We start from the raw sequence: 114,614 nt of genomic DNA, 5'->3' as shown, positions 1-114,614 counted from the left end.
TCCGCCCTGGACCGGGGTGCCTGAACCGTCCGATCCGCTGGAGTCGCCGCCGCCGGCACAGGCAGCGAGTGCGAGGCTCGCAACCAGGGCGCCGGCAGTGGCGATCGCGAATCGTGATCGGGAGAGTACTTTCATGACCGTGCTTTCTTCGAGCTGTCTTGTGGTGCGGAAGGAACTTTCAAGAGGTGAGTTGCGGTTCGGATGTCTGCGGTTCGGGGTCGGAAATCCCTACTCGGTTTGGCAGGTGATTGCCACCGCGGTAGCGGGTTGCGAAGTGGTTCTCAGGTAGGCGATCTCCGCGACCAAAGATCCTGTCGCGCAACGACTCACGCTCGTCGTAGGTGGTGCGCAGACGGCCGCGTGCCCGCAGGACCGGAACGACGAGGTCGATGAAATCCTTTGCCGTGTCATAGGTGTGGTACTGGAGTAGGTTGATGCCGTCCAGGTCGAGGTCGTCGAGCCAACTCTCGATGGCGTCTGCGGCCTGGTCCGGCGTCCCCACAACGAACAGGGGGTGGCGGGAGATGTCGCCGAAGCCGGCGAGGAACTCACCAACGGTGGTCTCCGCGTCCACCGCGCCATGGCGCTTGGACCGTCCCTGATCGAGGCCTGCCAGCTTTTCCTCCGCGGGAAAAGTGGTTGGATCCCAGGGCAATCCGGCGTGCGCGAGGTATCCGTCACGATCAGATAGCTCTTGGTACAACTCGGCTTTGGCGCGCGCCTCTTGTTCGGTCGTGGCAACGATGACACCGGCAGTGGCGATGACTTTCAGGTCGCCACGTTCGCGACCGGCGGCGACGGCTGCGTCCTTGAGTTTGCTCACCAGGGTCTTGATCTGATCGGCGGTACCACCGCCGGTGAACACGACCTCAGAGTGCTTGCCGGCAAAGGCCATCCCGGCATCGGATTGGGTCGCGCTGAACAGCACCGGCGTGCGCTGGCGGCTCGGGCTGGGCAGATGCGGCCCCTCAACCGAGTAGTACTTTCCGACATGGTCGATCGGGCGGATCTTCCCGGCGTCTGCGAAGACGTTGTTGTCCCGATCGGCGATGATCGCATCGTCATCCCAGCTGCCTTCCCACAGCTTGTAGAGCACATCAAGGTACTCGTGCGCCTGTTCGTAGCGGGTGTCGTGTTCGACCTCACCTGCGAGTCCGTGATTGCGTGCGGCATTGGGAAGGTAGGAGGTCACGATGTTCCAGCCGACCCTGCCCTTTGTCAGGTGATCAAGAGTGGAAACACGACGAGCCCAGGCGAACGGCGGCTCGTATGTCGTAGAGAAAGTGATGCCGAAACCCAGGTGCTTGGTCACCGCAGCCATCGCCGGGACGACAACGGACGGGTCATTGTTGGGAATCTGAAGTCCCTGCTTGATGGCGGTTTCGGCGGATCCACGAAACGTGTCGTAGGTTCCGACGACATCGGCGAGGAAGACTGCGTCGAATCCGCCACTCTCGAGGAGTTCGGCCAGCTCGATCCAGTATTCGATGTCGTTGAACCGGAGCCGATTGTTGTCGGGAAGCCGCCAGAGGCCATGAGTTATATGGCTGACGCAGTTCATCTCGAACAGGTTGAGGATGAGCCGCTTCTTGTTGGGTACGCCCATTACGCGCTCAACCTGCGGTGCTGCCACGCGGATGAACGACGCCACACACCTCGGTTGGTGTGGGGTGTCGCGTTCATCGTGAACGTGGCGACCCAGGGCGGTCGCGTCAGCAAAGTCGTGGGCATGGGGGGAAGGTCCTTCTCTGGTCACGAGCAGGTGTGCAAGGGACACCGTAGGCCGAGATCCATGTTGTCTCATACTCTTTCGACCTAGATGATTTAAAGGCGGAAACGGGGATGCCTGCATCGGGTGACGCGAGTGGGGTGGCTCCGGTCACCATGCATGCAAGCTTGCATGCAAGGTGGCATACTTGTGTCATGTCTGTTGTCACCGGTCCGTTGGCGGCCGAACGCGCGTACACCTACACGAAGTCCCAGATCATCACCGGGGGATTGGCCGGCGGCCAGCTCGTGAGTGAGGCCGCGATCGGTGCCGAGCTCGGGATCAGCCGGACGCCGGTGCATGAAGCCTTTCTGCGGCTGGGCTCGGAGCGGTTGTTGGAACTTGCGTCCCGACGGGGTGCGATCGTGCGGCCGATGACTCCGTCGGAGGTGACCGACGTACTCGCCATGCGGGTGGGCATCGAATCTGCCTCGGCAGCACAGGTATTCGCCGCAGGTGGTCCGCCGTCGCGGATTGCGGACCTGTTGTCGCGAAATCTCGACGATCAAGCGCGCTGTGTTGATGGCGGCGACGTGTCGGGCTTCGTCGAACTCGACGACGAGTTCCACGCATTGATGGTCGAGGCTTCAGGAAATGCTGTGGCACAGCACTTTTACGAAATACTGCGGGATCGGCAGCAACGATTGCGCAACCTGCTGTTGCGGGTGGAGATCGGGAACCTCGCTTCGGCCTACGGCGACCACCGCCGATTGTTCGAATGTTTCACCGATGGCGATCGGGCAGGGTTCGCCGCCGCACTCGATGCCCACATGAAGCGTTATCAGGGTGCCCTGTGAGTCTTTACCTCGATCGGAAAGTGGCCGCGGCATCTGAGGGACGTCAACGCCGGGAATGGACACTCGTGTTCGGGGCGCTGTTCGTCTGCGCGTGGTCGGGTAACCAATTCAGCCCGATGCTGTTGTTGTACAAGAACGTCGAGCACTACTCGTCGGCAACGGTGACGTTCTTCCTGGGAATCTACGTCCTGGGATTGGTGCCGGCTCTGTTGATCGCGGGAGCGTTGTCTGACAAATTCGGTCGACGGCCGTTGATGTTCGCCGGCGTGTGGTTCGGGCTGATTGCCAGTCTTCTCCTCGGCGCCGGTGAATTCGGTGCATCCGCAATATATGTCGGTCGTTTGCTGGCCGGAATGTCGGTGGGGACGGCGATGGCTGTCGGAACCAGCTGGCTCAAGGAGCTGTCGCAAGCCCCGTATGACCCAGCGGCGGACCGGGGTTCGGGGGCGCGGCGTGCGTCACTTGCCTTCACCCTGGGTTCTGGTCTGGGTGCGTTGATCGCAGGAAGTCTCGCGCAATGGGGGCCGTTGCCCGAGGTCCTTCCGTACCTGATCCATATCGCGGTGATCGCTCCGTTCGTGTGGTTGATCAGGAAGGCGCCGGAGACGATCGAACGCACCGACGGGCATGGCGACCTTCGGACCAGGTTCGGGGTGCCCTCGGCCCGGCACCGGCGCTTCATCCGGGTGGTGGCGATCTGCGGGCCGTGGCTGTTCATCGCCTGTGGTCTGTCGTACGGCTATCTTCCTGTTCTTCTCGAAGGTGCTACCGGGGGAATGGGTTTGGCATACGCAACCGCGATGAGCGTGGTCGCGCTGGGATCGGGTGCACTCATCCAGCCGATCGCGAAGCGGATCGATTCGGCATCCAGCGCGCGTGGCATCGTTGTTTCTCTGACCACGATGATTGTCGGTCTGGTGGTGATGATCGTTGCGGTCGAGATGAATTCCCCTGTTGTGGGGATTCTCGTGAGCGTGATATTCGGCGTCGGCTTCGGGATCGGACTGGTCTCGGGTCTGCTGGAAGTGCAGCGGATCGCGCCACCGGAAGATCTGGCGAAGTTGACGGGTGTCTTTTATGCATTGTCGTACACAGGTTTTCTGATGCCAACGATCCTTGCCGCACTGACACCTCCCTTCACGACCGTTGTGTTGCTGATGGTTCTGACGGTTCTCGCCGTGGCGTCGACGCTGATCGTGATGGTCGGATATCGAAAGCATCTGCCTCCGGCAACCACGGTGACCTGGGGGCCGTCCGGTACCGACCAGCGCGGCGATAATCGGTTGTCAGTCGAGTGACGTGATCGCCTGGGCCATCGAAGCCGCGGCGAAACGAGTGAACTCGGTCGGATCGAGATCGGGAGCCCAACTGTTGACGATGGTGTCTGCCACGCCCCGCAGGCCGGAGAGTACAAACGGCAGCAGTGCCGGATCGTCTTTCAGGTGTAGGCCCTCGATTGATGCCGCCTCCCGGAGTGCGCTGTAGAGCGCGTCGTTGTACTGCTGCGCCGTCTTGCGCACCTCACGGATCGACTCGCGTTCGGTGTGATCGTCACCTTCGATGTCTCGCCACGTCCCGGCGAAGCGGCCCACCCTGGCCCACTGTCGCGCGGCTTCGGGAATGATGCTCGCGAGCAGCGCCGCGACTCCCTGGTCGCGGGGGAGGGCGGCCACGAATATCCGCGATTCGACCTGGCTCTCGCTCAGCAGCGCGACGAAGATGTCTGGCTTGTCCACGAAATACTGGTAGATCAGGCCGGTGCTGGTCCCTGACCGTTTTGCCACAGACCGAATGGTCAGTGCCGTGTATCCGCCCTCGTCCAACAGGGCTGCGGCCGCATCCAGAGTCCGGCGTCGCCTGGCTTCGGCGTCGCCGTAGATCGACTTTTTTTCCGTTTCGCCCACCGGCCAACCGTAGTCGCTTCCAAGCACTTTTCAATTGAGTGCCGTTGAGGCAGACCCTGATGCGCGCGTCCGCAGGCGTTTCGAAGTAGAGAATGAACAATGTTCGAACTAGGATTGAACAGTGTTCATTCTCATGTTACGGTTCGATCTATGACCCACGCCACAACGAGTGAGCCAAACCCACCGTCGGCGATAGCCGATGGCGAAGACCAGCTTGCAGCGGTCGAGTTCGCCACTGCGGCAGGCCAACTACTCGTCGAGATTCGACAGGATCTCGATATCGCGACTCGCGATCCAAGTCAGATCCGGGACGAAGGGGACCGGCGTAGCCACGAGTTCCTTGTCGATGCGATCACCCGGAGATTCCCTGGCGACTCGGTCCTGTCCGAGGAAGGGGTCGACGACAAGCGTCGCCTGACCGCCGAGCGGGTGTGGATCGTCGACCCCCTCGACGGCACCCGCGAGTTCGGAGAATCAGGGCGCACAGACTGGGCCGTTCACGTCGCGCTCGTCGAGCACGGTCGGTTGACTGTCGGCGCTGTGGCGATGCCGGCCCTGGGAACGACGTATTCGACACGCGATGTGGCGGTCGCGACACAGGCAATTCCCCGCCGCCCACGGGTTGTCGTCAGTCGCACACGCAGGCCTGAGCCGGTCATGACGATGGCCGCGGGCCTTGACGCCGAGCTCATCGAGATGGGGTCGGCCGGAGCGAAGGCGATGGCGGTGGTGCGCGGTGACGCAGATGTCTATGCCCATGCCGGCGGGCAGTACGAGTGGGATTCTGCGGCCCCCGTTGCCGTCGCGCACGCTGCCGGACTTCACGTTTCACGTATCGACGGGTCCGAACTCGTCTACAACCAGGAAAATCCTTGGCTGCCCGATCTGCTGATCTGCCGGGCCGAACTCGCCGGCATTGCATTGGAGCTACTGAAATGACCCAAACATTAACCCGTACACTGACTCACCTCGAACGGCTCGAGGCCGAGAGTATCCACATCATGCGCGAAGCCGTTGCCGAGAGCGAAAACCCGGTGATGCTGTATTCGGTCGGCAAGGACAGCGCGGTTATGCTACATCTCGCACGCAAGGCATTTTACCCGTCGCGGCTACCGTTCCCGTTGCTTCACGTGGACACCACCTGGAAGTTCCGGGAAATGTACAAGCTGCGCGACGAGTCCGCTGCCACAGGTGATTTCGATCTGATCGTCCACAAGAATCCGGAGTGCGTCGAGAAGGGGATCAACCCGTTCACGCACGGCTCTGCGACCCACACCGACATGTGGAAGACCGAAGGGCTCAAGCAGGCGCTCGATCTTCACAAGTTCGACGCCGCTTTCGGTGGAGCCCGGCGCGACGAGGAGAAGTCCCGCGCCAAGGAAAGGATCTTTTCGATCCGATCGGCCGAGCACCGGTGGGATCCCAAGCAGCAGCGGCCCGAGCTGTGGCACATGTACAACGTCCGCAAATCCCCTGGCGAGAGCCTGCGCGTGTTCCCGCTGTCGAACTGGACCGAACTCGATGTCTGGGAGTACATCCGGCAGGAGAACATTCCCATCGTGCCGCTCTACTTCGCCGACAAGCGTCCCGTCGTCGAACGCGACGGCACGCTGATCATGGTCGATGACGACCGGATGCCGTTGCGACCCGGTGAAGTTCCCGAACTCAAGAGCGTGCGTTTCCGGACCCTCGGTTGCTACCCGCTCACCGGTGCGGTCGAGTCGACTGCCACGTCGCTGACAGACATCATCCAGGAGATGCTCCTGACCACCACCTCCGAGCGCCAGGGCCGCGTGATCGATCACGACAGCAGCGCCTCAATGGAGAAGAAGAAGCAGGAAGGTTACTTCTGATGACCCACCCATCTGCACTGATCGCCGACGACATCGAGCAGTATCTCGAGCGTCACGCCAACAAGTCGATGCTTCGGTTCATCACCTGCGGCAGTGTCGACGACGGCAAGAGCACGCTGATTGGCCGGTTGCTCTACGAGTCCAAACTGGTTTTCGAAGACCAGCTTTCGGCATTGGAGGCCGATTCCAAAAAGGTCGGCACCCAGGGTGAGGGACTCGACTTCGCGCTCCTGGTCGACGGCTTGGCCGCCGAACGCGAGCAAGGCATCACGATTGACGTCGCCTACCGGTATTTCAACACCGAGCGCCGCAAGTTCGTCGTCGCCGATACCCCCGGCCACGAGCAGTACACCCGGAACATGGTCACCGGTGCCTCGACCGCAGATCTTGCTGTGATTCTCATCGATGCCCGCAAAGGCGTGCTCACCCAGACACGTCGGCACTCTTATCTGGTGTCGTTGCTCGGCATCCGCCACGTGGCGCTCGCTGTCAACAAGCTTGATCTCGTGGACTATTCGCAGGACGTCTTCGACAAGATCACCAAAGACTACCGGGCGTTTGCCGCGGAGATAGGTCTCGAGGACGTCGTCGCGATCCCGCTGTCGGCCTACCACGGCGACAATCTCACCGAACGCAGCGCAAACACACCGTGGTATCAGGGGCCCACACTGATCGAACACCTCGAGACCGTGGAGATCTCCAACAAGCTCCACCAGAGCCCATTTCGTATGCCCGTCCAGTGGGTCAATCGACCCGACTTGGACTTTCGGGGATTCTCGGGGCTGATCGTCGGGGGCACGGTACGCCCCGGCGATCGCCTCAGAGTTCTTCCGAGCGGGAAGGAATCGGCTGTGGCACGCATCGTCACGATGGGAGCCGACCTCGACGAAGCAATCGCGGGGGAGTCCGTGACGATCACACTCGACGATGAGATCGACATCAGCCGCGGCGATGTGCTGGCGGCGGTGGACGCGCTGCCGGGTCTGGCAGACCAGTTCGAGGCGCACGTGGTGTGGATGGGCGAAGACGCGATGTTGCCCGAACGTCCGTACCTGTGCCAGATCGGGACGATGACGGTGCAGGCGCGCATCACCAAGCCGAAATACAAGGTGAACGTCAACACGCTCGAACAGACGGCGACAAACACTTTGGCGCTCAACGAGATCGGCGTGTGCAACATCAGCTTCGACCGGCCGGTTCCGTTCGATGTCTATACCGCGAACCAGGACACCGGCGGTTTCATCCTGATCGACCGGCTGACCAACACCACCGTTGGCGCCGGAATGATCGCGCACTCGCTGCGCCGATCGGACAACATTCACTGGCAAGCCGTGGATGTCGACGAACAGGCACGATCAAAGCTCAAAAACCATGAGCCCCACGTGGTGTGGTTTACCGGGCTCTCCGGCTCGGGTAAGTCGACCATCGCCAACGAACTCGAAAGGCAGCTGTACGGTCTGGGCTGCCACACCTACCTGCTCGATGGCGACAACGTACGGCACGGCCTGGGTCGTGACCTCGGGTTCACCGAAGCCGACAGGGTGGAGAACATCCGGCGGGTGACCGAGGTTGCCAGGCTGATGGTGGACGCCGGCCTGATCGTATTGGCGTCGTTCATCTCACCGTTCGGAGCCGAGCGACAAGCTGCCCGCGAGGTCATCGGGTCCGAGAAGTTCTGCGAAGTCTTTATCGACACTCCGATGGAACTCGCCGAGAGTCGAGACCCGAAGGGGCTCTACAAGAAGGCACGTCGAGGCGAGCTGAAAAACTTCACCGGAATCGACTCGCCGTACGAGGCACCCGAGAACCCAGATCTTCACATCGATACCACCACAACGTCTTCGAAAGAAGCGGTCAGGCTGATCATCGAACATCTGCGCAGCCGCGGCGCGATCGCCTGAATGCGCTTCCCGAGTACACCCACCCATCACGGAAGGAGTGTTTCTTGCCAACAAGAGACGAAATCTGTTCGACACTCGAGGCGTACGTAAAGTATCTGGGCAACCATGACGTGGATCAATTGGTGTCGCTCTTCGCGGACGACGCGGTGCAGCACGAGCCGCTCGGCGTGCAGACCTACCGCGGCGTGGAGGAGATCCGGGGATTTGGCACCGAGAATGCGAAGGTCGACTTCACGGTGAGCCGCTACTCGCCGATCACTGTCACCGGCCGCTACGCGGCGATGCAGATCTGCGTGCAGCGTAAGGGCATGTCCGACTTCTTGGCCACCGATCTCTTCGAGTTCGACGAGCACGGCAAGATCGCCTCGCTGAGCGTCGTTCTGGACCCGCAGGCGCACGTCACTGCGCCAGGACAACCATGACTGTGGCGCCACCGCTGCCCGGCTCGACGCAACTGCTCGAGGACAAGGTCGTGGTGATTTCGGGTGTGGGGCCTGGTCTGGGCCGTGCGATCGCACTCCGCAGTGCCGAAGTCGGCGCTGCGGTGGTGCTCGCCGCACGGACCGCTGGACGGATCGAGGAGATCGCCGAGGAGATTCGCAGCGCCGGTGGTGACGCCGAAGCGGTACCGACCGACCTGACCGACTCCGCGTCGATCATCGAGCTGGCCGCGCGGGCCCAGTCGAGGTACGGCCGAGTTGATGTGCTGATACACAACGGGTTTGTGATGCCTGCGCACGGGCGACTGCTTGATGCGGAGATGGGCGCGCTACGCGCAGGTATGGACATCAACCTACTTGCGGCGCTCGAACTCGCCAAAGCCTTCGCGCCCGCGCTGATCGCGTCGAGAGGTTCGGTGGTGATGATCAACTCGATGGTGATCCGAAACCAATTGCCCGATCTCGGGGCATACCGGGTCATGAAGACCGGACTACTGGCTCTGGCCCGCAGTCTGTCCGTCGAGTTGGGGCCGCAGGGTGTCCGTGTCAATTCTGTTGCTCCGGGATATATCTGGGCGGACTCGGTCCAGGCAATGTTCGAGGATCAGGCGCAGAAGCGGGGCGTCACGCCGCAGCAGATCTACGACGAAACGGCCTCGGGTACCGATCTGCGGCGCCTGCCTGAGCCCGGCGACATCGCGAACGCAGTGGTGTTCCTGGCCTCTGAGTCTGCGCGAGCCATCACGGGCCAGTGCCTGGACGTCAACTGCGGACAAACCCACCACTGATCAACTCAGACAAGAAAGTACAGATGACAAACGATTACGACGGTATTGGTTCGATGGAGGACCTACATCAGAGCGCAGTCGCCGCCACCGGCTACGACGACTTCGGTGGCGGCGAGTACCGCGCCGGTCTGGAGGTCCTTCTGGGTTCATTCGCGACCGAGGCCGATCTCACCCCGCACGGCCGGTTGATTGCACGCAAGATGATCATCAGTGCGCTTTCGGGCCGACTGATCAGTGAGGCGGGATTCGCCCGTCACCCCGAGCACGCCGATGTTGCAGTTGAACGACCCATCTTCGTTTCCGGCATCACGCGAACCGGTAGCACAGCGCTTCATCGCCTGCTCAGCGCCGACCCATCACATCAAGGCGTCGAGATGTGGTTGGCCGAGTCTCCGCAACCCAGACCCGCCCATGGCCGGTGGGCACAGAACAAAGACTTCATGCGATCAGACGCCCTTTATCGCGCACGCCAGGCAAACGAAGCCGACCTGATGAAGGTGCACTTCATGGGAGCCGAAGAAGTCGAAGAATGCTGGCGACTGCTACAACAGACGATGTTGTCGATCTCATTTGAATGTGTCGCCTACGTGCCGTCCTACTCGCGGTGGCTGGCCGAACAGGACTGGACCGCGACCTATGAACGGCACAAGAAGAATCTGCAGTTGATCGGCTTGAACGACACCGATCGTCGGTGGGTGCTCAAGAGTCCGAGTCACGTCTTCGCGATCGATGAGATCATGAAGGTCTATCCGGATGCGTTGATAGTGCGAACTTTCCGCGACCCGAAGACGTCGATGGCGTCGACGTTCAGTCTCGCCGAGCAGGGTAAACACGACATGTCGGATGCGTTCGACCGGGCGACAATCGGCCGTACCCAGCTCGATCTGTGGGCCCGCGGCAATGCAGACTTCAACCGTGCTCGAGCTCGCTTCAACCCGGAACAGTTCATAGACGTGGACTTCAAGGACTTCGTGGCCGACCCGATTGGCACGGTCGAGACCATTTACACGCAATTTTCGTTGCCGTTCACAGATGAAGCGCGCACCGCCGTCGCCGCCTCGCATCAAGCCAGTCTCGCCGATCATCGGCGCCCGGTGCATCAGTATTCCCTCGAAGACTTCGGCGTGACCGTCGCCGACGTCGAGGCCAAGTTTGCGGTCACCACCGTATGACGCACCTGCCGTGACCATTTCGACAACAAAAGGACTTTCATGAATGACGTTTGGGAAAAATACTGCGCAGACCTGCTCGATCTCGGCAAAATGTTCGACGACGAGATCGTCCCGCAGGATTCGCTCACGCAGGCCGAGGGCGCACGCTACCTGACCCGGCTGCTGCGCTACGCGACAATCAATTGCGTTGAGTACACGGATCCGCGGTGGCCTCAGTTCACATCGGCGCCCAACCCGAACATGATGACCAAGATCGGCGCCGACAACCCCGACAACATCTATATGCGGGCCAACATATCCGGGAAGTACCGCTACCGGATCACCGGCACCCGCGGCACGGTTCCGCTGGTGACGTTCGGATCGCGCGTCAACCGCTACCATATCGACGGCACCATGATGCAAACCGGTGATCTACATGTGCACGACCTGGAAGTCGATGAGAGCGGCCGGTTCTCGTTCATTGCCAGCGTCGACAAGCCTGCCGAGGGCGCATGGCTACCGATGGCACCGGACAGCAACCTCATCTCGGTCCGGCAGACTTATCGGGATCGTCGTAGCGAATTCCCCGCGGAGCTGGCCATCGAATGCCTGGACCCCGACGGCGTTTTCGAGCCGCTGAGCACCGAAGAAATGGGGCAGCGCCTCGACAAGGCGGTCGCCATGGTCCGGGGCACGGCGGGTACCTTCCTCGAATGGGCCCGTACGTTCCAGCCGGAGCCCAACGAGATTTTCGACCGAGGGCAGGAGACCTTTCAGAACGCCGGTGGCGATCCGACGATCTTCTACTTGCACGGTTACTGGAAGCTCGCCGAGGACGAGGCGTGGGTCATCGAGACCGAGGTTCCGAACTGCGAGTACTTCAACTTTGTGCTGCAGAACTTCTGGGTCGAATCCCTCGACTACAACCGGACGAACATCTATATCAACAACCACACCGCAAAACTGAACGACGACGGCACACTGACCATCGTCGTTGCGGCGAAAGACCCCGGTTATGGCAACTGGATCAACACCGATTCTCATGCGGAGGGGACGTGGGCCATGCGTTGGATCAAGGCCGATTCGCATCCGATCCCGACATCGAAGGTAGTGAAGCTGTGAGGTCACACTTGTGAGATGGGCACTACCCGCGGCGATGATGGCGGCCGAAGATCTCCCGGCGTTGGCACGCGTCGCCGACGAGTGCGGTTACGACGCGATCGCGATGCCCGACTCCGTGTTCTATCCGGAGTCGATCTCGGCGGGGTATCCGTATACCGCCGACGGCAAACGCATGTGGACCGGCCAGACCCCGATGCCCGATCCCTTGATCGCGATGACGGTGATGGCCACCGTCACCGAGCGGTTGCGTTTCTACACCAACGTGCTCAAGCTGCCGTTGCGGGAGCCACTGCTGGTTGCGAAGCAGGTCGCAACCATGGCGGTCATGTCGAACAACAGGATCGGTCTCGGTGTTGGGTTGTCGTGGATTCCTGAGGAGTTCCGGTTTACCGGCACCGAGATGCGGACTCGTGGAGCCCGCACCGATGAGGCACTCGAGATCCTGAAGGCCGTCTGTGGGGGCCGCGGCCCCGAGTGGGTTGAGTACCACGGCAAGCACTACGATTTCGATCGTTTGATGATGAGTCCGGCTCCGGACCAACCGGTTCCGATCTATGTCGGTGGGCACAGTGAGCCGGCTCTGCGTCGCGCCGCACGGCTTGCAGATGGATGGATCTCGGTCAACACCGACGTTGCAAAACTGCGGGTCGCCATCGATCGACTGACAGAATTGCGTACCGAATATGGTCGTGAAGAGGTGACTTTCGAAATCGATGCCTCACCGACTGATGTCCACGATATCGACGGATACCGGGCTCTCGCCGACATCGGCGTCACCCGGTGTCGGGTGATGCCGTGGCGGCTTTATGATGCCGACCCGACCGATCGTCAGGCAAAACTCGACGCGGTTCGCCGATTTGCCGACGACTGTATGGACAAGACCACATCTGCAGACCACCAGTGAAATCGGTGGCCGGACGGGCGCAGTCACATCGGACGGTTGGGTCGGGTCAGACGGTCATCGCTCCCGTTGGCCGGGATCGTCCGTGTCTGAATCCCCAGAAGTGAGTAACACGTAGGTGTTGCAACATTCTTCACGAGGAGACATCACATGACCGACAGCACGTCTATCAAGCCCATCGCCGAAAAAGACATCAGCCAGTGGGCCTTTGAGGCCGATGTGGTGATCGCCGGTTTCGGCGTTGCCGGCGCGGCGGCGGCGGTGGGTGCGGCGCAGGCCGGAGCCGATGTTCTGGTGCTCGAACGCACCGGGGGATGGGGCGGTGCCGCGGCCATGGCAGGCGGGTTCATCTACATGGGTGGCGGCACTCCGCTGCAGAAGGCCTGCGGGTTCGACGACACCGTCGAGGCCATGAAGGCCTTCATGAAAGCCGCGTTGGGACCCGGTGTCGATGAAGCGAAAATCGACATCTACTGCGAAGGCAGTGTGGATCATTACCACTGGCTCGTCGACGAGTGTGGCGTTCCGTTCAAGGAGAGCTTCTGGGGCGAACCCGGTTGGGAGCCACCGGGAGACGACGGCCTGCAGTACACCGGCGGTGAGAATGCGGCGCCGTTCAACGCGACGATCCCACCGGCGCCCCGCGGCCATGTGCCACAGATGAAGGACAAACACGTCAGCGCCGAGAAGGGTGGCGGCTACATGTTGATGAAGCCGCTCACCGACAAGGCCACCGGTTTGGGTGTGAAAGCCGAATACGACATGCGCGTACAGGCTTTGATCGTCGACGAGACGGGACGTGTTGTCGGTGTGAAGGCCAAGCAGTACGGCCACAGCGTTGCGGTGCGGGCGCGCAAAGGCGTGGTGCTCGCCACCGGCAGCTTTGCCTACAACACCACGATGGTCGAGTCGTTCGCGCCTCGACTGATCAATCGACCGGCCGCCTCGATCGAGGAACACGACGGCCGGGCGATCCGCATGTCGCAGTCGATCGGTGCCGACCTGGCGCACATGGATGCCACCGAGGTCGCCTTCTTCTGCGACCCGCAACTGTTCATCCGGGGCATCCTGGTCAACGGACGTGGTCAGCGATTCATCAACGAAGACACCTACCCCGGACGCGTCGGGCAGGCCGTACTCATCGAGAACCAGAACCAGGCATACCTGGTCCTCGACGAGGCTGCATATGAGGAGGCGCTGACACGGCCGACGTCGAGCCCGCAGCTGCGTCGCCAACCGACGTGGGTCGCGGAGACGGTCGAAGAGCTCGAGGCCGAGATGGGTTTGCCCGCAGGCGCTTTGCAGTCGACTGTCGAGCTCTACAACCGGCATGCGGCCGGTGGCGAGGATCCGTTGTTCGGCAAGAAGGCCGAATGGGTCAAGCCGATCGGATCGCCGATCGCGGCGATCGATCTGCGCGGCATGACAGGTGGATTCACGTTGGGTGGTCTGCGCACCAGCGTCGACTCCGAGGTGCTGCACGTCTCGGGTGACCCGATCCCGGGCCTCTTCGCGGCGGGTCGTTCAACTGCGGGCGTCTGCGCCGGTGGTTACGCCAGCGGCGCCTCACTCGGCGATGGCAGCTTCTTCGGACGACGCGCGGGGATCGCTGCCGCGGCCAACTGACGGCCCCGGGGATTCACCGGCGATCTGTGGAGACCGTCGGTGAATCCCGGTGTGATCCGTCAGTGCAGAGTGCCGCCGTGGGCGGTCCAGTCGAAGGCCGTCAGGGGAGCGCCTGAGCGCAGGGTCTCCGCCAACGCCGGGTTGGCGAGCTGTATGCGTCCGACCGCGATGAGGTCGAACTCGCCGGCGATGATCCGCTTCTCCACCTCGTCGATGTTGTCGACGACGGAGGCAGCTCCGTCTTCGCGACTGTCACGCAGGGTACTTCCGAGACCGACGCTGCCGACGGCCATCGCGTGCGCGCCGGTGAGCTTCTTGGCCCATCCGGCCAGCGATAGATCACTGCTGTCGAAAGCAGGTGTATTGAAACGGCGGTTGCTGGCATCGAACACATCGACGCCGGCATCGGCGAGGGCCCCGAGAACGGTTCCGAGCTCGTCGGGGGTCTCGGCGATCCGTGCGGTGTAGTCCTGTTGTTTGTGCTGGGAAAACCGATAGAAGATGGGAAGCTCGTCACCGATCGCGGCGCGGATCTTCGTGACAACCTCAACCGGGAATCGGGTGCGGGCGAGTAGATCTCCACCCCAGGCGTCGTCGCGGGTGTTGGTTCCGTGCCAGACGAACGAGTCGAGCAGGTAGCCGTGTCCGCCGTGCAGCGCGATACCGTCGAATCCGGCTTCGGCCGCGTTGATCGCGGCTTGCACAAAGGCCTCGATGACGTCGGCGATGTCTTCCTCGGTCATCGGCGTGGTCGTTTGCGTGGCGCGCGCGACGTACTCGTCTGAGTAGGACGTAGTGCCGACAGGGCCCCACAGCCCGGAGGGACGCATCTGCTTGATCGCGGGGTCGACGGGGCGCATGGCTCCCCAGAGCGGACCAACGTGCCAGAGCTGCGGAATGATCTTGCCGCCGGCGGCGTGCACGTCGTCGACAACGGTCTTCCAGCCGGCCATGGCAGCGTCGCCGTACATGTGCGGCACATCGGCATTGTCCACCGAAGAGGGGTGTTCGATGGCAACGCCCTCGGTCACGATCAGACCGGTGCCACCCTCCGCGCGACGTGTGTAGTAACGGGCGACGTCGGGTCCGGGAATGCCGTCCGGCGAGGACGACCGGGTCATCGGCGACATCGCGATCCGGTTGGCCAATTCGAGGGACCGAATCTTCAGCGGCTCGAAAAGTGCGGAGTGATTGTCAGTCATGGATTCAGAGTCCCTTAATAAAGCGGAAGAAGCGAGGTGACGCGTCGACCCTCAGGCGAGTCAGTTTTCGGTAGCTGATCAGCCACCGTCCGTCCACTTTTCGGTATTCCTCGTGGTAGTGGCCGTAACCGTGAAGGTGGAGCTCTTCGTCACCGTCGTGCCACCACAGCATGTCTTCCATCGCCCAGATTCCCCGGGCGGTGGTGTCGGAGGTCAATTCGATCTCGGGGGTGTGGCCGTGATGGGCGGTCGTGACGCTGACGGGTCCGTCGAGCAGGTTGCGGATCGCCTCGGCCAGCTTCTCCTTGCCGACAATGCGGTTCGCGGTGTCGCCGGTGCGGGGTTGCTTGTCTTCGGGCAGCCCGCCCCACGTCTCGCTCACGACGTCGTCGGTGTGTAGCGGTGCGTACTCGTGCCACTGTTTGGTGTCCATGCATCGGAGTCGCGCGGCGAAGACACGCTTGATCTCCTCTATGGCCAGAACAGCTTCGGCAGCCGATAACGAGTGCGGTGGGGGAGAAGCCTGCGACATGAACTAGAGCTTGCGGCCGGTGGCGGGCGAGGGTCAATCGCCGTCCCGCTCAGTGGCAACGCCGCATACCGGCCGCAAGTACTACGGTTCCTCGGCTCAGACGCTTGCCGGCTCGGTCGCCAGCGCGACCTCCTCGAGTGCGGCGACGCTGTAGGCGGCGTACGTCTCGTACGGTCCGCGTCCCGAGAAGTACGGGGTGAGCTGATCGTTGAGTTCTTCCACGGAGAACGCCGAGCCTGCGGCGTCGAAACGGTTCTCCACCTTGGGCGCTTCCATCAACGCGACCATCTTGCCGTAGACCACGAATACCTGTCCGTTGATCTCATCGGACGCGGGAGAGGCGAGGTAGCAGACCAGCGTTGCCACGCGTTCGGGTGCGAGCGGATCGAGCTCGGCGGTACCGGTGTTCTCGCCGAAGGCCTGGGCGGTCATCGCGGTGCGCGCCCGCGGGCAGATGGCATTCGCGCGGATTCCGTAGCGGGACAGCCCCTGCGCCGTCGAGAGTGTCAGCGCGGTGATCCCGGCCTTGGCCGCCGAGTAGTTGGGCTGACCGGCCGCTCCGAACAGGAATGCCTCCGAGGAGGTGTTGATGACCCGACCGAAAACCGGAGCGCCCGCGGCCTTGCTGGCAGCGCGCCAGTGGACGGCCGCAGCACGGGAGGTGGCGGCGTGGCCTTTGAGGTGGACGCGGATCACGTCGTCCCAGTCGGATTCGGACAGGTTGAAGATCATCTTGTCGCGCACGATCCCCGCGTTGTTGACCAGGATGTCGAACGATCCGAATGTGGAAACTGCCGTGTCGACGAGACGCTCACCGAGCGACCAGTCGGAGACATCGCCGGTCAGAGCCACTGCCTGTCCGCCCGCGGCCTTGATCTCCTCGGCAACGACGTGTGCGTTCTCGCCCATGTCGTTGACGACAACAGCAGCACCCGCCTCGGCGAGGGCGAGCGCCTCTGCACGCCCGAGGCCGGCCCCCGCGCCGGTGACGACGGCTGTGCGGCCGGACAGATCGAGTGTTTCCACCATGTTGAGCTCCTCATAGATTGCGTGTCACGCCAAAACTAGTATTCATTCTAGTTTCTGCCAAGCGGGAGAGGGGGTTTCGGGGTCTCACTGAGCAGGACTGAGGGAATTCGACTGCTCGGACCTGCTGCCGGTGCGATCGCCGCGACCCAAGATGCGCAGACCCGCTCACCTGGCGTTTTGGTCTCGGGCGGAGCCGGTCGGCCGACGGCGCGAGCCGGTGCGGCGGGGCGCGGCGGCTGCCTGCCGAACCTCGGTGGGGACGGTATCTCGCTGAGCGAGATCATGTGTCCGGCATCACGTGAGGGGTGTCACATTTCCCTAGCTTGTCTGCCCATCTAACTCGGAGTCGAACACATATGAACCTGCTGCCCCTCTCGTCTGGAGAGGCCGAGCGCGCGCCCCTCACGCGCCAGAAATCGCTGGCACTGCTGGCGGTCATCATCCTGCTTGTCGAGGTCATCCCGCTCGCCTACAACTTCGTCACCCCGGCATTGCCGGAAATCGGCAAACACTTCGCCACGACGGAGGTGGGCTGGGTCATCACGATCGTGACCCTGCTCTTGGGTGCTGCCACGCCGATTGTCGGCAAGCTCGGCGATATCTACGGCAAAAAGCGGGTGATGCTGGTTTGTTCCGTCATCTTCGGTGCCGGCGCGCTGGTGGCCGCCGTGGCACCGAACTTCACGCTGTTCCTCGTCGGTCGCGGCATGCAGGGTGTCGGCATGGCGATCCTGGTACTTGCGTACGGATTGATCCGGGACATCATGCCCCGCAGCATGATTCCGGTCGCAGTGGGTTTTGTTGCCACCGGAATGGGCGCCAGCACGATTCTTGGCCCGGTCATCGGTGGCTATCTGATCGACCACTTCGGTTACACCGGGGTGTTCTGGGCGCAGCTGATCCACGTTGCCGTGGCCGGCATCGCGTTTGCGATCCTGGTGCCTGAATCCACGCTGCGCACGAAGTCGCGACTGGACGTGGTCGGTGCTGCCATCCTCGCCGTCGGCGCATTCGTGGTGTTGTTCGGCCTTGGCAAGATGAACGCCTGGGGATACACCTCCCCGAAGACCCTGCTGTGCATCGGTGTCGGCATCCTGATCCTCGCCGGCTGGCTGTATTACGAGCGCAAGCCGGAGGAACCGCTGATCGATCTGGATCTGCTGTTGCACGCGCCGGTTGCAAAGGCGTTGGCGGGCAGTGCATTTGTACAGTTCGTTCTGATCAGCCACTCGATGCTCATCCCGATGATGGTCATGACCAAGGCCGACCTCGGGCTCGGTTACGGGTTCGGCGCGACCGCTCTGGGTGTGGCGTTCTACACCGTGCCGACCGGTGTCGCATCGATGATCGCCGGTCCGGTCAGTGGGCACCTCAGTAAGCGTTTCGGACCGGCGCCGATGCTGGTCTTCGGCGGGTTCTTCCTCGCGGTGGGTTCGATACTCATTGCGGTGATGCACGATACGACGCCGCAGTTGCTCGTAGGCCAGTTCGTAATGGGTCTGGGCCTCGGTTCTGCGTCGGCATCGTTGCCCAACTTGATCATGCGCACGGTGCCTGCCGAGGACCAGGGGATCGGCGGCGGCATGCTCAACCTCGCCGGTTCGATGGGCAGCGCGGTAGGCAGTCAGGTGATGCTCAGCATCCTGGCGATCCCCGGCCTGATCCTCATGGGTTCGTACGGGCTGTACCCGGAAAAGGGCTTCGTTTACGCCTTCCTGGCACTGGCGGTGGCCGGAGCTCTCGCCGGCGTCATGGGTGTGTTGCTCCTGCGCAACGCCGGCGCGAAGTTGCAGCCGCCGGTGAAGGCTTCGGGCGCACTCGCCTGACCCTGATCCTGCTGTGTATGAAGGGCCCGCTCCCGAAAGGAGCGGGCCCTTTGTGCGTCGCGCAATGTCCCCGGCAGTGACCGTAAGATGCTTTCTTAGGATCGCGAACTACCCCCGAGCGGCAATTTCCTCCCGGTCACCGGGACTGCTGCTACGATAATGAGAATTCATTTCAGTTTTGTCGCCTAGGCCTAGCACTGGCCAGGTTTGTTTGGAGGCCCGATGACAGTTGACACGGCTACAACCGCCCCTGCAGGAAACCCACGGCGCGATCTGCCGCCGTCGATGGTCGAGCGCATGACACTCATCCTCGACGCGTTCGACGGTCCGACAACTCGACTGACACTCGAGGAAGTCGCCTGCCGCACGCAGCTGCCACGCTCCACGGTGCATCGGATTCTGGATCAGTTGGTCCGTTTGAACTGGGTGGAACATGCCTCGTTCGGCTACAGCCTGGGGCGCCGGGCCATCGGACTCGGTGGTGGCGACGGGGGACATGCCCAACTTCGTGAAGCGGCAGCACCGCTGTTGCACGACCTGCACATGCAGACCGGAATGGTGGTGCACCTCTCTGTGCTCGACGGCAGCGAGAGTGTCTACCTGGACAAGGTCGGCGGACGATTTGCCGCCATGCTGCCTTCCCGAGTCGGAGGCCGTGCACCGGCATATTCCACGGCCGGCGGTAAAGCGATGCTGGCCTGGATGGACCCGGAGAGAGTCGATGCCCTGTACCCGCATCTGCTGAAGCGGTGCACCGAACGGACCATCACCGATCTCCCGACGTTGCATCAAGAACTCAACCGCATCAGGCAAGGCAGCGGTCTCGCGTTCGAACGCGGGGAGTCGGTGCGCGACGTGGCGTGTGTCGGTGTCGCGATCCGCAGCTACGACGGTCCGGTCGCCGCGATCTCGCTCTGCGGTGATGCGCGCACGTCACAGCTCAAAAGGGTTGCGCCGCTGGTTGTGCACGCTGCCCGAGAGGTGTCGAAAATCCTGTACCCGGAAGCAGATAGTCCGCGACGCACTCGCAAGACCGTGGCCGCGCCTGAAAAGACCTGGTCGTCTGAGGCGCTCGACCGGCTTCTGACGGTCGAGTCGGAGCAATGGCTCTAGTGCAGTAACGACTCTGGTACAGCAACGGCTCTGGTGCGGCAACCGATCCAGCGCAGGAAGGCTAGGCGCGTAGCAGCGTCGAGGGGGCCTCGATCCCGAACTTGCCCCGGAAGAAGATCAAGGGACGTTCCTCGGTCACCGACTCGAACTCGAGCACGCGGCCGATGACCACGTCATGATCGCCTGCGGTGTGGACGTCATGAATCTCGGCGTGCACCCGCATCAGCACGTTCGGCAGGGATGGGGTTGTCCACTTCGACATCTCCCACTCGAGCTCTTCGTATTTGCGGCCGGCGCTACCGCCGAACCGCGCACAGAGGTCGGTCTGCTCCTCGTGCAGCACGTTGATGCTGAACCGTCCGGAGTTGCGGATTCGGGGCCAGGACCGTCCGCGGTGGTCGGCGCAGAACAGGATCAGTGGCGGGTCGAGCGACACCGACGCGAACGACTGACACGCGAACCCGATCGGGCCCTCGTCGTCCATGCCCGTCACGACGGTCACGCCACTTGCGAACTGGCCAAGTGCGTTTCGCATCTCGGCCTGTGACATCGTTTCGATCGACATCTGATCCACCTCCGATTCCGTTGTGTGGTCGAGGATTCGACTCCAGCTGACGGCTCCGAGCGTATGGCTGGTCTCTTGGCACCCCGTGGCTTCGTCTCGCTGAGTGGAAGAAGGCGAAGATGGTCAGTTCGCCGTCGATGACCGATCTCGCTCAACGGGACGATTTCTGTGAGCGGCGTTACGTTCTGGCAACGTCTCTTTCATGACCACAGACGTGAGTTACGAGGGCACTCGGAGGGAGCTCCAGTCGAGTCTCGGGGTGCTGCGGTATCACGAGGCCGGAGACGGTCCTCCGCTGTTGCTGCTCCATGGATCCGGCCCAGGTGTCACAGGATGGCGCAACTATCGTGGTGTGCTCGCCGATCTGGCTGAGCACTTCCGTTGTCTCGTACTGGAATTCCCGGGCTTCGGCGTGAGTGACCCGGGCGACGGGCATCCGATGGTGATGGCGCAAGCGGCCGTTGGCCATTTTCTCGATGGTCTCGGACTCGGCGCGGTCGACATGATCGGCAACTCGATGGGTGGCATCATCGCGACCAAGGTCGCGCTCGATGAGCCGCAGCGGGTCAGCAAGCTTGTCACGATCGGCGGCATGGGGAAGAACGTCTTTTCGTCGGGCCCCAGCGAAGGCATCAAACTGCTGATGGAGTTCACCGACAACCCCACCCGCGACGGTCTCGTCCGCTGGTTGCTGTCGATGGTCCACGACCCGGCACTGGTGACTCCGGAACTGATCGAGGAACGGTGGGCCCTCGCGACCGAACCGACCACCCTCGAGATCGCGCGGCGGATGTACAGCAGCAAGGCATTCGGCGCGAGCATGGCCGCTGCCGCCGCCTCTGATGCGACGCCGTACTGGGCGCGGCTGGCCAAGATCACCGCGCCGACGCTGCTCACCTGGGGTCGCGACGACCGGGTCAGCCCCGTCGACATGGCCATGCTGCCGATGCGCGACATCCCCAACGCCGAACTCCACGTATTCCCCAAGTGTGGGCACTGGACGATGATCGAGGCCCGCGAGGCCTGGCTCAGCGCAGTGCTGGCATTCCTCACCCGTACAGACAGGACACCACGATGACGGACAACCGGATGACGGACAACCGGATGACGGACGACCGCAACACAGCCGGGGATTTCGACCATCTGGTGGACTTCCTCATCGTCGGCAGCGGCGGCGGAGGGATGGCCGCCGGCATCACTGCTGCCCACCGCGGTCTCGACACCCTCATCATCGACAAAGGCCGCAAGTACGGTGGTTCAACCGCGATCTCCGGTGGCGGGATCTGGATCCCCAACGCCCCGACGTTGCGCGCCAAAGGTGCGGTGGACAGCCGTAGTTCGATCCGTCGCTACCTCGACGTGATCACCGAGGGGAAGGTTCCCGCGGATCGTCTCGACGCCTTCGTAGACAAGGGTCCGGAGCTGATGGAACTGCTCGAGGCGAGCCCCCACATGAAGCTGTACTGGGTCAAGGGCTATTCCGACTACCATCCCGAGCTCGAAGGGGGTAGCGCACTGGGACGCACCATCGAGTGCAAGCCGTTCGACACCCGGGCGCTGAAAGAAGACGAGAAGTTCCAGCGTCCGAACAGCATGAAGGGCCCAATGGGTCTGTGGGTGACCTCGAAGGATTACCACGATCTGGCCATGGTCAAGCGGACATGGGCAGGGCGTAGGGCATCGCTCGTCGCGGCTTGGCGCGTGTCGTCCAACGTCATCCGGCGTCGGCACATGGCAACCGGTGGCCGCGCGCTGGTCGCGCGGATGCGAATGGTGCTCAAGGACGCCGGTGTTCCGTTGTGGCTCAAGACGTCCATGACGGAGCTGATCACCGACGACCGCGGCACCGTCATCGGCGTGGTCGTCGATCGTGATGGCCAGACAGTCCGCATCGGGGCCCGCAAGGGTGTGCTGCTGGCGACCGGCGGATTCGACCACAACGAGGAAATGCGCGCCAAGTACTTGCCGGAGAACGGTGCACCCGACATCAGTGCGGGAGCCAGGGAGAACACGGGCGACGGCATCATCGCCGGCCAGCGCCTCGGTGCCGCCGTCGACCTGATGGACGACGCCTGGTGGATGCCGTCGGTGTTCCACCCTATGGGTGCGGTCATCCCACTGGTGTCCGAGCGCTGCATTCCCGCCTCGGTCATCGTCAACAGCACCGGCCGTCGGTTCACCAACGAATCGGGACCGTACGTCAACTTCGTTCACGATCAGCTCGACGGCGGCCACGTACCTGCCTGGTTCATCATGGACACCAAGGCCAAGAATCGGTACCCGTTCGCCCAGGTGCTGCCGAATGTGCCTTTCCCGCAGGGTTTCTATGACTCCGGTGTCATCCACAAGGCCGATACGCTGACCGAACTCGCCAAGGCAGTGGGGATTCCGGCCGAGGAACTGACGAAGACCATCGAGCGGTTCAACGGATTTGCCCGTACCGGTAAGGACGAGGACTTCGCCCGCGGCGATAGCGCCTACGACCGGTACTACGGTGACCCGACCATGAAGAACCCGAACCTCGACGAGATCGTCAAGGGTCCGTTCTATGCGATCCGTTGCGAAGCGGGCGATCTGGGGACCAAGGGTGGTCTGGTGTGTGACGCGGACAGCCGGGTGCTTCGGGAAGACGGCAGCGTCATCAACGGTCTGTACGCCACCGGCAACACGTCCGCCTCGGTGATGGGCAACGAGTACGCAGGTGCCGGAGCAACCATCGGTCCGTCGATGGTGTTCGGATACATCGCGGCCCAGCACGTGGCCGAGGCAGAGCGCAACAGCGCCGTAGACGTGGCGGCCGGCTGATACGCGAGTTCGCGTACCGACGAAGTCCCCACTGACACAACCATTGCCCAGGCGTTAGCCGGGGTACTGAACAAGAAAGCCGAGAAGACCATGGGCCAGGTTCTGGACAACATTCAGCAGTTCGCCGAGGAGATCCGCGCCGAGGGCGCCGAGGGCGACAGGCTGATGCAGCTGTCGGATACCGCGGCGAAGCGCTTGCGTGACTCCGGTGTGATCCGCATGCTGCAGCCGAAAGAGTACGGCGGCTTCGAGTCGCATCCGCGTGAGTTCGCCGAGACCGCAATGGGTATCGGCGCCATGGATGGCGCAACCGGCTGGGTGAGCGGCATCGTCGGGGTACATCCCTGGGAACTGGCCTTTTTCGATCGCAAGGCGCAAGACGAGGTCTGGGGCGAGGATCCCGACATGTGGATGGCCTCGCCGTACGCGCCGATGGGTGTGGCGAAGCCGGTCGACGGTGGCTACATCCTCAATGGTCGCTGGTCGTTCTCGTCGGGTACCGATCACTGCGGCTGGGTCATGATCGGTGCCACCGTCGGCGACCAGGACGGCAAGCCGTTGATGCCGCCGCAGCATCTGCATGTGCTGCTGCCGCGGGCGGACTATGACATCGATCAGGACAGCTGGAACGTGGTCGGGTTGCGCGGCACCGGCAGCAAGGACCTGATCGTCAAGGACGCGTACATCCCGACCTACCGCACCCTTTCGGCCAAGAAGGTCTTCGACGGTTCGGCGCCAAAGGAGTTCGGGCGCACCCAGTCGCTGTACAACTTCCCGTTCTCGTGCATTTTCCCGCTCGGCATCACCTCGTCGCTGATCGGTATCGCCGAAGGTGCGCTGGCCTGCCACATCAACGCTCAGCGTGAGCGGGTCACGGTGTCGGGCACAGCGATCAAAGAAGATCCCTACGTGCTCTTCGCCATCGGTGAGGCAGCGGCGGAGATCGCGGCATCTCGGGCGGCGGTCCTCGACACCGTCGACCGGTTCTGGGACATGACCGAAAAGGGTCAGGAGATCTCGTTCGAACTGCGGGCCATCGGCCGTCGCAGTCAGGTCAGCGCGGCCTGGCGTGCGGTGCGGGCCGTCGACGAGATCTTTGCGCGCTCCGGCGGCGGAGCCCTGCAGCTCGGGACCCCGATGCAGCGGTTCTGGCGCGATGCCCACGCCGGTCTGGCGCACGCCATCCACGTGCCGGGTTCGATCTACCACGCCTCGGCGCTGACCCAGATGGGCGGCGAACCACAGGGCGCCCAACGTTCGATGATCTAGTGCCGCACCACCGAAAGGTTCTTCCATGACTGACATCCGAGCACTCGGATACCTCCGGGTTCAGACCTGCGATATCGACCGCTGGCGCGAACTCACCGTCGATGGCCTTGGCATGTCGATCGGCTCGGGTCCCGAACCCGACGGTCTCTACCTGCGGCTCGATGAACGGCGCGCCCGCATCATCGTGTTGCCAGGCGAGAGCGACAAGGCGCTGGCCATCGGCTGGGAGGTGCGTGACCAGTTTGCGCTGCAGCGTGTGCGCGAAGCGGTCGAGAAGTCCGGGATCGCGGTCGAGACCCTCTCGGAGGAGGAGTCGCGTTACCGTGACGCCGAGCAGGTCATCGCATTCGACGACCCGAGCGGAACGCGGACGGAGATCTTCTTCGGCGCCGTGCTCGACCATAGCCCGGTGGTCACGCCGCACGGCGGCCGATTCGTCACGGGTACAGAAGGTCTCGGCCACGCGGTGCTTCCCACATCGGCGTTCGACGAGACCTACGCCTTCTACACCGAGGTTCTCGGATTCCTGCCGCGTGGTGCCATCCGACTCGGTGGTCCCGACGCACCCGGCCCGGCCCGTCGCGTGCGGTTCCTTGGCGTCAACCAGCGTCACCACAGCCTCGCGCTGTGCCCGGCGCCGGCGAGCCAGGATCCCGGCATGGTGCACCTGATGGTCGAGGTCGACACCCTCGACGCGGTCGGTCAGGCCCTCGATCGGATCAACAAGCTCGGCTTCAGCCTGTCCTCGACGCTCGGCCGCCACACGAACGACAAGATGGTCTCGTTCTACGTGCGCGCACCCGGTGGCTGGGACATCGAGTTCGGCACCGAGGGCATGCTGGTCGACGAAAGCTATTACACGGCAGAAGAAATCACTGCCGACAGCTACTGGGGCCACGACTGGTCCGGATCAGAACCGCTGGCAGCATTCATGCCACCGGCGAAGGGCTGATCGGCGGCACAGACAGACACAGGTGGCCGGAGATCGCGGGTGAACAACCTTGCGGTCTCCGGCCACTTTTGCGTGTCAGGGCAATCAGCCCCTCGGGTGTTGGATTCGCATGGATCCACCATGCTCCAGAAACAGGTCTGCCCGACTCGTCGTCAGACGAGCCGGGCAGAACCGCGGGAGGTACGGCGTCGAAGTCAGCGACCGAGTAGCTTGCGCATACTTTCGGCGGCGCCCTTGACAAGCTTGGCGCGAGGGAAACCGTTGCGTTTCTGAGCGGCCTCGTAGTTGCCGCCCGCAACCCACAGGGGACCGTCAGCGAGGTGTTCGAGTCCCTCGCGCGCAACATCTTCGGGCTCGGCGACGTTCATGCCGGGGATGTCGAAGTTCAACCCGGCCCGAGCCATGGCAGGGGTCCGGGTGACACCCAGTACGAGTTCGACCACGTGCACACCGAACGGTTCGAGTTCGAGCCACAGACTCTCGGCGAAGATGCGGCCGAAGGCCTTTGACGCAGCGTAGATGCTCTGATGTTCGGCACCCATGTAGCCCGACAGTGAACCCAGCAGCATGATGCCGCCGCGCCCACGGTCTTTCATCTTTGCGCCGAAATGGTGCGAGAGGGTCAGCTGCGAGGTGACGTTCAGGTCGATCACGCCCTGGAAGCCGGCCAGATCGCCGGTGACGAACTCGTGGCCGTAGCTGTTGGCCCCGGCGTTGAAGATCAACAGCCCGACCTCGACGTCATCGGTTGCCTGACGGATCTGGTCGAAGGCGTCGGTGGCCAGAAGATCGAGTTCCAGGGTACGGACCTCGACCCCATTGGAACGCGCGTGCTGAGCGGTTTCCTCGAGGGGACCGGGCTTCCGGGCGATCAGCACCAGGTTGATACCCGCCTTGCTCAGTTCGTCGGCGAACGACGCGCCGACACCTTCGGAACCGCCGGCGATCACCGCCCACGGACCGTAGTAACTCTTGTCGATCAAGACATGCTCCTTCAAAATCTGCGTTGCCGGGCAATTCTCGCGTGCCGGCGGACTATTCAGTGCAACGAACCGAGCGGCCGAACCGGTGTGGTGTCGAGTATCGCAACCGAACCTGCGCGCGCGCCGGCTTCGATCGCCTCGGTCAGGAAGTGGCACCGTTCGCGCGGAGCGCCGGACCGGCGGGCTGCGCCGGTCTGGTCACCGGAGAAATCCCGGCATGCACTGCGGGCGGCGGGGTTCCACTGCACCGAGGTGTGTTCCCAACTGTTCTTCTCGACCAGGACCTCGGCTGCGCACTCAGTGCACTGCAACGGCTGCATCGGTGCCTGCGGCGTTTCGTTCGAGATTTGCTGCCACTTCCTTCTTCCACGACTCGACCGCACGGGTCGTGTCGAGTTCGAACTCGAAGCGTTCGGTCATCTCCGGTGTCACGTCGGCGATATCGACGTAGAACTGGTCGTACCAGCGGCGGAGCTGGTAGACGGGTCCGTCTTCTTCGCAGAGCAGCGGGTTCTCGATGCGGGTCTTGTTCTTCCAGATCTCGATGTCCTGCTCGAAACCCTTGGCGATGAAGACGCCGAAGTTCTTGGCCATCTCGTCGGCGGCGTCGCCCTCGAGGTGGCTCGACTTCTTGACGATCATGCCGTACTGCAACACGAACTTGTCGGCGCTGACCGGGTAGTGGCAGTTGATCAGGACCGACTCGACGTCGTGATCCTCGTACTGGTACACCAGGTCGTCGACCATGAAGGAGGGGCCGAAATATGTTGCTTCCGAACGGCTCCCCAGCATGCGGGGCTGACCGGCGGCGTGCGGGCGCATGTCTTCACGGGCCTGGCCGCGCATGAACTGGCTGGCGACGTGACCCTCGAAGACGTTCTTGAAGAACGTCGGGAACGAGTAGTGCACGTAGAAGAAGTGCGCCATGTCGACGATGTTGTCGACCACCTCGCGGCAGTTGGTGTCGACCTCGATCCGGTACCAGACCCAGTCCGACCACTCGTCGCTGAGCGCGCCCTCGATGCGGGGGATGGTGACATCGGCCGGCGGGGGATTGCCCTCGGGATCGTGCCAGACGAACAGCATGCCGTCCTGGTCGAGCACCTTCCACGACCGCGTCTTCGCCACGGGAGGGACCCGGCGCGCGTACGGGATGTTCTTGCAGCGGCCGTTTGCACCCCAACGCCAATCGTGGAACGGGCAGGCCACCTCGTCGCCCTTGATGGTGCCCTGGCTCAGGTCACCGCCCATGTGACGGCAGAACGCATCGAGGATGGCCAGCTCGCCGTCGCTGTTGGCGAACACCACCAGCTTGGTGTCGAAAGCCTGGACCGGATGCGGCTTGCCGTCCCGGAAGGAATCGGAGAGGCCGAGGCAATGCCAGCCTCGGGCGAAACGCGCGGGCGGGGTCCCGGTCTCGATTTCGCGGATCTCGACTGATTCGGACTGCGGTGTGGTCACGATGCGTCCGTCCTTTCCATGGAGAGTGTGGCTGCAGAGCTGCTGCGAACAAACGCTAGGTGATCGCGCACACATCCAGAGCCCATGTCCCACTAACCGAGACCTACCGCCCCGACCATTCGGTGGATGGCACCGGCCTACCATCACGAGGACGGCCCGCAACGCACCGATGGAGTTTTTTGACGATGACCAACGAGGTCCTGCACAAAGTTCGTAACTTGCTGCCCACGATCGCCGATCGGGCGCGTGAAGTCGACGAATCGCGACATGTGCCGGCCGAGGCCATCGCCGACCTGCAGCAGGCCGGAGTGTTGAAGATGTTGCAGCCCAAACGTTATGGCGGGACAGAAGGCGATCCCGTCGAGTTCTACGAGGTCGTCCGAGCCATTGCGGGGGCCTGCGGATCCACCGGATGGGTGGCGTCGGTGCTTGGGGTTCATCCGTGGCACCTGGCGCTGTTCGATCAGCAGGCCCAGGACGACGTATGGGGCGAGAATCAGTCGGAGCTGCTGTCGTCGGCCTATGCACCGGTTGGCAAACTCACGCCGGTCGACGGCGGATTCGAACTCGCCGGGAATTGGAGGTTCTCCTCGGGCTGCGAACATGCATCGTGGGCGTTGCTCGGTGCGTTGGTGTTCGGTGCCGAGGGAAGGCCGGTCGATTTCATGACCGTGCTCGTGCCGCGGGGCGACTACAGCATCCAGGATGTGTGGGACGTGGTCGGGATGCGCGGTACGGCCAGCAACGAAATCACCGTCACGAAGGCGTTTGTGCCCGAACACCGCACCATCAGGAACTATGAGACCGCGCAACTTCGCGGTCGTGGACAGAAGGTCAACACCGGGCCGCTGTACCGGCTGCCTTTTGCGACGATCTTCACCTCTGCCGTCGCAGCACCGATCGTGGGTGTGGTGGCCGGATGTCATGAGTCATATCTGACGACGATGCGCGAGCGGGTGCGGCTCAGCCTCGGCGGTGGCCGGTTCGCCGAGGATCAGTCCGCACAGGTGGCCGTGGCCCGGGCGGCTTCGGAGATCGATGCGGCGATCCTGCAGATGGATCGCAACGTCCGGGATATGTGGAATCTGGCCCGGGCCGGCGAAGATCTGCCGATGTGGATGCGGTTGCGGGCCCGCCGGGACCAGGTCCGGGCCACCGAACGCTCAGTCGAAGCCATCGACCTGTTGTTCAAGACGGCAGGCGGCAACTCTCTGACCCGGGGAAATCCGATCGAACGGGCGTGGCGTGATGCCCACGCGGGCAGTGTCCATGTCGCGAACGAACCCGAACGCGCCCTGGCCTTGTACGGCCGGGGAGCGTTCGGGTTGACGGTCGAAGACAATCTCGTCTAGCGCACGCCGCTAGCCGATCATGTCCAAGACGGCGCGATACGCGAACGTCATTGCGGTACCGAGCGGGACACCGGGGCCGGGGTAGAACCGGCCACTGAGCGACGCACTGGTGTTGCCTGCCGCGTAGAGACCATCGATCGCGGTGTCGTCCTTGCGCAGCACCCGGGCGTCGGCGTCGGTGCGGACACCGCCCTTGGTGCCCAGATCGCTCAGGATGATGCGGGCCGCGTAGTACGGACCGGTTGCGAGCGGTCGCAGCGCGGCGTTCGGCCGGTCGTCGCTCGGTCGGCAGAAGAATGCGTCGTAGGGGTCTTCGCCGCGGTGGAAATCGTCGTCGATGCCGCGCTTGGCTGCGTCGTTGAATCCGTCGACGGTGTGGCGCAGCGTCTCGGCCGGCACGCCGATCTTCTCGGCGAGCTCCTCGATGGTGTCCGCACGCACCCACGTTCCGGCGTCGAGATGCTCGTCGGCCGAGACCTCGGGGATCACGATCGCGGGGAGGACCGGGCCGCCTTCGATCGAGTCGAAGACCAGATACGACGGAATGGCCGAGTCGGCACCACGAGCGATCATCGCCCGGCCGAATTGGTCGTAGGGCAGGGACTCGTTGAGGTACCGATGGCCGGACGAGTCGACCAGGAGGCCGCCGCGGACACCGACCATGAACGCGCCGGATCCATCGGGCAACTCGACGCCCGGGCACCACCAGGCCTCGTCGAGCAGCGCGGTGTCGGCGCCGACCTCGACCGATGCCCGGATCAGGTCGCCGGTGTTGGCGCCTTGCGGGCCCATGCTCCATTGCGCCCGGCCGGGGGTGTGGTTGGCCTCGCGCAGTTCGGCGCTGCCTTCGATACCGCCTGCAGCCAGGAGGACTCCACGCTTCGCGTGGATGCGAAGGATCTCGCCATCGGTGGTCTCGGCCTCGACACCCACGACCCGGTCACCTTCGATCAGGATCCGCCGAGCGGATGTATTGGTGCGCAGATCCGCGTGGCCGGTGCCCTGCAACGCCAGCAGCAGGCGGCCGATGAGGGCGCGTCCGGCGATGAGGGTCGTGTCCGGATGCTTCTGTCCGGCGCGGTCGATGTGCGGTTCGGGCCGGACCAGCTCCCGGAGGTCGCCGATCTGGTCGCTGCGCAGGGCGACGGGATTGATCGAGCGGCCCGATTCCATCCGTCCCGGCGCCTTGTAGTAGTCGGGAAACGCCTGGTACACGAACTCGATGTTCGGATCGCGTTCGAGGAAATCGACCACTGCCGGGGCAGTCGTCACGTATGCCTCCTGGCGCTCGAGTTCGTTGTCGCCGACGACGGCTCGCAGATACGTTCGTGCCTTGTCCGTCGAGTCATCGAGTCCGGCGCGCTCTTGGACAACGGTCCCGGGCAACCAGACCGATGCGCCCGAATACGACGACGTACCGCCGAAAAGACCGGTCTTTTCCAACACGATCGTGTCCAAGCCGTTGGCTGCCGCGGTATATGCGCCGGTCAGGGCTCCACCGCCGGATCCCACAACGAGCACGTCGCATTGAATGGTCCAGTCCTGCATCGTCATTCCTCCATGTGGTCGAGTCGGTGTCCCACGCAAGCGCATTCCGGCTTTGGACACGCCGGATATCCCACTGAGTGGGCAGAATGCGGTCGTTTCCTAGTCTGGTGGGACAGTCAGATATCCAGATCGCACGACAGCGCACGATGAGGAGTTTGGACGTGCCCAGAATCGCCGAGGCGCGAGACGCTGCGGAACCCAGTTCCGACCATCAGCGGGCCCGCCATGTCCGGATACTCGAGGCCGCAGCGGAGTTGGCGAACGAAAAAGAGTTCGCACGCGTCCAGATGCAGGAAGTGGCAAAACGTGCCGGCGTGGCGATCGGTACGTTGTACCGGTATTTCCCCTCGAAGACTCACCTTTTCGTGGCCGTGATGGTCGAGCAGATCGAGCAGATCAACGAGAATCTGGAGCAGCGCCCACCGGTCGCGGACGGCGGCAAGGACACCATCTACGAGGTACTCGTCCGGGCGACGCGGGGTCTGCTTCGCAGGCCGGCGCTGTCGACGGCGATCATCCAGTCGACCAGCACCGCCAACGCGGCGACCGTGCCCGATGCCGGCAAAGTCGATCGTCTGTTCCACGAGATCGTGATGTCGGCGGCCGGGATCGAGGATCCCACCGAGGACGACCACACCGCGATCCGGCTGTTGATGCAGTTGTGGCTGGGAGTGATCCAGTCGTGCCTGAACGGCCGCATCTCCGTCCCCGACGCGGAATCAGATATCCGCACCGCGTGTGACCTCCTGCTGGCGCGGATGTCACCCAGCGATCACGCCCGGACCTCGCACAACGATTTCTGACTGGAATACGTTCCGTTCCAAGGCTCCCTCGACTTCTGTCGAGCGTGCCGTGATCGGTCGTCGTCCTTGTCGAAATCGCCGTTGCGAGTGCTCAAATTCGGTTGAGCGTGCCCAAATTGCCGTTGAGCGTGCCGAAGTCGTCGACCGTCCAGTCTAAGTTTTTTTGATACACCGAAATCCGCCGTGGAACATTGCTCGGCGTCAATAAATAGAATACATTCTAGAAATACCCCCCGGGCGCCTGAACTTCTCGCGCCATTCGAAGGAGCGAACATGAGCAATGTCGTCATCGTGGAAGCAGCGCGCACACCGATCGGCCGTCGCCGCGGAGCATTGTCCGGCCTGCATCCGGCCGTCTTGCTGGGCGCAGCCCAACAGGCCGTGCTCGACCGGACGGGCCTGCCGGCATCCGATGTCGGACAACTGGTCGGTGGCTGTGTCACCCAGGCAGGCGAGCAGTCCAACAACGTCACGCGGCAGGCCTGGTTGCATGCCGGACTGCCCTACACCACGGCCGCGACCACGATCGACTGCGCATGTGGCTCCTCGCAGCAGGCCGTGCACATGGTTGCCGGCCTGATCGCGTCCGGTCAGATCGACGCCGGCATCGGTTGTGGTGTCGAGGTGATGAGCCGGGTGTTCCTCGGTCAGGCCAACGCCCCCGGTACCGGGAATCCGTATCCGGCTGACTGGACCATCGACATGGGTGATCAGTTCACGTCGGCCGAACGCATCGCCGAGCGCCGCGGCATCAAGCGCGGTGACGTCGACGCGTTCGGTCTGCAGTCGCAGCTCCGCGCGGCTGCGGCCTGGGCCGAGGGTCGTTTCGACCGCGAGATCGTGCCCGTGCAGGCACCCGTTGTCGACAAAGAGGGCACGCCCAGTGGTGAAATCGCCACGGTGACCCGCGACGGCGGACTGCGCGACACCACCGCCGAAGGACTGGCCGCGCTGAAGCCGGTCATCGAAAACGGCATGCACACGGCAGGCAACTCCTCGCAGGTCAGCGACGGTGCGGCGGCGGTGTTGCTGATGAGCGAGGAGAAGGCGGCCCAGGCAGGCCTGCGTCCCCGTGCGCGCATCGTCTCCTCGGCGATGGTCGGCTCCGACCCGTACTACCACCTCGACGGACCAATCGACTCCACCCGGATGGTGCTCGAGCGCAGCGGAATGTCGTTGGGCGACATCGACATCGTCGAGATCAATGAGGCCTTCGCCTCTGTTGTCCTGTCGTGGGCGCAGGTCCACGAGGCCGACATGTCGAAGGTCAACGTCAACGGTGGAGCCATCGCGCTCGGCCACCCGGTCGGTTCGACCGGCTCGCGGCTGATCACCAGCGCGCTGCACGAACTGGAACGCAGCGACAAGTCGACCGCGCTGATCACGATGTGCGCAGGCGGTGCGTTGTCGACCGCGACCATCATCGAACGCATCTGACACCCGAAACCACGAGTCCGACAGCGGCATGAACAACAGCGGCGTGAAGAACAGCGGCATGAACAACATGGGAATTGAACAACATGGGAATTGAACTCACTGACGACGACCGCGAACTGCGTGATTCGGTACGGGGATGGGCCGCGCGTCACGCGACCCCGACCGTGATCCGGAATGCGGTGGAAGCCAAAACCGAACTGCGCCCCAGCTATTGGTCGTCGTTGGCCGAACTCGGCATGCTCGGACTTCACCTGCCGGAGGAATTCGGTGGTGCCGGTGTCGGACTGGTCGAACTCGCCATCGTCACCGAGGAACTCGGGCGCTCGATGGTGCCCGGACCGTTCCTGCCGACCGCTGTTGTCTCGACGGTTCTGCACGAGGCCGGCCGGACCACCGAACTCGCGCGGTTGGCCGACGGCTCGCTGTTCGGAGCCGTTGCGTTGCAACCCGGTTCGCTGCGGTTGATCCGTGACAACGGCACGGTGAGGTTGTCCGGAACCTCCAGCCACATTCTCGGGGGACAGGTTGGTGACCTCTTCCTGCTGGCAGTCGACGACGACGGTTCCCTGGCCTATGTTGTGGTGCCCCGCGACCGCCTCGACCTCACCGACCTGCCGAGCCACGATCTCGTTCGTCGCAACGCCGAGGCCACGGTCGACGGCCTCAAGTTGTCTGACGCAGATGTACTCGGTCTCAATTCGCAGCGTGTCCTCGACATCGCGGCGACCCTGCTGTCGGCCGAAGCCGCGGGTCTGGCCGACTGGGCCACCACGACCGCGGCCGACTATGCCCGTGTCCGGCAGCAATTCGGCCGGGTCATCGGTCAGTTCCAGGGCGTCAAGCACAAGGCCGCGCGCATGCTCGGGCTGACCGAACAGGCGCGGGTGACGGCGTGGGACGCCGCGCGTGCGATGGGACCGAACACCGATCGCGTCGAGGCCTCCCTGGCCGCGGCTGTTGCCGGCGCGGTTGCGCCCGAGGCCGCGTTCACGGTCACCAAGGACTGCATTCAGATTCTCGGTGGTATCGGCTACACGTGGGAACACGACGCGCATCTGTATATGCGTCGCGCGCAAACGCTTCGAATCATGTTGGGTTCGACCGCCACCTGGCGTCGTCGGGTCGCCGCCCTCACCATCGACGGTGCGCGCCGTGTCCTTGGCGTCGATCTTCCGCCGGAGGCCGAACAGATTCGCGCTGAGATCCGGGCCGAACTTGCCGGTGCGGTGGCGCTCGACGATGCCGAACGTAAGGTGTTCCTGGCTGACAAGGGTTATACGGCACCACATCTGGCCGCCCCATGGGGCAAGGGTGCCGATGCCATCACCCAGCTGGTCATCGCCGACGAACTGCGGGCCGCCGATCTCGAGCCGCACGACATGATCATCGGCAACTGGGTGGTTCCCACCTTGATCGCCCACGGCAGTGACGAGCAGCTGCAGCGGTTCCTTCCGCCGTCACTGCGCGGTGACATCATCTGGTGCCAGTTGTTCTCCGAGCCCGGTGCGGGTTCGGACCTGGCCGGACTGAGCACCAAGGCCACCAAGGTCGACGGCGGCTGGAAGCTGCAGGGCCAGAAGGTGTGGACCTCGATGGCGCGCGTTGCCCACTGGGGCATCTGCCTGGCGCGCACCGACGGTGACGTCGCAAAACACAAGGGTCTCTCGTACTTCCTCATCGACATCAGGAACAGTGAAGGCCTCGATATCCGGCCGTTGCGGGAGATCACCGGCGAATCACTGTTCAACGAAGTCTTTTTCGACGACGTGTTCGTGCCCGACGAGTTCCTGGTCGGACAGCCCGGTGACGGGTGGAAGCTGGCCCGCACCACACTGGCCAACGAACGTGTCTCACTGTCCAACGACTCGTCACTGGGCTCCGGCGGCGAAGCGCTGCTCGATCTGGCGGCAACGGTGCCCGGTGGCCTGGACGCCGAGCAGATGACAGTCCTGGGAAAGGTGTTGTGCGACGCGCAGACCGGCGGTTTGATGGGTCTACGGACCACGCTGCGGTCGCTCGCCGGCGGTCAGCCGGGAGCAGAGTCGTCGATCGCGAAGCTACTCGGTGTCGAGCACATCCAGCAGGTGTGGGAGGTTGCGATGGAGTGGGCCGGCCCGTCCTCGCTCCTGACCGGGCAGGATCGGTGGTCCCACACCCAGCAGTTCCTCAACTCTCAAAACCTCTCGATTGCCGGTGGTACCACCAACGTTCAGCTGAACATCATCGGTGAGCGGATCCTGGGCCTGCCCCGCGATCCGGAACCGGTGAAACCAGTGCGGGCATGACCACTACGAAGGAGTCCTAGCCGTGGGTATCGACCTGAACGTGGCATTGTCCGCCGAGCCGACCGTCCGCGACGTGTCCTGGACCGAGCGAGACGTCCTGCTCTATCACCTGGGCCTCGGTGCGGGTGTGAACAATCTGGATCCGGCCGAGTTGGCCTGGGCGTACGAAAAGAAGCTGCGTGTGGTCCCGACCTTCGCAATGGTTGCCGGACAGGGTATTTCGGCCGGCGCGATCGCAGCGCCGGGGATGAATCTGCCGGGCATCGACATCGACCTGCGCAAGATCCTGCACGGCGGACAGTCGCTGCAACTGCACGCACCCATCCCGGTGTCCGGCACCGCACAGATCGCATCGCGCGTTTCCGATGTGTGGGACAAGGGCAAGGCGGCGGTGATCGTGCTCGAACAGGCGGCCACCGGCCCCGACGGAAACCCGCTGTGGACCAGTTCGATGCAGATCTGGGCCCGCGGCGAAGGCGGATTCGGGGGACCGGCCGGCCCAGATGCGGTGACAGCGATCCCCGATCGGGAACCGGATAAAGTACTCGTTTCCGCGACCACCGCGCAACAGGCGTTGGTATACCGGCTCAGTGGCGACATGAATCCGTTGCATGCCGATCCGGCGTTTGCGAAGATGGCCGGTTTCGACCAGCCGATCCTGCACGGACTGGCGTCGTACGGCGTCGTCTGCAAGGCCGTGATCGATGGTGTCCTCGACGGTGATCCCGCAGTGGTGCAGTCCTATTCGGTGCGATTCGCCGGATCGCTGTACCCGGGGGAGACCATCGAGACCTCCGTCTGGCGCGAAGACAACCAGTTGATCTTGCAGGCCGTCTGCGTCGAACGCGACCAGCAGCCGATCCTCACCCACGCCACGATGGAGATCCGATGAGCCAGGATTCAAACGAGCATCCGACTGTCGGGAACGCGCCGGACGGCATCGTCCTCACATCCATGCCGGGCGAGGAGCCTGTGGATCGGGCCACCGCTGCGGCGCGCCGCGTGGTGGACGCGCTGCTCCGTACCGATCGGGCAAACGCCAACCTCGACCGCGTCACCGAGGAGTTGAACAGCATTGCCGAGCACCTCGAAGAACACGCACCCGAGGTCGCCGTCCGGCTGATCGACATGTGGCGTGGAGAAGGTGTCACCGGCCACGACCCGGTCACCGGTCCCAAGAACGCCATCGCACCACCGCTGACGCTGGTCGGCCGAGATGAAGGCCATGTCGAAGGTGTGGTGAGTTTGACGTTCCCCTATCAAGGCCCACCCGGCCATGTCCACGGTGGCGTGGCGGCGATGTTGCTCGATCACACGCTCGGTGTGGCCAACGCCTGGGCCGGTCGTAGTGGTGCCACCGCACAACTCAATGTGCGGTATCACGCGCCGACGCCGCTGTTCGAGCCACTGACGATACGTGGCCGGTTGATGACGGAGGACGGCAAGAAGATCACGACCGTTGGCGACATCCGCACCGCGGACGGCACGGTCTGTGTCTCGGTTGAGGCATTGTTCATCGACAAGACGGTTCCCCGCCCGCGCTAGGCGGGAACCGGCGAAGGAGACTTCATGGCCAAGTTGGACGGCAGGGTGGCTGTGGTCACCGGAGCCGGTATGGGTATCGGTCGAGGTATGGCCGGGGCGTTTGCCCGCGAGGGCGCCTCGGTTGTCGTCGCCGAGATCGACACTGCTGCAGGCGAACAGACTGCCGCGTGGTTGCGCGACGAGTGGGGTGTTGCCGCGGAGTTCGTTCGCACCGACGTCACCGACAAGGCTCAGGTCCTGGCCATGGTGGACGTGGCGGTGGAGCGTTTCGGCAGGCTCGACATCTTGGTCAACAACGCCTGGCGTGGCTCCGGCTACGCGCGCTTGGAGAACATGACCGATGAGCAGCTGCGTGGCGGTTTCGACATGGCGGTGATGGCGGCCTTCTGGGCGATGCAAAAGGCCCTGCCGGAGTTGCAGAAGCACGGCACCGGGCGCGTCATCAACCTGTGCTCGCTCAACGGTGTCAACGCGCATATGTACTCGGTGCAGTACAACGCGGCCAAGGAAGCCCTGCGTAGCCTGACCCGGACAGCGGCCCGGGAGTGGGCGCCACATCAGGTGTGCTGCAACGTGATCTGTCCAGGCGCACAGAGCGAAGCCTACAAGCGGGTGGTCGAGGCCAACCCCCAGATGGCCGCCGGCATGGCTGCGGAGAACCCCATGGGCCGCATCGGTGATCCGCTCGACGACATCGGTCCCGTTGCTGTCTTCCTGGCGAGCGACGACAGCCGGTATCTGACCGGCAACACACTCTTCGTCGACGGTGGTGCCCACATCAACGGCGTCCAATGGGCGCCTGCTGTCGACTAGTCGTACACATCGAACAAAAGCACACGCTCCAGTCATAAGCACACGTCGTAACGTGTGCAGATGACTGGAGCGTGTGCTTTTGTCGTCAGACCGTGATCGAGCGGCGCATCATCTTGCCGGTTGCGTTGCGGGGCAACGGATGCTCGGTGATCCTCGCGGAGTGCCCCGGGTGGGTGCCCGCTGGGACACACGTGACTGCATGCGAATGGATGCCTATGCGACTGTCCGGGGTGACGCGATTCAGGTGTTGCCGGCCACCACTTGGAAGCACCCAACCAGTTGGCGCAGGGCAGGGGCGAATCGACATCGGTTGCTGCAGTTTGTGCACCCTCGACGGTTCGGCCCTTCATCGGGAAGATGTGAGATGTTTCGTCATGCTATCGAAATAGTATGTGGCAGAACAGGATTCATTCAGCAATTCATTGCGAACATCTGTTCGAGAAGGTAGTCTGGAGCCAGTCGACCACAAGCATCACGTATCTGACGCCTTCCCCGCAGAGACACTCCGGTCGACCTTCCGGCTTGACCCTGCTTTGGAAGGTGCTGTGCTATGCGAGTTCTCGAACTGGTCGATTCCCTGATTGATCTGGTGCTACCCGATGGTCCCGGCGGCGTTCTAGGCACGGCGAAGGATCTGATTACCCTACGTAACGTCGCCGAGCATCAACTAGCGGTGTGCGCCGCGGTGATCGACGGGTCGGGTATCGCCCGTAAGGAGGGGTCGACCACGTCTAAGTTGTTGCAGGCCAATGGTGCGGCACCGGTATCGGCGTATCGGTGGTTGCGCGTCGGACCGGGCCTCGCCGGTCTGGATCGTACTGCCGGGTATTCGAGGGACGGGTTTCTGTCGTCCGAGCATGTCGATGCGGTGGTCAAAGGTGTCGCGCATGTCCTCGGGCGGTCCGACGATCCGATCACCGCTGAGCAGCAGATCGAGTTCGAACGGAAACTGTTGAACCACGTTATCTCCGGAGCACCACCGGCAGAGATCAGCGCGGCGGCCCGAGCGCTGGGGAATGAGGTGGCGAAGGACACGGGTGGTCCGCCGCCTGCGGAGGATCGGTCGCTGAACAGTCTCGAATACAAAGTTCACGAGGGCCGTTGTGTCGGCACATTCGATCTTGATGCGGTGATCGGGGAGAAGTTGCACTCGGCGTTGGACCTGTGGTCCAGGGCGCGTCCTGAACCTGACGGCTCCGATGATCCGCGTTCTCCGACCCAGCGTCGCGCTGATGCGTTGCATCAACTATTGGATTGTGGTGGTGGTGGGCAAATATTGGTGTCGGCGCCGCGGACCGAGGTGATGGTCACCGTGCCCGCCGATCATCCCGAGGCTGCCACTTTGCCGTGGATGGGTCCGGTCACCGAGGCGACTGCCGCGATGTTGGCGTGTGATTCGTCGATCACCTCGATCACCCTTGATGGGCAGCAGGTTCCGGTCGATTTGAGTCCGCCGAAGCGTTTGTTCGCCGGGCTGGTGCGAAAAGCGATCATCATCCGCGACACCTGCTGTGTGAAATGCGGCGGACATGCCAGTTGGTCGGACTGCCACCACATCGTGCACTTCGTCGACGGCGGCCCGACCACGTTGGAGAACGGCTGCCTGTTGTGTCGCACCTGCCATATGGCGGTTCACAACACTGATTGGGACGTGATCATGGGCTCCGACGGGCACCCGTGGCTGATCCCGCCCGCGGGTATCGATCCGCAGCGAAAACCCTTACCGGCCTACAACAGGCGAACCCTCGCCCTCGCCGCCTGAACCAACTTCACTACCGTCACCACGCGCCACCACCAGCGCACCCGAGATTGTGTCGGGACCGCGCACGCATCTTTGACAACTACACAGTGTGATCGACCGTTGTGTCGGCGCCCGGACATGCCAGGCGCCGACACAACGGTGGCCGGTCTTGGTTCGTCAGACCGTGATCGAGCGGCGCATCATCTTGCCGGTCGCGTTGCGGGGCAACGGATGTTCGGTGATCCGCCACTGCGTCGGGACCTTGTAGTACGAGAGTCGCTCGGTCGCGAAGGCGCGGAGGTCGTCTTCGGTCGTCGATGCTCCCGGCCTGGTCACGATCACGGCGGCGACTTCCTGACCGAGGTCGGGGTGCGGCACGCCGACCACGGCACATTCGGCCACATCCGGATGCTCGTCGAGACACTGCTCGATCTCGGTGGGGTAGACGTTCTCGCCGCCGCGCAGGATCAGATCGGAGCGTCGTCCGGTGAGCTGCAACCGTCCGCCGTCCACGCGGCCGAAGTCGCCGGTTCGCAACCATCGTCCGGGCGCGATTGCGGCGGCGGTGGCCGCTTCGTCCTCCCAGTAGCCGAGCATCACAAACGGGCTGCGCACGCAGATCTCACCCTCGGTGCCTTCGGGGAGCGGTTCACCGAACGGATCGCGGATCTCCAGGCTGACGGTGACGACGGGACGGCCCAGGGTGCCGGGGAACTCCTCGATGTCGGCAGGCGTCGCGAGGGCGATGGCGGTGCTGCATTCGGTGAGACCGTAACTGTCGACCAGTGCGTTGCGCGCGAACGCGAACTTGGCCTGCAGTTTCTCCTTGAACGCAACGGAGGAGGGTGCAGAGGCGAGCGCGAAGGACTTCAGGGACGACAAGTCGTACTTCTCGACGTTGTCGTGCTCGAGGAGCCGGGTGGCCATGGTCGGCACCGCGCCCCAGTTGGTGACCCGTTCCCGCTCTATGAGACCCAGGATGGTGTCGGCGTCGAACGCGCCCTGGTTCATGATCACCGCGCCACCGGTTGCCAGACGCGGAACCACCAGATTGTGCAGACTCGCGATGTGGAACAACGGCGAGGTCAGCAGATGGCGTGCCGGGCTGGGCGCGGTGGGATCGTATGTTTCGCCGCTGAGTTCGGCCATGAACGCGTCACCGTAACGCTGGTAGTCGACCACCGCCAGGAGATTGCGCTGTGAGTGCAATGCACCCTTGGGGCGACCACTGGTGCCACTTGTGTAGAGGATCACCGACGGGTCGTCTTCGTCGACATCCGGGAGTGGCAGATCGGCGCCGTCGTATTCGGCGATGAGCGCGGGAAGGTCTTCTTCCATGGTCAACACGGTGACCGTGCCGGGGACCTCGGGGAGTGAGGCGGCGCGCTTCGCGTCGACCACGAGGACTGTGGGCCGACTGTGCTCTAGGCCGTAGGTGACCTCACGTGGCACCCACCAGCCGTTGAGGCCGACGGTGATGGCACCCAGGGCCTGGGTGGCCCAGAACGTCATGACCCATTCGGGGGTGTTGGCGGCGAGGATGCCGACGCGATCACCCTTGCCGACCCCGTATTTGTCGCGCAGAGCCGTGGCCAGCGCAGCGACGGACCGAGCGTGCTCGGCGTACGAGATGCGGCGGTCGGTTGTGACGAGATAGTCGGCATCGCCCCAGTTCAGGGAGTCAGGAAGGTGCTCGGCCACAGCGCGCCGGCGATTCTTCATCACCTGCATGGACGCACCGAGCACATCTTCTTCGACCAACTCGAACGGTCCGCCGGGACCGGTCAGACGTGTCATCACCGCAGCGATGTGTAGCTGCGGATCGGTGGAGGCAGACATCAAAAGCCTTTCGTTACGTACTGCGATGTACACCACAAAATCTCACGGCACGGGGTATCCATGGTGACGGTTACCACTCAGCGAGACTGGGCCATTCTGCAGACGTTGGCGACGATACCGTTCGGCCAAGAATTGCAGTTGGAGAACATATCAACATGACGCCAGATCTCGGCAGGCCGCGACTTCCGTCGGCCGGTTCGTCGCGGTCGCCAGAGCTTGCTGCGAGACCTTGAGATGGTCGTGACCAGATGTGATTTCTCTACGAGGACAGGAGTTGAGTTGGAACGCGCAACCATGGCGGAGGCATTGCTCGATCGCCTAGGAGACACACACTTGGGTGTGCGCACCCGTGAACGGGATTGGACATGGGACGAGACGGTGCGCGAGAGCGCGGCCCGCGGGTCTCTGGCCGCCTCGCTGAGGGTCGATGGTCCGTACCATATCGGCGTATTGCTCGAGAACACCCCAGAGTTCCTGTTCTGGCTCGGCGGCGCGGCATTGGACGGCGCAACGATCGTAGGAATCAATCCGACGCGTCGTGGCTCCGAACTCGAAGCAGAGATCCGTTATGTCGACTGCCAGTTGATCGTCACCGACGCTGCAGGCATGGACAAATTGCGTGACCTCGACCTCGGGTTGGATGAAGATCGTTTCATCCTGGTCGACGAACCGTCCTATCCCGACCGGGTGCAGGCGCACCGGGTTGAAAACCCTGTCGCAGCGCCGGGGGTGGACGAATCGACTCTGTTCCTGCTGCTGTTCACATCGGGTACCACCGGGATGTCGAAGGCAGTGCGCTGCAGCCAAGGTCGACTGGTCAGACTCGCCTACACGAACTCAAAAAAGTACGGTCACGTTCGCGAGGATGTCGACTACTGCTGTATGCCACTGTTCCACGGCAATGCACTGATGGCGCTGTGGGCGCCGGCCCTGGTCAACGGGGCCACGGTTTGCTTGCCCCGTAAGTTCTCGGCCTCCGGGTTCATGCCGGACGTGAGGTTCTTCGGAGCAACATTCTTCACGTATGTCGGCAAGGCGCTGAGCTACCTGATGGCGACCCCGGAGCAACCGGACGACATCGACAACACACTCGTCCGCGGATTCGGCACGGAGGCATCGCCGGAGGACAGGACGGAGTTCGTCCGCCGATTCGGAGCCGACCTACGCGAAGGCTACGGCTCGTCCGAGGGCGCCGGGTCGGTGGCGATCGATCCGAACACACCCGAGGGTGCACTGGGACGGCCCGCGCACAACGAGATCGCCGTCGTCAATCCGGAGACGAAAGATGTTTGTCTTCCGGCGAAACTCGACCGGCACGGCCGGGTTCTCAACCCGGACGAGGCGATCGGTGAGATGGTCGACATGGGTGGCGCGAAGCGTTTCGAGGGCTACTACAAAAACGAGTCCGCAGTGGCCGAGAAGATCCGCGATGGCTGGTATTGGACCGGCGATCTGGGATACATCGACGAGGACGGCTTCATCTATTTCGCCGGCCGCAAGGGCGACTGGATTCGGGTGGACGGTGAGAACACGTCGGCGTTGATGATCGAACGGATCGTGCGCCGGCACCCGAAGGTCATTGCGACCGGCGTGTACGCGGTGCCCGATCCGCGCTCGGGCGATCAGGTCATGGCTGCAATCGAGGTCGCGGACCTGGCCGACTTCGATCCGGTCGAGTTTGCAGAATTCCTTGGGGCCCAAGATGATCTGGGTACCAAGTCGGCTCCGAGGTACGTGCGTGTCTCGACCGATCTGCCGGTCACCGGATCGAACAAGGTACTCAAACGTGATCTGCAGGCGCAGCTGTGGCGTACCGATGAGCCGGTGTATCACTGGGTTGGTCGTGGGGCACCGAACTACGCACTGCTGACCGAGGCCGAAAAAGTGGCTCTAGAACAGTCCTTCCACACCCACGGTCGCGCGAGGTTCCTTCCAGAACCCGTGTGAGCGTTGCGGCTTTCGTATTCGACGCGATGGCCATCTGACTGACGATCACCTACGAAACGGCCTCGGGGCTTTTGGCCCCGGGGCCGTTTTGCATCATGGGCGCGGGCGCCCGTTGAGTCTGTCCGCAGCGATCAGTCGTGCGACGAACGGAGTTCGCGGACCATCTCTTTGAGTTCTCGCACGTCGCGCTGCAGGTCGGTGAGCACCGCATGGTTCACCGTGCGAAGGTCTGCAGGTGCAGCCTGGGCCGGGTCGGCTTGCGATGGCTGGGCCGGGTCGGCTTGCGATGGCTGTGCCGGGTCGAGCGTGAAGCCATCAAGGAATATCGCGATCAGGTTCTGTTGGTACTGTGCGGACTTCTCCGTGAGGGTTGCGCGATGGAAACGCACTGTGAACCAAACGGATTCACGCAGCAGCTGGTGGAAGTGGAACGGATCCACGTCGGTTCGGAACTCACCGGCCTCGACGCCCCGGGCGATCGCGTCCGCCCAGTAACTGTTCGCCACGCGCACCGTGGTGGCGATACGACTATCTGCCGGCGCCGACGACAGGGCACGCTCGTTGTGGTAGATCTCTGTCGCGAACGGATGATCCTTCGCGGCTTCGAAAGAGACGGCGACCATTCGGTCCAGTCGTTCGCGACTCGTCTCGCCCGGGACGACCGCGTTTTTGTATCTCTCGTTCAAGTCGTCGACGAATGCGACGACGATTTCGCAAACGATCGCTTCCTTGGACTCGAAGTAATGGTAGAGGCTGCCGGGAAGGATCCCGACTTCTTCGGCGATGTCCCGGACAGTCGTGCGCGCTACACCGCGTTTGCTGAACAACCGGGCCGAATGAAACAGGATGTTCGCTCGCCGAGTTGATGACACCTGACGTTGCCCCCCGAGGTACCGCGTTTGTCCTGGGTGATCAAGCGCTGCTCGAAAACGGATGCTACACGACCCGACGATGTATCGACCTCGACGACCTGCAGCACAATTCGCCGCTGCCGGCCCCGGTGGGGTCAAGCGTTGGCAGGGCGGTTGGTCCACGAACCGTCGGCGCGGGCGAACCAGCCGCCGGCCGCGTGAGAGCCCCCGTCGACGTGAATTGTCGTCCCGGTCACGTAGCGCGACATCTCCGAAGCGAGAAACAGTGCGGGGCCGGCAACGTCGTCGGCGCGACCGGGACCTCCCAGTGGTGCCCACTGCGGCCAACGATGGCGGTCGGCGTCGGGTACGAGGCGTTCGTAGGGCACCTGGGGCGTCTCGATGAGGTCGGGGGCGACCGCGTTCACCCGAATACTGTGGCGCCCCACTTCGAGCGCGAGGCTGCGGGTGAAATGGCGTAAAGCGGCCTTGTACGTCGAATATGCGACGTGCCCGGGTATTCCGCGGTGTGCTTCGACAGTGGTCAGGTTGATGATCGATCCGCCGCGGCCGCGCTCGATCATTCCCGGCAATACCGCGTGGGTGACCAGCATGGCGTGATGGAGGTTGATGTCGGCCATTGCAGCCCACTCACTGGTGTCCGCGTCGACGAATGATGTCGGCGGGCGGATGAAGTCGCCAACGTTGTTCACCAGGACATCCGGACAGAACTCGGACAATTGCTGGGCCACAACAGGATCGGTGACATCGGCCATCACGGATCTGACCCCGGTCAGTTCGTCTGCCAGGCGGGTGCAGGCTTCGCCGTCGATGTCGACCGCGACAACGTCGGCACCGTGCGTTGCGAACAGTCGGGTGATGGCGGCACCGATACCTTTTGCCGCGCCGGTCACCACGGCGGTTTTGCCGGTGAGTAATGGGCCCGGCACGGATTGACTTGGATGTGTTTGCGCGGACATGAATGTCCTTTCGGTGAAAGTGGAGTGAATCCGGATGTCAAGGACCATCGGGACTGAAGTGACGAGCAAAGTGTTGTGCCCTCAAGGTGGCTATTTCGGTGTCGGCACGAGTGGACTTTCTCCATCGAAGGGTCCGACCCAACCAGCGTTAGATTGCTGTTCGGCTCCGGGACTGCGCCATTGTGGCATGTCAGGCGCTTGGTTGACAGCTCGGTTGTGATCCATCTAACGTACCAAGCAAGCAGTTGCTTGCGTAGACCAAACGACGTTTGGTTCGTTGCGAATACGGCATCTCGACGGCGCCCTGTATCTGGCATTTCCCATAAGAGGAGAAGAATGAAGACGCTAATTGTTGGTGGAACCGGCATGATCGGCACGCACATCGCAAACCATTTGCGCGAGCAGGGCAGCGAAGTTTCTCTCGCGGCACGTACAGCGCCGGCTGCTGGCACTTTCGCAAGCGAGTTCCCGACCATTCTTCGCGACTACAGCAACGATGAGTTCTCCGCTGCCGACTTGGCCCCTTTCGAAGCCATCGTCTTCTCGGCCGGTAACGACATCCGCCACGTACCCAAGGGCGCCGACATGGCCGAGTTCTGGGACAAGAACCAGAGCGGCGGAGTGCCCGGGTTTGTCGCCCGCGCAAAAGAGGCCGGTGTCGCCCGTGTGGTGCAGATCGGCAGTTACTACCACCAGTTGATGCCCGATCTGATCGAGACAAACGAGTACGTTCGCGCGCGCCACCTTGCGGACGAAGGGGCACGTGCGCTGGCCGATGCCGATTTCAACGTCTCAACCTTGAATCCTCCGTCGATCGTGGGGGTCAAGTTGGGTGCGCCCGCGCGGACGTTCACGAAACTGCTTGCCTGGGCTGACGGCGAAATGCCGAAGATCCCGAACTTCGCACCGGCCGGTGGCACCAACTACATGTCCGTCCAGTCGCTGTCCGAGGCGGTCTGGGGGGCATTGCAGAATGCGGAATCAGGCAAGGCGTACTTGGTCGGAGACGCCAATCTCACTTATCGCCAGTACTTTCAGACGATCTTCGACGCTGCCGGAAGTTCGATCCAGCTCGAAGAGCGCGACGAAGAGCACCCGTTCCTTCCGGACCCGTTCATCGTGCAGGGGCGCGGAAACGTCATCTCCTATGAACCCGATGCCGCGGAGACTGCAGCACTCGGATACGGCCGTGGTGTCGCCGAGGCCGCGATCCGCGACGTGGTGGCGCTGACCAGAGAGCACGCCTCTGCCTGAGTTCGACCCCGTAGCTGATCGACCCCGTAGCTGATCGACCTCGGGCTGATCGCCGGCCAGGCCGATGGTTTTTGCTCGCGCGAAGGAAATTTGTTGAAGCGCACTGGTTTTCGTGTTCCAAAAATTTTTGTGGTGATGGCTGCAGTGGCTCTGGGTATGACGGGCTGTGGCGGGGGATCCATGGGTGGCGGATTCGGTGGCGCGGGCGGTGACCTGGACCGCGACGCGGTGCTTCGGGTCACCACGAGCTCGCCGACCAGAAATCTGGATCCATACCTGCAGACGAGCTACGGGGGCTGGGGCTACCTGACCACCGTGTTCGATCGCCTCACCACCGTCGACACCGAGGGGAATCTCGTTCCGGCACTGGCGACATCGTGGGAGTTCGCGCCCGACGGTTCTTACCTGGAATTGGAGCTGCGCGACGACGTCGCATTCCACGACGGTACGAGGTTCGACGCCGCCACAGTGGTTGCGAACATCGGTAGAGGTCAGACATTGGAGGGCAGCACGGTCAAGGCCGCCCTGCAGAACGTGGCGGCAGTCGACGTGATCGACGACTTCACCGTTCGCCTGCAGTTGGTGCCGGGTACCGGCGTGGACCTTCCCGGGGTGTTCAGTACCAACGCCGGAATGATGATCAGTCCGAAGACCATTGCGGCAGGTACGGACATTCGCAATCAACCGGGCGCGAGCGGCTCGGGAGCCTACGAGGTCAGTGCATACGTGCCGCAGGAACGCCTGTCGCTCGTGCGGTCGGACGCTGTCAACTGGGATCCGGACGCCGGCCGGTTGGCAGGCATCGACTTCGAGGCGATTCCTGACGCCAGTACCCGACTGAACGGCTTGAAGACGGGTATGACCGACCTGAGTTGGGTGAGTTCGGCAAACGAGGTGATGGAGGCGCAGTCACTCGCGCAAAAACGTGCCCTGGGTGTCGACGAAGTGATCTTCCGCAATGTGCTCGGCCTGTACATGCGGCCCGAAGGAGACCTCGCGAAGCCGGAGGTCCGCCAGGCGGTGGCATCGGCGATCGACCCAGATGCCGTCAGCGCGCTGTTTTCCGGAACATGCACCCCGAGCCGGTCGATCTACCCGGCAGGCAGCTGGTCTGTGGACGAAACATATGAGTACCCCTATCCATACGATGTAGACAAGGCGCGGAGCCTCGTGCAATCGGTCGGTGGCGCCAAGATCGCCTTGACATTCGGGGCAGGTACCAACACGGAAAAGTCCGCGAACGTCATTCAGTCGTCGCTGTCGGATGCGGGTATCGACGCAGATCTCAATCCGGTGCCGAATGCCCAGAACGAACCACGTTATGCCGCGGGCGATTTCCAATCGATGGTGGCCAACAGCTTCAGCCCGAAGGTCGATCCCGCGGAGACGGTGAATACGTTCCTGCTCGGTTCATACGATCTCGCGAACGGTGATCAGCAGATCAAGGACCTCGCGAAGGTCGCCGCTGATCCGGCGCTGCCGCAGGAGGAGCGGGCCGAGTTGTACCAGCAGATCTGGAAGCTCACCCTCGAGGAAGCCATGTTTGTCCCGATCTGCAACCAGACCAACGCTGCCGTGTTCACCGACAAGGTCGTCGGCGCGGACGAGGTCCCCTGGACCGATCTCGGAATCTTCGACCTTCGACACATCGGTATGACCAAGTAGCTCGCTCGAAGGAGAGGAACTCTTATGCTGCGTTACGGTGGTCAGCGGTTGTTGGCAGCGATTCCGTTGCTGTTGATCGTTCCGTTGATGATATTTCTGTTGATGGATCTGGCTCCGGGTGACCCTGCAGTCGTTCTCGCGGGGGAGAACTCGACGCCCGAGCGTCTGAGCGAGCTACGTGCGAGCTTGAACCTGGACCAGAATGTCTTCCTGCGATACCTCGACTGGGTGAGCTCGGCCGTGCGCGGAGATCTCGGCATGTCGCTGCTGTCCGATCAATCCGTGGCTGAACTTCTGCTACGGCGCATGGCGACGACCCTGTCCCTGGTGGCGTTCGCGATGGTGTTGGCAGTCGTGGTCGGTGTTGTCCTCGGTGTGCTGGGTTCATTTCGACCGGGTGGCGTGATCGACCGGGGCATCAACGTTCTGGCGTCGGTGGCGATTGCCATACCTGCTTTCTGGTTCGGGTTGGTACTGGTGTCGCTCTTCGCAGTGTCGAACCAGATCTTTCCGGCGTTCGGCTACGTGCCGATATCCGAGGGAGTTGTTCCGTGGTTCCAGCACTTGGGTTACCCGGTGTGGCCTTGGCGTTGCTGCCCGCGGCCGAGGTGACATTGCAGCTGCGGACCTCGCTCGGGAACGTCATGGGCAGTGACTACATACTCAACGCCAATGCGCGGGGGTTGTCTCCGGCCCGGGTCACCTTGAAACATGGGCTCAAGAACGCATGTATCCCGGTGGTGACAGTGCTCGGGTTCCGGGTCTCTGAGGTTCTCGGTGGCGCCGTCACCATTGAGATCATCTACAACATGCCGGGATTGGGGAGTCTCGCAGTCGACAGCGTCCAAAATCACGATGTGCCAGTGCTTCTCGGATTCGTTCTGTTCACCACGGTGGTCGTTGTCATAGTCAATCTGCTCGTCGACATCTCGTACGGTTACTTCAACCCGAAGGTGCGCTCATGATCTCGACCAAGAATGCCGGAACGAGCGAGATCGGCAATCACATCGGTGTGGGCCGCAAGGTGCTGGGGTTCATACGCCGAAGGCCGGTCACCGCGATCGCCGGACTGTTCGTTGTCCTGCTCGTGCTGATGGCGGTGTTCGCCTCCTGGATCGCCCCCTACGATCCATATACCCAGGACCTCTTGAATCGACTGCAGCCACCGAGTGCTCAGCACTTGCTGGGCACCGATGACTACGGACGGGATGTGCTGAGCCGGTTGATCTTCGGCTCCCGCATATCGTTGACGGCCTCGTTGCAGGCGGTGGCGCTGGCCCTGGCGCTCGGCCTGCCGCTGGGTGTGATCGCCGGCTACCGAGGCGGCTGGACCGATACGTTGCTCACCCGAACCATGGACGCACTGATGAGCGCGCCGTCACTGGTGCTGGCGATCACGATCGTCGCCGTACTCGGTTCCGGTATCACCAATGCGATGTTGGCTGTGGGACTGGTGATGGCACCGCGGTTCTTCAGGGTGGCGCGGGCCTCGACCATGGATGTCAGAGGCGACACGTATATCGAGGCGTCGGTCGCGTTGGGCTGTAAGACGTCTCGGACGATCGTCCGGCACATCCTGCCGAACGTGATGCCCCCAATCATCCTGGTGATCTCGGTGTCTCTGGGTACCGCGGTGGCGGCTGAGGCGAGTTTGAGCTTCTTGGGACTCGGTGCCGAGGCGCCCACGGCGAGTTGGGGCTCGATGCTCAGCACGGCCGCCTCGAACATGGAACTCGCGCCGCATCTTGTCTGGCCACCCGGCGTGATGATCTTCCTGACCGTGCTCGCCTTCACCTACCTCGGCGACGGTGTTCGCCGAGCTCTGACCAGGAGTCGCAATGGTAGTGACAACTGAACCACTGCGGTCGCAGGCGACCGCAGAAGCCGATGCCTCGCAGCTGTTGCGGGTGCGGGATCTCACTGTCCAGTTTCGTGCAGGCCGACGTGATTGGGTGACCGTCGTCGACGGCGCCTCGTTCGATGTAGGCGCAGGCGAATCCGTCGCCTTGGTAGGCGAATCCGGTTCGGGGAAGACTGTGTCCTCACTCGCGGTGATGGGTCTGACACCGAACACCGGCGGACGGATCTCCGGTGGTTCGGTCGAGTTCGAGGGCCGTGACCTGACGTCGCTGCATCCGCGAGAATGGCGGAAACTCCGCGGGACAGGGATGGGCATGATCTTCCAGCAGCCCATCCGTAGCCTGAACCCGGCGTACACGGTCGGCGATCAGATCGCTGAAACGGTCCGCAAACACCTCGGACTCGATCGGCGCGCGGCGATGGCGCGCGCGATCGAGATGCTCGAGTTGGTCCAGGTTCCCCGTGCTGCCGAGCGGGTCCGAGAGTATCCGCATGCCTTCAGCGGTGGAATGTGCCAGCGAGTGATGATCGCGATGGTCATGGCGTGCAATCCCAGGCTGTTGATCGCAGACGAACCGACCACCGCGCTGGATGTCACGGTGCAGGAGACGATTCTTCAACTGCTGCGGGATCTGCAGGAGCAGACCGGTATCGGGCTACTGTTCATCACCCACGACCTCGCTGTTGTTGCGGAGTTGTGTCAGCGCGTGGTGGTCATGTACGCGGGTGAGGTGATCGAACAGGGCGGTGCGGAGAAGCTCTTCTACACGCCGGAACATCCCTATACGGCAGGGCTTCTCGCGTCGATACCCCAACCGGGTCGTAGCGAGAACCGGCGCCTGACCGCGATCGAGGGCCGGGTGCCCGCGGCAGGCGAGTGGCCGGCCGGGTGCCGGTTCCGGCAGCGGTGTCCGCACGCTCGAGAAGGGCTGTGCGATGCCACGCATCCGGCGATGATCTCGACCGGGGAAGGCGGCAGTGCCCGGTGTCTGCGTGTCGCCGATCTCGAACTACAGGGGGTGAGCGGCCGATGAGTCTGCTAGAGGTGTCGAACATTTCGAAGTCTTTCTCGACAAGACGGAATCTCATCGGGCAACGTTCGGGGTGGACGCATGCCGTGCACGATGTCTCATTCACGCTCAAGGCCGGCGAATGTCTCGCCGTGGTGGGCGAATCCGGGGCAGGAAAGTCCACGGTGGGCCGAATCGTGTTGCGGTTGATCGAACCCGATTCTGGTGACATCGTGTTCGACGGCCAGGACGTCCGGGCCGCCAAACCTACCCGTCTACGCGCGATGCGCCGGGGGATGCAGATGATCTTCCAGGATCCCCACAGCTCCTTGGATCCACGGATGAACATCCTCGACGCGGTCGCCGAACCGCTGATCGTGCATACGGACCTCGATCGTAAGGCGCGTGATGAACGGGTCCGCACGTTGCTCGACAAGGTTGGTATCGGCCCGCGTCACCTATCCCGATATCCAGGCGAATTGTCCGGAGGCCAGTTGCAGCGAGTGGCGATCGCACGAGCGCTCACTCTGGAACCGAAGATGATTGTCTGCGACGAACCCGTTGCAGCCCTTGATGTATCGGTGCGTTCGCAGGTCCTCAACCTGCTCCGTGACCTGCAGGAAGAATTGGGTCTGGCCTACCTTTTCGTTTGTCACGACCTCGCTTTGATCGAGGTGATCGCCGACCGGGTGATGGTCATGGCGGGCGGAAAGGTTGTCGAGACGGGAACGGTGGAGGCGATCTACCGTGATCCCCAGGAGGAATACACGCGAAAGCTCCTCGATTCCATACCTGTTCCCATCCCACGCGGTTCGCGGATTCGGTGACGGTGGGTAGCGCAACAGCTCCGGGCCTGATTGACCGAATGACCCTGATTCTCGACGCATTCGATGGTGGAACCTCACGCTTGACCCTCGAGGAGTTGACCGCCCGTACGCGGTTGCCGCGCTCGACAGTTCATCGAATCCTGACCCAGCTGCTCAGGTTGAACTGGGTGGACCACAACTCGTCCGGATACGGTGTCGGGCAACGCGCTCTCGCGCTGGGCGGCTTCGGTGGAGATCACAGCGCGGTCCGTTTTGCGGCAGCGCCGTTTCTGCAGGAGTTGCATGCGCAGACCGGGATGGTCGTTCATCTGGCGGTCCTCGACCTGGGTGAGTCGATCTATCTCGACAAGGTGGGCGGGCGATACGCGTCGGAACTGCCATCTCGGGTCGGTGGACGTGGGCCGGCGTATTCGACGGCCTGTGGGAAGTCCATCCTCGCCTGGCTCGACCCGGAGCGGGTGGACAGTCTGTATGAACAACGGCTGCGTCGGTGCACCGACCGCACGATCGGCGATGTCTCCATCTTGCACAGGGAACTGAATACCATCCGCAGGCGTCGCGGGCTCGCCTTCGAAAGCGGCGAATCCTTCCGGGGTGTCGGATGTGTGGGAGCGGCCATCCGGGGTAAGGGTGGGCCGATCGCCGGTATCTCGGTGTGCGCAGATGCAAGTACTGCGCAACTCGAACGCGCCGCACCGCTGGTGGCCTCTGCCGCCAGGCAAGTCGCGATGGCGCTGTAGTGAGCCGCAGTCAGACGCCGTAACCACCGTCGACGTCGAGTTTCTGACCGCTGATATACCCGGCCCTGGGGGAGGCGAGGAAGAGCACCGCCTCTGCGATGTCGGCCGCTGTTCCGAAGCGTCCCAAGGGAATGTTTGCGCGGGTGATGTCGAGAGCGGCCTGATCGAGCTGTCCGTCTGCGATCAGGCGACTCGCCATTCCGTCTCTGAGCATGCCGGGACCTACGCAGTTCAGGCGCACCCCGAAGCGCCCCTCCTCGCCGGCGAGCGCTCTGACCAGGGACTCCACGGCGGCCTTCGGTCCAGAGGACAGCCCATCGCGTTTCGGGAATCTGGCGGTGGCTGCGGTTGTGACGGCCACGACCGATCCCTGGGACCGTCTCAGGTGGGGTAACGCCGGATGAACGAGATTGAAGAACCCGGTGACCTCTTGGTCGACCTGTTCGGCCATCATCGCCGGCGTCACATTCGACAGGTATGTCATGGGGACGTGCGGGCCCGCGGCATGGACCACGGTGTGAATCGAACCATAGGTATCGACGACGCGTTCCACGAACTCGGCGGTTGCGGCGGCATCGACGAGATCGAGACGGGTTGCCGTACAGGGTTGTTGGATTGCGGGTTTATGGTGCTCGGAGAGTTCGCCGGTGAGCTGCTCGGCCGCGGCGAAGTTCGACCGGTAGGTGAATGCGACCGGTGAACCCGCCTGAGCCAGTGCGAGACAAACCGCTCGACCTATTCCTCCGGTTCCACCGGTGACTATCGTGGCCCCCGACATGGCTGAAAAATCAGGCACCCCAATCCTTTCCTGGGAGAGTGACTCAGACGATCCGGGACCGTAGTTGAACCAGTGGGTCCGAGGCATCGCGCTGACCACGTGGGCCGGCCCCGCTGGGCTCGGCGAGCCGACCGGCTTCGGAACGCGTCCACTCTCGCACCGCCCAACGCTCGGTGATGGCCCATCGTCCTTCGCGGAGCTCCATGAGATCGATGTAGCGGGTGCCACTGGTGAAGTTGATCATCCCGGCCGACTCTGGTCCGCCCCAATGCATTGCCATCAAATAGGATTCGCTGATCGCCTGATGACCGTACAACTCCACGAGGTGGTTGCCGACGTGATGCTGGGTGCCTCCGATGAGGGATAGCTTCGGGCGGACCCAATCAATGAACTCCTCGACGGTGCCATCGAATCCGGTGTGGTGATCGATCCCGTCGCTGTGGTAGGCACCGCGCACCAGGTCGAAGTCGAGCCGGTCGATGCCACGGCAGTACCGCATCACCACTTCGTAGATGGCCTGTTTGTGTAGAAGTTCCTGCATTGCTTCATCCATTTTCGCGTTCCATTCTCTACGTTCGGTCTGCAAGATCGGTCATCCAATCGAGCAGCCCGGGAAGCTGTGTCGCGCCGATGCCGAATGCGGCGGGACGGAAGACGACCACGGTTGCACCCTGTCGGTACCATTCCTGCGCCGACCGGGCGGTGGCATCGAGATCGACGCTACCGTCGGGGCCCATCTCCGGTGAGACGGAAACCTGGATGCGGACAGAGTGGGGATCACGACCGTGCGCGGCAAATGTCTTGCGGAGAAGAGCGACGCTGTCTGCGAACAACGACAGGTCGGTCGGATTGACGGTCCAGCCATCTGCGACGCGGGCGATCCGGTCGAAGTTGCGTTGACTCGGGCCGAACCCCAGCATGATCGGGACACGATCCTGAACCGGAAACGGAAGGCTATGGAAGTCCGTGAAGGAGAAGTCCCGCCCGGTGAAACTGGCCGGAGCATTCGTCCACAGCTCTCGACAGGCCTGCACAGCCTCTTCCATCCGGCCGAAGCGGGCGTCGAACGGCATACCGGTCGCGGTGTACTCCGCCTCTTGCCATCCCACACCGAATCCCATCACGACGCGTCCCTGCGAGAGGGCATCGAGAGTCGCAAGCTGTTTGGCAAGCAGAGCCGCCGGCCGAATATTGGCGATCAGTACCGATACCCCCAGTTGCGCGCGAGCGGTGACGGCCGCAATACCCGAAAGCAGTGAGATCGGCTCGTACCAAGGGTGTTCAAGGGGAAACAGAAAGTTGTGATCCCGCACTCGCTGTGCGTGGGCATCTCCGGTGAAGCCGAGATGATCACCGGTCGAGATCAGATCGACACCGGCACGGTCCGCCCGAGCCGCAAGGTCGAGGACCATACGTACGTCGCCGTCGAAAAGGGCTTCGGCTCCGAGTAGGTTGATTCCGACTTTCATGCGCTGATCAGGCTGTTGTTGCACGTCTCACCTCGACGTCCTCGGTGAAGTCGACAACGAGTTCGCGACGTGCGAACAACCAGTGGCCTTCGGCGCGCGCAAACGTGTCCTGGTACCGGATGGCGAACCGATTGTCCCGGTATCCCTTTGCGTGCGAATAGATATGGTGCGCGGTGCAATAGGTTTCACCGTGGACGATGTCGGACGAGCCGGTCTCGAGGACCTGTTGGTCGACGACGTGCCGGGTGGCAACCAGGTGTGATAGCGAATCGATCACCGACTGGGCCACCGCCTGCCTGCCCTTCAATTCGCTGGGCGCGTCAGTTCCGTTCATCTGGGCCGGCAGCACAAGTGTCATCTGGGGAGTGAACAGCGAGGCCAGTACCTGCATGTTTCGACGGTCGACAGCTTGCGCATACCGCGCCGCAAGGGCGGCGATGGCAAGGCGATCAGAGGGTTCCATGATCGCATTCCAGCGTGGTCGAGACCGCGTCAGTGCCGGCCTCCCGCTGGGTGGGACTTCGGTACCGCGCTCGGTGGCGCGCAGTTAGCGTCCAGAACATTGCAGCGATAGCCATAAACGTCATAGGAGAACCACGATGGATTTGACTGAATCGCCCGAGCAGCAGGAGCTCAGGAGGGAACTGCGTACGTATTTCTCCACGCTGCTGCCCGAGGACGAGCGCCGCGCCGCCGGCGAGCAGGGCGTAGGTGGCCCCCGCTTCCGCGAGATCGTCAAGATGCTCGGCAAAGACGGTTGGCTGGGCATCGGCTGGCCGGTGGAGTTCGGTGGTCAGGGACGCTCGATCGAGGATCAGTTCGTCTTCTTCGACGAGGTTCAGCGGGCCGGTCTGCCATTTCCGTTCGTCACGGTGAACACCGTCGGGCCGACGCTGCAGAAGTACGGGACCGAGGAGCAGAAGGCGAGGTTCCTGCCCGGAATCCTCTCCGGCGACATCGTTTTCGCGATCGGATACACCGAACCCGATGCCGGTACCGATCTGGCGTCGCTCAAGACCCGGGCGGTACGCGACGGCGACGAGTGGGTGGTCGACGGCAACAAGATCTTCACCTCGGGTGCCAACACCGCCGACTACGTCTGGCTGGCCTGCCGTACCGATCCGGAAGCGCCCAAGCACAAGGGCATTTCAATCCTGATCGTCCCCACCGACGATCCCGGCTTCTCGTGGTCACCGATCCCCACCGTGGGCGGACTGATGGTCACCTCCACCTACTACACCGACATCCGGGTCGGGGCAGAAGCCCTTGTCGGTGAGGCCAATGGTGGCTGGCGCCTGATCACCGCGCAGCTCAATCACGAGCGCATCGGCCTGGCCGCACTCGGCGGCCGCACCGAGGGCCTGTGGAATCAGGTGCTGGAGTGGGCCAAGGAGAACGGTGCCATCGACATCCCATGGGTGCAGCAGGATTTCGCGCGTACGCACGCGAAGTTGGTCGCCATGCGATTGATGAACTGGAAGATGACGGCGGCGGTCGCCGCCGATACGCTCTCGGGCGCAGACGCCGGCGCCACCAAGGTGTTCGGCACCGAGACCCATGTCGACGTATATCGGACCTTGCTCGGAATCCTCGGTGCCGCAGGACGTATCCGGCCTGACAACCCGGGTGCGATCCTGGCCGGTCAGATCGAGCAGATCTCCCGCCAGGGCGTGGTCAACACCTTCGGTGGTGGCGTCAACGAGGTGCTGCGGGACATGGTCGCGACCATCGGACTGGGTACCGCCCGCATGGGACGCGGAAAATGAGCGGGATCGATGCGGCGCTGAGTAACCTGGTCGGCCAGGAGCTGGTGCCCACCACATGGGCGCAGGATCCGGTGAACACACCGATGATCCGGCACTGGGTGGAGGCCATGGCTGATGAGAACCCCATCTACCTCGACGACGATGCGGCCCGCAGTGCCGGACGCGAGGGTGCGATTGCCCCTCCGACGATGGTGCAGGCCTGGACCATGCGGGGCTACGCGGCAACCGCCGCGGGCAGCAAGGGTTCCGACGTCGCGGTCGAACTCTTCGGGCTGTTGGCCGACGCCGGATTCACGTCGGTTGTCGCCACCGACTCAGAACAGGAATACTTCACCGAGCTGCGCGCCGGTGACCTGATCAACGTCACCGAGGTCATCGAATCGATTTCCCCCGAGAAGAAGACCGGCCTGGGTACCGGGCATTTTGTGACGACGCTCAAGACCTACCGCAATGTCGGCGGTGATGTTGTCGCCACACAACGGTGGCGCACATTGCGTTTCCGTCCCGCGGAGAAGCCGGCACCCCGGGCCCTGCGGCCCCGGCCGGCACTCAACCAGGACAACGCCTTCTGGTTCGACGCCGCCAAGGAACACCGCCTGGTCATCCAACGGTGCACCGCGTGCGGAACGCTGCGGCATCCGACGGGACCGATGTGTGGACACTGCCGGTCGCTGGACTGGGACACCGTGGACGCCTCGGGCAAGGGGTTCGTCTACAGCTTTGTCGTCAACCACCATCCCAAGATCGACGCATTCGACTACCCGCTGATCGTCGCCGTCATCGAACTCGAAGAGGGCACCCGACTGATCGCCAACATGATCGGTGTCGAACCGGATCAGGTGAAGGTCGACATGCCGGTGGTCTTGGACTGGATCGACGCCGACCCGGATCTGACGCTTCCCGCGTTCCGGCCGGCCGCACCCGAGGAGAACTGATGGATTTCACCTTCAACGAAGAGCAGACCGCGATCGGTGACCTGGCCGCGGATATCTTCGCCGGTAAGTCGGGCATCGACCGAGTCAAGGTCGTCGAGTCCACCGAAGAACGTATCGACCGGGAGCTGTGGCGCGAGCTCGCCCAGGCCGGGCTCGTCGGGATCGCACTGCCCGAGGAGTTCGACGGCGGCGCAATGGGTTTGACCGAGCTGTGTGTGCTGCTCGAACAGCAGGGCCGCAATGTCGCCCCGGTGCCACTGTGGGAGACCGCCCTCGCCGCGATGGCGATCGCGGAATTCGGTTCGCCGGAACAGAAGCAGGCCTACGTGCCTCCCGTCGCTGCCGGTGAGATGTTCCTGACCGTCGGTCTCGAAGAGTTCGGTCCCGCCGACCCCACCGCACCGACAACGGCTGCGCACGCCGGAGCCGACGGAACCTGGACTCTGACCGGTGCCAAGGCCGTGGTCCCGGCCGCACACGTCGCCACGCGCGTCGTGGTGTCGGCCGCGACACCCTCGGGCACCGGACTTTTCCTGGTCGACCCGGCAGGTGCCGGCGTGGCCTCGGAGAACAACGAGACGACGACCCGCGCGATCGCGTCGAATCTGACGTTCGACGCGGCACCGGCCGAGTTGCTCGCCGAAGGGGAGTCGGTGCAGTGGCTCGTTGACCGCGTGGAGGTGGCCATGGCCGCCCTGCAGGTCGGTGTTGGCACCGGTGCGGTCACGCAAGCCGTGACCTACCTCAACGGTCGTCAGCAATTCGGCCGCCCGCTGTCGACGTTCCAGGCGGTCAGCCATCAGCTGGCCGACTGCTACATCGATCTCGAGGCCATGCGGGTGACCCTGTGGCAGGCAGCCTGGCTGCTCGCCAACGGCCATGATCCGAAAACCGCAGTACTGGTGGCCAAGTGGTGGGCCACCGACGGCGGTCAGCGCGTGGTGCACCGCACCCAGCACGTGCACGGCGGTATCGGCGTGGACACCGACTACCCGGTGCACCGGCACCTGTTGTGGGGCAAGCAGATCGCGGCGACCCTCGGCGGTTCGAGTGCTGACCTCACCCGCCTCGGCGCGCAGCTCGCCTCCGGGGTCGCGTCATGACCGGAGTTGACGCAGTGACGCAGGATGCAGTGGATCAGATCGCAGTGGGGCAGGTGCTGCCTGAACTCGCGATCCCGTTGACCCGCACCATGATCGTGGCCACGGCCATCGCGAGCCGCGACTATCAGGATGTGCACCACGATCCCGATCTCGCGGTACAACGCGGCTCCAAAGACGTGTTCATGAACATCCTGACCACCAACGGGCTCGTGGGCCGTTTTGTCACCGACTGGGCCGGACCACGCGCATCGCTTCGCAAGGTCGCGATCCGGCTCGGGGCGCCCAACTATCCCGGGGACACCATGACGCTGACCGGCACCGTGACAGGTGTCGAGGATGGACTTGTGTCCGTGCAGGTTCGAGGCAGCAACAGCCTCGGTGACCACGTCAAAGGAACCGTCACGTTCACATACCTGGAAGGAAGTCTGTAGATGGCGATCAGCCCACTGTCCGGCGCGGCCGCCATCGTCGGCATCGGTGCCACCGAGTTCTCCAAGAACTCCGGACGCACCGAACTCCAATTGGCATGTGAAGCGATCATCGCCGCGCTGGCCGATGCCGGCATCGATCCGTCCGAGGTCGATGGCCTCTCGACCTACACCGCCGAGACCAACGGCGAGGTGCTGGTGGCTCGCAACTGTGGGCTCGGCGAACTGAAGTTCTTCTCCCGCATCGGATACGGGGGAGGCGCCGCCTGCGGGACCGTGCAGCAGGCCGCGATGGCGGTGGCCACCGGTGTCGCCGACGTTGTGGTCTGTTACCGAGCGTTCAACGAGCGCTCGGGTGTGCGTTACGGCCTCGGTCAGCACGACCGGCCGATGGACAGCACCGCCGACCGGGCGGCATACGCCTGGATGACGCCGCAGGGTTTGTCGACGCCCGCACAGTGGGTGGCGATGTTCGCCAGGCGGTACATGCACCAATATGGCGCCACGAGTGAGGATTTCGGCCGGGTGGCCGTGGTGGCCCGTAAGCACGCCGCGAACAATCCCGCCGCCTGGTTCTACGAGCGGCCGATCACGCTGGAAGACCATCAGAACTCGCGGTGGATCGCCGAACCCCTGCACCTGCTCGACTGCTGTCAGGAGACCGATGGTGGCCAGGCACTGGTGATCGTCTCTGCCGAGCGCGCCAAGACCCTGACCGGCACAGCGGCATTGATCAAGGGTGCCGCGCAGGGTAGCGGAAAAGACCAGCACATGATGACCAGCTACTACCGCCCCGACATCGCCGGTATCCCGGAGATGGGGTTGGTCGGCCGTCAGCTCTACGGTCAGAGTGGGCTGTCGCCCGCCGACATCAACGCCGCGATTCTGTATGACCACTTCACCCCACTTGTGTTGCCGCAGCTCGAAGAACTCGGCTTCTGCGGCACGGGTGAGGCCAAAGACTTCATCCGCGACGGCAATCTGGAAATCGGTGGACGGCTTCCGTCGAACACCCATGGTGGTCAGATCGGTGAGGCATACCTGCACGGCGTGAACGGCATTGCCGAAGCGGTCCGCCTGTTGCGGGGCACGTCGACGAATCAAGTCGATGGCGTGGAGAATGTGCTCGTCACTGCAGGAACCGCGGTGCCCACCAGTGGCCTCATCCTCGGTGCCGCGTGAGAAAAGGAACTTCTCTGTGACCTCTGACAGCATTGCCGGAACAACCACCAAGACCGCGGGGCAGTGGCGCGGTGAGGATCTGGGCACCCGCACCGTTTCCTACGATGAGCGTGACGCGATCCTCTACGCATTGGCCGTGGGCGCCAAGGCGACCGAACTCGACCTCGTGTTCGAGGACCGGTTGCGGGTGCTGCCGACGTTCGCATTGACGTTGGCGCAGTGGGCACCCGACGAACTGGGCGCACGTGGCGCATTCGACATGACCACGGCACTGCACGGTTCGCAGCAGCTGACCGTCTTGGCGCCGCTGCCGCGTAGTGGCGAGGTGACCTTGGCCGCCTCGGTCGGCGAGGTCTGGGACAAGGGCGCCGCCGCAGTGTTCGAGGTGGTGGTCCGTAGCGACTACTTCGTGGCGACATGGTCGATCTTCGCTCCGGGCGCAGGCGGATTCGGGGGCGACCGCGGACCGGCACGCCCCGCCGGACCGCAGGGCGATCCGGCTCTCGAAGGCGTGGTCCACACCACGGAAAATCAGGCGGCGCTATACCGCCTGACCGGTGATCGCCATCACATCCACATCGACCCCGAGGCCGCGGCCAAGATCAACCAGCCGCGCCCGATCATGCACGGACTGTGCACGCTGGGCGTCGCGGCAGTCGAACTGGCACGACTGACCGGCGCGCATCCGGCAGACCTGACGACCCTCGAGGGCCGGTTCGCAGCGGCGATCCACCCCGGTGAGACGGCAGGTCTACGCGTGTGGGGCGACAGCTCGGATCTGGCATTCGAACTCGTCAAGGATGGCAGTCCGACGATCTCCGGGGGCCGTGCCGGCTACGCGCGATGACCATGGCACGACCTGCCAATCCCGTTCAGCGAGAAGTCAGTGTGCCCGGACACATTCGGTGCCCTAGTGTCGTCGAGTCCGGTTCACGTATGGAGAGGCAGCGCCCGCGATGACAACTGCTGAAATGTCGAACAGCTCGCGTTCTGCAAAGGTGACCGTCGCGGCGGTCGTCGAAGAGACCGGCGATGCAAAGTCGCTGGTCTTCGAGGTACCCAGCGACCGCGTGGACGAGTTCATCTACAAGCCCGGACAGTTTCTGACTCTGCGTGTGCCGAGTGATCAGACCGGTTCGGTCGCTCGGTGCTACTCGCTGGCCAGTTCGCCGTTCACCGACGATCTGCCGAAGGTGACCGTCAAGCGGACCGCGGCCGGCTATGCCTCCAACTGGCTGTGCGACAACGTCGTGGTCGGTGACGTGATCGAGGTGTTGCCACCCGCGGGTGTTTTCACTCCCGCAAACTTCGATGACGATCTGTTGTTGTTCGCCGCCGGTAGCGGCGTGACCCCGGTGATCTCGATTCTGAAGTCGGCGCTGAGTCAGGGCACCGGCAAGGTCGTTCTGGTGTACGCGAATCGAGACGAGAAGTCGGTGATCTTCGCGCGCGAGTTGATGGAGATCACCGCATTGCACGGTGACCGGTTGTCGGTGATCCACTGGCTCGAGAGCGTCCAGGGTCTGCCGTCTGCGGATCAACTCGCCGGCCTCGCCTCCGCGTTCAATGGCCACCGGGTGTTCATGTGTGGACCGAAGCCGTTCATGGACACAGTGCATGATGCAGCGGCCCGTGCGGGCATCCCACGCAACCGCGTGCACGCAGAAGTGTTCACCTCACTATCCGGTGATCCGTTCGCCGACGTGGTCCTGCCCGACATCTCCGAGGAAGAAGCCGGAGACGCGGCAACGGTCTCGGTCACACTCGATGGAGAAGCGCACGAGTACAGCTGGCCGCGCTCGGCCACGCTGGTCGATGTACTGCTCTCCAAGGGCATCGACGTGCCGTTCTCCTGTCGCGAAGGCGAATGTGGTTCGTGCGCATGCACATTGGTCGATGGGAAAGTCGACATGGGCAACGCATCCATCCTCGACGACGACGACATCGCGGACGGCTACATCCTGGCCTGCCAGGCGCGCCCGCTCAGTGACCACCTGAACGTGGAGTTCTAAAGGCTCGGATCTCGTTGAACGGGAACGCTTTTTGTGATCTCTACTACACCTGGGTACCGTGCCGAAGATGACAGATCTGTTGGCAGGGAAAGTTGTATTGATCACAGGTGCGGCGCGGGGTCAGGGCCGTAACCACGCGCTGCGTCTGGCGCGTGAAGGCGCAGACGTGATCGCAATCGATGTGTGTGCACCGATTTCTGACGATGTCGGGTACGCGGCGGCCACCGCCACCGACCTCGACGAAACAGCTCGACTGGTTCGGGCCGAAGGTCGCGACATCGTGACCGTGGTCGCCGACGTCCGGGACCTCGAGGCGATGCGCGCTGCCGTTGTCACCGGAGTCGAGCGATTCGGACGTCTCGACGTCGTGATTGCCAACGCGGGGATCGCGACCTGGAACCGATTCTGGGAGATGTCGGAAGAACAGTGGACGACAGTGGTGGACATCAACCTCAACGGTGTGTGGCGCACCTTGGCCGCGGCGGTTCCGGCCATGATCGACGGTGGTCGCGGGGGTTCGATCGTGCTCGTCAGCAGTGCTGCCGGTGTTGCCGCCGCGCCCGGCTGCGCACACTATTCGGCTGCCAAGCACGGACTGGTCGGTTTGGCCCGGACCGCGGCAACCGAGTTGGGCGCTCACAACATTCGCGTCAACAGTATTCATCCGGGCGCTGTGGACACGGAAATGGGCAATGACCCCAATGTTGCGCGCATACTCTCGAAGTACCCGGCCTACATGGATTCCTACCGGTGGCCGCTGACCGGGGTGAAGCGCACCAGCGTCGACGACATCTCGGACGCCGTGGTGTACCTCGCGTCCGATCTGTCGCGCGCGGTGACCGGATCGAAGATCGTCATCGACATGGGCCAGACGATGGTGTGAAATGCCCGTGCATAGGCCCGGTACTCACCCGGCCAGATGCACTGCGGCGCGCAGATCTTGGCAATCCCCCCAGTGAGAGGACGCAATTATGGGAACACTTGATGGCAAGGTCGCCCTGGTGACAGGTGCGGGGCAAGGAATCGGTCGCGGAATATCGGTGGCGCTGGCGAAGGAGGGTGCGGCGATCGCGGTCGCGGGACGAACCGAGTCCAAGCTGCTCGACACCTGCGCGATTCTGTCGGACCTGGGTGCGGTCGCCGAGCCCGTCGTGTGCGATGTCAGTGATCGCGCCAATGTCGCAGCCGCCGTGGACAAGACGGTGTCGGTGCTGGGCTCGGTGGACATCCTGGTCAACAACGCGAATGACTGCAAGCCCGGACCGATCCTGTCGATCGACGACGACGAGTACATGAAGTCGTTCGCAACCGGCCCGTTGGCAACGTTGCGCTTGATGCAGCTCTGCCATCCACACATGAAAGCCCGTGGTGGCGGGGTGATCATCAATCTGGTGACTTCGGCCGCGGTGCGTTGGGACGCGAGCAACTATGGCGCCTACGGGTCGATCAAAGAGGGCATGCGGTCGCTGACGCGAGCGGCAGCGTGTGAGTGGGGCACAGACAAGATCCGAGTATTCTCGGTTGCGCCGCACGCCGCGACACCGGCCCTCGAAGGCTGGATGGAACGGAACCCGGAGGAGTCGGCCGCATTCGTTGCGGGCATTCCACTCGGCCGGGTCGGCGATCCCGAGACCGACATCGGTCGTGCGGTTGTCTTCTTGGTCGGCGACGACGCCGGCTATCTCACCGGTGCAACGATTCCCCTCGATGGCGGGCAGTCTCGTTGGGGGTGAGGTTTCGGAGCGTTCCGTGAACAACAAATAATCGAGGTTGCATCGCCGTAGCGATGCAACCTCGATTATTTTGCGTTACAGCGTTTTCCGAAGGTCAGTGCGCGTACACGCTGCCGCGGCGGAGCATCAGGGCCAGGCCGACGGTGAGTACGGCTCCGGCAAAGATGATGCCGGCGATGGCGTTGAGTCCCGATACTGTGGGTGCCACACTGCCTGCCAGGGCCGAAGCGGCCAGTACCGTCGTGGCGACCGAGGTGCCGATACCCTGTCCTGCCGTACGGAGAACGGTCTGCAATCCGGTTGCCTCGCTGGTGTTGTGGACGGGGACGGCTTCCACGATGAGGTTCGGAAGGGCGGTATAAGCGAACGCGGTCGCAATGGATGCCGTGGTGATCATGGCGAACATGCCGCCCATCGAATCGTGGGCCGTGACCAGCAGGATCGCCACGACGACATAGAGCAGACCGCCGACGATCAATGATGCACGAGAACCCACGGTGCGGGTCAGGCGGCCACTGAGCGGTGTGAATGCGAAGCCGATCAACGCGCCGATCAGAGCCATCAATCCGGCGTCCGTGGGAGACATCCCGAGGCCGTACGGCGCACTTGTCGGGGACTGAAGCACCAAGGGCGTGACCATGTTCCCGACACCGAAGGGACCGATTGCTGCCGCCAGTGTGGCGAGCATCGTCAGCGCCACCTTGCGGTTGGTGAACAGCCGCACGTTGGCGATCGGGTCGGTCACCCGAAGTTCCCAGACCACCCACAGTGCCAGTGCCACCACACCGGCGATGATCAGGCCGCTGGTCTTCGGATCGGACCAACCCCAGGTGCTGGATTTATTGATACCCAACAAGATTGCTGCAATCGCAGGCGCGAATACGATGGTGCCGATGTAGTCGACCTTTTGGGTGGTCCCGACCGGTGGGCGCCACGGAAGTGCGAACAGGACCAGCAACAGTGCGAACGCTGCGTAGACAGCCGCGACGATGAAGATCATGTGCCAGCTGTAGTTGTCGATCATCAGGCCCGCGATGTACGCAGACGCTGCGCCTGCGGCCACTGCCGAGCCCGAGATGATCGCGATCGCAACGGGAACCTTCTCTTTGGCGAGGTGTTCACGTGCCAGGCCGATGCACAACGGGAGGATCGCTCCCGCCACGCCCTGGATCGCCCGTCCGACGATGATCGCGGTGATGCTGTCGCCGAGTGCGCTGACCAGCGAACCGATCGTGGCCATGGCGAGGATGACCACCAGGACCCGTTCACGTCCGAACATGTCACCGAGGCGGCCACAGACCGCAGCCGAGGCCGCGGCGACCAGAAGGAAGGCCGTCACTGCCCATCCGACTGTGGCTGCGTCACTGCCGAAGTCGGCGATGATGGTCGGGATCGCGGCGAACACCATCGAGGTCTCGAAGGCGCTGATGATCTCGACCAGCACCAGGATGGTGATGATGATCCCGGCTGAGCGGCGCCGGTTGTAGCGCCCGCTGGTGGGTAGCGGAGGCCTGGGGGGAGCAATCGGATCGGGGATGGTGGTCATCGAATTCCTCCAAGAAGGCGCCGTGTGATGGGCGTGGTCGTCGCGCTGCAACACCGTGGGAGCAGAAGCCCTTGGGCCATTGCTGTGCCGTTCAGCATTGTGTGTCCTTACCTGTATCGGAAGCGGAAAGTGACCGCCGAGTGAATAAATAGATACAGTGACGCACAGCACATACGGGGTTCAGTCCCGGTGAGTGGAAACTAGATGCGAGCCCCAGACCGATTGTCGCGGTGGGCAGTTAGTGCGCAACATCTTGATGGAGGCATCATGGCGCTGGGACAACGAACCCGCTGTGGCCAACGGTGATCGGATCACCAGAGGCCACAGCGGGATGAAGGAGATGAGGGTGTCAGCCGGTGACGCGTGCGGCGTTGCCCGCGTCGACGGGGATGACCGTTCCGCTGATGTGTGCGCTGGCCTGGTCGGCGAGGAACAGCACCACCCGGGTGATCTCCTCGGCGTCGAGCCACGGCACCGGCTGGGCGTGCAGCGAGGTGAAGATGGGTGCCACATCATCGATCGTCGGCGATTCGAGGTCGGGCCGCATCATCGCGTAGAGCTGGGCGTTGTGGATCATGGGGGTTGAGATGTTGCCCGGCGCAATCGCATTGACGGTGATGCCATGGCCGGCGAGGTCGAGCGCTGCGCTCTTGGTCAGTCCGATCACGCCCCACTTGGCCGCCGCATAGCCGACCATGTTGGTGCTGCCTGCCCGGCCGAGCATGGACGAGATGGTGACGATGCGACCGAATCCGCGCTTGATCATGCCTGGTGAAACCGCGCCGACGGTGTTGAAGACCCCGGTCAGATTCGATGCGATGACCTCGGACCACTGCGCCTCCGTCATCACCTGCACCGGTGCGGCGACGGATACGCCGGCATTGGCAACGGCGATGTCAATCCGCCCGAACTCGGATTCTGCCTGTGCGACAAGCGCATCCATCGCGGACCGGTCTGCGGTGTTGGCCTTGACGGCAATGCACCTGCGTCCGGTTTCCGTGACCAGTCGCACGGTCTCGGCGAGATCGGCTTCTGTCGCGAGTGGATAGCCCACCGCCGGGCTGTCCTCGCATCTGTCGCAGATGACCACATCGGCGCCACGCTTCGCGAATGCGAGGGCATGGCTGCGACCCTGTCCGCGGGCAGCTCCGGTGATCAGTGCGACCTGTCCGTCAAAACCATCTGTCATTGGTCTACTCCTGGATTCTGTTCGGGTCTAACGTAGTTTGATGATGCCGCCGTCGGCCATCACTGTCTGGCCGGTCATGTACTTGGAGTCCTCGGACGCGAGGAAGACCACGACGGGCGCGATATCGGTCACCGGATCTCCGATCCGCTGCAGGGGAACCTTCGCCACGGACTCGGCCGCACGTTCGGGAAAAGCCTTCTGCCATGCGAGAACACCTTCGGTGGCAGCAAACGGGCAGATGATGTTCACCCGGATGCCATCGGCGGCCCATTCGTTGGCGGCCACCCTGCTCATTCCCCGGATGGCTTCTTTGGCAGCTGCATAGGAGGTCTGGGTCGGCATACCCTCGAGACCTGAACCTGAAGCGAAGTTGATCACCGAACCCGACGATGCCTTCAGCTGTTCGTAACAGGCCTGCATGAGATGCACGGTCGGATAGAAGCCGGTGTTGAAGGACAATTCGAACATTTCGGGCGTGTGATCGACGAGTAGGGCTTGGCGAGATGCGTGGGCGTTGTTGACCAGGATGTCCACGGATCCGAATGCCGCGACGGCGGCGTCACGTATCTTCTCCGCCGCACCGGATTCCGAGATGTTGATGTTGAGAAATTTTGATGCGCTGCCGAGTTCGCTCTCCAGCGCGACTCCGCGTTCGTCGTCGATGTCGACGAACAGGACGTTGGCCCCCTGCTGGACGAAGACGCGGGTGATCGCTCCGCCGATTCCACCGGCTCCGCCGGTGATGATTGCTGTCTTACCTTGCAGTCTCATTGCACTCCTCGTGCTCGATGCCTCCGCGCTGAGCCCGTCGGATCGGTGCAACCTCGGTGACCGCGTCGGAGACGTGTGGCTACCTGGTCTCCAGAATAGAATCAATTCTATTCGTATGCGGCACAACGCCAATTTTGCAATCAATCCCGATGAGCGGGACTTCGTCGGAGCGGGGCCGAGCCGCTGGGGGCGGCCCGTGATGCGCCATTGGGCGCGGGCCGGCTGGTCTGATCAGCATGGTCCCGCTCACCGAGACTGTAGGGTTCGGTCACTGGGAGTGATCTTAGTCTCGTCCCATGACCGCGAACAGCACAGCCACGATCGCTTTTGACGAAGCCCTTCACCTCCAGCGACGGGCGCATCGCGCAAGTGGACCCGCTACGGCTGCCGAGCGCCGGGACAACCTTCAAGCCGTCATCGACCTCGTGGTTCGGCATCACGAGGAATTCGCAGAGGCGATGGATGCCGACTTCGGTGGCCGCCACCCCGGGTTCTCCCTGATGAACGACGTCGTCGGTTCGCTCGGAGCGCTCAAACATGCCCGTGATCAGCTCGAACAGTGGATGCTGCCCGACGAGCGTCCGGCGTTCGCGCCATACGACGCGCTTGGCGCCCGCGCGGAGGTGCAGTTCCAGGCCAAAGGATCGATTCTGATCATCGGTACGTGGAACGCGCCCCTGTTCACGCTGTTGAGTCCGTTGGCCGGTGTGCTCGCCGCAGGCAACCGTGCGGTCCTCAAGCCGTCGGAGATCACCGGGCGCACCGCCGAGGTGTTCGCGCGGGCGGTCGAAGCAGAGCTGGACCCCGCGGTGGTCACTGTGTTCACCGGGGGAGTCGATGTCGCCGAGGCGCTGACGTCACTTCCCTTCGATCACATCGTGGTCACCGGTAGCGGTGTAGTCGGTCGGGCCGTGATGGCCAATGCGGCGCGCAATCTGGTTCCGGTCACACTCGAACTCGGTGGAAAGTCGCCGGTCGTCGTGGGCCGGTCGGCGGACCTGAAGGACGCGGCGACGAAAATCGCAATTGCCAAGGCCACCAATGGCGGACAGATCTGTGTCAGCCCCGACACCGTCTATGTCCCGCGCGAGAACGTGGACGTGTTCGTCGATGCTGTTGCCTCCGCTTTCGCGGAACTACACCCGACAATTTCCGGAAACGCGGATGTTGTGGCTGCGGTGAACGAACGCCACCTCGAACGGGTCGACGGGTACGTGCGGGAGGCCGTCGAGCTCGGTGCCCGCGTCGTCACCACACCCGACGAGGAACCGTCCGGGGTGGATCGGCGCCGGCCACTTCGCATCGTGGTCGACCCACCGGCGCAATCACGTATCCATACTGAAGAGATCTTCGGGTCGGCGATGGTGGTGTTGCCCTACGACGATGTCGACAACGTCATCGAATCGATCAATGACGGACCGAAACCGCTGGCGCTCTACTACTTTGGCTCAGATTCCGACGAGCGTCGGACGGTCCTCGATCGCACCAGCTCCGGTGGGGTCACCGTCGACAACGTCATGATGCACCCGGCCATGATGGATGCCCCGTTCGGCGGGGTCGGTGCCTCGGGTATCGGCCACTACAACGGCCGGGAGGGCTTCCTCGAATTCAGCCACAGCCGAACGGTATTCATCGCACCGGCCGCCGATCCCCGTCGTGAGTGGGGGATGTTGCCGCCATACGGCGACCACTTCGTCGCCGCGATGACCGCTCAGATCACGCCCTGATCGTTCACATCACCTACCCCCCGCGGCCGACTTTCGAACGTCGCCGCAGCACCCCCGAAGGGAAACAACCGAATGAAGACACGCGGCGCGATCATCCGCCAGGCGCCCGGCATCTACGAGGTCGCCGAACTCGATCTCGACGAACCACGGCAGGGCGAGATCACCGTGCGCATGGTCGCCTCGGGCTTGTGCCACTCCGACGACCACATCGCCTGCGGTGACCACGCGGTGGCTTCATATCCGATCTGTGGTGGCCACGAGGGTGCCGGGGTCGTGGTGGCGGTGGGTCCGGAGACCCAAGGCTGGGCCGAAGGTGACCACGTCGTGTTCTCTTTCGTCGCCGCCTGTGGCCGATGCCGTTGGTGTGCAAAAGGTTTGCAGAATCTCTGCGACCGTGGCGCGGCGATCATGGCAGGCACCCGTCCGGACGATCCGACCAGCTTCCGGCTCAGTCTCGACGGGGCGCCGGTGGCGCAGACCTGCGGGCTCTCCACGTTCAGTGAATACACCACCGTCAGTACGGACTCAGCTGTCAAGATCGTCGACAAGGACCTGCCGTTGGAAGTGCTGTGCCTGCTCGGCTGTGGCGTGGTGACCGGATGGGGTGCCGCGGTCAATTCCGCTGAGGTCTACCCCGGGCAGACGGTCATCATCGAGGGCATCGGCGGTATCGGCATCAACGCCGTCCAGGGTGCCGCCCATGCCGGCGCCGCGCACATCATCGCGGTGGATCCCGTCGAGTTCAAACGTCAGAGTGCGTTGGAGTTCGGTGCCACCCATGCTGTTTCGGGTATGGAAGAGGCCACCGAGATCGCCCGGTCGTTCACCAATGGACAGGGTGCCGACGCGGCGATCGTCACCGTCGGCGTCACCACCGGCGAGCACATCGCGGCCGCGTTCTCGGCGATCCGGAAGGCCGGAATCTGTGTGGTCACCGGGCTCGGAAAGATGACGGACGTCGGGATTCCGATCAGCCCGATGGAACTGACCCTGTACCAAAAGCGTTTGCAGGGTTCGTTGTTCGGTTCCTGCGCACCCACGGCTGATATTCCGTGGATGATCGATCTCTACACCTCGGGCAAACTCGAACTCGACAAGCTGGTGACCAACACCTACAAGCTCGACGACATCGCCCAGGGTTTCACGGATATGCACGCAGGCAAGAACCTGCGCGGAGTTGTCCACTTCTGACTCTCGCGGCAATTCAGACACGACGAGGGTGTCGAGTTCATCAGGTCAGATGGTGAACTCGACACCCTCGGCGGTCGCGAGTCGATGAAGCTCTTCGACCTGTTCGCAGTAGTGTTCGGCGGTTCGTGCCGCGAGTGAGGTACTGGCGATTGTCGCCCCTGCATCGCCCAGGCGCGCCAATGTCCGGACGGTCTTGTCAGGATCACTCAGCGGATCGAGTGGAAATCCCGCAGACAGGATCACTTCGAAGGACGGCGGGAGGGCCGCTGCCGCAAGCATCGCCTTCAGTTCGGATGTACTGAGCCCGAACGGAACCCAGCCATCACCGTGCTCACACGCCCGGCGCAGCGACCGCTTTGTGCGGCCGCCGATCCAGATCGGGACCCGCTGCGCGGCGGCGTGTGGCTCGACCACAAAACCTTCGTAGTCGTAGAACTGACCGTGATATTCCGGTTGCGATGTCGACAGTGACGTTCGAATCGCGGCAAGCGCGTCGTCGGCACGAGCCCCGCGGTCGTCGAACCGCGCGCCGATCAGCTCGAACTCCTCTTTGAGGGTCCCCACGCCAAGGCCCAGGATCAGGCGGCCACCGCTGATGCGATCGAGAGTTCCGTAACGCTTCGCGATTTCGAGTGGATGATGGTAGCCCAGCACCAAAACCTGTGTGGCCAGCCGTATTTGCCGGGTGCGGGCTGCCAGGAAACCGAACGTGGCCAACGGATCCCAGTACGTCCCACCACGCTCGGTTGCCACATCGACCGGCACCGCAACATGTTCACTGCAGGTGAGGTGGTGGAATCCCAGACGATCAGCGCATTGCGCTATCTCCGCAACGTCATCGATGGTTGCGGTGGCTTCCCACGCCGAACGGGTGCTCGGGTGCTGGACCAGGACCGGTGTTGAAATGCCAAGGCGCATATCGCTGCAGCTTCCCTGTGGTGGTGTCGACCGACGGTTCAGCTCAGGCGTTCGAGAACCATCGCCATGCCTTGTCCGCCGCCGACACACATGGTCTCGACGCCGAAGCTCTTGTCGTAGGTCTTGAGGTTGTTGATCAGCGTGGTGGTGATGCGGGCGCCGGTCATGCCGAATGGGTGGCCCAGTGCGATCGCGCCGCCGGAGACGTTGAGCTTGTCGTGATCGATGCCGAGTTCGTTGGCTGATCCGAGGACCTGCGCGGCGAAGGCTTCGTTGATCTCGAATAGGTCGATGTCGTCGATGCCCATGCCGGCGAAGCGCAGGGCTTTGCGGACGGCTTCGATGGGGCCCAGGCCCATGATCTCGGGGGACAGCCCGGTGGCCGCGGTGGCGACGATCCGGGCCAGCGGGGTGAGGCCGAGGGCCTTGGCTTTGGTGTCGCTCATGATGACCAGGGCGGCGGCGCCGTCGTTGAGGGGGCAGGCGTTGCCTGCGGTGACGGTGCCGTCGGGGCGGAAGACCGGCTTGAGCCCGCTGAGCTTCTCGTAGGTGGTGCCGGCGCGGGGGCCGTCGTCGGTGGTGACGAGGGTGCCGTCGGCCAGGGTGATCGGGTCGATCTCGCGGGCGAAGAAACCGGAGTTGATGGCTTCTTCGGCGCGGTTCTGGCTGAGAACGGCCCAGTGGTCCTGGTCTTCGCGGGAGACCTTCGAGAAGGAGGCGACGTTTTCGGCGGTCTCGCCCATGGGGATGTAGATGTCGGGCAGCAGTCCCTGCTCACGGGGATCGCTCCAGGTGGAGCCGCCCTCGGCAGCTTTGGCGGTGCGCTCCATGGCCACGGCGAACTCGGGGTTCTTGGTGTCGGGCCACCGGTCTGCACTACCGAAAGCAAAGTTGGAGACGCTCTCGACGCCGCCGGAGATGAAGACATCGCCTTCGCCTGCGCGGATCGCGTGCAGGGCCATGCGGGTGGTCTGCAAGGACGAGGAGCAGTAGCGGTTGACGGTGACGCCGGGGACCTGGTCGAGTCCGGCGAGGACGGCCACGACGCGGGCCATGTTGAAGCCGGCTTTGCCCGCGGGTTGTCCGGATCCCAGGTGCAGGTCGTCGATGTCGGCGCGGTCGAGTTCGGGGACCTTGTTCAGGACGGTTTCGACCATCTGGCGGGCCAGTTCGTCGGGGCGGACGTCTTTGAGTGAACCTTTGACGGCCCGGCCGATCGGTGAACGGGCGGTGGCGACGATAACTGCTTCTGGCATGGGGAGTCCCTTCGGAAACTTAAGCGCGTAGAGCATCGTGGGATGCCGGTGGTCACTTGCTGACATGGCCGCCAGACTTCTGCTCAGACCAACCTAGCAAGTGCTTGGTTGGGTACGTGAAGTGAGTCTGGTCAGCGAAAAGCGATCGGGCCGGATCCGGCGGTGCTCACAGTGGAACCGTGTGGACGTCGTTCGGTGACCAGAAAGCACGCATGCTGGTGATGAGTCCCTCGTCGTCGAATGTCATGACGTCGATCGGTTCGATGGTGATCACCGCATCTGCCGTTGTGGTGGCAACCCGAAAGTGAAACGCCGCCGAATCGCCTGCGACCCGCACGGTGATCAGCTCTGCCGTACTGCTCGTACTGTCCATCCTCGAGTAGAACGCCCGGATGTTGTCGCGTCCGCGGCGAGGTTCGGAACCCACCGGGTCTTCGAGCGTTGCATCCATTGCGTACAGACCTGCGATCGCGTCCGCTGTCCCTGTTCCCAAGAGCGAAACATACTGGGAGACAGTGTGAAGGATCTTCTTTCGCAGGTCAGCGGGACCGCTGTTCGTTGTCGTCACCGGGAGAGATCATCAGGTTCTGTCGAGTTCTGCCACCAGGTTCCCGCTGGGTGGGAGATCACCCGCCGGCGCTGACCGTCGAGCCGAAATCGTGGACCACCTTCACGGTCGGATTCCAGGGCACCAGGTCCGACACCGACCGTTGTAATTCGGATACCGGTGGGAGCGGTGGCGGCGCCAAAACGGTGATGGTGGCGGTCTTTCCGTGCCAGGTCACGCTCGACACCTGCGCCCCGGGGTTCCCTTCGAGCCAGTCTTCGGTGGCGGTGAAGATCTGGCGGGCCCACAACGCCGACAGCGAGTTGACGACCATGGGCACCGCCACGACGATCAGCGCCGCCGTCAGGAGGACGTAGACGCGTCTGTGCCGGCGCCGACGTTCGTCGATGACCGTGTTGTATCCGGCAACGACGAAGACGACCGAGGCCGTGATGATCATCGCGATGACGTTGGAGGCAAAGAGGATGAATGCCCCGCCGGCAAGTGCGGGCGCGTGTGAGCCCAGGCAGACCCCGGTGACCGCGAGCGGGGGTACCAGCGAGATGGCGATCGCAACACCCGGCAGCACATCGCCCACGTCGCGACGGGTGATCGCGATTGCGCCGACCAATCCGGTGGCGAGGGCGGCGAGCAGGTCCATCAATGTCGGTGACGTGCGGCCGAGGACCTGGGAGTTGGTCAGTACGTTTGTCGGATTGGGCAGTAGCTGGGCGACGAGGAACCCTATTGCGACCACCAGGCATATTCCGGCGAGTATGTAGAGCAGACTGCGGGTCACCAGACCGCCTCTGCCGGTGACGATTCCCAACCCGACACCCAAGATCGGGGTGGACAGCGGAGCGACGATCATCGCGCCGATGACGGTCGCGGTGGAGTCCGAGGCGACACCTGCGGTCGCGATCACGCCGGACAGCACCAGCATCACCCAGAACGCTGATTGTTTGGCTCGGCTGTCACCGACGGCAAGGTCCAGGCGTTCGTCGAGTTCGTCGGTGCTGCGTCGTTGGTTGTCCGGAATCAGCACCGACATCGTTTGTCCTCTCTCTGACCTCGCAAACGAGCCGGAAATGCGAAGACGAGCCACATGTTAGTGGCTCGTCTTCGTATAGATGGCTCGTTTGCGGGCAGTCAGGAGAGAGCGGCGAGGATCTCCTTCGCCAGCGGCCGCGATGAGGCCGGGTTCTGGCCGGTGTAGAGATTTCGGTCGACGACCACCTTCGGCTCCCAGGCCGACCCGTGCTCGTAGTCGATGCCGAGCTCGATCAGGCGGTCCTGCAGTAGCCATTTGGCCTTGGGCGCCAGACCGACCTGTTCTTCTTCGGTGTTGGAGAATCCGGTGGCACGATAGCCGGCGAAGGTGGCGGTGCCGTCAGGCCGATGTGCGGCCAGGAATGCGGCCGGAGCGTGACAGACAACGCCGAGCGGACGACCCGAATCTATTGCATCCGTCAGGAGTTGGCCTGACACCTTGTCGACCGCGAGGTCTTCCATCGGTCCGTGTCCACCTGGGTAGAACACGGCCGCGTAGTCGTCCAGCTTCACTGTGTCGAGCGGGATCGGTTGTTGCAGCGCGGGGTTCGATCGCACCTTGGCTGCGACGGTGTCGGCGCCTTCTTGGCCGCCATTCATATCAGGGCTCAGGCTGGCTTCATCGACAACCGGAACCACACCGCCGGGCGTGGCGACAACCACATGGTGGCCGGCGTTGGTGAACTCCTCATAGGGCGCCACGAACTCTTCGGCCCAGAAGCCGGTCGGATGTTTGGTCCCGTCGGCGAGTGTCCAGTGATCGGCTCCGGTCAGGACGAACAGAATGTTTGCCACGGTGTGCTCCTTCGCGCGTAGATTGCGGCGTCGGTATTTCACCCCGGTGTCTGCAGGGCACTTCCTTGTTCAAGGTCTTTAGGGCCGCTTGGTATTCCTCGACGACCGCCAGCGTTGACAGCCACCAGCCCGGTCAACAATACGCCCGCCCCGATGAGCTGGGCGAACGCCATCGTCTGCCCGAGCAGCCACCACGAGAACAGGGCCGAGGCGACGACCTCGACCAATGCGATGAACGACGCCGGGGTGGCGCCGAGCAGGCGAACCGCCTGCACACCCGTGACGTACGCCAGGCTCGTCGAGATGCCTGCCACCGCCAGCGCCACCAGCCACCAGGGAATCTCGGTGTGGGCCAGGATCGGGGAGTCTGTGGCCGCGGACATCGGAAGCACACCGATCGCGCCGGAGATCGCGATCACCACGGTTCCCACCATCAGCCCACCGGCTGCCAACGCCAGCGGATCGACGCTGTTGCCGGACTTCGTGAAGTCGTCGGTCGCCAGGATGAAGTAGGCGGCAAGTCCGACCGCCGCACCGATTGCCCACAGCAGACCGACGGGGTCGACGTCTCCGATGCCTTCACCGCCCAGGATCACCAGGAACAGGCCACCGAGCGCCACCACGCAGCCGAGCCCGGTGAGCAAGGTCTGCCGCCGCCTGCGGATGAGCCAGTCGTAGACGACGACCAGGATGATGCCCGAGTATTCGCAGAGCAGGGCGATCGGGACATCGAGATATCGGACGGCATTGAAGAAGCTCAGTTGCACGATGGCCACACCAAGAATCCCGTAGGCGACCACCAGGACCGGGGCGCGGCGCAGATTCGCGAACAGTCGGCGACGCAACACAATCAGCGGAATGGCCAGGAGCAACGAGCCGAGTCCAAGGCGTACAACCGTGACTGCGGCCGACGACCAACCGCTGTCGATGAGTGACTTGGCCAATGGACCCGACGTCCCGAAGCAGATCGCCGACGTCAGTGCGACCAGCACGCCATACGTCGGACGGGTCTTGCTGTCCGCAGGTATCGCTTTTCCTCGACCGGTCATGTCAGTAGTAAAGCCCACGCGTCGACTCTGGATCGGGCGGATCCGGTGCGGTGTGCAGGGCCAGAATCAGTCTGCGGCAGGTGTATCGGGGAACACTCGCCGATCGGAACCAACCTGGGCGTCGCCGGTGGCGATCGCTGGTAAATTGCGGCAGTGGGATTTCCGAGGCGAGGTGTGGCTGCCATCTGCGCTGCAGTTGTTCTGGCCGGCTGTGGCGATGCGTCTTCGGCATCGATGGTCGATCAGGCACAAACGGTGCCCTATTCGCAGGTGAAGCTCCCCATGCCCGGTGAGGTGGTCCAGACCGCGGACTGGGCCTCGTCGGCCGACATCGGCTGGCAGGTCTCGGGCAGCAAGATCCTCTACCGCTCAACCGATGTGGACGATCAGGCAGTGATCGTCTCGGGGACGGTGTTCAAACCGGAGGGCGTTGCTCCCGCCGGCGGGTGGCCGGTCCTGGCGGTCGGACACGGTTCGACAGGGATCAACACCAACTGCGCACCGTCACTGACCGACAATCTGTACGGTCTGTCCGGGCTGGTGAGGCGCTATCTGGATGCCGGATTCGCGGTGACCTTTCCGGACTTCTCGGGGCTGGGCACCAACAGCGGCCCGCATCCCTACCTCGACTCCTATGCGGCAGCGCGGACGATGATCGATTCGGTGCGAGCAATCGGCGAGGTCTATCCCGACGTATCGGAAACCTGGGTCTCGTACGGGGTCTCGCAGGGCGGCGGCGTGACGTGGGCCGCCGACGAGATCGCCGGGCAGTACGCACCGGAGCTCGACCTGGTCGGAGCAGTTGCCCACGTGCCGTCGACAACCAAGGTTCCGCTGGTCGACCTTGCGGTCGCCGGGACCCTGACCGTTGAGCAGCAGGGAGTTCTCCAGTGGCTGGAGGAGTCGCTGGCGCGCCGTCATCCCGCCCTGAACCTGAATGAATTGCGCAGCCCGGCACTGGCAGCGCAATGGAATGCGCTGAGCGACTGCGGGCGGTCACCGGGACGCGGCCAGGCGCTCAGCCGCGTCTCGGCCCAGGATTTCCGGCCGACAACTCCGGCGGCCACCGACACGCTGCGGTCGCTGCTGCAGGAGATGGCTTTGCCGAGAGCAGGTCTGAGCGCACCGCTCTACGTGCTCTACGGCGGCAGGGACCGATTCAACGATCCGAGGTGGACCGGCGACGCCATCGCCCGAGCCTGCGAGCTCGGTGGACCGATCACCGTCAACTTTCAGCCCACTGCCGGTCACGTCGACGTGAACACCGGCGATGTCGGGCGATACCTCAAAGATCGGATCGCCGGGCTCCCGGTCAGAAATGATTGCCGCAGGTGAGCAGATCACCGATGAAGCAGTGGGCGCTGTTGGCCGGTGCCATCGTTGCCGAGGTCAGTGCGACGCTGGCGTTGCGGGCGGCAGTGGATCATGCGGCCTGGGTGACGCTGGTCGTGGTCGGATACGTCGTGGCATTCACGTGCCTGGCACTGGTTCTGCGTGAGGGCATGTCGATTGGCGTGGCATACGGGGTTTGGGCTGCCTGCGGTGTGGCGTTGACCGCGGTCTTGGCCGCCGTGCTGTTCGACGAGCCGTTCACCTGGGTGATCGGCCTGGGCATCGCGATTGTGATCGCGGGTGTTCTGCTGGTGGAACTCGGTTCTCATCCTGCCGAGCAGCCGCACCAACCCGGTTCGGAGTAGCGCGGATGCAATGGGTTTACCTGGCCATCGCCATCGGAGCCGAACTGATCGGGACGATGTCGCTGCGCGCCTCGGACGGGTTTCGAAAGATTCTGTGGCTCATCCCGACCGTGCTCGGATACCTCACCGCATTCGGCGCGCTGGCGTTGGCCCTTGCCGAGGGCATGCCGGTGGGAATCGCCTACGGGATCTGGGCTGCGGTCGGGGTGGCACTGACTGCGGTGGTGGCCTGGATCCTGTTCAACGACCCACTCACGTGGTTGATGGGTGCCGGCATCGCCTTGATCGCCGGGGGAGTGCTGATCATCGAAATCGGTGCCGCGCACTGACTCCGAGTGACCGACGTGCAGCACACTGGTTGGCGAACAGACCTCGCGGGCACACGGAAGTTGTGACAGTGCCGCGGTGTTGACTGATTCATGCAGCTGCCGCTGCGTCAAGGTGAACCCGGATCGAGGATTTGTGACTGCCGTGAACTGCGCCCGATCGGGCGACGATGCCACCGAGATCGACGGGAAGCGCCGTCGGCCGCTGCAGGTGATCGCATTTCCCGCGGTGGTGTTCGCATTCACGGTTGTGATGATGGGGACCACCCTGCCGACCCCGCTGTACCCCGAGTACGCGCAGGAACTGGGATTCGGCAGTGCGATGACCACGGTCATCTTCGCGACGTACGCGCTGGGTGTGATCGCGGCACTGATAGGTGTCGGCCGGTTCTCGGACACCATCGGTCGTCGTCCGATGCTCTATGCCGGGCTCGCATTGTCGTTACTGAGCGCGGTCTTGTTCATCTTCGGTGGCAGCCTGGCGATCCTCTTCGTCGGCAGGGTGATCTCGGGATTCTCGGCGGGCATCTTCACCAGTACCGCCACGGCCGCGGTCATCGAGGCCGCGCCCAAAGGTCGCCGGACGATGGCAACGGCGGTCGCCACCGCGGCCAACATCGGCGGTCTCGGACTCGGAACGCTCATGGCGGGGCTTGTCGCCGAGTTCGCGCCGGATCCGACACGCACGGTGTTCGTGGTCCACGCGGTGCTCCTGGTGATCGCCGGACTTGGCCTTCTCACCGTTCCGGAAACGGTGAAGGTACTCGCCGGTGCCCGGCCAAGGTTGCAACGCGTCGACGTCCCGGCGTCGGTCCGTGGTGTTTTCGCGTTGGCTGCAGTCGGGGCCATGGCCGGCTTTGCGGTGTCGGGTCTGTTCAGCGCCGTCGGACCCAACTTCCTGGCCCACGTCCTCGACGAATCATCGCCCGCGATTGCCGGGCTCGTTGTGTTCGTGACCTTCGGAGCCTCAGCAGTGGCCCAGATCGTCTTCATGAAGGCGTCCGTGCGCCCCGCACTGCTGTGCGGATACCTCGCGTTGGCGGTCAGCATGGCGATCCTGATCGTGAGCCTGGTTACCGAGTCGCTGCCTGGGCTGCTTCTCGCTTCGGCTATCTCAGGTGCCAGTCAGGGTGTGTTGTTCGCCAAGGGCATTGCGGCGATCGCCGCCAAGGTGGAGCCCTACCGCAAGGCGGAAGCGACATCGGCGTACTTCATCGTCGCCTACCTGGCGATCTCGGTTCCGATCATCGCCGTTGGGATCGCATCTTCGGCCTGGGGCCTGACCACCGCCAGCGTCATTTTCTCCGCGGTGATCGGAGTGATCGCGGTGGCCACGCTGATCGGCTTGCTCCTGCGGCCGCGTAGCGCCACCTGATCAGGCAAACGATGCATCCGCTGAGCATCATCGCCGAACGCACGAATGCGGGTTCTCGGTAGAGCTATCGTGACGTATTGGATGCTGATCGACCTGTAACCGCCGTTTCTCTATCGGGACTGGATCGAGGATGTGACTTCCGTGAACCCCTCCGAATCGTCGGAGGAAGCAACCGCCCCAGCGCGGAACCGAACGCAGATGATCGCGTTCGCGGCGGTGGTCTACGCGTTCACGGTGGTGATGATGGGGACCACACTGCCGACTCCGCTCTATCCCGAGTTCGCCAAAGAGTTCGGGTTCGGCACCTTGATGACCACGGTGATCTTTGCCGTCTACGCACTTGGCGTGCTCGCCGCGCTCATCGGCGTCGGCAGGTTCTCCGACACCATCGGGCGCCGGCCGATGCTCTATGCGGGCGTCGCACTGTCGTTGCTGAGCGCCGTGTTCTTCATCATCGGCGGCAGCTTGGAGATGCTCTTCATAGGCCGGGTGATCTCGGGGTTCTCGGCAGGTATCTTCACCAGCACGGCCACGGTTGCGGTGATCGAAGCGGCGCCGAAGAGTCGCCGGGGGATCGCGCAGTCGGTCGCCACGGGTGCAAACATCGGTGGCCTCGGTCTCGGAACTCTGTTGGCCGGTGTTGTCGCCGATCTGGCCTCCGACCCGACCCACACGGTTTTTGTGGTTCAAGCGGTGCTGGTGGCGATTGCGGGCTTGGGTCTGCTCACGGTTCCGGAAACGGTCGACGTACGCAAGGGCGCTCGCCCGAAATTGCAGCGGGTCAGTGTCCCACCTTCTGTGCGTGGCGTTTTCACGCAGGCTGCCGTGGGGGCGATTGCCGGATTTGCGGTCTTTGGTCTCTTCAGCGCGGTGGCGCCGGACTTCCTTGCTGATGTTCTGAATGAGAAGTCGCCGATGGTTTCCGGTGTGGTGGTGTTTGTGTTGTTCGCTTCGTCGGCGATCACCCAGATCGTGTTGTCCAAAGCGCCCATTCGGCAGTCCTTGCTGTACGGATATGTGGCATTGACGGTGAGCATGGGTGTGCTGATCGTCAGCCTGCTCATGGAATCGCTGATCGCGTTGATCGTTGCGGCAGTGATCTCGGGTGCGAGCCAGGGTGTTTTGTTCGCCAAGGGCATCGCGGCGATTGCGGCACGCATCGAACCCGACCGTAAGGCGGACGCGACGTCGGCATACTTTGTGGTCGCCTATGTGGCGATCTCGGTGCCGATCATCGCCACGGGGTTTGCCGAACAGGCCTGGGGCCTGAGGACCGCGAGTGTGGTGTTCTCCATCGTGATCATTGTTCTGGCAGTAGGCGGGTTCATCAGTTTGCTGCTGCGGCCCCGCGAGTCGATCAGCTGAACGTGGCGTCCAGCGCCGCTGTGAGATCGGCGATGATGTCGGAGGGGTCTTCGAGTCCGATGGAGAACCGGAGATGTCCCCAGGCACGGAACTCCTCCGGATAGTGCTGCACCCGTGGCCCACTCGTGCCGACGTGGACGATGAGTGTTTCGTCGTGACCGAGCGATACGGCCGAGGTGATCATCCGCAGATTCGAGACGAACCGGTTCTGGGTGTCGGGATCACCTCTGACCGCGAACGCCATCATCGCACCGTAGCCGCGTCCGCCGAATTGGGTGGTCGCCAGCGCGTGCTGAGGATGTGACTGCAGGCCCGGGTAGGCGACATAGGCCACGCGCCCATCGCTTTCGAGGAACTCGGCGACCTGCGCGGCCGACTCGAGGTGGCGCGCCATTCGCAGCGGCAGAGTGACGGACCCACGACTGATGAGCCAGGCGTTGAAAGGCGAGATCACGCCACCGACATCAACCATGGCGTCGGTCTTGATGGGATCGATCAGTGCCTTGGCGCCGAGGACCGCGCCGCCCATGGCGTCGCCGTGGCCGTTGTAGTACTTCGTCAGTGAGTGCACCACCAGATCTGCACCGTCGGCGAGCGGCCGGTACAACGGCGGCGGCGTGAAGGTCGAGTCGACCACCACCAGCGCGCCTGCCGCGTGCGCGACCTCGGCGACCGCGCCGATATCGGTGACCTTGGTGGTCGGGTTGGCGATCGCCTCGATGTGAACCAGGCGGGTGTTGGGCCGCAGTGCCGCCCGGATGGAATCGAGGTCCGATGCATCGACGAACGTTGCCTCGATACCGTATTTGCGCGGCAGGAGTTCGGTGAACAACCGAAACGTCGCCTCGTAGGTGACGTCGGCGATCAGCACATGATCCCCGGACTCGAGATGGGTGAAGAACACCGCATGCAGCGCTGCGACCCCCGAAGCCAGGACGACCGCGTCCTCGGCACCTTCGAGTGAGGCCAATTTGTGCTGCAACGCAATCTGATTGGCCCCGGAGTTGCGGGTGTAGAGCGGAATCTCCGTGCCCGACCAGCTGACCTGTGACGGATCATCGGGTAGCGCATACGAATTGGCCATCACGATCGGCGTTCGGATCGCTCCGGAGCCCTTGTCGATGCTGTTGCCGGCATGAACCGCGCGGCTATCGAAGGCGAGGGTGGCTGGATCGTGATTGTCGGGGCGGGACATGGCATCAGCGTAGGAGGACTGCAACCGCACTCGCAGTCGCGACGCGCCCACGCCGCCCGCCGAATTAACCCGGAACAGATGACGATCGAAGCCATGTTGTAGCCGAAAATTGGGTGCGAGAATGTTTGTGAACTGTCACGAACTGAAACGGGGCGGAGATGTCATATGAATATCGCGGTGCTCGGTGCCAATGGCGAGGTCGGGACGAGGGTCGTCCGTAAATTGCACGACGACGGACACGACGTGGTCCGGGTCGGACGCAGACCAGATGTAAACGATGTGATGGTCGATCTTGCCGGGTCCGGTGGGGAAGCGTATCGCGCGGCGGTTGATGGCATGGATGTGGTTGTCAATGCCTCCGGCATCGAGGATCCCGCTCTCGCGAAAGAGGCCGGGGCAGCGAGATTTGTCGATATCAGCGCCACTCCGATGTATCTCGAGGCGATCATGGCCGCCCCGGCCGCAGGTGGTGTGCTCACCTGCGTGGGTTTGGCGCCCGGTCTGACGACCATCATGGCCACCGCGCTCGCCGCCGATTCATCCGACGGCGTCGACATCGGTTTGATGCTCGGGGCGGGTGAGCGCCATGGCAGGGCCGCTGTCGAGTGGACGGTCGATCTTCTCGGTACATCGTTCAACGACTATGTCTCGGGGGAGGCGATTCGCAACATGGTCAGGTCACGGATTCTCGAAGGCCCCCACAACACCCGAAAGCGGTATGTACGAGCAGACTTTCCCGACTACCTGGCCATCGGGTCGGATGGACCACACGTGGCGAACTACCTCACCCTGAGTTCGGTCACGGCGACGTTGGCACTGCGGGCTGCGGCGCTGATGCCGGTTCTGGGCCGGCCCATGCTGAGGAAGATCCACATGCCCGGAAGCGAAGAGTGGTCGGTGCTGGTCCGTAACCGGAACACCGGTCGATGGCTGTTCACCGAGGGCCGCAACCAGTCCGAGATCACGGCCACGATGACTGTTGCCGCCATCGAAGCCGCGCAAGGACGCATCGATCCGGTGTTGCTCAGCTGCGATGTCCTCGACACCAATGCTCTACATGCTCACTGGGACATCATGATTCGAGCTGGTCGTTAGACCGTTCCGATGATGTGCGCCTTTGGCGATTAAAAGCCCAGGTGGGCACCGCCAGAAGGGCACATCATCGGGCTAGGGAAGCAGGTTCATCCGCCGAGCCGTGACCACGGCCTCGTGCCGGTTGTGTACGCCCAGCTTGTGCATCGCACTGCGCAGGTAGCTCTTCACGGTCTCTGGCTTCAGTGAGAGTGTCTTGGCGGCTTCGGCATTGGAGCAACCGAGCGCCACAACAGCGAGGACGTCTACTTCCCGTCGGGACAGATCGACCTCGGGCGCCGGTTCGGCCATCTCGCCACCGACGACGCGGGCAAGCCGGTCGGACAGTTCACGGGCCCGTCGACTCTCGGCCGGGCTGATCCGTCCGGCAAGATCCCGGAGCCCGGCGTGAATGCTGCGCAACTCCTCGAGCGTCGCCGAGTCGGGGCGCTCTGCGGTGTTCCCGGTCGCAGAGGCAAGCATCCGGGTTCGGCGGTCCACCTCATCGCGGATCGCGATCTCCGTCGCCAACCTCCGGCACGCCGCGATCACCGACTCGGAGGTACGGCTGCCGATCGGAACCGCATCGCGGCGAGCCGCGTAGATCACCGCCCGGGTGCTCGAGTCGACCACGACGGGTACCGCCAGGACCGACCGCAAGCCCTCGCCCAGGACCGGCCCGTCGTAGTCGTGGGTGATCGCGGACGCAGTGCGGTAGTCGGACACCGACGCCGGTTGCCGTCGCTGCACCACGCGGCCACCCAGACCGGCCGCGGGGTTCACATTCAGTCCACGCAGGCCGTTGGTGCGCACACCCATGAACTCGGTGAGTAGCAACGTGCCGGCATGTACTTCGCCGCCGAACAGGACGGGGGTCTGTGGCTCGCCGGCCAGTGCCCGCATCTCGTCTCGGAGAGCGTCGGAATCGCGTGGTCGCAGCAGTGGATGCCGGCCTGTCATCGGTGAGTCAGCCCTTTTCGGGGGTAGCGGGTGAGTTACTGTGACGTGGATCCTACTCCCGGGTAGAAGTGTGCTGAGCAGTGAGGATTCAAAGGGAATATGTTTGCCACAACTGAGCGGGTCAGCGAGATGCTGGCACAGTACGACCGTCCCGATGCGTGTGCCGCCGACCTGCTGTGTGATCGACATGCAGCCGATGCCGTGGCGTTCACGGTGGTCGAGACCGACGACACCGGGAAACTGGTTTCCGTCGATCTGACCTACGGAGAGCTGCGGGAGAAGTCGTCGAAGTTTGCGGCGGCACTTGCCGCGCTCGGCGTCGAGCCGGGCGACCGTGTCGCGAGCCTGATGAGCAAATCGGCCGAACTGGTGGTCGCGGCGCTGGGCGTATGGCGGCGCGGAGCTGTCTACGTTCCACTGTTCACGGCGTTCGCCTCCCCGGCCATCGCGTTCCGCCTGACCAACAGCGGCGCCAAGTTCGTGATCTCCGACCTCGATCAGCTACACAAACTGGCCGCCGGCGAGGACATCCCGGCCGATGCGCCGTGGCAGGTCATCGCTGCCGGTGAGTCCGCGGATCACGAACTGCAACTGGCGAATCTGATCGAGGCCCACGACGCCGACGAGCCCGGCGGACAGGCTGTCGCGGTCGGAGGCGACGGATTGCTCGTCGAGTTGTTCACCAGCGGAACGACAGGCAGGCCCAAGGGTGTTCCGGTTCCGGTTCGGGCGCTGGCATCGTTCCACGGGTATCAGGAGTTCGGTCTCGACGTGCGCCCCGACGACGTGTTCTGGAATGCTGCCGATCCCGGCTGGGCCTATGGGCTCTACTATTCGCTGCTCGGCCCGCTGGCGACCGGCACGCGGAGCCTGCTGCTGCACGCCGGATTCTCGCCGGCGTTGACGTGGAAGGTGCTCGAGCAGTTCGGCGTGACCAACTTCGCCGCCGCACCGACCGTGTACCGCGCACTGCGGGCCGACGACGGTCCGGTTCCGGAGTCGATCAATCTGCGGCGCGCGTCGTCCGCGGGTGAACCGCTGACGCCCGACGTGGTCGGCTGGTCGAAGGACGTCCTCGGGGTGTCTGTGCGCGACCAGTACGGACAGACCGAGCACGGCATGTTCATCGTCAACGCCTGGCACGACGATCTGCGCGCCGACGTGCCAGTGGGCTCGATGGGACGACCGTTGCCTGGCTGGTCCTGCGCCGTACTCGAAGAGGACTCCGATTCGCCGGCTCCGGTTGGCACTGTCGGCCGGGTTGCGATCGACACCACGGCCAGCGACATGCTCTGGTTCACCGGCTACGTGAACGCGCCGGAGAAAACGGCAGGCCGGTACACCGAAGACGGCCGCTGGTACGTCACGGGAGACTCCGGGTCGGTCGACGAGAACGGTTTCTTCACCTTCTCCTCCCGCGACGACGATGTGATCATCATGGCCGGCTACCGCATCGGCCCCTTCGACGTCGAAAGTGTGCTCGTCATGCACGAGGCCGTGGTCGAGGCCGCGGTGGTGGGCAAGGCCGATGAGCTGCGTGGTGAGGTGCTCGAGGCGTATGTGGTGCTCCGGGATCCGTCGGCCGCGTCGGCCGAACTCGAAACCGAACTCCAGCAGCTGGTCAAGAACAAGTTCGCGGCTCACGCCTACCCTCGCACGGTTCACTTCATCGAGTCGCTGCCCAAGACGCCCAGCGGCAAGGTTCAACGCTTCCTGCTCCGTAAGCGCTGAGCGAACCGGGTAACCGTCCACGTTGCGCGCAACTGTGACCGATTACACACAACAATGGCCCGCCGATAGTCGGCGGGCCATTGTTGTTCCGGAGATTTACCTGCGGTGAGCTGAGTCGCTCAGCGCGGTGTGCGTTCTTGTGCGCGTTGCACCGCGGGATCGACCACCTGGTCGGAAAAGACCGGCTGCGGGATACGCTGCGCGTCCTTGGAGCTCTGCGCGGCGGGTTCTGAACGGATCGACTCGCGGTGCGAGAAGAGTTCGGTTTCGGGCATGTGTGACTACTTTCGTCGTTGTGGTGCGGCTCTTGTGTTGTCGTGCAGTGCACGGGATCTGCGCAAGAGCTGCCGGGTGTCGCAGGCGACCGCGGTCTGGAAAGGACTCTCTCGAGAACCTCTTCAAGATCTCCCGCGGTGCCAGGAAAATTGGTGATCAAACGTCAACCGGCTATCGGCGATTCGCAAGGTTCCGGGATATCGGATTCGAGGAAGTTCGACGAAGGTTGCCGGTGGTGGATGTATCCGACAACACCAAGTGTACGGGCAATTCGGCCGAACCGGTTGTATTGGGCCCAAGTGCCCTACATCGGCGCGGTGAATTGTGGTGCAGTAGACGGGGTCGGCGCGTTGACTGAGCAGGCCTGGCGCGATTGTATCGAACACGACGAATAGCAAAGAGGTTCACAGATGAGCACCACGATTGTTGTTGGAGTCGACGGTTCGGACTCAGCCCTCGAGGCGGTGGAGTGGGCGGCGAAAGCCGCTGAGCGGCAAGGCAAGTCTCTGTCGATACTGGGTGCGTACGAGACCCAGGGAGCGCTGTACGCGCCGGCACTGGTCATTCCGCAGGATGTCATCGACATCATTCGGCAAGAAGCACATGACAACGTCGACAAGGCCGCCGCGCGGGTCCGGGCAATCACTCCAGGGGTCGAGGTGAAAACCAAAGTCGCCGAAGGGCGCGCCGGATCCCTGCTGATCGAAGAATCACACCATGCGTCGCTGGTCGTGGTCGGTAGCCGTGGACTCGGTGGTGTGAAGGGGGTGTTCCTCGGCTCGGTTGGCGTGGACGTCGCCGCACATGCCTCATGCCCGGTGCTGGTGTACGCGGGTCCGGGCGGTACAGGGCCGGTTGTTGTCGGCCTCGACGGTTCAGCGTTGAGCGAGGGCGCGGTTACTGCTGCATTTGAACAGGCGTCACTGCTGAAGACCGAGTTGCTGGTGGTCCACACCTGGACCGACCTGGCCTCCGATGCGCTGTACGGCTACGGACTCGAGCCCGATCAGCTGCAGCAACTGTCCGATGAAGCCCGCGAGGTCGTCGCCGAGCGGATCGCCGGTTTCGGCGCCGACTATCCCGACGTCGAGGTCAAGCGTGTGATCGTTCCCGACGGTCCGGCGCATCAACTTCTCGAGCATGCCAAAGATGCCCAGCTTCTGGTGGTCGGTAGCCGTGGTCGTGGTGGTTTCCGGGGTCTACTTCTCGGCTCCACCAGCCAGGCAGTCCTGCGCAGAGCGCAGTGCCCGGTCCTGGTGGTGAAGCCGTCAGCCGAGAGCTGACACCACTTTCAGCTGGGCTCAGCTGAAAGTTCTTGTTCCTGCACTTCTTTTTCGTGCACAATGCGCGCCGGTGCCCGTTCAGCGGGTGCCGGCGCTGCCGTTCGCGACGGTGGCGGCAGCTTCGGCAGGAACGCGGAGATCACCAGAGCGGTGACCAGCAGGCCGAGTGTCAGCAGGTAGGTGTCGGCCACGGCGCTCGCGAGATCCGGTGCCGCCGCAGACTGTTCATCGGCGCTGAGCCGAAGTGCCCCGGCCATGCCGGTATCGTTGAGCAACTCTGCCCGGTTGTTGAACAGCGTGGTCAGCACGGTGGCACTGAGCGCGGCGCCGACGGCGGCTGCAAACTGGTTGCCCGTGGTGAGAATGGTTGTGCCCGATGAAATCGCCGGACCCTGTATGCCGCGCAGCGATGCTGCCATCAGCGGCATCAGCGTGGAGCCGATGCCCATACCCATGACCACGCCGATGCCCACGAGCGTTGGGTACGAGGTGTTCTCATCGAGAATCGTTGTCATCAGGATCATCGCGACCACGGTGGCACTGATGCCGAACCAGACCACCCGGCGCGGATCGACACGGTCGGTCAGGCGGCTGGCGATCTGGACCACCACGCCGGTGGTGACGGCCTGTCCGATCACGATCAGTCCGGCCGTGGTGGCGCTGTCGCCGCGGACGGCCTGAATGTAGATGGGCCCGAGCATCATCGATCCGAAATAGGCGCCCGCGACCAGGAACAGGCTGCCAGATCCGACTGCCAGCGATCGTTGTTTGAGCAGTCGCAGATCGAGAAGTGGGTGCGATGATCGGAGGGTCCGAGTGATGAACAGCGCCAGTAGTGTGACACCGCAGACCGCCGGGATCAGGACCTGGGCCGCCATCGGGTCGCCGCTGTCTCCGGCCTGTGCCAATCCGAAGACGAGCAAGGCACCGCCGGGAGCCAGTGTGGCCAGGGCGATCCAGTCGAGACGCCCGCGATCGGTGCCCGGCTGCTGTGGAAAGATCTTGGCGGCCAACATGATGGCCGCGATGCCGATCGGGACGTTGATCAGGAACAGTGATCGCCATCCGATGCCGTCGACCAGTAGTCCGCCGGCAACCGGGCCGAGGACGGGTCCGATCAACAGGGGAAGTCCGAGCCACCCCATCAATTTGCCGCGATGACGTTCGTCGACCATCTGCAACGCGATGGTCATCCCGACAGGCTGCAGGTACCCGCCGCCGAGACCTTGGACTGCTCGAAACGCGATGAGACTCTCGATGTTCCAGGCCAGCCCGGCCAGTGCTGAGCCGCCGACGAACAAGACGAGAGCGGTGAGATAGACCCGCTTGGCTCCGAACCGGCGTATTGCCCACGCCGCGGTTGGCATCACCGCGACCAATGCGAGGGCATAGGCGGTGGTCACCCACTGGACCGTGGCGAGATTGGTGTCGAATGATTCGGCCAGTCGTGGGATCGCGACCACGGTGACGGTGACGTCGAGCATCACCATCAGCGTGCCAAGCGCCAGGACGGCTGCGACTTTCTTCGTACGCAGGTCCATGGTCAGGCTGCGCCTCGATCTCGGTGTTTGCGTTCGGGTTTGAGTAATTCGGCCCACCACACCAGTTCGTCCATGGCGCTGCGGGCCGAGACGATTGCGGTCTCGTCAAGTGTGAGCCGGCCGTCGGTGACGTGGTCCCAGGGTGCGTGGACGACCACTCCGTTCCGGGTGCCGACCGAATACAGCTCGGCGAACACGGCGCGCAGATGTTCCACTGCGCGTAGTCCTCCCGACATGCCGCCATAGGACACAAACGTCACCGGTTTGTGTTTCCACTCCCAGCGGTGGGCATCGATGAGGATTTTCAACTCACCGGGATACGAGTGGTTGTATTCCGGTGTGACAACGATGAATCCGTCGGCAGCCGCCAGCAGATCTGTGGTGTGAGGTCCGGTGGGCTCGGCGAGGTCGATGACCTCGACGTCGAGCCCGTACGGATTGACTTGCTCGACAAACCAATCGGCGACGGTGGGGCCGATACGACCGGGGCGGACACTCGCGATGATCAGGGCGAACTCGAGGTGTGTTGGTTGCATGCGCCCAGTCTTCAAGTTAAAGCGCGCTTGAAGTCAAGGTACGATGCGAAAATGACAGTGAAAAAGTTGGAATTGACGGTCGGGGAGTTGGCCATCCGGGCCGGCGTCGCGCCGTCGGCTGTGCGATATTACGAAGATCGTGGACTGATTTTCAGCCGCCGAACCTCCGGCAACCAGCGGCGCTATCACCGGGCGATGTTGCGGCGGGTGGCGTTCATCCGGGCCTCGCAGGCCGTCGGGATCCCACTGGCGACCATCGGATCGGTGCTGGAGGTCCTCGGCGAACACGAGTCACCAACCAAGGCGATGTGGCACAAGGCGTCGGTGCAGTGGATGGAGGATCTGGATGAACGGATCGCGCTACTGCAGCGGATGAGGGACCTGATGGACGGCTGCGTCGGCTGCGGCTGTTTGTCGATGAAGGCCTGCCAGCTCCTCAATCCCGGCGACGTGTTCGCGCAGCAGGGCGTCGGAACCAACCGGTTGCTCACGCAGGAGTGCGAGGAGAAACTCGAAGGTCACGAGTCCGCCGGGTGCGCCAAACCGACACGGAGCCCAGCCGGTCGAGGCGGCCCGGCCGAACCCGTCGGCTCAATCGACCCAGTCGGCTCAGCCGGCTGAGTCGGCGCCGGCCTCCAGATCGGCGATCACCAGCTTGCCGTGGGTTTTCATCATCGCCTCGGAGGCACCCCTGGCGCGGGCCCGATTCGGATCGGTCAGTAGTTCATACAATCGTGTCGGCACGATCTGCCAACTGAGGCCGAACGGATCCTTCAGCCAGCCACATTCCGATTCGGTGCCACCGTTGGCCGTCAGCGCATTCCAGTAGTGGTCGATCTCCTCCTGTGAGTCGCAGCGGACCACAAACGACACCGCCTCGCTGAAATGGAATTCCGGGCCGGCGTTGATTCCTTCGAACCTGTTGCCGGACAGGGTGAACATGGCGGCGAGGATGCTCCCTTCCGGTCCCGGCCCGTCTTCGCCGGTGTACAAGATCTGGTCGATGGTCGAGTCGGGAAATGTCGCGGTGTAGAGCTTCATGGCTTCCTCGATGTTCTGGTTGAACCAGAGCGAGGGGACTATGGCGGGCATGTGGAGATCCTTTCGGTTTCGACAGGCGAGCAGACGTGACTGCTTCACAGATATCGACTGCGCTGCGGCCGAAAACTCACCGATGTCTGCCGTTCGCACTGTCGGGCAGGGGTGCGATGCCATCCGAATCGTGATCCCGCTGCCACCGTTTCGCGGCATTCTCGCACTGTGAGACCCGATGGCGCGGATTACCCTGTTGATACCGCCTCGGCATGGATCGGAGGGTGAGCAAGATGAGTGCACAATCGCTTCCCGGACCGCATGGGCCGTACTGGCCGACAGTGCAGACGGCAGATATCGGTGAGTATGCGCAGGTCATCAGCATGCTCGCGCAGAATGTGTCAGCAGATTCGTTGACGGATCCGCAAGATTTCAGCAGGCAGGCCCGACTCGCTGCTGCGCTGCTGCCCGCGCCGATTCGGGAGCTGCTGCTCGACTTCCTCGTCGAGGGTGACGGTGGATTGCTGCTGCGGGGACTCGATGTCGGTGAGATCGGTGAAACCCCGGCCGCCGCGGTCGGTGCGCCCACTCGTCACACCGGCATCGCCAGACAATCGGCGCTACTGCTCTCGAGCATCGTGCACCTGGTCGGCTACCGCCCGGAATGCCGCGGCGAACTCGTTCAGACACTGGTGCCGATTCGCAGCCATCAGCGGCGGCAGATGTCGACGGGCAGCGCGGTGAACCTCGAAAGCCATACCGAGCAGTGCCACAACTTCCGGACCCGCCCCGATTTCATCGCGCTTGGATGTCTGCGAGGTGACCCGACCGCGGCGACCTATCTGCTGTCGGCCCGGCAATTGCAGAACCTGCTCCCGGCCGAGACCACCGCGCTGCTTCGTGATCCGGTGTTCTACACGCGGGTGGATGGATCGTTCGTCGACGGTGGAGTTCCCGACGAGACACGTGGGCCCATCCCGGTTCGTGGGATGACCCGGTGATCACCTACGACGAAGACCTGATGTCCGCAGATGACGACGAACATGCCGCCGCCCTGGCCGCGGTGAAGTCCGTGTGGCAGGCGCAGCATGACGAAATCGTCCTGCGCCCAGGCGATTTGTTCATCATCGACAACAGCCGCGCCATCCACGGGCGTAGTTCATTCGCGCCGCGGTGGGACGGAGCCGACCGATGGTTGTGCCGGCTGCAGGGTCTGTGCAACCTGGCGGTGTCGCGGTTTGCCCGCGAAGACCGTTCGCCGATCATCGAGATCGAGGGCTGCTGACTCGAAGTCCGGGGTTCAGCCGGGAACGGTCGCACTGACTGTCACCGGCACGCCGTTCAGCGCCGCATTCCCGGAGATCTCGTCGAGGCGAAGGGGATCGGTGACGTCGTTGGCACTCGGGGCATCGATGAGCGCAGCAACCGACAGTCGGACGCCATCCTGATTCTGACCGAAACCATGGGGCAAACTCACCACACCCGGCATGACACCGTCGCTTTCGGCGACGGTCACCTCCACGCAGCCTGCCGCTGAACGCAGCAACGCCCGGTCTCCGGAACACAGTCCGCCGGAGGCCAGGTCCTGTGGATGCATCAACAGATGATGGCGCGGGTGACCCTTGGACAAGCGGGCTGAATTGTTCATCCACGAATTGTTCGACCGCAGGTGTCGTCGACCGATCAGCAACAGCTCGTTCTCGGCGGTGGGCACGAGGTCTGTGTGCATTCGGGTCAGGTCTGCGGTGATCAGCGGCGGTGCCAGGTCGACCACACCCGATGCGGCGACGAGTTTGCGGCTCAGCCCGGGACGCAGTGGCCCGAGATCACGACCGGACGGGGTGGCGAGGAGTTTGCGTACCGTCAGAGAGCCCGGACCGGTGTGAAGCAACAGATTCAGCAACACTCGCGGACTGGCCATCGTGCGTACGGTCGGAACCAGTTGTTTCGGTAACCGGCGGAGGCGATCGAAGGCTCCCCGGTCGGCGGATCGGGCACGTGAGAGGGCCCGGGTGAGATCTCCGAAGATCTCCCAATCATGCTTTGCATCAGGTGATTTAGCGACGATCGCCGGTGAGAACCGGGCGGTGTTGCGGACTGCGAGCTGGTGGAAGATGAGATCGTAGTGGTCGCGTTCGAAGACCATCGTCGGCGGCAGGATCACATCGGCGTGGCGGGTGGTCTCGTTGACGTAGAAGTCGACCGAGACCATGAAGTGGAGACCGTCGAGGGCCGGCCCCAGGTGACCACCCCCGGGCGCTGAGGAGACCGGATTGCCTGCGACCGTGATGAGGGTCCGGATCTGGCCGGCACCCTCGGTGACGATCTCGTCGATGAGTGTGGCGACGGGGAGTTCGCCCGCGAATTCCGGCAGCTCCCGGACCCGGCTGCGCCATTTGTCGAAATGGCCTCGACCACTGAGTTTCCGGCGCACCAGGTCGATCTCGGGATCTGGCAGGAGCGCGCCGCCGACCCGGTCGAGGTTGCCGGTGACCGCATTGATCACCTGGATCGCCCACTGGCACAACGTCCCGAAACGTTGGGTCGACACACCTGTGCGTCCATAGATCACCGCGCGCGGGGAAGCTCCGAAATAGGTGGCGATCGACCGGATATCGGTGATGTCCATACCGGTGATCGGCGCTGCCCATTCCGGGGTCGTCGTCGTGCAGAGCGCCCGGACCTCGTCGAGCCCGGACATCGGGAGATGTTCGATGCGCTCCGGCGAGATCCCGCGCTCATGGACGAGTACGTGCAGCATGGCCATCAGTAGTGCCGCATCGGTACCGGGCCGGATGAAGTGGTGTTTGTCGGCTATTGCGGCGGTCTCGGTGCGGCGGGGGTCGATCACCACGAGTTGTCCACCGCGACGGCGTAGTTCGCGCATGCGGTTGCGAAAGTCCGGGGCGGTCATCATCGAACCGTTGGACACCACCGGGTTGGCGCCGATGACCAGCAGGTGGTCGGTGTGGTCGAGATCGGGTATCGGGATCTGTAGCTGGTGTCCGTACATCAGGTGAGCCGCGAGTTGGATCGGGAGTTGATCCGCCGAGGTTGCCGAGAAGATATTGCGGGTACCGATCGCCTTCACAAATGGCAGTCCGTGTGTGAAGAATCCGAGACTGTGCGCGTTGGGATTGCCCAGATAGAGTCCAACTGCGTTGCGGCCGTGCCATTTTTGCGTTTCGACGATCTTGCCGGTGACCAGTTCGATCGCCGCCTGCCAGCTGATGGACTCCCATTCACCTCCGGGCGTCTTGCGTATCGGTGTCCGCAACCGGTCCGGATCGGCGTGCAGGTCGGCCAGGGCCGTACCTTTGGGGCAGATGTGACCCCGAGACAGGGGATCGTTGCGGTCACCACGGATGTCGACGACGCGGTTGTCCTCGAGGGTCACCTGCAGACCGCAGATGGCCTCACATAGATTGCAGACGCTGTGGCTGGGCGGCATACGTGGTGAGTGTAGGCCCGGTCGCGGTGTCAGAAGACGGCAATTCCGAACCTGCGACGGATTCTCAGGTCGGCGAGCATGACGTCGTTGAGACCCTTGATCAGGCGGGCCACCGCCCAGTCGGTCTGGCGGTACGCCTTGAGCACCCGGTGGTACCGCTGGTCGTCCGCAGCAGTCCATGTCCAGCCCATCGCCTCACGGAACGGCTCGGGCAGCGCACCTTTGGTCATGAACAGCTGTGATTCGCCGAATATCTTGTGCAGGACTTTTCCGCCGACCCCCAGCGGCTCGGTGAGGAAGCTGAGGTCGGCGAGCGAGGTCAGCATCGCCCGAACCGGGGGATCGATGTGGATGTCTGCGACCTGTTTGTCCCAGTAGATCTCGAAGGCGGCGCGATCGACCGGCCACATCGTGGGGCGGACATTCAGCGTGGTGCCGAGCCGGGCGGCGTCGGCGTAGATGGCGTCGGCGGTATCGGGGTCCAGTGACCCGTACAGGAACTCGTACTGGTCGACGTAGAAGCGATACAGGCAGGCGGCCACCCACAACTGCAGTTCGGGGTTGTTGGCGCTGTAGGCGACCTCGGCACCAGGTTTCGACGCGACCTGAGCATGGACATGTCGTAGCTGCTCTCGGACGTAGGCGACGTCGTCATCGGTGCCACTGATCGCCACGGCCAGATATTGGCCGGTGGTGCGCGCTCGCTTGATCGGGTGTTTGAACGTATTGCCGCGTTCGACCGGACTCTCGAGGACGCCATGGCCGACACCGGGCGAGGCGAGTTGCATGATCACGTTGGCCGCGGCCATCGTGCTGCCCAGTGAGGTGATGAGATCCAGGGTTCTACGGGGGTTTCTCGGCATCAGCGCTCCTGGGCCGGTGCACCACAATGTGCACACATCGGTTTCCAGATGATAACTCCATTCAGCGTCAGGCGGTGGAATCCGTGGCGGTGAGTGGTCCGCGGGTCCGATGTGACCGGTCTTCGGACGCGACGGTAGTTTTATCCCGTGAAGCAGATACCCCGCGAGATATGGGTTCTGCTCGTGGCCAACGTCGTGATCGCACTCGGTTTCGGCTTGATCGCCCCGGCGCTGCCGATGTTCGCGCGCAGTTTCAACGTCGGCATCACCGCGGCAGCCGTGGTGATCTCGGCCTTCTCGGTGATGCGGCTGCTGTTCGCCCCCGTCGGCGGACGGCTCGTGCGATTGCTGGGCGAACGTCGGATCTACCTGACCGGTCTGCTGATCGTGGCGGCCTCGACCCTGGCATGCGCCTTTGCACAGAACTATTGGCAGCTGTTGATCTTCCGCGGACTCGGTGGCATCGGTTCGACGATGTTCTCGATCTCCGCGACAGCGTTGATGATCCGGTTGGCGCCGCCCGATCTGCGCGGACGGGTCTCGGGCTTCTTCAGCGCCGGATTCCTCGTCGGCAACATCACCGGCCCGTTGCTCGGCAGTGCACTGATCGGTTTCGGGCTGCGGATGCCGTTCGTGGTGTATTCCATCGCGCTGATCGTGGCCTCCATCGTTGTTGCCACCCAACTTCGATCGGTGGGCGGGCGGCCGTTGCCGGGCGGCGACGACCACGTCGCGATGCCCATGAAGGAAGCCCTGCGTGACAGTGCTTACCGCGCAATCCTGGCATCGAGTTTCACGCAGGGCTGGGCGTCGATGGGTGTTCGCGTCGCACTGGTCCCGCTGTTCATCGTGGAGGACCTCGATCAGTCGGACGCCATGACCGGCGTGGTGCTCGCGGTGTACGCCGCGGGCAACGTACTCGCGATCATTGTCGCGGGCCGGCTGTCGGACTCTCTCGGGCGACGCCCGATCATGCTCCCCGGACTGTTGCTGATGGGGACGTCGACCGCGTTTCTCGGGTACAGCGGCAACATCTGGATCGCGGCCACGTTGACCTTCGCGGCGGGGATCGGTTCGGGACTGTTCGCCCCGACACATCAGGCTGCACTTGCCGACGTCCTCTCCGGCCGGGGGCAAGGTGGCCCGGCTCTGGCGACCTATCAGATGACCGCGGACGTCGGAGCGATCAGTGGGCCGATCATCGCCGGCTCCATCGCACAGCAGTGGGGTTTCGGACCGGCCTTCCTGGTCACGGCCGGGGTGGCGTTTGTTGCGACGATCTTCTGGATCGCTGCGCGGGAGACCTTGCCCAAGCGCATCGCCGACAACCTGCAGGCGAACGAGGCCTGACCGCATTACCGTTGACCGCATGTCACAAACGGCAAGTTCTGAGCAACCGGTTCTGGGTTCGGACTCCGAGGTCGGCCGATTGCGCACGGTGATGCTGCATCGGCCGGGTGATGAACTGCGCCGGCTCACGCCACGGAACAGTGACCAGTTGTTGTTCGACGGCCTGCCCTGGGTGGACCGGGCACAGGAAGAACACGACGCGTTTGCGGACGTGCTGCGTGACCGTGGGGTCGAGGTGCTGCTGCTCGGCGATCTGCTGACCGAAACCGTTCAGACCAGCGGTGCGGCGCGGATGCAGGGGATCGCGGCGGCGGTCAGTCCGCGTCGACTCGGACATCACCTGGCTCAGGATCTGTCCGCCGAACTGCGGCGTCTGCCTGCAGGCGACCTGGCGCGGGTCCTGATGGCCGGAATGACATTCGACGAATTGCCCGAATCGGCGGCGACAGTGCGGTCCTCGCTGGTGTGGCGGATGCACCACGGTTCCGAGTTCGCGATCGAGCCGTTGCCGAACCTGTTGTTCACCCGTGACAGTTCGTTCTGGATCGGTGACAGGTTTGCGATCACGTCGCTGGCATTACCTGCCCGGGTCCGCGAGACGTCCCTGACAGATCTCATCTACGCGCACCATCCGCGGTTCCTCGGGGTCCGTCGGGCGTACGAATCACACACGGCCCCGGTCGAGGGCGGCGACGTGCTGCTGCTCGCGCCGGGCGTGGTGGCGGTCGGGGTGGGGGAGCGCACCACTCCGGCGGGTGCAGAAGCACTGGCGCGCAGCCTGTTCGATGACGATCTCGCGCATACGGTCCTGGCGGTGCCGATCGAGCAACGCCGGGCCTCGATGCACCTCGATACCGTCTGCACCATGGTCGACACCGACGCGGTGGTGATGTACGCGGCCATCCAGGATTCGCTGTCCGCGTTCACCATTCGCAGCGGCGAGACTGTGTCGATCAGTGGGCCGGAGCCGTTCGTCGAGGCGGCGGCCACGGCCATGGGCATCGAGAAGCTCCGGGTGATCGACACCGGACTCGATGCGGTGACCGCCGAACGCGAGCAATGGGACGACGGGAACAACACCCTGGCCCTGTCCCCGGGAGTCGTGGTCGCGTACGACCGTAACGTCGAAACCAATCGGCGGCTTGAGGATTCGGGTATCGAAGTGCTCAGGATCGCCGGGAACGAGCTGGGATCGGGTCGCGGTGGACCTCGCTGCATGTCGTGCCCGGTCTCACGGGATCGGTTGTAGCCATGTCCTTCGACATCAGCTTGGGCATTGCGATCGACCAGGATTCCGACGTGGCGCCATACGAGCAGGTGCGCCGCGGTGTCATCGAACTGGTCACCTCCGGTGAGCTCCTGGCCGGTAGCCGGATCCCGACCGTTCGGGCACTGGCATCGGAACTCGATCTCGCACCGAACACCGTTGCCCGTTCGTATCGCGAGCTCGAGGCCGAAGACATCATCGAAACCCGCGGCCGCAAGGGCTCTTTTGTGAAGGCGCATGCAGATTCCACACTGCAGCGCGCGGGAGAACTGACCGTGGAGCACGTTTCGGCCCTGCGTCAACTCGGCATCGACGATGACCGGATCAAACTGCTGCTGGACAAGGCTTTGCGCAGGTGAATGGCGTGAGTCGACGCGTCCGACCGGGTTCAACTGCATGCTTACCGGCAGATAGCAAATAGATCGCGTAAGTTGATCTATCAGGGTTGATGCTGCTTTGGTGGAGTACATGGCACTGACGACTGAACGATCTGACGCAGTTCTGCCACCAGACTCCGGATACGGAAAGCCTCGACTCGATCTGGTGGTTTTCGGTGTGACCGCGGCGGCTGTGATCGCGTTCGTGGTGTGGGGTCTCGTCGACGGGTCGCAGCTGCGGTCGATCACCGACGACATGCTCGCCTGGATAACCGACAACCTGGGATGGATTTACCTCCTGTCCGCCACGTTCTTTGTGCTTTTTGCGCTGTATCTGGCGATCAGCAAGTACGGCAAGATTCCACTCGGGCGCGACGGTGAGAAGCCGGAGTATCGGACGATCAGCTGGATCGCGATGATGTTCAGCGCCGGTATGGGTATCGGCCTGATGTTCTTCGGCGCCGCGGAACCGTTGGCCCACTACGTCGATGCCCCGCCCGGGACCGACAGTCAAGATGTCGGCATTGCGATGGCAACCACGATGTTCCATTGGGGATTTCACCCGTGGGCGATGTATGCCGTTGTGGGACTGGCGATTGCCTACAGCACCTATCGTTGCGGTCGCGGCCAGTTGGTGAGCGCAGTGTTCGCTCCGATCCTCGGGCATCGGGCCAACGGCTGGGGCGGAAAGCTCATCGACATCCTGGCCATCTTCGCCACACTGTTCGGCACCGTCGCCTCACTCGGGCTCGGCGCGGCACAGATCGGCTCGGGCATGGTCGAGATCGGATGGCTCAACGAGCCGTCAAAGCTGTTGCTGGTGGCGATCATCGCGGTGTTGACCGCCGCGTTTGTCGCCTCGGCGGTTTCAGGTGTGGCCAAGGGGATCCAATGGCTGTCGAACACGAATATGGTGCTCGCCCTGATCCTCGCGGTGTTCTTGTTCGTCGTCGGTCCGACCGTGTTCATCCTCAACGTGCTGCCGACAACGATCGGTACATATCTCAACGACCTCACCGCGTTCTCGGCGCGATCGGGTGCCACGGTGGACGGTGCCGGTGAAGAATGGCTCGCCGGCTGGACGATCTTCTATTGGGCGTGGTGGGTCTCGTGGACACCGTTTGTCGGCATGTTCCTGGCCAAGATCAGCCGCGGCAGGACAATTCGGGAGTTCGTCGTCGGTGTGATGCTGGTACCCACGATCGTGTCGCTGGTGTGGTTCGCGATCTTCGGCGGTACCGCGATCCGGCAGCAGATGGAGGGCAAGAACCTCGACGGGGCCGGTTCGGAGGAGAGTCTGCTCTTCGACATGCTCGGGAACCTGCCGCTGACCGGCATCGCGTCGGTGCTGGTGATGGTCCTGGTGGCGATCTTCTTTGTGTCGGGAGCCGATGCCGCGTCGCTGGTGATGGGGACGTTGTCGGAGAAGGGCGCGCAGAACCCGAGCAAAGCCGTCACGATCTTCTGGGGAACACTGACCGGTGCGGTCGCTGCCCTGCTGTTGTGGCTCAGTGGCGACGATGCACTCGAAGGCATCAAGACGATGGCCATCATCGCAGCGCTGCCGTTTGTGATCGTGATGCTCGGGATGTGTCTGTCGCTCTATCTGGATCTGCGACGAGACCCGTTGATCGTGGCGCAGCGTACCTACAAGGGCGAAATCGATCAGAAACTGCGCGTCAAGGCGAACATCATTGCGGCCGAAGATGATTCCAGCGATGTCATGCCGTCGGACAAGTTTCCCGCGATCACTCCGGACAGGTTCGACGACTGACCCAACTCCCGTCGATCGTGATTTCGGCCCGGTCGACGGGGGCGGCGGGGCCGGTTAGGCCCAGCTCGGTAGCCAGATCTGCAGGTTCCACAGCTCACGGCTGATCGGGGATCCGGTGAGGATCGGCCACATCCACATGAAGTTGAGGACCACGAGTCCGATGTAGACGCTGACCCCGACCGCACCGACGAGCCGCCACTCGTAGGCGTTCTTACGTTTCTTTCGGCTGGCCGAGAGGATGTCGCCGACACAGAGCGCCAACCCCATGATCAGGAACGGTGCCATCGCGGTTCCGTAGAAGAAGTACATCTGCCGGTCGAGGTTGGCGAACCAGGGCAGGTATGCCGCTCCGTAGCCGGCCAGGACCACCGCGTATCGCCAGTCGCGCCGGATGAACATCCGCCACAGGGCCCACGCGAGCATGGGTAGTGCCAGCCACCACAGGATCGGCGTGCCGATGAACATCATGGCGCGCACGCATTCGGACTCGCCGCACTTATCGGGCCCGTACTCGATGTAGTACAGCATTGGGCGCAGACTCATCGGCCACGTCCAGGGTTTGGATTCCCACGGGTGATGGTTGCCTGCGGAGTTGGTCAGGGTCGAGTGGAAATCGAGTACACCGGACTCGTAGTACCAGAGCGAGCGCAGGGCATCGGGCACCCAGGCGAACGGCCCATCGGTGCCGATCTGCTTGCCGACCTCGTATCTGTACACCGCGGTTTCGGATGCGAACCAGGGCGCAAACGTGGCGAGGTACACCAGGATCGGGGTGACGCCCAGTGAGAATCCGGTGGGGATCAGATCGCGAACCAGGACTCCGCGCCACGGCCGCTGCACCTTGTATGCGCGCCGGGTGGCGACGTCGAAACCGAGCGACAGCACGACGAAGAAGATGACGAAGTAGATGCCGGACCACTTGGTGCCGCAGGCCAGTCCCAGGAGGATGGCCGCGCCGAATCGCCACCACCGGAAGCCCAGCCGGGGACCGTAGACGGAATCGGCCATCCGTCCTTCGAGGTGGACCTTGTGCATGCGCGCGCGCATCTGATCGCGGTCACACACGATGCAGGAGAGCGCGGCGACGACAAAGAAGATCTGGAAGATGTCGAGCAGGCCGGTGCGGGACGCGACAAAACTCACCCCGTCGCAGATCAGCAACACCCCGGCGATCGCGCCGACCAGGGTCGACCGGGTCAGCCGCCGGACCAGCCGGATCACGATGAGGATCATCAGCGTCCCGCAGACCGCGGACATGAAACGCCAGCCCCACGCGTCGTAGCCGAAGATCCACTCGCCGATGGCGATCATCCATTTGCCGACCGGGGGATGCACCACGAGGCCGTAGGCGGGGTTGTCCTCTAGCCAGTTGTCGCCGGTGAGGACCTGCCAGGCCTGGGGGACGTAGTGCTTCTCGTCGAAGACCGGCGTGCCCTTGTCGGTGGGTGTGCCGAGGTTGATGAATCGGGTCGCAGCCCCGATCGCGGTCAGGATCAGAGTGACGATCCAGCCACGCCTGCGGTCGGTGGCACCGAAGATCGGTGCGGGTACATCGCGGGCACCATTCGGGGTGTTGCCGAGGTCTTCGGCATGCGTGCCCGGTAGCTCTCCCGGGAGCCGGCGGGTGTTGATCGAGTCCTCCGGCGTGGAGATCTCGAGCGGCGGGGAGAACGTCACGGGGCCAATCGTAGGCTGTGCAGTGATGAACTCTCCGGAACCGCACGGCCAACTCGTACTCGCAGCGACCCCGATGGGTCACCTCGACGACGCTTCACCCCGACTGCGGCAGGCGATGGCCAGCGCCGATGTGGTCGCGGCCGAAGACACCCGCCGCGCGCGGGCCCTGGCCGCGGGGCTGGGTGTGACCATCACCGGGCGGGTCGTGAGCTACTACGACCAGGTGGAGGCGCAGCGGACGCCGGCTCTGGTCGAGGAGGTGCGGTCCGGTGCGACCGTGCTGGTGATCACCGACGCGGGGATGCCGTCGGTGTCCGACCCCGGTTACCGACTCGTGGTGGCCTGCGTGGAGGCCCAGTTGCCGATCACCTGCCTGCCGGGTCCGTCCGCGGTCACCACGGCGCTCGCGGTCTCTGGGCTACCGGTCGAGAGATTCTGCTTCGACGGATTCGCTCCGCGTAAGGCGGGCCAGCGCAAGAAGTGGTTGTCGGCGTATGCGGTGGAGCCGCGTACCGCGGTGTTCTTCGAGGCGCCACATCGTCTTGCCGAATGTCTCCGCGATGCCGTGGAGGTGCTCGGACCCGACCGTCGGGCAGCGGTGTGCCGCGAACTCACGAAGACGTACGAGGAGGTGCGCCGCGGGACCCTTGCAGAGTTGTCGTTGTGGGCCGCCGACGGTGTGCGCGGTGAGATCACGGTGGTGCTCGAGGGCGCTGTCGCCGGGGAACCCGACATCGAAGAGTTGGTGGTGCAGGCCGAAGAGCTCGTGGCGTCGGGTACCCGTCTGAAAGAAGCCTGCACGCAATTGGCGATGTCGTCGGGTGCATCGAAGCGTGAGCTCTACGAAGCGGTACTCGCTGCCCGCGCAGAGGAGTAGTGGCCCCGAACTCGACCCCGGTCAGTCGCCGGCGTCGGTCAGCTGTTCGGGTCCGTGTCTGAGGCCGATGATCGCGGCAGCCTTGTCCAGGCACTCCTGCCACTCGCTTGCCGGGTCGGAGTCGATGGTGATGCCACCGCCGACACCGAGGTGGGCCGAACCGTCGGGTGAGACCTCTACCGTCCGGATCGCGACGTTGAGGTCGAGGTCGCCACCGGGGGAGGCCACCCCGATTGCGCCGCAGTAGAGCCCGCGGGGATGCTGCTCCCAGTCCGTGAGTAATTCGCGCGCACGGATTTTGGGGGTTCCGGTGACTGAGGCGGGCGGAAATGTTGCGTCGAGGAGGTCGCCATTGGTGACCGATTGGCCGAGCGTGGCCTGCACCGTCGACACCAGATGCCAGACACCGGGGGCGGGATGAACCTGCAGCAACTCGGTGACCGTGACCGTACCCGGGACGGCGACGCGGCCCAGGTCGTTGCGGACCAGGTCGACGATCATGATGTTCTCTGCCACGTCCTTGGCGGAGTCGAGCAGTTGTTGCGGGTCGAGGTCGATGGGAAGTGTTCCCTTGATGGGACTCGAACAGACCACCGAACCGTGGCGTCGCAGATAGGTCTCGGGGGAGAACGACACCACCGAACCCCAATCACCTTGCAGGAAAGCTGATTTCCTGGGGTGGGTGACATCGACGCCATCGGAGAAGTAGTTCGCCACCGACCCGTCGACCTGTCCGGTGAACCGCGTGCAGATACAGGCCTGATACACCTCGCCGGCTGCGATGGCGTCGAGGCAGTGCTCGATCGCCGCCACATGCGGCTGCTTCGGGGGCGGCGACCATCGCACAGACCAGTTGTCCCGGTGTTGCTCACCGAGGGCGGCGAGAACCCAATCGGGACATGGCTGATCGGTGACCGACGTCCACCACCAGGTGCCCAGCCGGTCCTGAGTCAGAATCGCGTCCGTCGACCCACCCGCCGTTGCCGGCAGGGGGCCGTCGTCGGCGCGATCCGGAAAGCCCAGATAGCCGAACCAGAATTGATCCGGGTGGTCCGGGACCGTGGTGCCCTCGGTCAGCGTGATCGACGGTGCGATGACGGCATCGGACCCCAGCCAATCGCCGATCAAGGCCGCCGGACCGGGCAGGCCCAACCGGCGGGTGTGAAAGTCGAGCGCGCGCACCACATCCGGGGCAGCGGCCGCGACGAGTTCAACGCTGCGCAATGAATCGCATGCCTTGCCCGAGGATTGCCTGCGAGATGGTCACCTGGCTCAGGCCGGCGTCGGTGAATCCGTCTCGGAGTTCGTCAACGGTGATCAATCGGTGGGGAGATCCGTCATAGCGGTGGATGAACGAGGTGACCGGTGCGCGAACCAAGTCGTAGCCCAGGAGGCTGCCGCCGGGACGCAATACACGTGCGATTTCGCTCAGGGCCGCCGGCCATTCGATGACATGATGCAGCATCAGGAAACTCAGCACGGTGTCGAAACTGTTGTCGTCGAAGGGTAGTGCCGTGACGTCGGCGATCTGCGTGTGGGCGCGTTCGCCGAACTCGAAGAGCCGGGTTCGGGCGTCGTCGACCATGACCGGATCGATGTCGGTCGCGGTCACAGTGATGTCCGGATGTTCGTTCAGTAGCCGGGCGGCCATTACGCCGCTGCCCGAGCCGATTTCCAAGACTTCATCACCCAAGGGCTGATCGGAACTGCTCCAGCCCACCATGGCCGATGCCATCGGCCGCCATATCGCGCTCTGGCAGAAGATCCGCTCGATGCGCGACATGGCCGGCACGAGGTCAGCCCTTCGGTGCTTCGTAGCGTGGGAAGATCGGTGTCGGCTTGGGAAGAGAGGTCCCGGCGGTGAGCCGCTGTGCGATGGCATCGAACTCGCGCGAATCAGGCTTGACCTCAAGTTGATCCAGCAGACGCGACGACGAGTCAGGCATCGCCGGCTGCGTGAGCAATGCCGCGATCCGGACCACCTCGGCACAGATGTAGAGCACGGTGCCGGTGCGTTCGAGATCGGTCTTCGCCAGCTTCCACGGCTCCGCGACCGTGATGTATTTGTTGGTGTCGCCGAGAACTTCCCAGATCGCCTCGAGCGCGGAATGGATTGCCTGCTGGTCGAATTCGATGCGAACGCGGTCCAGTAGTCCATCGGCCTTGGCCAGCAACGCATTGTCGGCGTCGGTGAGGTTCACCGGGGCCGGGAGCACACCGTCGAAGTATTTGCCCACCATCGACAGTGTCCGCTGGGCGAGGTTGCCGAGTTCGTTGGACAGGTCGGCATTGACCCGCGCGATGATCGCGTCGTGGCTGTACGAGCCGTCCTGACCGAACGGGACCTCGCGCAGGCAGAAGAACCGGATCGGATCGAGGCCGAACTCGCCGATCAGCGTGGCGGGGTCGACAACGTTGCCGACCGACTTGCTCATCTTCTCGCCGCTGTTGAGCAGGAAGCCGTGTGCGAACACCCGTTTCGGCAGTTCGATCCCGGCGCTCATGAGGAACGCGGGCCAGTACACGCAGTGGAACCGGATGATGTCTTTGCCGATGATGTGCAGATCGGCGGGCCAGAACTTCTTCCAGGTCTCCGACTCGGTGTCGGGGAAGCCCGCGGCGGTGATGTAGTTCGTCAGCGCGTCGACCCACACGTACATGACGTGGTCGTCGTCGCCCGGTACCTTCACACCCCAGTCGAACGTGGTGCGCGAGATCGACAGATCCCGGAGGCCGCCGCGGACAAAGCTGACCACCTCGTTGCGGCGCGTGGTGGGTCCGACGAACTCGGGATGCTCGTCGTAGAGCGCGAGGAGCTTGTCCTGGTATGCCGAGAGCCGGAAGAAGTACGAGGCCTCTTCGGTCCACTCGACCGGCGTGCCCGACTCGGTGGCGATGCGGCTGCCGTCCTCGAGCACGGTCAGTTCGGAATCGCCGTAGAAGGCTTCGTCGCGGACGGAGTACCAGCCGGAGAACTTGTCCAGGTAGATGTCGCCGTTGGCGTTCATCCGCTCCCAGATGGCGCGCGATGCCACGTGGTGGTCGGCGTCGGTGGTGCGGATGAACCGGTCGAAGCTGCTGCCCAGCATCTCCTGGAGCTCACGGAACGCCGCCGAGTTGCGATCGGCCAGCGCGCGGGTCTGCACGCCCTCGTTCTCGGCGGTCTGCTGCATCTTCTGGCCGTGCTCGTCGGTGCCGGTGACAAACAGCACCTCGTGGCCGTCGAGCCGCTTGAATCGTGCCAGCGTGTCGGCGGCGATGTACTCGTAGGCGTGCCCGATATGCGGTGCCCCGTTGGGGTATGCGATGGCCGTTGTCAGGTAGAACGGCGGTTTTGTTGCAGAAGCCATGGTGTCGACAGCTTATCGGCAGGCCGAGCCTGCGCGGATCCGGCCACTACAGTTGCCCGGTATGGGTCACCCCACCGGCACACGAGTGCATGTCGAGCGATTTGCCGCCGCCCGGTCGGCGCGGCTGGCGACCGTCTCGGCCGCCGGTGGTCCGCACCTGGTCCCGGTCGTCTTCGCGGTCAACGACCAGACGATCCACATGGCGGTCGACGGCAAACCGAAATCGACTCAGCGGCTGCGGCGGCTGGCGAACATCGAGCGCAATCCCCAGGTCTGCCTCCTGGTCGACGAGTACTCCGAGACCTGGGAGCAGCTGTGGTGGGTACGGGCCGACGGTCACGCCTCGATCCACACCGAAGGCGCCGAGGTGGACCGGGCGTATGCGCTCTTGCGTGCCAAATACGAGCAGTACCAGAGCGTGCCACTCGACGGCCCGGTCATCGCGGTGGACGTGACCCGATGGTCGGGCTGGAGCGCCTCGGATCGGGCCTGACCAGGCAGCGCGAGACCAGGCAGCGCGAGACTAGGTGGCGCGAGCGAAATTCTGGGTCAGTTCCAAGACGATCCGCGGCCACAGGGGTTCGGGGATGTCGTGGGCCATGTCCTTGAGCAGCACGAACTTCGACCCCTTGACCGCCTTGGCGATCGCCTTGCCACCCGACGGGCGCATCAGTCCATCCGCGGTGCCGTGGATGACGACGGTCGGTGCGGAAATCGCGCGGGTATAGGGGAGCAGACTGCCACTGCCCATCACCGCGGCGGACTGTCGCACGATGCCTGCGGGGTCGTGGGCGCGGTCATAGGCGAGGGTCGCACGGCGCAGGGACTCCTCCCACGGCAGTGCATATTTCGCACTGCCGATGGTGCGGGTGGCCTGCGCGGCGTTCTCGATGTACTGCTCGCGGGTGGCATCTTTGCCCGGCCCCGCCAGCAACGCCTTGAGTTTGCGGGGATCCGGCGGCGGCAGGAACGCCTGGTTGGTGCTGGAGAACATGATGCCCACCGACAACACGCGGTCGGCGTATTTGCCCGCCACGATCTGCGTGATCATGCCGCCCATCGAGCCGCCGACGACGTGCGCCTGCCGGATCTCGAGGGCGTCGAGGAGACCGATCGCGTCCGCGGCCATGTCGACCAGGGTGTACGGAACGTCGCTGGGTTTGCCGAGTTCGTAGTTGGCGAGCCGTTTGAGCAGTGAACCGCCGACCCGGACGCCGTCGAGATGGGTCGAGAGGCCGATGTCGCGGTTGTCGAAGCGGATGACGCGGTAACCCTGATCGGCGATCTTCATGCAGAACTCGGTCTGCCAGAACGTCAACTGGGCGCTCAGGCCCATGATCAGCAGCACGGCCGGGTCGTCGGGTTTGCCCATGTCTTCGTAGGCGATCGTGATGTCGCCGACCTGCTTGGTACCCACCCGATGATTGGTCTCGGTCACATCGCGCACTGTAGTGCACCGGCCGGCGACGCTCAGCGATTTCCATTCGCCAACCGCAGGGGCGGGCAGGCACAATCCACACATGCCACTGCGCCGGTTCCAGCAAGTCGATGTGTTCGTGTCCGGGCCGCTGACCGGTAACCCCGTTGCCGTTGTGTTCGGCGCCGACGACCTCACCGACGACCAGATGCGCGCCTTCGCGCGCTGGACGAATCTGTCCGAGACGACGTTCGTGTGCACCCCGCGGGATCCGGTTGCGGACTATCTTCTCCGGATCTTCACGCCGGCCGGGGAATTGCCGTTTGCCGGCCATCCGACGCTCGGCTCGGCGCATGCCTGGCTGCAGGCCGGTGGTGAACCCAAGGGCGAGAAGATCATTCAAGAGTGTGGTGTCGGGCTGGTCAGGATTCGCCCCGTCGGCGATGCCCTCGCTTTTGCGGCCCCGCCGCTGATCCGCTCCGGTGCTGTCGACGCCGCCGACCTCGATGCGATCCGGCAGGCTCTGGGCCTGCGTCCCTCAGATGTCGTGGCTGCGAATTGGGTCGACAACGGACCGGGCTGGATCGGCCTGTTGCTGACGTCGGCCCAGCAGGTACTCGAGGTCGAGCCGGATTTTGCCGCGCTCGGGACATACGACGTCGGCCTCATCGGCCCCTACCTCGGCGATACGGGACCGCATGATCGACCTGATTACGAGGTTCGGGCCTTTGCCCCCGGGAGCGGCGTGCCGGAAGACCCGGTGACCGGCAGCCTCAACGCCGGTCTCGCGTGCTGGCTGCGCGAGCTGGAGATCGCGCCCGCAACTTACGTCGCGGCGCAGGGGAGCGCGCTTGGCCGGTCCGGACGTGTCCTGATCAACGACGACGACACCGATATCTGGGTCGGGGGCCGCAGTGTGTCGGTCATCGTCGGCGAGGTCGATCTCTGACATGACCGATCAGGTGACACAGGGACCCGTGGGCCAGGACAAGAGCACCGGCCAGGACAAGAGCAACAAGGAGCTCAAGAAGGAGCGGCGGCGGACTCCGCCACCGGATCCGCAGCCGTTGCCACCGCTGATCGACTCCCACACCCACTTGGCCGCCTGTGGTGGGCGCGATCCCGAGTCGGTGCGGCAGATCCTCGACCATGCCGAGTCGGTTGGCGTCCTCGCGGTGGTGACCGTCGCCGACGACATCGTCGACGCGCGCTGGGCCGTGGACGCGGCGCGATGGGACTCGCGGGCGTACGCCGCCGTGGCGCTGCACCCGACGCACGCGCATCAACTCGACGATGCCACCAAGGCCGAAATCGAAGAGATGCTGACCGACCCGCGGGTGGTGTCGGTCGGGGAGACCGGCCTGGACTACTACTGGCCCGGCAAATCGGACGACTGCGCGACCGTGCCACAGCAGCATGAGGCGTTTGCCTGGCATATCGATCTCGCCAAGCGGGTCGGTAAACCGTTGATGATCCACAACCGGGAGGCCGACCGTGATCTCCTCGACGTCCTCGAACGCGAAGGTGCGCCGCAGACGGTGATCATGCACTGCTTCTCCGGCGACGAACGCGTCGCCGCGGAGTGTGTCGAGCGCGGGTATCTGCTCAGTTTTGCCGGAACGGTGAGCTTCAAGAACTCCACCACCTTGCAGGCCGCGGCCGCTCTGGTGCCCGACGATCAGCTCTTGATCGAGACGGATGCGCCGTTCCTGACACCGCACCCGTATCGCGGCCAGCCGAACCAGTCGTACGTCCTGCCGTACACCGCCCGGGCACTGGCCGAGGTACGGGGACAGGACCCGGCGCGCCTCGCCCGAGTTGTTACCCAAAACGCGATTCGCGCATACGGCTTGGACCTGCGCATTTAGCGATAGCTTTGCACAAACCACACCATGTCGTTATCTTGTTGTGATCATGTCTGTGCTTGCTCGTATTAACGAATCGACCTCTCGCGCCCCACGCATCGCAATCGCGCTACTGCTCGCAGTACTCGTCGCCGGCGGTGTGATGGGGATCGTCGCCCACAAAAACGTCACCATCGACGTCGATGGCGAGGTGGTCAGCGTCGCCACCATGCGTAGCTCGGTCGACGCCATCCTCGACGAACAGGGTTACGACCCGGCCGACGGCGACCTGGTGTCGCCATCACCCGACGATCGGGTGGGCGATGGCGAGACCATCACGCTGCATCGGCTCAAGACCCTGACCGTCAATGTCGACGGAGAACCCCGTGAGGTCAAGACCACCGCGACCACCGTTCAGGAGGCGCTGGCGCAGATCGATCTCGACTCGGCGGCCAACGACATCGAGGGTCCAACCACCGAAGCGCTGCCGGTTTCCGGCGGCACCGTGAACGTGGTGCTCCCGAAGAAGGTCAAACTCACCGACGGTCCGAACACGTCGACGCCGCAGATCGCCGCGAAGACGGTCTCCGAACTGCTCGATGAGACAGGTAACCCGCTGGCGCCGACCGATCAGGTCACGCCTGCCGCCGACGCCAAGGTGACCAACGACATGGACATCACCGTCACCCGGATCCGTACCGAGACCGTGACGTTGACCGAACCGGTCGCACCACCGGAGAACAGGGTCGACGACCCCGCACTGACCACCGGTCGCACCGAGGTCAAGAACCCCGGGCAGCCAGGTTCCGCCGAGGTCACCTATGAGGTGACAACCGTCAACGGCAAGGAAACCGAGAAGAAGAAACTCGATTCCCTGGTGAAGGTCGAACCGAAACCGGCGACCGTGTCGGTCGGTACCAAGGCGGGTGCGCCGTATGTGGCGCCGGGCTCGGTCTGGGACCAGCTGGCGCAGTGTGAGGCAACAGGCAACTGGGCCATCAACAACGGCAACGGTTTCTACGGCGGCGTGCAGTTCGATGAGAACACCTGGAACCGCTGGGGCGGCCAGGAATACGCGCCTCGCGCCGATCTCGCGACCCGCGAGGAACAGATCGCAATTGCAACCAAGACCCAGGCCGCGCAAGGATGGGGCGCATGGCCTTCTTGCTCGTCCAAACTCGGACTTCGTTGATCGACCGCAGCACGTCTGCACTCATGGGCGGACGCTGCGCTGAGTAACGTGCCCGCACTGCTCGGTCCGGCGGAGATCCGAGAGCTCGCCGCCGAACTCGACCTCCGTCCCACCAAGACCCTCGGCCAGAACTTCGTGCACGACGCCAACACGGTGCGGCGCATCGTCACGGCCTCCGGTATCGGCGAAGACGACGTGGTGGTCGAGGTCGGCCCCGGACTCGGCTCACTGACCCTGGGACTGCTCGCGGTGGCCAAAGAGGTGATCGCCGTCGAGATCGATCCCAGACTTGCCGGGCGGCTGCCAACGACCGTCGCGGAGCGTGCTCCCGATCAGGCCGATGCATTGACCGTGGTCACCAAGGACGCGTTGCGCGTCACTGCGGACGATCTGCCTGCAGCGCCGACCGCGTTGGTGGCAAACCTGCCGTACAACGTCGCGGTGCCGGTGTTGCTGCACCTGATGTCGGAGTTCCCCAGTATTCGCACGGCGTTGGTGATGGTGCAGCTCGAGGTCGCCCAGCGGCTCGCTGCCGGACCCGGCGGGCGCATCTACGGGGTTCCCAGTGTCAAGGCGCGGTTCTTCGGCGAGGTTTCCCAGGCAGGCTCGGTGGGACGTCATGTGTTCTGGCCCGAACCCAAGGTCGAATCCGGGCTCGTCCGGATCACTCGGTACGAGCAGCCGCGCTGGCCGATCGACGAAACCCATCGTCGCCGCGTCTTCTCGGTGATCGATGCGGCTTTTGCCCAGCGACGCAAGACGTTACGAGCAGCTCTGTCCGGCCTGGCCGGTTCGGCTCCGGCGGCCGAGGAACTGCTCACCGCCGCCGGCATCGATCCCAAACTCCGGGGTGAGCGCCTGGCCATCGAGGACTACGTGGCGCTGGCCGCGCAGCTCGATTAGCCGGTCCGCATAGAATTGGCGATCGTGCTGTCTGTTGTTCCACGTCCTGTCACGGTTCGGGTACCCGCCAAGGTGAACCTGCACCTTGGCGTCGGTCTGCCCCGTCGTGACGGCTATCACGAATTGACGACCGTGTTCCAGGCGCTGTCCCTGTCCGACACCGTCTCGGTGGCCCCGGCCGACAACCTCACGATCGTTGTCACCGGAGACAGCGCAGGCGAGGTCCCGCTCGACTCCACCAACCTGGCGTGGCGAGCAGCCGAGTTGATGTCGCGGGCGGCGGGCAGGCCACCCGAGGTGGCGATCACCATCAACAAAGGCATCCCGGTTGCCGGCGGTATGGCGGGCGGTTCGGCCGATGCCGCCGGTACCTTGCTGGCGATGTCCCGACTGTGGCGCCTCGAGATCGACCGCGCCACCATGCTCACCCTCGCCGCCGAATTGGGAAGCGACGTACCGTTTTCGCTGCGCGGTGGCACCGCGCTCGGCACCGGTCGCGGTGAGAAGCTCAACACAGTCCTGTCCCGCGGCGAGTACCACTGGGTGCTGGCCGTTGCCAAAGAAGGCCTCAGTACCGCGCAGGTGTACCGCGAACTGGACCGGTTGCGCGAGACGAACGCGTCGTCGGACGACACCGGCACCTATACCGAATCCCCCGACGAGCTCCTGCAGGCGCTCGCATCGGGTGACCCACAGAGAGTTGCAACTTTGCTACACAACGACATGCAACCGGCAGCGCTGTCCATGCGCCCGGCTCTGCGCCGAACACTGCGCGCCGGAGTGGACGCCGGAGCCCTGTCCGGGATCATTTCCGGGTCGGGGCCGACGTGCGCATTCTTGTGCGCCGACGAGGCCGCCGCGGTGGCCACCGCTGCCGAGTTGTCGGGCGCCGGTGTGTGCCGCTCGGTCCGGACCGCTTCCGGTCCGGTGGGCGGCGCACGCGTGATCGAGGCAGCGCTGTGACCGCGCCGGGAAAGCGTCAGGGCAACAACCTCATCTCCGTCGAGAAGATCAGCAAGTCGTTCGGCATCAAGCCGCTTCTCGAATCGGTCAGTCTCGGTGTCCAAGAGGGTGACCGCATCGGAGTGGTCGGGCTCAACGGCGGCGGTAAGACGACGATGCTCGAGATCCTGGCCGGGATCGAACCGCCTGATGAAGGCCGCGTGGCCCGCGCCACCGGGCTGCGGATGGCAGTGGTGACCCAGCGCGGTCATCTGCCACCCGAGCAGACCATCGGTCAGATCGTCCTCGGACCGCTCGGTGTTGCCGAACACGAATGGGCGGGAGACGCCAGGATCCGGTCGGTGCTCGCGGGCATCGGTATCGGAGAGCTCGGCCTGGACACCCCGGTGATCGCGTTGTCGGGTGGGCAGCGACGTCGGGTGGCATTGGCGGCCGCGCTGGTGCAGGACCTGGATCTGCTGATCCTCGACGAGCCGACCAACCATCTCGACCTCGAGGGCATCGCCTGGCTCGGCCAGCACCTGGTCAACCGGCGCAGCGCGCTGGTCGTGGTCACACACGACCGCTGGTTCCTCGACACGGTCGCGACCACCACCTGGGAAGTGCAGAACGGCAAGGTCGAGAGCTACGAAGGTGGCTACAACGACTGGGTCTACGCACGCGCGGAACGCACGCGGCTCTCCGATGTCGCCGAGGAGCGCCGACAGAACCTGGCGCGCAAAGAACTTGCCTGGCTGCGCCGTGGCCCGCCGGCCCGCACATCCAAGCCGAAGTATCGAATCCAGGCTGCGGAAAAGCTGATCGCCGACGTGCCGCCGCCACGAGACTCGGTGGCACTGGCCAGTTTTGCCAAACGACGCCTGGGCAAGGTGGTCATCGAACTCGAGGACGCCAAGCTCACCACCCCTGACGGCCGCGTGCTGATCGACGATCTGACCTGGCGCCTGGCTCCGGGCGAGCGCATCGGTCTCGTGGGTGTCAACGGCTCGGGTAAGTCGACGTTGCTGCGTACCCTGGCCGGTGAATTGCCGCCTGCCGCGGGCCGTCGCATCGAAGGGAAGACGGTCTCGATCGGCTGGCTGCGTCAGGAACTCGACGACCTGCCGGTCGACATGCGGGTGATCGAGGCCGTCGAAGACATTGCCGGACATATCGAATTGGGTGGTAAGGACGTATCGGCCGGACAGTTGGCCGAGCGTCTGGGATTCAGCCCGGCCCGGCAGCGCACACCCGTCGGTGATCTCTCCGGTGGTGAGCGTCGCCGATTGCAGCTGACGCGGGTGCTGATGGCGCAACCGAACGTGCTGTTGCTCGACGAGCCGACCAACGACCTCGACATCGACACGCTGCAACAACTCGAGGATCTTCTCGACAACTGGGCGGGCACCCTGGTGGTGATCAGTCACGACAGGTTCCTGATCGAGCGGATCTGTGAGAGCACCTGGGCGCTGTTCGGGGACGGCAAACTCACCAACCTGCCCGGTGGCATCGAGCAGTATCTGACGAAGCTGGCCAACGGACCGGCTGCGGCGTCGGCCGTCCAGTCGTCGGGATCGGCGAAGGCTGCCGGCGCGGCAGGCGGCGCACCCGCCAAAGGCTCTGGTGCCGAACGTGACATGGAAAAGGCACTGAAGAAGGTCGAAAGGCAGGTGCAGCGTCTGGTCAAACAGGAGACCGAGTTGCACAACAAGCTCGCCGACGCGGCCACCACACCGGATCAGCTCATCGCACTGGGAACTGAACTGAAATCCGTGGTGGCGCAACGTGAAGCGGCTGAAGAGTCGTGGATGGAACTCGCCGAAGCAATCGGCTGACGAGGAGGATATCGGTGTCGTTCATCCGTACACAGGTCGGCAACGGTGTCGGTGAGATCGTCTTGGATCGCCGGCAGGCCCTCAACGCGCTCGACCAGACGATGGTCGACGACATGTTCGTGGTCCTTTCGGGCTGGGCTGACGATCCCGAGGTCGAGACGGTGCTGGTCACCTCGTCGAGTGATCGCGCGTTCTGTGCGGGCGGCGACATCAAGGCCATCCGTGATGCGGTGCTGGCCGGCGACTTCGCCACCGTGACACGGTATTTCAGTGCGGAGTACGAACTCGATCAGCTGGTTGCGGACTTTCCGAAGCCGTACGTGGCACTGATCGACGGACCCGCGTTCGGCGGTGGTCTGGGCATCAGCGTGCACGGCGAGGTCCGGGTGGTCAGCGAAAAGGCGATGATCGCGATGCCGGAAACGGCAATCGGATTCATGCCGGATGTCGGCTCGACATATTTTCTTCCGCGGTTGCCGTCAGGTGTCGGCCTGTGGATGGGGTTGACCGGCGCCCGCGTGCGTGGCGCGGATGCGGTGGCTGTCGGTCTCGCGACCCACTACGTACCCAGCGCCAAGTTCGGCGGGCTCGCCGATGACATCCGGTCGGGAATGCCGCTCGCACAGGCGTTGTCGGGACGGACCGAGAAGGTTTCGTCGACGGACCTGCCGTTGGCGAAGATTGCCGAATACTTCAGTGACGATCCGGTGGCGGCCATCGTCGGCGGGCTGCGGGGCGCGGTCGGTGACGATTGGGCGGCCGAGACGGTCGCTGCGCTCGATGCGGCATCGCCGACGAGCCTGGTGGTGACCGCTGCACTGATCGAACTCGGTGCGCGTTCGACGCTCGACGAGTGCTTCGAGCGCGAGTTGCATGCGGCCGAGCAGATCACGCGGACCCCCGACTTCGCCGAGGGCGTTCGGGCGGTATTGGTGGACAAGGACCGCAATCCCACGTTCAGTCCTGCCGCATTGGCCGACGTGGATCTGGAGCTCATCACCCGCATCATCGGGTGAGGGGCGCCGACCACGCGCGATAAATTCTGACCGGGCGGAATGTGCACGCAGAATAGTGAGTTTTGTCATTCCTCAACGCGATCTTGAGTGGTGTGGACCTCGGTCCACGGTCCATCGGCGCCACTCTCATCGTGTCCTGCACCAGCGCTCGCCGCGGCAAG

The 114,614-nt window shown here is 63.7% G+C and carries 108 protein-coding genes and 2 pseudogenes (2 of these 110 cut by a window edge); 69 read left to right on the top strand and 41 right to left on the bottom strand.

What is annotated here, in order from left to right; translation table 11 throughout:
* Both AC1TPF_RS14390 and AC1TPF_RS14385 read right to left on the bottom strand, forming a co-directional pair.
* Positions 1–135, bottom strand: partial view of an ABC transporter substrate-binding protein gene (locus AC1TPF_RS14390; protein WP_482137943.1) — the beginning only. 1,509 nt of this gene lie to the left of the window's left edge; 135 of the gene's 1,644 nt are visible here — the first part of the coding sequence; the start codon lies at positions 133–135; its stop codon lies beyond the left edge, outside the window.
* A 43-nt stretch (positions 136–178) separates the two neighbouring features.
* Positions 179–1,606 (bottom strand): NtaA/DmoA family FMN-dependent monooxygenase, encoded by a 1,428-nt coding sequence (locus AC1TPF_RS14385; RefSeq protein ID WP_482137945.1) that lies wholly within the window; start codon positions 1,604–1,606, stop codon positions 179–181.
* 317 nt (positions 1,607–1,923) lie between these two features.
* Here AC1TPF_RS14385 and AC1TPF_RS14380 point away from each other — a divergent pair, with 317 nt between their 5' ends.
* Together AC1TPF_RS14380 and AC1TPF_RS14375 are read left to right on the top strand one after the other, a co-directional pair.
* On the top strand, positions 1,924–2,565 hold the full coding sequence (locus tag AC1TPF_RS14380) for a GntR family transcriptional regulator (protein ID WP_482137947.1): 642 nt from the start codon (positions 1,924–1,926) through the stop codon (positions 2,563–2,565).
* Positions 2,562–3,863: an MFS transporter gene (locus tag AC1TPF_RS14375; protein ID WP_482137949.1), complete on the top strand. Its 1,302-nt coding sequence runs from the start codon at positions 2,562–2,564 to the stop codon at positions 3,861–3,863. Before AC1TPF_RS14380 ends, AC1TPF_RS14375 begins: the two co-directional genes overlap by 4 nt.
* Here the strand turns inward: AC1TPF_RS14375 and AC1TPF_RS14370 are convergent.
* The gene (locus AC1TPF_RS14370) at positions 3,852–4,469 is read right to left on the bottom strand and encodes a TetR/AcrR family transcriptional regulator (protein WP_482137950.1); all 618 of its coding nucleotides are present in this window, start codon (positions 4,467–4,469) and stop codon (positions 3,852–3,854) included. The genes AC1TPF_RS14375 and AC1TPF_RS14370 overlap by 12 nt on opposite strands.
* Positions 4,470–4,619: 150 nt before the next feature.
* Here AC1TPF_RS14370 and AC1TPF_RS14365 point away from each other — a divergent pair, with 150 nt between their 5' ends.
* The 9 genes from AC1TPF_RS14365 (at position 4,620) to AC1TPF_RS14325 (ending at position 14,251) form a co-directional block, all read left to right on the top strand.
* Positions 4,620–5,408, top strand: a complete 789-nt coding sequence (locus AC1TPF_RS14365) for a 3'(2'),5'-bisphosphate nucleotidase CysQ (RefSeq protein WP_482137952.1) — start codon at positions 4,620–4,622, stop codon at positions 5,406–5,408.
* Positions 5,405–6,322, top strand: coding sequence for a sulfate adenylyltransferase subunit CysD (gene cysD, locus AC1TPF_RS14360; protein WP_482144510.1), 918 nt, complete (start codon positions 5,405–5,407; stop codon positions 6,320–6,322). The genes AC1TPF_RS14365 and cysD overlap by 4 nt, the downstream gene beginning before the upstream one ends.
* Positions 6,322–8,223 carry a sulfate adenylyltransferase subunit CysN gene (gene cysN / locus AC1TPF_RS14355; RefSeq protein WP_482144509.1) on the top strand — a complete coding sequence of 634 codons (1,902 nt, stop codon included), beginning with the start codon at positions 6,322–6,324 and terminating at the stop codon, positions 8,221–8,223. Before cysD ends, cysN begins: the two co-directional genes overlap by 1 nt.
* 44 nt (positions 8,224–8,267) lie before the next feature.
* Positions 8,268–8,645, top strand: a complete 378-nt coding sequence (locus tag AC1TPF_RS14350) for a nuclear transport factor 2 family protein (protein WP_482137957.1) — start codon at positions 8,268–8,270, stop codon at positions 8,643–8,645.
* Positions 8,642–9,451 carry an SDR family oxidoreductase gene (locus AC1TPF_RS14345; RefSeq protein ID WP_482144508.1) on the top strand — a complete coding sequence of 270 codons (810 nt, stop codon included), beginning with the start codon at positions 8,642–8,644 and terminating at the stop codon, positions 9,449–9,451. The genes AC1TPF_RS14350 and AC1TPF_RS14345 overlap by 4 nt, the downstream gene beginning before the upstream one ends.
* Before the next feature lie 23 nt (positions 9,452–9,474).
* On the top strand, positions 9,475–10,623 hold the full coding sequence (locus tag AC1TPF_RS14340) for a sulfotransferase family protein (RefSeq protein WP_482144507.1): 1,149 nt from the start codon (positions 9,475–9,477) through the stop codon (positions 10,621–10,623).
* Positions 10,624–10,662: 39 nt separating this feature from the next.
* Positions 10,663–11,724: a DUF1214 domain-containing protein gene (locus tag AC1TPF_RS14335; protein ID WP_482144506.1), complete on the top strand. Its 1,062-nt coding sequence runs from the start codon at positions 10,663–10,665 to the stop codon at positions 11,722–11,724.
* Positions 11,725–11,734: 10 nt separating this feature from the next.
* Positions 11,735–12,628, top strand: coding sequence for a TIGR03619 family F420-dependent LLM class oxidoreductase (locus AC1TPF_RS14330; RefSeq protein ID WP_482144505.1), 894 nt, complete (start codon positions 11,735–11,737; stop codon positions 12,626–12,628).
* 147 nt (positions 12,629–12,775) lie between these two features.
* Positions 12,776–14,251, top strand: a complete 1,476-nt coding sequence (locus AC1TPF_RS14325; protein ID WP_482144504.1) for an FAD-dependent oxidoreductase — start codon at positions 12,776–12,778, stop codon at positions 14,249–14,251.
* A gap of 59 nt (positions 14,252–14,310) precedes the next feature.
* On the opposite strand, the gene AC1TPF_RS14320 is transcribed toward AC1TPF_RS14325, so the two are convergent.
* From AC1TPF_RS14320 to AC1TPF_RS14310, 3 genes are all read right to left on the bottom strand, one after another.
* Complete coding sequence (locus AC1TPF_RS14320) at positions 14,311–15,453, bottom strand: NADH:flavin oxidoreductase (RefSeq protein ID WP_482144503.1); 1,143 nt, start codon at positions 15,451–15,453, stop codon at positions 14,311–14,313.
* Positions 15,454–15,457: 4 nt separating this feature from the next.
* Positions 15,458–15,985, bottom strand: a complete 528-nt coding sequence (locus tag AC1TPF_RS14315; protein ID WP_482137970.1) for a nuclear transport factor 2 family protein — start codon at positions 15,983–15,985, stop codon at positions 15,458–15,460.
* Positions 15,986–16,081: 96 nt separating this feature from the next.
* A complete protein-coding gene (locus AC1TPF_RS14310) occupies positions 16,082–17,014 on the bottom strand; it encodes a 3-oxoacyl-ACP reductase (protein ID WP_482137972.1) in 933 nt (310 codons plus the stop codon).
* 356 nt (positions 17,015–17,370) lie between these two features.
* Between AC1TPF_RS14310 and AC1TPF_RS14305 the strand changes: the two genes are divergently transcribed.
* Positions 17,371–18,840, top strand: a complete 1,470-nt coding sequence (locus tag AC1TPF_RS14305; RefSeq protein WP_482144502.1) for an MFS transporter — start codon at positions 17,371–17,373, stop codon at positions 18,838–18,840.
* Positions 18,841–19,062: 222 nt separating this feature from the next.
* Positions 19,063–19,953, top strand: a complete 891-nt coding sequence (locus tag AC1TPF_RS14300; protein ID WP_482137976.1) for an IclR family transcriptional regulator — start codon at positions 19,063–19,065, stop codon at positions 19,951–19,953.
* A gap of 61 nt (positions 19,954–20,014) precedes the next feature.
* Here AC1TPF_RS14300 and AC1TPF_RS14295 read toward each other — a convergent pair whose 3' ends face one another.
* Positions 20,015–20,518 (bottom strand): flavin reductase family protein, encoded by a 504-nt coding sequence (locus AC1TPF_RS14295; protein WP_482144501.1) that lies wholly within the window; start codon positions 20,516–20,518, stop codon positions 20,015–20,017.
* A gap of 202 nt (positions 20,519–20,720) precedes the next feature.
* Here AC1TPF_RS14295 and AC1TPF_RS14290 point away from each other — a divergent pair, with 202 nt between their 5' ends.
* The 4 genes from AC1TPF_RS14290 (at position 20,721) to bphC (ending at position 25,544) form a co-directional block, all read left to right on the top strand.
* Positions 20,721–21,596 carry an alpha/beta fold hydrolase gene (locus AC1TPF_RS14290; protein WP_482137979.1) on the top strand — a complete coding sequence of 292 codons (876 nt, stop codon included), beginning with the start codon at positions 20,721–20,723 and terminating at the stop codon, positions 21,594–21,596.
* 26 nt (positions 21,597–21,622) lie between these two features.
* Positions 21,623–23,323 carry an FAD-binding protein gene (locus AC1TPF_RS14285; protein ID WP_482144714.1) on the top strand — a complete coding sequence of 567 codons (1,701 nt, stop codon included), beginning with the start codon at positions 21,623–21,625 and terminating at the stop codon, positions 23,321–23,323.
* 90 nt (positions 23,324–23,413) lie between these two features.
* The gene (locus AC1TPF_RS14280) at positions 23,414–24,592 is read left to right on the top strand and encodes an acyl-CoA dehydrogenase family protein (protein WP_482137982.1); all 1,179 of its coding nucleotides are present in this window, start codon (positions 23,414–23,416) and stop codon (positions 24,590–24,592) included.
* A gap of 25 nt (positions 24,593–24,617) precedes the next feature.
* The gene (bphC, locus tag AC1TPF_RS14275; protein WP_482137984.1) at positions 24,618–25,544 is read left to right on the top strand and encodes a biphenyl-2,3-diol 1,2-dioxygenase; all 927 of its coding nucleotides are present in this window, start codon (positions 24,618–24,620) and stop codon (positions 25,542–25,544) included.
* A 194-nt stretch (positions 25,545–25,738) separates the two neighbouring features.
* Here bphC and AC1TPF_RS14270 read toward each other — a convergent pair whose 3' ends face one another.
* The 3 genes from AC1TPF_RS14270 to AC1TPF_RS14260 are packed head-to-tail and all read right to left on the bottom strand — an operon-like array spanning position 25,739 to position 27,988.
* Positions 25,739–26,527 (bottom strand): SDR family NAD(P)-dependent oxidoreductase, encoded by a 789-nt coding sequence (locus AC1TPF_RS14270; protein ID WP_482137986.1) that lies wholly within the window; start codon positions 26,525–26,527, stop codon positions 25,739–25,741.
* A gap of 56 nt (positions 26,528–26,583) precedes the next feature.
* Positions 26,584–26,847: a hypothetical protein gene (locus AC1TPF_RS14265; protein ID WP_482137988.1), complete on the bottom strand. Its 264-nt coding sequence runs from the start codon at positions 26,845–26,847 to the stop codon at positions 26,584–26,586.
* A complete protein-coding gene (locus AC1TPF_RS14260; RefSeq protein WP_482137990.1) occupies positions 26,825–27,988 on the bottom strand; it encodes a 3-ketosteroid-9-alpha-monooxygenase, oxygenase component in 1,164 nt (387 codons plus the stop codon). Before AC1TPF_RS14260 ends, AC1TPF_RS14265 begins: the two co-directional genes overlap by 23 nt.
* Before the next feature lie 185 nt (positions 27,989–28,173).
* Here AC1TPF_RS14260 and hsaA point away from each other — a divergent pair, with 185 nt between their 5' ends.
* Complete coding sequence (hsaA, locus tag AC1TPF_RS14255; RefSeq protein ID WP_482144500.1) at positions 28,174–29,340, top strand: 3-hydroxy-9,10-secoandrosta-1,3,5(10)-triene-9,17-dione monooxygenase oxygenase subunit; 1,167 nt, start codon at positions 28,174–28,176, stop codon at positions 29,338–29,340.
* Between the two features lie 9 nt (positions 29,341–29,349).
* Here the strand turns inward: hsaA and AC1TPF_RS14250 are convergent, their stop codons facing one another.
* Positions 29,350–30,888, bottom strand: coding sequence for an FAD-dependent oxidoreductase (locus AC1TPF_RS14250; protein WP_482144499.1), 1,539 nt, complete (start codon positions 30,886–30,888; stop codon positions 29,350–29,352).
* A 161-nt stretch (positions 30,889–31,049) separates the two neighbouring features.
* On the opposite strand from AC1TPF_RS14250, the gene AC1TPF_RS14245 reads away from it, so the two are divergent.
* The 7 genes from AC1TPF_RS14245 to AC1TPF_RS14215 all read left to right on the top strand — a co-directional run bounded on the left by AC1TPF_RS14245 (position 31,050) and on the right by AC1TPF_RS14215 (position 39,533).
* Positions 31,050–31,691 carry a TetR/AcrR family transcriptional regulator gene (locus AC1TPF_RS14245; protein WP_482144498.1) on the top strand — a complete coding sequence of 214 codons (642 nt, stop codon included), beginning with the start codon at positions 31,050–31,052 and terminating at the stop codon, positions 31,689–31,691.
* 273 nt (positions 31,692–31,964) lie between these two features.
* Entirely contained in the window at positions 31,965–33,128 is a 1,164-nt protein-coding gene (locus tag AC1TPF_RS14240; protein WP_482144497.1) for a steroid 3-ketoacyl-CoA thiolase, read from the top strand.
* Positions 33,129–33,211: 83 nt separating this feature from the next.
* Positions 33,212–35,413 carry an acyl-CoA dehydrogenase family protein gene (locus AC1TPF_RS14235; RefSeq protein ID WP_482144496.1) on the top strand — a complete coding sequence of 734 codons (2,202 nt, stop codon included), beginning with the start codon at positions 33,212–33,214 and terminating at the stop codon, positions 35,411–35,413.
* Positions 35,414–35,435: 22 nt separating this feature from the next.
* Positions 35,436–36,305, top strand: coding sequence for a MaoC/PaaZ C-terminal domain-containing protein (locus tag AC1TPF_RS14230; protein ID WP_482144495.1), 870 nt, complete (start codon positions 35,436–35,438; stop codon positions 36,303–36,305).
* Entirely contained in the window at positions 36,302–36,958 is a 657-nt protein-coding gene (locus AC1TPF_RS14225) for a PaaI family thioesterase (protein WP_482138004.1), read from the top strand. Before AC1TPF_RS14230 ends, AC1TPF_RS14225 begins: the two co-directional genes overlap by 4 nt.
* A gap of 24 nt (positions 36,959–36,982) precedes the next feature.
* A complete protein-coding gene (locus tag AC1TPF_RS14220; protein WP_482138006.1) occupies positions 36,983–37,771 on the top strand; it encodes an SDR family NAD(P)-dependent oxidoreductase in 789 nt (262 codons plus the stop codon).
* A 550-nt stretch (positions 37,772–38,321) separates the two neighbouring features.
* Positions 38,322–39,533, top strand: a complete 1,212-nt coding sequence (locus AC1TPF_RS14215; RefSeq protein WP_482144494.1) for an HNH endonuclease — start codon at positions 38,322–38,324, stop codon at positions 39,531–39,533.
* A gap of 156 nt (positions 39,534–39,689) precedes the next feature.
* Here the strand turns inward: AC1TPF_RS14215 and casG are convergent, their stop codons facing one another.
* Entirely contained in the window at positions 39,690–41,351 is a 1,662-nt protein-coding gene (casG, locus tag AC1TPF_RS14210) for a steroid-24-oyl-CoA synthetase (RefSeq protein ID WP_482138010.1), read from the bottom strand.
* A 294-nt stretch (positions 41,352–41,645) separates the two neighbouring features.
* Between casG and casI the strand changes: the two genes are divergently transcribed.
* Entirely contained in the window at positions 41,646–43,298 is a 1,653-nt protein-coding gene (gene casI, locus AC1TPF_RS14205) for a steroid-22-oyl-CoA synthetase (RefSeq protein WP_482138751.1), read from the top strand.
* 131 nt (positions 43,299–43,429) lie between these two features.
* Here the strand turns inward: casI and AC1TPF_RS14200 are convergent, their stop codons facing one another.
* Both AC1TPF_RS14200 and AC1TPF_RS14195 read right to left on the bottom strand, forming a co-directional pair.
* Positions 43,430–44,170, bottom strand: coding sequence for a TetR/AcrR family transcriptional regulator (locus tag AC1TPF_RS14200; protein ID WP_482144493.1), 741 nt, complete (start codon positions 44,168–44,170; stop codon positions 43,430–43,432).
* A 134-nt stretch (positions 44,171–44,304) separates the two neighbouring features.
* Positions 44,305–45,129, bottom strand: coding sequence for an SDR family NAD(P)-dependent oxidoreductase (locus AC1TPF_RS14195; RefSeq protein ID WP_482144492.1), 825 nt, complete (start codon positions 45,127–45,129; stop codon positions 44,305–44,307).
* Positions 45,130–45,465: 336 nt separating this feature from the next.
* On the opposite strand from AC1TPF_RS14195, the gene AC1TPF_RS14190 reads away from it, so the two are divergent.
* From AC1TPF_RS14190 to AC1TPF_RS14155, 8 genes and pseudogenes are all read left to right on the top strand, one after another.
* Positions 45,466–46,383, top strand: a complete 918-nt coding sequence (locus tag AC1TPF_RS14190) for an NAD-dependent epimerase/dehydratase family protein (protein ID WP_482144491.1) — start codon at positions 45,466–45,468, stop codon at positions 46,381–46,383.
* Positions 46,384–46,518: 135 nt separating this feature from the next.
* A complete protein-coding gene (locus tag AC1TPF_RS14185; protein WP_482144490.1) occupies positions 46,519–48,048 on the top strand; it encodes an ABC transporter substrate-binding protein in 1,530 nt (509 codons plus the stop codon).
* Positions 48,049–48,072: 24 nt separating this feature from the next.
* Positions 48,073–48,660, top strand: coding sequence for an ABC transporter permease (locus tag AC1TPF_RS14180; protein ID WP_482144489.1), 588 nt, complete (start codon positions 48,073–48,075; stop codon positions 48,658–48,660).
* Positions 48,600–49,013 (top strand): ABC transporter permease subunit, encoded by a 414-nt coding sequence (locus AC1TPF_RS14175; RefSeq protein ID WP_482144488.1) that lies wholly within the window; start codon positions 48,600–48,602, stop codon positions 49,011–49,013. Before AC1TPF_RS14180 ends, AC1TPF_RS14175 begins: the two co-directional genes overlap by 61 nt.
* Positions 49,010–49,903 (top strand): ABC transporter permease, encoded by an 894-nt coding sequence (locus tag AC1TPF_RS14170; protein ID WP_482138019.1) that lies wholly within the window; start codon positions 49,010–49,012, stop codon positions 49,901–49,903. Before AC1TPF_RS14175 ends, AC1TPF_RS14170 begins: the two co-directional genes overlap by 4 nt.
* The gene (locus tag AC1TPF_RS14165; RefSeq protein WP_482144487.1) at positions 49,893–50,942 is read left to right on the top strand and encodes an ABC transporter ATP-binding protein; all 1,050 of its coding nucleotides are present in this window, start codon (positions 49,893–49,895) and stop codon (positions 50,940–50,942) included. The genes AC1TPF_RS14170 and AC1TPF_RS14165 overlap by 11 nt, the downstream gene beginning before the upstream one ends.
* Positions 50,939–51,745, top strand: a complete 807-nt coding sequence (locus AC1TPF_RS14160) for an ATP-binding cassette domain-containing protein (protein ID WP_482144486.1) — start codon at positions 50,939–50,941, stop codon at positions 51,743–51,745. The genes AC1TPF_RS14165 and AC1TPF_RS14160 overlap by 4 nt, the downstream gene beginning before the upstream one ends.
* 38 nt (positions 51,746–51,783) lie before the next feature.
* Positions 51,784–52,482: pseudogene (locus tag AC1TPF_RS14155) on the top strand (IclR family transcriptional regulator); the annotation flags it as partial.
* A 13-nt stretch (positions 52,483–52,495) separates the two neighbouring features.
* Here AC1TPF_RS14155 and AC1TPF_RS14150 read toward each other — a convergent pair.
* From AC1TPF_RS14150 to AC1TPF_RS14135, 4 genes are read right to left on the bottom strand one after another with little or no spacing between them, the layout of a single operon-like run.
* Complete coding sequence (locus tag AC1TPF_RS14150; RefSeq protein ID WP_482138752.1) at positions 52,496–53,263, bottom strand: SDR family NAD(P)-dependent oxidoreductase; 768 nt, start codon at positions 53,261–53,263, stop codon at positions 52,496–52,498.
* A 43-nt stretch (positions 53,264–53,306) separates the two neighbouring features.
* Entirely contained in the window at positions 53,307–53,816 is a 510-nt protein-coding gene (locus tag AC1TPF_RS14145; RefSeq protein WP_482144485.1) for a nuclear transport factor 2 family protein, read from the bottom strand.
* Positions 53,817–53,832: 16 nt separating this feature from the next.
* Positions 53,833–54,732, bottom strand: a complete 900-nt coding sequence (locus tag AC1TPF_RS14140) for a TIGR03619 family F420-dependent LLM class oxidoreductase (protein ID WP_482138754.1) — start codon at positions 54,730–54,732, stop codon at positions 53,833–53,835.
* 7 nt (positions 54,733–54,739) lie between these two features.
* Entirely contained in the window at positions 54,740–55,195 is a 456-nt protein-coding gene (locus AC1TPF_RS14135; protein WP_482144484.1) for a nuclear transport factor 2 family protein, read from the bottom strand.
* A gap of 136 nt (positions 55,196–55,331) precedes the next feature.
* Between AC1TPF_RS14135 and AC1TPF_RS14130 the strand changes: the two genes are divergently transcribed.
* From AC1TPF_RS14130 to AC1TPF_RS14090, 9 genes are all read left to right on the top strand, one after another.
* Positions 55,332–56,498 (top strand): acyl-CoA dehydrogenase family protein, encoded by a 1,167-nt coding sequence (locus AC1TPF_RS14130; protein ID WP_482138028.1) that lies wholly within the window; start codon positions 55,332–55,334, stop codon positions 56,496–56,498.
* On the top strand, positions 56,495–57,433 hold the full coding sequence (locus AC1TPF_RS14125; RefSeq protein ID WP_482138030.1) for a bifunctional MaoC family dehydratase N-terminal/OB-fold nucleic acid binding domain-containing protein: 939 nt from the start codon (positions 56,495–56,497) through the stop codon (positions 57,431–57,433). Before AC1TPF_RS14130 ends, AC1TPF_RS14125 begins: the two co-directional genes overlap by 4 nt.
* The gene (locus tag AC1TPF_RS14120; protein WP_482144483.1) at positions 57,433–58,536 is read left to right on the top strand and encodes an acyl-CoA dehydrogenase family protein; all 1,104 of its coding nucleotides are present in this window, start codon (positions 57,433–57,435) and stop codon (positions 58,534–58,536) included. The genes AC1TPF_RS14125 and AC1TPF_RS14120 overlap by 1 nt, the downstream gene beginning before the upstream one ends.
* Positions 58,533–58,967, top strand: coding sequence for a MaoC family dehydratase (locus tag AC1TPF_RS14115; protein ID WP_482144482.1), 435 nt, complete (start codon positions 58,533–58,535; stop codon positions 58,965–58,967). The genes AC1TPF_RS14120 and AC1TPF_RS14115 overlap by 4 nt, the downstream gene beginning before the upstream one ends.
* Positions 58,968–60,146: a lipid-transfer protein gene (locus tag AC1TPF_RS14110; RefSeq protein ID WP_482138034.1), complete on the top strand. Its 1,179-nt coding sequence runs from the start codon at positions 58,968–58,970 to the stop codon at positions 60,144–60,146.
* 16 nt (positions 60,147–60,162) lie between these two features.
* Positions 60,163–60,993, top strand: coding sequence for a MaoC/PaaZ C-terminal domain-containing protein (locus AC1TPF_RS14105; protein ID WP_482144481.1), 831 nt, complete (start codon positions 60,163–60,165; stop codon positions 60,991–60,993).
* 109 nt (positions 60,994–61,102) lie between these two features.
* A complete protein-coding gene (locus AC1TPF_RS14100; protein ID WP_482144480.1) occupies positions 61,103–62,158 on the top strand; it encodes a 2Fe-2S iron-sulfur cluster-binding protein in 1,056 nt (351 codons plus the stop codon).
* 67 nt (positions 62,159–62,225) lie between these two features.
* Positions 62,226–63,041, top strand: a complete 816-nt coding sequence (locus AC1TPF_RS14095) for a mycofactocin-coupled SDR family oxidoreductase (protein WP_482144479.1) — start codon at positions 62,226–62,228, stop codon at positions 63,039–63,041.
* Positions 63,042–63,129: 88 nt separating this feature from the next.
* Entirely contained in the window at positions 63,130–63,891 is a 762-nt protein-coding gene (locus AC1TPF_RS14090) for an SDR family NAD(P)-dependent oxidoreductase (protein WP_482144478.1), read from the top strand.
* 94 nt (positions 63,892–63,985) lie between these two features.
* Here the strand turns inward: AC1TPF_RS14090 and AC1TPF_RS14085 are convergent, their stop codons facing one another.
* From AC1TPF_RS14085 to AC1TPF_RS14075, 3 genes are all read right to left on the bottom strand, one after another.
* On the bottom strand, positions 63,986–65,437 hold the full coding sequence (locus AC1TPF_RS14085; protein ID WP_482144477.1) for an MFS transporter: 1,452 nt from the start codon (positions 65,435–65,437) through the stop codon (positions 63,986–63,988).
* A 349-nt stretch (positions 65,438–65,786) separates the two neighbouring features.
* On the bottom strand, positions 65,787–66,626 hold the full coding sequence (locus tag AC1TPF_RS14080) for a mycofactocin-coupled SDR family oxidoreductase (protein ID WP_482138045.1): 840 nt from the start codon (positions 66,624–66,626) through the stop codon (positions 65,787–65,789).
* Between the two features lie 27 nt (positions 66,627–66,653).
* The gene (locus AC1TPF_RS14075; protein ID WP_482144476.1) at positions 66,654–67,397 is read right to left on the bottom strand and encodes an SDR family NAD(P)-dependent oxidoreductase; all 744 of its coding nucleotides are present in this window, start codon (positions 67,395–67,397) and stop codon (positions 66,654–66,656) included.
* A gap of 296 nt (positions 67,398–67,693) precedes the next feature.
* On the opposite strand from AC1TPF_RS14075, the gene AC1TPF_RS14070 reads away from it, so the two are divergent.
* Entirely contained in the window at positions 67,694–69,124 is a 1,431-nt protein-coding gene (locus AC1TPF_RS14070) for an aldehyde dehydrogenase family protein (RefSeq protein WP_482144475.1), read from the top strand.
* Between the two features lie 72 nt (positions 69,125–69,196).
* Complete coding sequence (locus AC1TPF_RS14065; protein WP_482138050.1) at positions 69,197–70,315, top strand: NDMA-dependent alcohol dehydrogenase; 1,119 nt, start codon at positions 69,197–69,199, stop codon at positions 70,313–70,315.
* A gap of 45 nt (positions 70,316–70,360) precedes the next feature.
* Here the strand turns inward: AC1TPF_RS14065 and AC1TPF_RS14060 are convergent, their stop codons facing one another.
* From AC1TPF_RS14060 to AC1TPF_RS14035, 6 genes are all read right to left on the bottom strand, one after another.
* Positions 70,361–71,233: an LLM class F420-dependent oxidoreductase gene (locus tag AC1TPF_RS14060; protein WP_482144474.1), complete on the bottom strand. Its 873-nt coding sequence runs from the start codon at positions 71,231–71,233 to the stop codon at positions 70,361–70,363.
* A 38-nt stretch (positions 71,234–71,271) separates the two neighbouring features.
* Positions 71,272–72,489, bottom strand: a complete 1,218-nt coding sequence (locus AC1TPF_RS14055; protein ID WP_482144473.1) for an acetyl-CoA C-acetyltransferase — start codon at positions 72,487–72,489, stop codon at positions 71,272–71,274.
* Between the two features lie 166 nt (positions 72,490–72,655).
* The gene (locus AC1TPF_RS14050) at positions 72,656–73,057 is read right to left on the bottom strand and encodes a nuclear transport factor 2 family protein (RefSeq protein ID WP_482144472.1); all 402 of its coding nucleotides are present in this window, start codon (positions 73,055–73,057) and stop codon (positions 72,656–72,658) included.
* A gap of 58 nt (positions 73,058–73,115) precedes the next feature.
* Entirely contained in the window at positions 73,116–74,087 is a 972-nt protein-coding gene (locus AC1TPF_RS14045) for a TIGR00341 family protein (protein ID WP_482144471.1), read from the bottom strand.
* 98 nt (positions 74,088–74,185) lie between these two features.
* Complete coding sequence (locus tag AC1TPF_RS14040; RefSeq protein WP_482144470.1) at positions 74,186–74,881, bottom strand: type 1 glutamine amidotransferase domain-containing protein; 696 nt, start codon at positions 74,879–74,881, stop codon at positions 74,186–74,188.
* Positions 74,882–74,919: 38 nt separating this feature from the next.
* Positions 74,920–75,948 carry an EamA family transporter gene (locus AC1TPF_RS14035; protein WP_482144469.1) on the bottom strand — a complete coding sequence of 343 codons (1,029 nt, stop codon included), beginning with the start codon at positions 75,946–75,948 and terminating at the stop codon, positions 74,920–74,922.
* A 135-nt stretch (positions 75,949–76,083) separates the two neighbouring features.
* On the opposite strand from AC1TPF_RS14035, the gene AC1TPF_RS14030 reads away from it, so the two are divergent.
* The 5 genes from AC1TPF_RS14030 (at position 76,084) to AC1TPF_RS14010 (ending at position 80,693) form a co-directional block, all read left to right on the top strand.
* On the top strand, positions 76,084–77,265 hold the full coding sequence (locus AC1TPF_RS14030) for a lipase family protein (protein WP_482144468.1): 1,182 nt from the start codon (positions 76,084–76,086) through the stop codon (positions 77,263–77,265).
* 11 nt (positions 77,266–77,276) lie between these two features.
* Entirely contained in the window at positions 77,277–77,627 is a 351-nt protein-coding gene (locus tag AC1TPF_RS14025) for a DMT family transporter (protein WP_482138756.1), read from the top strand.
* A gap of 5 nt (positions 77,628–77,632) precedes the next feature.
* Complete coding sequence (locus tag AC1TPF_RS14020; RefSeq protein WP_482138062.1) at positions 77,633–77,956, top strand: DMT family transporter; 324 nt, start codon at positions 77,633–77,635, stop codon at positions 77,954–77,956.
* Between the two features lie 133 nt (positions 77,957–78,089).
* Positions 78,090–79,328, top strand: coding sequence for an MFS transporter (locus AC1TPF_RS14015; RefSeq protein WP_482144467.1), 1,239 nt, complete (start codon positions 78,090–78,092; stop codon positions 79,326–79,328).
* Positions 79,329–79,460: 132 nt separating this feature from the next.
* Entirely contained in the window at positions 79,461–80,693 is a 1,233-nt protein-coding gene (locus AC1TPF_RS14010) for an MFS transporter (RefSeq protein WP_482144466.1), read from the top strand.
* Here the strand turns inward: AC1TPF_RS14010 and AC1TPF_RS14005 are convergent.
* Positions 80,686–81,888 (bottom strand): trans-sulfuration enzyme family protein, encoded by a 1,203-nt coding sequence (locus AC1TPF_RS14005; protein ID WP_482144465.1) that lies wholly within the window; start codon positions 81,886–81,888, stop codon positions 80,686–80,688. The two genes, AC1TPF_RS14010 and AC1TPF_RS14005, sit on opposite strands and share 8 nt — an antisense overlap.
* Before the next feature lie 165 nt (positions 81,889–82,053).
* Here AC1TPF_RS14005 and AC1TPF_RS14000 point away from each other — a divergent pair, with 165 nt between their 5' ends.
* Positions 82,054–82,983 (top strand): NAD-dependent epimerase/dehydratase family protein, encoded by a 930-nt coding sequence (locus tag AC1TPF_RS14000; RefSeq protein ID WP_482144464.1) that lies wholly within the window; start codon positions 82,054–82,056, stop codon positions 82,981–82,983.
* Positions 82,984–83,055: 72 nt separating this feature from the next.
* Here the strand turns inward: AC1TPF_RS14000 and AC1TPF_RS13995 are convergent, their stop codons facing one another.
* Positions 83,056–83,919: a helix-turn-helix transcriptional regulator gene (locus tag AC1TPF_RS13995; protein ID WP_482144463.1), complete on the bottom strand. Its 864-nt coding sequence runs from the start codon at positions 83,917–83,919 to the stop codon at positions 83,056–83,058.
* A gap of 99 nt (positions 83,920–84,018) precedes the next feature.
* Here AC1TPF_RS13995 and AC1TPF_RS13990 point away from each other — a divergent pair, with 99 nt between their 5' ends.
* Positions 84,019–85,650, top strand: coding sequence for an AMP-binding protein (locus tag AC1TPF_RS13990; RefSeq protein WP_482144462.1), 1,632 nt, complete (start codon positions 84,019–84,021; stop codon positions 85,648–85,650).
* 119 nt (positions 85,651–85,769) lie between these two features.
* Here the strand turns inward: AC1TPF_RS13990 and AC1TPF_RS13985 are convergent, their stop codons facing one another.
* Positions 85,770–85,925 carry a hypothetical protein gene (locus tag AC1TPF_RS13985; RefSeq protein WP_482144461.1) on the bottom strand — a complete coding sequence of 52 codons (156 nt, stop codon included), beginning with the start codon at positions 85,923–85,925 and terminating at the stop codon, positions 85,770–85,772.
* A 411-nt stretch (positions 85,926–86,336) separates the two neighbouring features.
* Here AC1TPF_RS13985 and AC1TPF_RS13980 point away from each other — a divergent pair, with 411 nt between their 5' ends.
* Entirely contained in the window at positions 86,337–87,209 is an 873-nt protein-coding gene (locus AC1TPF_RS13980) for a universal stress protein (protein ID WP_482138086.1), read from the top strand.
* Between the two features lie 8 nt (positions 87,210–87,217).
* Here AC1TPF_RS13980 and AC1TPF_RS13975 read toward each other — a convergent pair whose 3' ends face one another.
* Together AC1TPF_RS13975 and AC1TPF_RS13970 are read right to left on the bottom strand one after the other, a co-directional pair.
* Entirely contained in the window at positions 87,218–88,750 is a 1,533-nt protein-coding gene (locus AC1TPF_RS13975) for a DHA2 family efflux MFS transporter permease subunit (protein ID WP_482144460.1), read from the bottom strand.
* A 2-nt stretch (positions 88,751–88,752) separates the two neighbouring features.
* Positions 88,753–89,286: an NADPH-dependent FMN reductase gene (locus AC1TPF_RS13970; protein WP_482138090.1), complete on the bottom strand. Its 534-nt coding sequence runs from the start codon at positions 89,284–89,286 to the stop codon at positions 88,753–88,755.
* A 51-nt stretch (positions 89,287–89,337) separates the two neighbouring features.
* On the opposite strand from AC1TPF_RS13970, the pseudogene soxR reads away from it, so the two are divergent.
* A pseudogene (gene soxR, locus AC1TPF_RS13965) lies at positions 89,338–89,781 on the top strand (redox-sensitive transcriptional activator SoxR); the annotation flags it as partial.
* Positions 89,782–89,895: 114 nt separating this feature from the next.
* Here the strand turns inward: soxR and AC1TPF_RS13960 are convergent.
* On the bottom strand, positions 89,896–90,378 hold the full coding sequence (locus AC1TPF_RS13960) for a VOC family protein (protein ID WP_482138091.1): 483 nt from the start codon (positions 90,376–90,378) through the stop codon (positions 89,896–89,898).
* Between the two features lie 233 nt (positions 90,379–90,611).
* Here AC1TPF_RS13960 and AC1TPF_RS13955 point away from each other — a divergent pair, with 233 nt between their 5' ends.
* A complete protein-coding gene (locus AC1TPF_RS13955) occupies positions 90,612–91,319 on the top strand; it encodes a Fe(II)-2OG oxygenase family protein (RefSeq protein WP_482144459.1) in 708 nt (235 codons plus the stop codon).
* The gene (locus AC1TPF_RS13950) at positions 91,316–91,603 is read left to right on the top strand and encodes a TauD/TfdA family dioxygenase (protein ID WP_482144458.1); all 288 of its coding nucleotides are present in this window, start codon (positions 91,316–91,318) and stop codon (positions 91,601–91,603) included. The genes AC1TPF_RS13955 and AC1TPF_RS13950 overlap by 4 nt, the downstream gene beginning before the upstream one ends.
* 15 nt (positions 91,604–91,618) lie before the next feature.
* On the opposite strand, the gene AC1TPF_RS13945 is transcribed toward AC1TPF_RS13950, so the two are convergent.
* Together AC1TPF_RS13945 and AC1TPF_RS13940 are read right to left on the bottom strand one after the other, a co-directional pair.
* Positions 91,619–93,769, bottom strand: coding sequence for a molybdopterin-dependent oxidoreductase (locus tag AC1TPF_RS13945; protein WP_482144457.1), 2,151 nt, complete (start codon positions 93,767–93,769; stop codon positions 91,619–91,621).
* Between the two features lie 29 nt (positions 93,770–93,798).
* Complete coding sequence (locus AC1TPF_RS13940) at positions 93,799–94,632, bottom strand: oxygenase MpaB family protein (protein ID WP_482138096.1); 834 nt, start codon at positions 94,630–94,632, stop codon at positions 93,799–93,801.
* 147 nt (positions 94,633–94,779) lie between these two features.
* Between AC1TPF_RS13940 and AC1TPF_RS13935 the strand changes: the two genes are divergently transcribed.
* From AC1TPF_RS13935 to AC1TPF_RS13920, 4 genes are all read left to right on the top strand, one after another.
* The gene (locus AC1TPF_RS13935) at positions 94,780–95,982 is read left to right on the top strand and encodes an MFS transporter (RefSeq protein WP_482144456.1); all 1,203 of its coding nucleotides are present in this window, start codon (positions 94,780–94,782) and stop codon (positions 95,980–95,982) included.
* 19 nt (positions 95,983–96,001) lie between these two features.
* Positions 96,002–97,231 (top strand): arginine deiminase, encoded by a 1,230-nt coding sequence (gene arcA, locus AC1TPF_RS13930; protein WP_482138100.1) that lies wholly within the window; start codon positions 96,002–96,004, stop codon positions 97,229–97,231.
* 2 nt (positions 97,232–97,233) lie between these two features.
* The gene (locus AC1TPF_RS13925) at positions 97,234–97,608 is read left to right on the top strand and encodes a GntR family transcriptional regulator (RefSeq protein ID WP_482138102.1); all 375 of its coding nucleotides are present in this window, start codon (positions 97,234–97,236) and stop codon (positions 97,606–97,608) included.
* Between the two features lie 109 nt (positions 97,609–97,717).
* Positions 97,718–99,400: a BCCT family transporter gene (locus AC1TPF_RS13920; protein WP_482138104.1), complete on the top strand. Its 1,683-nt coding sequence runs from the start codon at positions 97,718–97,720 to the stop codon at positions 99,398–99,400.
* 54 nt (positions 99,401–99,454) lie between these two features.
* Here the strand turns inward: AC1TPF_RS13920 and AC1TPF_RS13915 are convergent, their stop codons facing one another.
* Positions 99,455–101,032, bottom strand: a complete 1,578-nt coding sequence (locus AC1TPF_RS13915) for a dolichyl-phosphate-mannose--protein mannosyltransferase (protein ID WP_482144713.1) — start codon at positions 101,030–101,032, stop codon at positions 99,455–99,457.
* 70 nt (positions 101,033–101,102) lie between these two features.
* Here AC1TPF_RS13915 and rsmI point away from each other — a divergent pair, with 70 nt between their 5' ends.
* The gene (gene rsmI, locus AC1TPF_RS13910) at positions 101,103–101,954 is read left to right on the top strand and encodes a 16S rRNA (cytidine(1402)-2'-O)-methyltransferase (RefSeq protein ID WP_482144455.1); all 852 of its coding nucleotides are present in this window, start codon (positions 101,103–101,105) and stop codon (positions 101,952–101,954) included.
* A gap of 21 nt (positions 101,955–101,975) precedes the next feature.
* Here rsmI and AC1TPF_RS13905 read toward each other — a convergent pair whose 3' ends face one another.
* From AC1TPF_RS13905 to metG, 3 genes are read right to left on the bottom strand one after another with little or no spacing between them, the layout of a single operon-like run.
* Positions 101,976–103,178 (bottom strand): aminodeoxychorismate synthase component I, encoded by a 1,203-nt coding sequence (locus tag AC1TPF_RS13905; RefSeq protein WP_482144454.1) that lies wholly within the window; start codon positions 103,176–103,178, stop codon positions 101,976–101,978.
* Positions 103,165–103,737, bottom strand: coding sequence for a class I SAM-dependent methyltransferase (locus AC1TPF_RS13900; RefSeq protein WP_482144453.1), 573 nt, complete (start codon positions 103,735–103,737; stop codon positions 103,165–103,167). Before AC1TPF_RS13900 ends, AC1TPF_RS13905 begins: the two co-directional genes overlap by 14 nt.
* Before the next feature lie 13 nt (positions 103,738–103,750).
* Positions 103,751–105,304 carry a methionine--tRNA ligase gene (gene metG / locus AC1TPF_RS13895; RefSeq protein ID WP_482144452.1) on the bottom strand — a complete coding sequence of 518 codons (1,554 nt, stop codon included), beginning with the start codon at positions 105,302–105,304 and terminating at the stop codon, positions 103,751–103,753.
* 61 nt (positions 105,305–105,365) lie between these two features.
* On the opposite strand from metG, the gene AC1TPF_RS13890 reads away from it, so the two are divergent.
* Entirely contained in the window at positions 105,366–105,797 is a 432-nt protein-coding gene (locus AC1TPF_RS13890; protein ID WP_482144451.1) for a TIGR03668 family PPOX class F420-dependent oxidoreductase, read from the top strand.
* Between the two features lie 30 nt (positions 105,798–105,827).
* Here AC1TPF_RS13890 and AC1TPF_RS13885 read toward each other — a convergent pair whose 3' ends face one another.
* Positions 105,828–106,676, bottom strand: coding sequence for an alpha/beta fold hydrolase (locus AC1TPF_RS13885; RefSeq protein ID WP_482138760.1), 849 nt, complete (start codon positions 106,674–106,676; stop codon positions 105,828–105,830).
* Between the two features lie 148 nt (positions 106,677–106,824).
* On the opposite strand from AC1TPF_RS13885, the gene AC1TPF_RS13880 reads away from it, so the two are divergent.
* The 7 genes from AC1TPF_RS13880 to AC1TPF_RS13850 are packed head-to-tail and all read left to right on the top strand — an operon-like array spanning position 106,825 to position 114,453.
* Positions 106,825–107,670, top strand: a complete 846-nt coding sequence (locus tag AC1TPF_RS13880; protein ID WP_482144450.1) for a PhzF family phenazine biosynthesis protein — start codon at positions 106,825–106,827, stop codon at positions 107,668–107,670.
* 1 nt (position 107,671) lies between these two features.
* Positions 107,672–108,589 (top strand): TatD family hydrolase, encoded by a 918-nt coding sequence (locus AC1TPF_RS13875; protein ID WP_482144449.1) that lies wholly within the window; start codon positions 107,672–107,674, stop codon positions 108,587–108,589.
* A gap of 46 nt (positions 108,590–108,635) precedes the next feature.
* Positions 108,636–109,757, top strand: a complete 1,122-nt coding sequence (locus AC1TPF_RS13870) for a transglycosylase family protein (protein ID WP_482138118.1) — start codon at positions 108,636–108,638, stop codon at positions 109,755–109,757.
* Between the two features lie 48 nt (positions 109,758–109,805).
* A complete protein-coding gene (rsmA, locus tag AC1TPF_RS13865; RefSeq protein ID WP_482138119.1) occupies positions 109,806–110,660 on the top strand; it encodes a 16S rRNA (adenine(1518)-N(6)/adenine(1519)-N(6))-dimethyltransferase RsmA in 855 nt (284 codons plus the stop codon).
* 24 nt (positions 110,661–110,684) lie between these two features.
* Positions 110,685–111,623 (top strand): 4-(cytidine 5'-diphospho)-2-C-methyl-D-erythritol kinase, encoded by a 939-nt coding sequence (locus AC1TPF_RS13860; protein WP_482138121.1) that lies wholly within the window; start codon positions 110,685–110,687, stop codon positions 111,621–111,623.
* Entirely contained in the window at positions 111,620–113,437 is a 1,818-nt protein-coding gene (locus tag AC1TPF_RS13855) for an ABC-F family ATP-binding cassette domain-containing protein (RefSeq protein WP_482138123.1), read from the top strand. Before AC1TPF_RS13860 ends, AC1TPF_RS13855 begins: the two co-directional genes overlap by 4 nt.
* A gap of 14 nt (positions 113,438–113,451) precedes the next feature.
* A complete protein-coding gene (locus tag AC1TPF_RS13850) occupies positions 113,452–114,453 on the top strand; it encodes an enoyl-CoA hydratase/isomerase family protein (RefSeq protein ID WP_482138125.1) in 1,002 nt (333 codons plus the stop codon).
* A gap of 126 nt (positions 114,454–114,579) precedes the next feature.
* Here the strand turns inward: AC1TPF_RS13850 and AC1TPF_RS13845 are convergent, their stop codons facing one another.
* Positions 114,580–114,614, bottom strand: partial view of a hypothetical protein gene (locus AC1TPF_RS13845; protein ID WP_482144448.1) — the final stretch only. 232 nt of this gene lie beyond the right edge of the window; the window shows 35 of its 267 coding nt (coding positions 233–267); its start codon lies off the right edge, out of view — the gene reads right to left on this strand; its stop codon occupies positions 114,580–114,582.

The organism is Williamsia sp. Y853 (genome assembly GCF_056786495.1).
This window is presented reverse-complemented; position numbering and strand designations above follow the sequence as displayed.

Coding starts and splice junctions, on each gene's coding strand:
- AC1TPF_RS14385 (WP_482137945.1), bottom strand. CDS start 1,606: ATGGGCGTACCCAACAAGAAGCGGCTCATCCTCAACCTGTTCGAGATG.
- AC1TPF_RS14380 (WP_482137947.1), top strand. CDS start 1,924: ATGTCTGTTGTCACCGGTCCGTTGGCGGCCGAACGCGCGTACACCTAC.
- AC1TPF_RS14365 (WP_482137952.1), top strand. CDS start 4,620: ATGACCCACGCCACAACGAGTGAGCCAAACCCACCGTCGGCGATAGCC.
- cysD (WP_482144510.1), top strand. CDS start 5,405: ATGACCCAAACATTAACCCGTACACTGACTCACCTCGAACGGCTCGAG.
- cysN (WP_482144509.1), top strand. CDS start 6,322: ATGACCCACCCATCTGCACTGATCGCCGACGACATCGAGCAGTATCTC.
- AC1TPF_RS14345 (WP_482144508.1), top strand. CDS start 8,642: ATGACTGTGGCGCCACCGCTGCCCGGCTCGACGCAACTGCTCGAGGAC.
- AC1TPF_RS14340 (WP_482144507.1), top strand. CDS start 9,475: ATGACAAACGATTACGACGGTATTGGTTCGATGGAGGACCTACATCAG.
- AC1TPF_RS14335 (WP_482144506.1), top strand. CDS start 10,663: ATGAATGACGTTTGGGAAAAATACTGCGCAGACCTGCTCGATCTCGGC.
- AC1TPF_RS14325 (WP_482144504.1), top strand. CDS start 12,776: ATGACCGACAGCACGTCTATCAAGCCCATCGCCGAAAAAGACATCAGC.
- AC1TPF_RS14320 (WP_482144503.1), bottom strand. CDS start 15,453: ATGACTGACAATCACTCCGCACTTTTCGAGCCGCTGAAGATTCGGTCC.
- AC1TPF_RS14315 (WP_482137970.1), bottom strand. CDS start 15,985: ATGTCGCAGGCTTCTCCCCCACCGCACTCGTTATCGGCTGCCGAAGCT.
- AC1TPF_RS14310 (WP_482137972.1), bottom strand. CDS start 17,014: ATGGTGGAAACACTCGATCTGTCCGGCCGCACAGCCGTCGTCACCGGC.
- AC1TPF_RS14305 (WP_482144502.1), top strand. CDS start 17,371: ATGAACCTGCTGCCCCTCTCGTCTGGAGAGGCCGAGCGCGCGCCCCTC.
- AC1TPF_RS14300 (WP_482137976.1), top strand. CDS start 19,063: ATGACAGTTGACACGGCTACAACCGCCCCTGCAGGAAACCCACGGCGC.
- AC1TPF_RS14295 (WP_482144501.1), bottom strand. CDS start 20,518: ATGTCGATCGAAACGATGTCACAGGCCGAGATGCGAAACGCACTTGGC.
- AC1TPF_RS14290 (WP_482137979.1), top strand. CDS start 20,721: ATGACCACAGACGTGAGTTACGAGGGCACTCGGAGGGAGCTCCAGTCG.
- AC1TPF_RS14285 (WP_482144714.1), top strand. CDS start 21,623: ATGACGGACGACCGCAACACAGCCGGGGATTTCGACCATCTGGTGGAC.
- AC1TPF_RS14280 (WP_482137982.1), top strand. CDS start 23,414: ATGGGCCAGGTTCTGGACAACATTCAGCAGTTCGCCGAGGAGATCCGC.
- bphC (WP_482137984.1), top strand. CDS start 24,618: ATGACTGACATCCGAGCACTCGGATACCTCCGGGTTCAGACCTGCGAT.
- AC1TPF_RS14265 (WP_482137988.1), bottom strand. CDS start 26,847: ATGCAGCCGTTGCAGTGCACTGAGTGCGCAGCCGAGGTCCTGGTCGAG.
- hsaA (WP_482144500.1), top strand. CDS start 28,174: ATGACCAACGAGGTCCTGCACAAAGTTCGTAACTTGCTGCCCACGATC.
- AC1TPF_RS14250 (WP_482144499.1), bottom strand. CDS start 30,888: ATGCAGGACTGGACCATTCAATGCGACGTGCTCGTTGTGGGATCCGGC.
- AC1TPF_RS14240 (WP_482144497.1), top strand. CDS start 31,965: ATGAGCAATGTCGTCATCGTGGAAGCAGCGCGCACACCGATCGGCCGT.
- AC1TPF_RS14235 (WP_482144496.1), top strand. CDS start 33,212: ATGGGAATTGAACTCACTGACGACGACCGCGAACTGCGTGATTCGGTA.
- AC1TPF_RS14225 (WP_482138004.1), top strand. CDS start 36,302: ATGAGCCAGGATTCAAACGAGCATCCGACTGTCGGGAACGCGCCGGAC.
- AC1TPF_RS14220 (WP_482138006.1), top strand. CDS start 36,983: ATGGCCAAGTTGGACGGCAGGGTGGCTGTGGTCACCGGAGCCGGTATG.
- AC1TPF_RS14215 (WP_482144494.1), top strand. CDS start 38,322: ATGCGAGTTCTCGAACTGGTCGATTCCCTGATTGATCTGGTGCTACCC.
- casG (WP_482138010.1), bottom strand. CDS start 41,351: ATGTCTGCCTCCACCGATCCGCAGCTACACATCGCTGCGGTGATGACA.
- casI (WP_482138751.1), top strand. CDS start 41,646: ATGGCGGAGGCATTGCTCGATCGCCTAGGAGACACACACTTGGGTGTG.
- AC1TPF_RS14195 (WP_482144492.1), bottom strand. CDS start 45,129: ATGTCCGCGCAAACACATCCAAGTCAATCCGTGCCGGGCCCATTACTC.
- AC1TPF_RS14190 (WP_482144491.1), top strand. CDS start 45,466: ATGAAGACGCTAATTGTTGGTGGAACCGGCATGATCGGCACGCACATC.
- AC1TPF_RS14185 (WP_482144490.1), top strand. CDS start 46,519: ATGGCTGCAGTGGCTCTGGGTATGACGGGCTGTGGCGGGGGATCCATG.
- AC1TPF_RS14180 (WP_482144489.1), top strand. CDS start 48,073: ATGCTGCGTTACGGTGGTCAGCGGTTGTTGGCAGCGATTCCGTTGCTG.
- AC1TPF_RS14170 (WP_482138019.1), top strand. CDS start 49,010: ATGATCTCGACCAAGAATGCCGGAACGAGCGAGATCGGCAATCACATC.
- AC1TPF_RS14160 (WP_482144486.1), top strand. CDS start 50,939: ATGAGTCTGCTAGAGGTGTCGAACATTTCGAAGTCTTTCTCGACAAGA.
- AC1TPF_RS14150 (WP_482138752.1), bottom strand. CDS start 53,263: ATGTCGGGGGCCACGATAGTCACCGGTGGAACCGGAGGAATAGGTCGA.
- AC1TPF_RS14145 (WP_482144485.1), bottom strand. CDS start 53,816: ATGGATGAAGCAATGCAGGAACTTCTACACAAACAGGCCATCTACGAA.
- AC1TPF_RS14140 (WP_482138754.1), bottom strand. CDS start 54,732: ATGAAAGTCGGAATCAACCTACTCGGAGCCGAAGCCCTTTTCGACGGC.
- AC1TPF_RS14135 (WP_482144484.1), bottom strand. CDS start 55,195: ATGGAACCCTCTGATCGCCTTGCCATCGCCGCCCTTGCGGCGCGGTAT.
- AC1TPF_RS14130 (WP_482138028.1), top strand. CDS start 55,332: ATGGATTTGACTGAATCGCCCGAGCAGCAGGAGCTCAGGAGGGAACTG.
- AC1TPF_RS14125 (WP_482138030.1), top strand. CDS start 56,495: ATGAGCGGGATCGATGCGGCGCTGAGTAACCTGGTCGGCCAGGAGCTG.
- AC1TPF_RS14120 (WP_482144483.1), top strand. CDS start 57,433: ATGGATTTCACCTTCAACGAAGAGCAGACCGCGATCGGTGACCTGGCC.
- AC1TPF_RS14115 (WP_482144482.1), top strand. CDS start 58,533: ATGACCGGAGTTGACGCAGTGACGCAGGATGCAGTGGATCAGATCGCA.
- AC1TPF_RS14110 (WP_482138034.1), top strand. CDS start 58,968: ATGGCGATCAGCCCACTGTCCGGCGCGGCCGCCATCGTCGGCATCGGT.
- AC1TPF_RS14100 (WP_482144480.1), top strand. CDS start 61,103: ATGACAACTGCTGAAATGTCGAACAGCTCGCGTTCTGCAAAGGTGACC.
- AC1TPF_RS14095 (WP_482144479.1), top strand. CDS start 62,226: ATGACAGATCTGTTGGCAGGGAAAGTTGTATTGATCACAGGTGCGGCG.
- AC1TPF_RS14090 (WP_482144478.1), top strand. CDS start 63,130: ATGGGAACACTTGATGGCAAGGTCGCCCTGGTGACAGGTGCGGGGCAA.
- AC1TPF_RS14085 (WP_482144477.1), bottom strand. CDS start 65,437: ATGACCACCATCCCCGATCCGATTGCTCCCCCCAGGCCTCCGCTACCC.
- AC1TPF_RS14080 (WP_482138045.1), bottom strand. CDS start 66,626: ATGACAGATGGTTTTGACGGACAGGTCGCACTGATCACCGGAGCTGCC.
- AC1TPF_RS14075 (WP_482144476.1), bottom strand. CDS start 67,397: ATGAGACTGCAAGGTAAGACAGCAATCATCACCGGCGGAGCCGGTGGA.
- AC1TPF_RS14070 (WP_482144475.1), top strand. CDS start 67,694: ATGACCGCGAACAGCACAGCCACGATCGCTTTTGACGAAGCCCTTCAC.
- AC1TPF_RS14065 (WP_482138050.1), top strand. CDS start 69,197: ATGAAGACACGCGGCGCGATCATCCGCCAGGCGCCCGGCATCTACGAG.
- AC1TPF_RS14060 (WP_482144474.1), bottom strand. CDS start 71,233: ATGCGCCTTGGCATTTCAACACCGGTCCTGGTCCAGCACCCGAGCACC.
- AC1TPF_RS14055 (WP_482144473.1), bottom strand. CDS start 72,489: ATGCCAGAAGCAGTTATCGTCGCCACCGCCCGTTCACCGATCGGCCGG.
- AC1TPF_RS14045 (WP_482144471.1), bottom strand. CDS start 74,087: ATGTCGGTGCTGATTCCGGACAACCAACGACGCAGCACCGACGAACTC.
- AC1TPF_RS14025 (WP_482138756.1), top strand. CDS start 77,277: ATGAAGCAGTGGGCGCTGTTGGCCGGTGCCATCGTTGCCGAGGTCAGT.
- AC1TPF_RS14020 (WP_482138062.1), top strand. CDS start 77,633: ATGCAATGGGTTTACCTGGCCATCGCCATCGGAGCCGAACTGATCGGG.
- AC1TPF_RS14005 (WP_482144465.1), bottom strand. CDS start 81,888: ATGTCCCGCCCCGACAATCACGATCCAGCCACCCTCGCCTTCGATAGC.
- AC1TPF_RS14000 (WP_482144464.1), top strand. CDS start 82,054: ATGAATATCGCGGTGCTCGGTGCCAATGGCGAGGTCGGGACGAGGGTC.
- AC1TPF_RS13995 (WP_482144463.1), bottom strand. CDS start 83,919: ATGACAGGCCGGCATCCACTGCTGCGACCACGCGATTCCGACGCTCTC.
- AC1TPF_RS13990 (WP_482144462.1), top strand. CDS start 84,019: ATGTTTGCCACAACTGAGCGGGTCAGCGAGATGCTGGCACAGTACGAC.
- AC1TPF_RS13985 (WP_482144461.1), bottom strand. CDS start 85,925: ATGCCCGAAACCGAACTCTTCTCGCACCGCGAGTCGATCCGTTCAGAA.
- AC1TPF_RS13980 (WP_482138086.1), top strand. CDS start 86,337: ATGAGCACCACGATTGTTGTTGGAGTCGACGGTTCGGACTCAGCCCTC.
- AC1TPF_RS13975 (WP_482144460.1), bottom strand. CDS start 88,750: ATGGACCTGCGTACGAAGAAAGTCGCAGCCGTCCTGGCGCTTGGCACG.
- AC1TPF_RS13970 (WP_482138090.1), bottom strand. CDS start 89,286: ATGCAACCAACACACCTCGAGTTCGCCCTGATCATCGCGAGTGTCCGC.
- AC1TPF_RS13960 (WP_482138091.1), bottom strand. CDS start 90,378: ATGCCCGCCATAGTCCCCTCGCTCTGGTTCAACCAGAACATCGAGGAA.
- AC1TPF_RS13955 (WP_482144459.1), top strand. CDS start 90,612: ATGAGTGCACAATCGCTTCCCGGACCGCATGGGCCGTACTGGCCGACA.
- AC1TPF_RS13945 (WP_482144457.1), bottom strand. CDS start 93,769: ATGCCGCCCAGCCACAGCGTCTGCAATCTATGTGAGGCCATCTGCGGT.
- AC1TPF_RS13940 (WP_482138096.1), bottom strand. CDS start 94,632: ATGCCGAGAAACCCCCGTAGAACCCTGGATCTCATCACCTCACTGGGC.
- arcA (WP_482138100.1), top strand. CDS start 96,002: ATGTCACAAACGGCAAGTTCTGAGCAACCGGTTCTGGGTTCGGACTCC.
- AC1TPF_RS13925 (WP_482138102.1), top strand. CDS start 97,234: ATGTCCTTCGACATCAGCTTGGGCATTGCGATCGACCAGGATTCCGAC.
- AC1TPF_RS13920 (WP_482138104.1), top strand. CDS start 97,718: ATGGCACTGACGACTGAACGATCTGACGCAGTTCTGCCACCAGACTCC.
- rsmI (WP_482144455.1), top strand. CDS start 101,103: ATGAACTCTCCGGAACCGCACGGCCAACTCGTACTCGCAGCGACCCCG.
- AC1TPF_RS13900 (WP_482144453.1), bottom strand. CDS start 103,737: ATGTCGCGCATCGAGCGGATCTTCTGCCAGAGCGCGATATGGCGGCCG.
- metG (WP_482144452.1), bottom strand. CDS start 105,304: ATGGCTTCTGCAACAAAACCGCCGTTCTACCTGACAACGGCCATCGCA.
- AC1TPF_RS13890 (WP_482144451.1), top strand. CDS start 105,366: ATGGGTCACCCCACCGGCACACGAGTGCATGTCGAGCGATTTGCCGCC.
- AC1TPF_RS13885 (WP_482138760.1), bottom strand. CDS start 106,676: ATGGGCAAACCCGACGACCCGGCCGTGCTGCTGATCATGGGCCTGAGC.
- AC1TPF_RS13880 (WP_482144450.1), top strand. CDS start 106,825: ATGCCACTGCGCCGGTTCCAGCAAGTCGATGTGTTCGTGTCCGGGCCG.
- AC1TPF_RS13875 (WP_482144449.1), top strand. CDS start 107,672: ATGACCGATCAGGTGACACAGGGACCCGTGGGCCAGGACAAGAGCACC.
- AC1TPF_RS13870 (WP_482138118.1), top strand. CDS start 108,636: ATGTCTGTGCTTGCTCGTATTAACGAATCGACCTCTCGCGCCCCACGC.